General features: G+C 39.0%; 135 protein-coding genes, 1 tRNA gene, 2 other RNA genes and 1 other annotated feature (1 of these 139 only partly in view). Of the genes, 25 read left to right on the top strand and 113 right to left on the bottom strand.

Annotated features, from left to right (window positions below):
• Positions 1-189 precede the first annotated feature (189 nt).
• From FF105_RS01100 to FF105_RS01070, 7 genes are all read left to right on the top strand, one after another.
• On the top strand, positions 190-1,194 hold the full coding sequence (locus FF105_RS01100) for an alpha/beta hydrolase fold domain-containing protein (RefSeq protein WP_147651049.1): 1,005 nt from the start codon (positions 190-192) through the stop codon (positions 1,192-1,194).
• Positions 1,195-1,456: 262 nt separating this feature from the next.
• A complete protein-coding gene (locus FF105_RS01095; RefSeq protein WP_010279551.1) occupies positions 1,457-1,966 on the top strand; it encodes a ClbS/DfsB family four-helix bundle protein in 510 nt (169 codons plus the stop codon).
• Positions 1,967-2,415: 449 nt separating this feature from the next.
• Complete coding sequence (locus FF105_RS01090; RefSeq protein ID WP_010279544.1) at positions 2,416-2,691, top strand: hypothetical protein; 276 nt, start codon at positions 2,416-2,418, stop codon at positions 2,689-2,691.
• Between the two features lie 16 nt (positions 2,692-2,707).
• Positions 2,708-3,244, top strand: coding sequence for a GNAT family N-acetyltransferase (locus FF105_RS01085; protein ID WP_290046098.1), 537 nt, complete (start codon positions 2,708-2,710; stop codon positions 3,242-3,244).
• A gap of 383 nt (positions 3,245-3,627) precedes the next feature.
• A complete protein-coding gene (locus tag FF105_RS01080; protein WP_010279538.1) occupies positions 3,628-3,786 on the top strand; it encodes a hypothetical protein in 159 nt (52 codons plus the stop codon).
• A 368-nt stretch (positions 3,787-4,154) separates the two neighbouring features.
• Positions 4,155-4,694: a GNAT family N-acetyltransferase gene (locus FF105_RS01075; RefSeq protein WP_010279531.1), complete on the top strand. Its 540-nt coding sequence runs from the start codon at positions 4,155-4,157 to the stop codon at positions 4,692-4,694.
• Between the two features lie 172 nt (positions 4,695-4,866).
• Entirely contained in the window at positions 4,867-5,430 is a 564-nt protein-coding gene (locus tag FF105_RS01070; RefSeq protein WP_010279528.1) for a DUF4352 domain-containing protein, read from the top strand.
• A gap of 117 nt (positions 5,431-5,547) precedes the next feature.
• On the opposite strand, the gene FF105_RS01065 is transcribed toward FF105_RS01070, so the two are convergent.
• From FF105_RS01065 to FF105_RS00955, 23 genes are all read right to left on the bottom strand, one after another.
• Positions 5,548-5,793, bottom strand: coding sequence for a hypothetical protein (locus FF105_RS01065; RefSeq protein WP_010279524.1), 246 nt, complete (start codon positions 5,791-5,793; stop codon positions 5,548-5,550).
• Positions 5,794-6,825: 1,032 nt separating this feature from the next.
• Complete coding sequence (locus tag FF105_RS01060) at positions 6,826-7,131, bottom strand: holin (protein WP_290046092.1); 306 nt, start codon at positions 7,129-7,131, stop codon at positions 6,826-6,828.
• 9 nt (positions 7,132-7,140) lie between these two features.
• A complete protein-coding gene (locus FF105_RS01055; RefSeq protein ID WP_290046090.1) occupies positions 7,141-8,232 on the bottom strand; it encodes a GH25 family lysozyme in 1,092 nt (363 codons plus the stop codon).
• Positions 8,233-8,499, bottom strand: coding sequence for a hypothetical protein (locus FF105_RS01050; RefSeq protein ID WP_290046088.1), 267 nt, complete (start codon positions 8,497-8,499; stop codon positions 8,233-8,235).
• Position 8,500: 1 nt separating this feature from the next.
• Complete coding sequence (locus FF105_RS01045) at positions 8,501-8,734, bottom strand: hypothetical protein (RefSeq protein ID WP_290046086.1); 234 nt, start codon at positions 8,732-8,734, stop codon at positions 8,501-8,503.
• 2 nt (positions 8,735-8,736) lie between these two features.
• Positions 8,737-8,892 (bottom strand): hypothetical protein, encoded by a 156-nt coding sequence (locus FF105_RS01040; protein ID WP_290046082.1) that lies wholly within the window; start codon positions 8,890-8,892, stop codon positions 8,737-8,739.
• Complete coding sequence (locus FF105_RS01035) at positions 8,892-12,497, bottom strand: phage tail protein (RefSeq protein ID WP_290046079.1); 3,606 nt, start codon at positions 12,495-12,497, stop codon at positions 8,892-8,894. Before FF105_RS01035 ends, FF105_RS01040 begins: the two co-directional genes overlap by 1 nt.
• A complete protein-coding gene (locus FF105_RS01030) occupies positions 12,494-13,321 on the bottom strand; it encodes a phage tail domain-containing protein (protein ID WP_290046076.1) in 828 nt (275 codons plus the stop codon). Before FF105_RS01030 ends, FF105_RS01035 begins: the two co-directional genes overlap by 4 nt.
• Positions 13,321-17,046, bottom strand: a complete 3,726-nt coding sequence (locus FF105_RS01025) for a phage tail tape measure protein (protein ID WP_290046074.1) — start codon at positions 17,044-17,046, stop codon at positions 13,321-13,323. The genes FF105_RS01030 and FF105_RS01025 overlap by 1 nt, the downstream gene beginning before the upstream one ends.
• Positions 17,033-17,317 carry a hypothetical protein gene (locus tag FF105_RS01020; protein WP_282854918.1) on the bottom strand — a complete coding sequence of 95 codons (285 nt, stop codon included), beginning with the start codon at positions 17,315-17,317 and terminating at the stop codon, positions 17,033-17,035. Before FF105_RS01020 ends, FF105_RS01025 begins: the two co-directional genes overlap by 14 nt.
• Positions 17,318-17,361: 44 nt before the next feature.
• Complete coding sequence (locus tag FF105_RS01015; protein ID WP_290046070.1) at positions 17,362-17,811, bottom strand: tail assembly chaperone; 450 nt, start codon at positions 17,809-17,811, stop codon at positions 17,362-17,364.
• Positions 17,812-17,850: 39 nt separating this feature from the next.
• Positions 17,851-18,453: a phage major tail protein, TP901-1 family gene (locus FF105_RS01010; RefSeq protein WP_290046068.1), complete on the bottom strand. Its 603-nt coding sequence runs from the start codon at positions 18,451-18,453 to the stop codon at positions 17,851-17,853.
• 14 nt (positions 18,454-18,467) lie between these two features.
• On the bottom strand, positions 18,468-18,833 hold the full coding sequence (locus FF105_RS01005) for a hypothetical protein (RefSeq protein ID WP_290046065.1): 366 nt from the start codon (positions 18,831-18,833) through the stop codon (positions 18,468-18,470).
• Positions 18,830-19,192 carry an HK97-gp10 family putative phage morphogenesis protein gene (locus tag FF105_RS01000; RefSeq protein ID WP_290046062.1) on the bottom strand — a complete coding sequence of 121 codons (363 nt, stop codon included), beginning with the start codon at positions 19,190-19,192 and terminating at the stop codon, positions 18,830-18,832. Before FF105_RS01000 ends, FF105_RS01005 begins: the two co-directional genes overlap by 4 nt.
• 1 nt (position 19,193) lies before the next feature.
• Positions 19,194-19,487 carry a hypothetical protein gene (locus tag FF105_RS00995; RefSeq protein WP_061515040.1) on the bottom strand — a complete coding sequence of 98 codons (294 nt, stop codon included), beginning with the start codon at positions 19,485-19,487 and terminating at the stop codon, positions 19,194-19,196.
• A complete protein-coding gene (locus tag FF105_RS00990) occupies positions 19,487-19,834 on the bottom strand; it encodes a phage head-tail connector protein (RefSeq protein ID WP_290046052.1) in 348 nt (115 codons plus the stop codon). The genes FF105_RS00995 and FF105_RS00990 overlap by 1 nt, the downstream gene beginning before the upstream one ends.
• A gap of 65 nt (positions 19,835-19,899) precedes the next feature.
• A complete protein-coding gene (locus tag FF105_RS00985) occupies positions 19,900-21,030 on the bottom strand; it encodes an Ig-like domain-containing protein (protein ID WP_290046051.1) in 1,131 nt (376 codons plus the stop codon).
• Positions 21,031-21,044: 14 nt separating this feature from the next.
• On the bottom strand, positions 21,045-21,629 hold the full coding sequence (locus FF105_RS00980; RefSeq protein WP_290046049.1) for a DUF4355 domain-containing protein: 585 nt from the start codon (positions 21,627-21,629) through the stop codon (positions 21,045-21,047).
• Between the two features lie 148 nt (positions 21,630-21,777).
• Complete coding sequence (locus FF105_RS00975; RefSeq protein ID WP_290046048.1) at positions 21,778-22,734, bottom strand: minor capsid protein; 957 nt, start codon at positions 22,732-22,734, stop codon at positions 21,778-21,780.
• The gene (locus tag FF105_RS00970; RefSeq protein WP_290046046.1) at positions 22,727-24,298 is read right to left on the bottom strand and encodes a phage portal protein; all 1,572 of its coding nucleotides are present in this window, start codon (positions 24,296-24,298) and stop codon (positions 22,727-22,729) included. The genes FF105_RS00975 and FF105_RS00970 overlap by 8 nt, the downstream gene beginning before the upstream one ends.
• A 2-nt stretch (positions 24,299-24,300) precedes the next feature.
• Positions 24,301-25,584 (bottom strand): PBSX family phage terminase large subunit, encoded by a 1,284-nt coding sequence (locus FF105_RS00965; RefSeq protein WP_290046045.1) that lies wholly within the window; start codon positions 25,582-25,584, stop codon positions 24,301-24,303.
• Complete coding sequence (locus FF105_RS00960; protein WP_290046042.1) at positions 25,584-26,147, bottom strand: terminase small subunit; 564 nt, start codon at positions 26,145-26,147, stop codon at positions 25,584-25,586. Before FF105_RS00960 ends, FF105_RS00965 begins: the two co-directional genes overlap by 1 nt.
• Before the next feature lie 54 nt (positions 26,148-26,201).
• Positions 26,202-26,864, bottom strand: coding sequence for a hypothetical protein (locus FF105_RS00955; RefSeq protein ID WP_290046039.1), 663 nt, complete (start codon positions 26,862-26,864; stop codon positions 26,202-26,204).
• 152 nt (positions 26,865-27,016) lie between these two features.
• Here FF105_RS00955 and FF105_RS00950 point away from each other — a divergent pair, with 152 nt between their 5' ends.
• Positions 27,017-27,250 (top strand): hypothetical protein, encoded by a 234-nt coding sequence (locus tag FF105_RS00950; protein ID WP_290046037.1) that lies wholly within the window; start codon positions 27,017-27,019, stop codon positions 27,248-27,250.
• Between the two features lie 274 nt (positions 27,251-27,524).
• Here FF105_RS00950 and FF105_RS00945 read toward each other — a convergent pair whose 3' ends face one another.
• The 23 genes from FF105_RS00945 to FF105_RS00835 all read right to left on the bottom strand — a co-directional run bounded on the left by FF105_RS00945 (position 27,525) and on the right by FF105_RS00835 (position 39,348).
• Positions 27,525-28,754: a helix-turn-helix domain-containing protein gene (locus FF105_RS00945; protein WP_290046034.1), complete on the bottom strand. Its 1,230-nt coding sequence runs from the start codon at positions 28,752-28,754 to the stop codon at positions 27,525-27,527.
• Positions 28,754-28,924: a hypothetical protein gene (locus FF105_RS00940; protein ID WP_290046032.1), complete on the bottom strand. Its 171-nt coding sequence runs from the start codon at positions 28,922-28,924 to the stop codon at positions 28,754-28,756. The genes FF105_RS00945 and FF105_RS00940 overlap by 1 nt, the downstream gene beginning before the upstream one ends.
• Positions 28,921-29,115: a hypothetical protein gene (locus FF105_RS00935; RefSeq protein WP_290046029.1), complete on the bottom strand. Its 195-nt coding sequence runs from the start codon at positions 29,113-29,115 to the stop codon at positions 28,921-28,923. The genes FF105_RS00940 and FF105_RS00935 overlap by 4 nt, the downstream gene beginning before the upstream one ends.
• A gap of 114 nt (positions 29,116-29,229) precedes the next feature.
• Positions 29,230-29,775 (bottom strand): hypothetical protein, encoded by a 546-nt coding sequence (locus tag FF105_RS00930; protein ID WP_290046026.1) that lies wholly within the window; start codon positions 29,773-29,775, stop codon positions 29,230-29,232.
• 4 nt (positions 29,776-29,779) lie between these two features.
• On the bottom strand, positions 29,780-30,685 hold the full coding sequence (locus FF105_RS00925) for a Kiwa anti-phage protein KwaB-like domain-containing protein (RefSeq protein WP_290046022.1): 906 nt from the start codon (positions 30,683-30,685) through the stop codon (positions 29,780-29,782).
• A gap of 380 nt (positions 30,686-31,065) precedes the next feature.
• Positions 31,066-31,383 carry a DUF722 domain-containing protein gene (locus FF105_RS00920; RefSeq protein WP_290046020.1) on the bottom strand — a complete coding sequence of 106 codons (318 nt, stop codon included), beginning with the start codon at positions 31,381-31,383 and terminating at the stop codon, positions 31,066-31,068.
• Between the two features lie 9 nt (positions 31,384-31,392).
• Positions 31,393-31,836 (bottom strand): SAM-dependent methyltransferase, encoded by a 444-nt coding sequence (locus FF105_RS00915; protein WP_290046274.1) that lies wholly within the window; start codon positions 31,834-31,836, stop codon positions 31,393-31,395.
• A 48-nt stretch (positions 31,837-31,884) separates the two neighbouring features.
• Complete coding sequence (locus FF105_RS00910; protein WP_290046018.1) at positions 31,885-32,316, bottom strand: hypothetical protein; 432 nt, start codon at positions 32,314-32,316, stop codon at positions 31,885-31,887.
• 311 nt (positions 32,317-32,627) lie between these two features.
• Complete coding sequence (locus FF105_RS00905) at positions 32,628-33,056, bottom strand: dTDP-glucose pyrophosphorylase (protein ID WP_290046272.1); 429 nt, start codon at positions 33,054-33,056, stop codon at positions 32,628-32,630.
• 5 nt (positions 33,057-33,061) lie between these two features.
• Positions 33,062-33,766, bottom strand: a complete 705-nt coding sequence (locus tag FF105_RS00900; protein WP_290046016.1) for a putative HNHc nuclease — start codon at positions 33,764-33,766, stop codon at positions 33,062-33,064.
• The gene (locus FF105_RS00895) at positions 33,763-34,059 is read right to left on the bottom strand and encodes a hypothetical protein (RefSeq protein WP_290046013.1); all 297 of its coding nucleotides are present in this window, start codon (positions 34,057-34,059) and stop codon (positions 33,763-33,765) included. The genes FF105_RS00900 and FF105_RS00895 overlap by 4 nt, the downstream gene beginning before the upstream one ends.
• Positions 34,049-34,324 carry a hypothetical protein gene (locus tag FF105_RS00890; RefSeq protein WP_290046011.1) on the bottom strand — a complete coding sequence of 92 codons (276 nt, stop codon included), beginning with the start codon at positions 34,322-34,324 and terminating at the stop codon, positions 34,049-34,051. The genes FF105_RS00895 and FF105_RS00890 overlap by 11 nt, the downstream gene beginning before the upstream one ends.
• A complete protein-coding gene (locus FF105_RS00885) occupies positions 34,294-35,184 on the bottom strand; it encodes a phage replisome organizer N-terminal domain-containing protein (protein ID WP_290046008.1) in 891 nt (296 codons plus the stop codon). The genes FF105_RS00890 and FF105_RS00885 overlap by 31 nt, the downstream gene beginning before the upstream one ends.
• A 143-nt stretch (positions 35,185-35,327) precedes the next feature.
• Positions 35,328-35,984 carry a hypothetical protein gene (locus FF105_RS00880; protein WP_147651094.1) on the bottom strand — a complete coding sequence of 219 codons (657 nt, stop codon included), beginning with the start codon at positions 35,982-35,984 and terminating at the stop codon, positions 35,328-35,330.
• Entirely contained in the window at positions 35,984-36,796 is an 813-nt protein-coding gene (locus tag FF105_RS00875; RefSeq protein ID WP_147651095.1) for a recombinase RecT, read from the bottom strand. The genes FF105_RS00880 and FF105_RS00875 overlap by 1 nt, the downstream gene beginning before the upstream one ends.
• 2 nt (positions 36,797-36,798) lie before the next feature.
• A complete protein-coding gene (locus FF105_RS00870; RefSeq protein WP_290046004.1) occupies positions 36,799-37,083 on the bottom strand; it encodes a hypothetical protein in 285 nt (94 codons plus the stop codon).
• 90 nt (positions 37,084-37,173) lie between these two features.
• Entirely contained in the window at positions 37,174-37,398 is a 225-nt protein-coding gene (locus tag FF105_RS00865) for a hypothetical protein (RefSeq protein WP_290046002.1), read from the bottom strand.
• Position 37,399: 1 nt separating this feature from the next.
• The gene (locus tag FF105_RS00860) at positions 37,400-37,822 is read right to left on the bottom strand and encodes a hypothetical protein (protein WP_290046000.1); all 423 of its coding nucleotides are present in this window, start codon (positions 37,820-37,822) and stop codon (positions 37,400-37,402) included.
• Between the two features lie 4 nt (positions 37,823-37,826).
• On the bottom strand, positions 37,827-37,991 hold the full coding sequence (locus FF105_RS00855) for a hypothetical protein (RefSeq protein WP_181809868.1): 165 nt from the start codon (positions 37,989-37,991) through the stop codon (positions 37,827-37,829).
• A 9-nt stretch (positions 37,992-38,000) separates the two neighbouring features.
• Positions 38,001-38,192, bottom strand: coding sequence for a hypothetical protein (locus FF105_RS00850; RefSeq protein ID WP_290045996.1), 192 nt, complete (start codon positions 38,190-38,192; stop codon positions 38,001-38,003).
• Positions 38,189-38,917: a phage antirepressor KilAC domain-containing protein gene (locus FF105_RS00845; protein WP_290045995.1), complete on the bottom strand. Its 729-nt coding sequence runs from the start codon at positions 38,915-38,917 to the stop codon at positions 38,189-38,191. Before FF105_RS00845 ends, FF105_RS00850 begins: the two co-directional genes overlap by 4 nt.
• 5 nt (positions 38,918-38,922) lie before the next feature.
• The gene (locus FF105_RS00840; RefSeq protein WP_290045993.1) at positions 38,923-39,117 is read right to left on the bottom strand and encodes a hypothetical protein; all 195 of its coding nucleotides are present in this window, start codon (positions 39,115-39,117) and stop codon (positions 38,923-38,925) included.
• A gap of 15 nt (positions 39,118-39,132) precedes the next feature.
• Positions 39,133-39,348: a hypothetical protein gene (locus tag FF105_RS00835; RefSeq protein WP_290045992.1), complete on the bottom strand. Its 216-nt coding sequence runs from the start codon at positions 39,346-39,348 to the stop codon at positions 39,133-39,135.
• 284 nt (positions 39,349-39,632) lie between these two features.
• On the opposite strand from FF105_RS00835, the gene FF105_RS00830 reads away from it, so the two are divergent.
• The 4 genes from FF105_RS00830 (at position 39,633) to FF105_RS00815 (ending at position 42,373) form a co-directional block, all read left to right on the top strand.
• Positions 39,633-39,977 (top strand): helix-turn-helix domain-containing protein, encoded by a 345-nt coding sequence (locus tag FF105_RS00830; RefSeq protein WP_290045990.1) that lies wholly within the window; start codon positions 39,633-39,635, stop codon positions 39,975-39,977.
• Between the two features lie 3 nt (positions 39,978-39,980).
• Complete coding sequence (locus FF105_RS00825) at positions 39,981-40,352, top strand: ImmA/IrrE family metallo-endopeptidase (RefSeq protein WP_290045988.1); 372 nt, start codon at positions 39,981-39,983, stop codon at positions 40,350-40,352.
• A 50-nt stretch (positions 40,353-40,402) separates the two neighbouring features.
• Positions 40,403-40,999 (top strand): DUF4352 domain-containing protein, encoded by a 597-nt coding sequence (locus tag FF105_RS00820; RefSeq protein WP_290045987.1) that lies wholly within the window; start codon positions 40,403-40,405, stop codon positions 40,997-40,999.
• Positions 41,000-41,305: 306 nt separating this feature from the next.
• Positions 41,306-42,373, top strand: a complete 1,068-nt coding sequence (locus FF105_RS00815; protein WP_290045985.1) for a site-specific integrase — start codon at positions 41,306-41,308, stop codon at positions 42,371-42,373.
• A 147-nt stretch (positions 42,374-42,520) separates the two neighbouring features.
• Here FF105_RS00815 and ssrA read toward each other — a convergent pair.
• From ssrA to gap, 16 genes are all read right to left on the bottom strand, one after another.
• Positions 42,521-42,879: a transfer-messenger RNA gene (gene ssrA / locus FF105_RS00810) on the bottom strand.
• A 71-nt stretch (positions 42,880-42,950) separates the two neighbouring features.
• Entirely contained in the window at positions 42,951-43,757 is an 807-nt protein-coding gene (gene accA, locus FF105_RS00805; protein ID WP_010279518.1) for a carboxyltransferase subunit alpha, read from the bottom strand.
• A gap of 1 nt (position 43,758) precedes the next feature.
• Entirely contained in the window at positions 43,759-44,598 is an 840-nt protein-coding gene (gene accD, locus FF105_RS00800; RefSeq protein ID WP_010279514.1) for an acetyl-CoA carboxylase, carboxyltransferase subunit beta, read from the bottom strand.
• Positions 44,599-44,651: 53 nt separating this feature from the next.
• A complete protein-coding gene (locus tag FF105_RS00795) occupies positions 44,652-46,028 on the bottom strand; it encodes an acetyl-CoA carboxylase biotin carboxylase subunit (protein ID WP_010279511.1) in 1,377 nt (458 codons plus the stop codon).
• Position 46,029: 1 nt separating this feature from the next.
• Entirely contained in the window at positions 46,030-46,461 is a 432-nt protein-coding gene (gene fabZ, locus FF105_RS00790) for a 3-hydroxyacyl-ACP dehydratase FabZ (RefSeq protein ID WP_004913636.1), read from the bottom strand.
• Between the two features lie 55 nt (positions 46,462-46,516).
• Positions 46,517-46,972, bottom strand: a complete 456-nt coding sequence (gene accB / locus FF105_RS00785; protein ID WP_010279504.1) for an acetyl-CoA carboxylase biotin carboxyl carrier protein — start codon at positions 46,970-46,972, stop codon at positions 46,517-46,519.
• Positions 46,973-46,974: 2 nt separating this feature from the next.
• Entirely contained in the window at positions 46,975-48,237 is a 1,263-nt protein-coding gene (fabF, locus tag FF105_RS00780; RefSeq protein WP_031941029.1) for a beta-ketoacyl-ACP synthase II, read from the bottom strand.
• 68 nt (positions 48,238-48,305) lie between these two features.
• Entirely contained in the window at positions 48,306-49,037 is a 732-nt protein-coding gene (gene fabG, locus FF105_RS00775) for a 3-oxoacyl-ACP reductase FabG (protein WP_010279498.1), read from the bottom strand.
• A gap of 1 nt (position 49,038) precedes the next feature.
• The gene (locus FF105_RS00770; RefSeq protein WP_010279496.1) at positions 49,039-49,977 is read right to left on the bottom strand and encodes an ACP S-malonyltransferase; all 939 of its coding nucleotides are present in this window, start codon (positions 49,975-49,977) and stop codon (positions 49,039-49,041) included.
• Positions 49,978-50,034: 57 nt separating this feature from the next.
• A complete protein-coding gene (locus FF105_RS00765; RefSeq protein WP_010279492.1) occupies positions 50,035-51,000 on the bottom strand; it encodes a nitronate monooxygenase in 966 nt (321 codons plus the stop codon).
• 46 nt (positions 51,001-51,046) lie between these two features.
• Positions 51,047-51,286, bottom strand: a complete 240-nt coding sequence (locus tag FF105_RS00760; protein ID WP_004913621.1) for an acyl carrier protein — start codon at positions 51,284-51,286, stop codon at positions 51,047-51,049.
• Positions 51,287-51,358: 72 nt separating this feature from the next.
• Positions 51,359-52,330, bottom strand: a complete 972-nt coding sequence (locus FF105_RS00755) for a beta-ketoacyl-ACP synthase III (protein WP_010279478.1) — start codon at positions 52,328-52,330, stop codon at positions 51,359-51,361.
• 9 nt (positions 52,331-52,339) lie between these two features.
• Positions 52,340-52,798 carry a MarR family winged helix-turn-helix transcriptional regulator gene (locus tag FF105_RS00750; RefSeq protein WP_031941027.1) on the bottom strand — a complete coding sequence of 153 codons (459 nt, stop codon included), beginning with the start codon at positions 52,796-52,798 and terminating at the stop codon, positions 52,340-52,342.
• Positions 52,791-53,237, bottom strand: a complete 447-nt coding sequence (gene fabZ, locus FF105_RS00745) for a 3-hydroxyacyl-ACP dehydratase FabZ (protein ID WP_010279473.1) — start codon at positions 53,235-53,237, stop codon at positions 52,791-52,793. The genes FF105_RS00750 and fabZ (FF105_RS00745) overlap by 8 nt, the downstream gene beginning before the upstream one ends.
• A gap of 139 nt (positions 53,238-53,376) precedes the next feature.
• Positions 53,377-54,186: a metallophosphoesterase gene (locus tag FF105_RS00740; RefSeq protein WP_010279470.1), complete on the bottom strand. Its 810-nt coding sequence runs from the start codon at positions 54,184-54,186 to the stop codon at positions 53,377-53,379.
• Positions 54,187-54,400: 214 nt separating this feature from the next.
• Complete coding sequence (gap, locus tag FF105_RS00735) at positions 54,401-55,420, bottom strand: type I glyceraldehyde-3-phosphate dehydrogenase (protein WP_010279467.1); 1,020 nt, start codon at positions 55,418-55,420, stop codon at positions 54,401-54,403.
• Positions 55,421-55,884: 464 nt separating this feature from the next.
• Between gap and FF105_RS00730 the strand changes: the two genes are divergently transcribed.
• On the top strand, positions 55,885-56,385 hold the full coding sequence (locus FF105_RS00730) for an ECF transporter S component (protein ID WP_010279465.1): 501 nt from the start codon (positions 55,885-55,887) through the stop codon (positions 56,383-56,385).
• Between the two features lie 27 nt (positions 56,386-56,412).
• Here the strand turns inward: FF105_RS00730 and metG are convergent, their stop codons facing one another.
• On the bottom strand, positions 56,413-58,527 hold the full coding sequence (metG, locus tag FF105_RS00725) for a methionine--tRNA ligase (protein ID WP_010279462.1): 2,115 nt from the start codon (positions 58,525-58,527) through the stop codon (positions 56,413-56,415).
• A 201-nt stretch (positions 58,528-58,728) separates the two neighbouring features.
• On the opposite strand from metG, the gene FF105_RS00720 reads away from it, so the two are divergent.
• The 6 genes from FF105_RS00720 (at position 58,729) to FF105_RS00695 (ending at position 63,045) form a co-directional block, all read left to right on the top strand.
• Entirely contained in the window at positions 58,729-59,382 is a 654-nt protein-coding gene (locus tag FF105_RS00720) for an HD domain-containing protein (RefSeq protein ID WP_010279458.1), read from the top strand.
• A gap of 210 nt (positions 59,383-59,592) precedes the next feature.
• Positions 59,593-60,381: a transporter substrate-binding domain-containing protein gene (locus tag FF105_RS00715; protein WP_010279456.1), complete on the top strand. Its 789-nt coding sequence runs from the start codon at positions 59,593-59,595 to the stop codon at positions 60,379-60,381.
• 26 nt (positions 60,382-60,407) lie between these two features.
• Positions 60,408-61,106: an amino acid ABC transporter permease gene (locus FF105_RS00710; protein ID WP_290045970.1), complete on the top strand. Its 699-nt coding sequence runs from the start codon at positions 60,408-60,410 to the stop codon at positions 61,104-61,106.
• Positions 61,103-61,837 carry an amino acid ABC transporter ATP-binding protein gene (locus FF105_RS00705; RefSeq protein WP_147651051.1) on the top strand — a complete coding sequence of 245 codons (735 nt, stop codon included), beginning with the start codon at positions 61,103-61,105 and terminating at the stop codon, positions 61,835-61,837. The genes FF105_RS00710 and FF105_RS00705 overlap by 4 nt, the downstream gene beginning before the upstream one ends.
• Before the next feature lie 71 nt (positions 61,838-61,908).
• Positions 61,909-62,781: a DNA/RNA non-specific endonuclease gene (locus tag FF105_RS00700; RefSeq protein ID WP_010279448.1), complete on the top strand. Its 873-nt coding sequence runs from the start codon at positions 61,909-61,911 to the stop codon at positions 62,779-62,781.
• A 9-nt stretch (positions 62,782-62,790) separates the two neighbouring features.
• Positions 62,791-63,045 carry a hypothetical protein gene (locus FF105_RS00695; protein ID WP_010279445.1) on the top strand — a complete coding sequence of 85 codons (255 nt, stop codon included), beginning with the start codon at positions 62,791-62,793 and terminating at the stop codon, positions 63,043-63,045.
• Between the two features lie 38 nt (positions 63,046-63,083).
• On the opposite strand, the gene FF105_RS00690 is transcribed toward FF105_RS00695, so the two are convergent.
• On the bottom strand, positions 63,084-64,100 hold the full coding sequence (locus FF105_RS00690) for an NAD(P)/FAD-dependent oxidoreductase (RefSeq protein WP_010280611.1): 1,017 nt from the start codon (positions 64,098-64,100) through the stop codon (positions 63,084-63,086).
• 122 nt (positions 64,101-64,222) lie between these two features.
• Here FF105_RS00690 and FF105_RS00685 point away from each other — a divergent pair, with 122 nt between their 5' ends.
• Positions 64,223-65,191, top strand: a complete 969-nt coding sequence (locus tag FF105_RS00685) for a nucleoside hydrolase (RefSeq protein ID WP_010280610.1) — start codon at positions 64,223-64,225, stop codon at positions 65,189-65,191.
• 34 nt (positions 65,192-65,225) lie between these two features.
• On the opposite strand, the gene FF105_RS00680 is transcribed toward FF105_RS00685, so the two are convergent.
• The 39 genes from FF105_RS00680 to xylA form a co-directional block, all read right to left on the bottom strand.
• Positions 65,226-66,467, bottom strand: a complete 1,242-nt coding sequence (locus FF105_RS00680) for a glutamate-5-semialdehyde dehydrogenase (RefSeq protein WP_010280609.1) — start codon at positions 66,465-66,467, stop codon at positions 65,226-65,228.
• Between the two features lies 1 nt (position 66,468).
• Positions 66,469-67,257, bottom strand: a complete 789-nt coding sequence (gene proB / locus FF105_RS00675) for a glutamate 5-kinase (RefSeq protein WP_010280608.1) — start codon at positions 67,255-67,257, stop codon at positions 66,469-66,471.
• 79 nt (positions 67,258-67,336) lie between these two features.
• Positions 67,337-67,981: a deoxynucleoside kinase gene (locus FF105_RS00670; RefSeq protein WP_010280607.1), complete on the bottom strand. Its 645-nt coding sequence runs from the start codon at positions 67,979-67,981 to the stop codon at positions 67,337-67,339.
• Positions 67,982-68,094: 113 nt separating this feature from the next.
• Entirely contained in the window at positions 68,095-68,868 is a 774-nt protein-coding gene (locus FF105_RS00665) for a M15 family metallopeptidase (RefSeq protein ID WP_010280606.1), read from the bottom strand.
• Positions 68,869-69,034: 166 nt separating this feature from the next.
• A complete protein-coding gene (locus FF105_RS00660) occupies positions 69,035-70,504 on the bottom strand; it encodes an MFS transporter (protein WP_010280605.1) in 1,470 nt (489 codons plus the stop codon).
• A gap of 256 nt (positions 70,505-70,760) precedes the next feature.
• Positions 70,761-70,833 (bottom strand) — tRNA-Lys (locus tag FF105_RS00655).
• Positions 70,834-70,988: 155 nt separating this feature from the next.
• Positions 70,989-71,132 (bottom strand): hypothetical protein, encoded by a 144-nt coding sequence (locus tag FF105_RS00650; RefSeq protein ID WP_010280604.1) that lies wholly within the window; start codon positions 71,130-71,132, stop codon positions 70,989-70,991.
• Positions 71,133-71,633: 501 nt separating this feature from the next.
• Positions 71,634-72,500 carry an ROK family protein gene (locus FF105_RS00645; RefSeq protein WP_010280602.1) on the bottom strand — a complete coding sequence of 289 codons (867 nt, stop codon included), beginning with the start codon at positions 72,498-72,500 and terminating at the stop codon, positions 71,634-71,636.
• A gap of 557 nt (positions 72,501-73,057) precedes the next feature.
• Positions 73,058-74,056 (bottom strand): UDP-glucose 4-epimerase GalE, encoded by a 999-nt coding sequence (gene galE / locus FF105_RS00640; RefSeq protein ID WP_139967835.1) that lies wholly within the window; start codon positions 74,054-74,056, stop codon positions 73,058-73,060.
• Between the two features lie 68 nt (positions 74,057-74,124).
• The gene (locus FF105_RS00635; protein WP_010292710.1) at positions 74,125-74,856 is read right to left on the bottom strand and encodes an acyl-[acyl-carrier-protein] thioesterase; all 732 of its coding nucleotides are present in this window, start codon (positions 74,854-74,856) and stop codon (positions 74,125-74,127) included.
• A gap of 1 nt (position 74,857) precedes the next feature.
• Complete coding sequence (rsmI, locus tag FF105_RS00630) at positions 74,858-75,727, bottom strand: 16S rRNA (cytidine(1402)-2'-O)-methyltransferase (protein WP_010292712.1); 870 nt, start codon at positions 75,725-75,727, stop codon at positions 74,858-74,860.
• Position 75,728: 1 nt separating this feature from the next.
• Positions 75,729-76,631, bottom strand: coding sequence for a DNA polymerase III subunit delta (locus FF105_RS00625; protein ID WP_010292714.1), 903 nt, complete (start codon positions 76,629-76,631; stop codon positions 75,729-75,731).
• The gene (locus tag FF105_RS00620; protein WP_004912736.1) at positions 76,631-76,960 is read right to left on the bottom strand and encodes a cyclic-di-AMP receptor; all 330 of its coding nucleotides are present in this window, start codon (positions 76,958-76,960) and stop codon (positions 76,631-76,633) included. Before FF105_RS00620 ends, FF105_RS00625 begins: the two co-directional genes overlap by 1 nt.
• A complete protein-coding gene (gene tmk, locus FF105_RS00615) occupies positions 76,957-77,598 on the bottom strand; it encodes a dTMP kinase (RefSeq protein ID WP_010292717.1) in 642 nt (213 codons plus the stop codon). Before tmk ends, FF105_RS00620 begins: the two co-directional genes overlap by 4 nt.
• 38 nt (positions 77,599-77,636) lie before the next feature.
• On the bottom strand, positions 77,637-77,897 hold the full coding sequence (locus FF105_RS00610; protein WP_004912743.1) for a YaaL family protein: 261 nt from the start codon (positions 77,895-77,897) through the stop codon (positions 77,637-77,639).
• The gene (gene recR, locus FF105_RS00605) at positions 77,894-78,499 is read right to left on the bottom strand and encodes a recombination mediator RecR (protein ID WP_010292719.1); all 606 of its coding nucleotides are present in this window, start codon (positions 78,497-78,499) and stop codon (positions 77,894-77,896) included. Before recR ends, FF105_RS00610 begins: the two co-directional genes overlap by 4 nt.
• A 53-nt stretch (positions 78,500-78,552) precedes the next feature.
• Positions 78,553-80,361, bottom strand: a complete 1,809-nt coding sequence (dnaX, locus tag FF105_RS00600) for a DNA polymerase III subunit gamma/tau (RefSeq protein ID WP_010292722.1) — start codon at positions 80,359-80,361, stop codon at positions 78,553-78,555.
• 108 nt (positions 80,362-80,469) lie between these two features.
• Positions 80,470-80,568: signal recognition particle sRNA small type (ffs, locus tag FF105_RS00595), an RNA gene on the bottom strand.
• Between the two features lie 18 nt (positions 80,569-80,586).
• Positions 80,587-81,105 (bottom strand): HD domain-containing protein, encoded by a 519-nt coding sequence (locus tag FF105_RS00590; RefSeq protein ID WP_010292724.1) that lies wholly within the window; start codon positions 81,103-81,105, stop codon positions 80,587-80,589.
• A 114-nt stretch (positions 81,106-81,219) separates the two neighbouring features.
• Positions 81,220-81,711: a tRNA adenosine(34) deaminase TadA gene (gene tadA, locus FF105_RS00585; RefSeq protein WP_010292727.1), complete on the bottom strand. Its 492-nt coding sequence runs from the start codon at positions 81,709-81,711 to the stop codon at positions 81,220-81,222.
• A complete protein-coding gene (locus FF105_RS00580; protein ID WP_010292728.1) occupies positions 81,689-82,321 on the bottom strand; it encodes a class I SAM-dependent methyltransferase in 633 nt (210 codons plus the stop codon). The genes tadA and FF105_RS00580 overlap by 23 nt, the downstream gene beginning before the upstream one ends.
• 81 nt (positions 82,322-82,402) lie before the next feature.
• Positions 82,403-82,768 (bottom strand): 50S ribosomal protein L7/L12, encoded by a 366-nt coding sequence (gene rplL, locus FF105_RS00575; RefSeq protein WP_114667228.1) that lies wholly within the window; start codon positions 82,766-82,768, stop codon positions 82,403-82,405.
• Positions 82,769-82,817: 49 nt separating this feature from the next.
• On the bottom strand, positions 82,818-83,384 hold the full coding sequence (rplJ, locus tag FF105_RS00570) for a 50S ribosomal protein L10 (RefSeq protein WP_147651055.1): 567 nt from the start codon (positions 83,382-83,384) through the stop codon (positions 82,818-82,820).
• Between the two features lie 27 nt (positions 83,385-83,411).
• Positions 83,412-83,528: a sequence feature (ribosomal protein L10 leader region), on the bottom strand.
• Positions 83,529-83,565: 37 nt separating this feature from the next.
• On the bottom strand, positions 83,566-84,258 hold the full coding sequence (rplA, locus tag FF105_RS00565) for a 50S ribosomal protein L1 (protein WP_147651056.1): 693 nt from the start codon (positions 84,256-84,258) through the stop codon (positions 83,566-83,568).
• On the bottom strand, positions 84,258-84,722 hold the full coding sequence (gene rplK, locus FF105_RS00560) for a 50S ribosomal protein L11 (protein ID WP_010279702.1): 465 nt from the start codon (positions 84,720-84,722) through the stop codon (positions 84,258-84,260). Before rplK ends, rplA begins: the two co-directional genes overlap by 1 nt.
• A gap of 110 nt (positions 84,723-84,832) precedes the next feature.
• Positions 84,833-85,411, bottom strand: a complete 579-nt coding sequence (gene nusG, locus FF105_RS00555) for a transcription termination/antitermination protein NusG (protein ID WP_010279704.1) — start codon at positions 85,409-85,411, stop codon at positions 84,833-84,835.
• 74 nt (positions 85,412-85,485) lie between these two features.
• Positions 85,486-85,662, bottom strand: coding sequence for a preprotein translocase subunit SecE (gene secE / locus FF105_RS00550; RefSeq protein ID WP_004912775.1), 177 nt, complete (start codon positions 85,660-85,662; stop codon positions 85,486-85,488).
• Between the two features lie 11 nt (positions 85,663-85,673).
• Complete coding sequence (rpmG, locus tag FF105_RS00545; RefSeq protein WP_010279708.1) at positions 85,674-85,823, bottom strand: 50S ribosomal protein L33; 150 nt, start codon at positions 85,821-85,823, stop codon at positions 85,674-85,676.
• 37 nt (positions 85,824-85,860) lie between these two features.
• Entirely contained in the window at positions 85,861-86,475 is a 615-nt protein-coding gene (locus FF105_RS00540; protein ID WP_010279710.1) for a TetR/AcrR family transcriptional regulator, read from the bottom strand.
• Positions 86,476-86,540: 65 nt separating this feature from the next.
• Positions 86,541-87,407, bottom strand: coding sequence for a helix-turn-helix domain-containing protein (locus FF105_RS00535; RefSeq protein WP_010279715.1), 867 nt, complete (start codon positions 87,405-87,407; stop codon positions 86,541-86,543).
• Entirely contained in the window at positions 87,407-88,540 is a 1,134-nt protein-coding gene (locus FF105_RS00530; protein ID WP_147651057.1) for a D-alanine--D-alanine ligase family protein, read from the bottom strand. The genes FF105_RS00535 and FF105_RS00530 overlap by 1 nt, the downstream gene beginning before the upstream one ends.
• A gap of 80 nt (positions 88,541-88,620) precedes the next feature.
• Positions 88,621-89,625 carry a DUF2785 domain-containing protein gene (locus FF105_RS00525; protein ID WP_010279723.1) on the bottom strand — a complete coding sequence of 335 codons (1,005 nt, stop codon included), beginning with the start codon at positions 89,623-89,625 and terminating at the stop codon, positions 88,621-88,623.
• The gene (locus FF105_RS00520; protein WP_010279725.1) at positions 89,625-90,839 is read right to left on the bottom strand and encodes an FtsW/RodA/SpoVE family cell cycle protein; all 1,215 of its coding nucleotides are present in this window, start codon (positions 90,837-90,839) and stop codon (positions 89,625-89,627) included. The genes FF105_RS00525 and FF105_RS00520 overlap by 1 nt, the downstream gene beginning before the upstream one ends.
• A gap of 142 nt (positions 90,840-90,981) precedes the next feature.
• On the bottom strand, positions 90,982-91,191 hold the full coding sequence (locus FF105_RS00515) for a DUF2969 family protein (protein WP_139967847.1): 210 nt from the start codon (positions 91,189-91,191) through the stop codon (positions 90,982-90,984).
• Positions 91,191-92,183, bottom strand: coding sequence for a rod shape-determining protein (locus FF105_RS00510; protein WP_010279731.1), 993 nt, complete (start codon positions 92,181-92,183; stop codon positions 91,191-91,193). Before FF105_RS00510 ends, FF105_RS00515 begins: the two co-directional genes overlap by 1 nt.
• Positions 92,184-92,292: 109 nt before the next feature.
• Positions 92,293-92,511: a DUF1146 domain-containing protein gene (locus FF105_RS00505; RefSeq protein ID WP_010279735.1), complete on the bottom strand. Its 219-nt coding sequence runs from the start codon at positions 92,509-92,511 to the stop codon at positions 92,293-92,295.
• Positions 92,495-93,121 (bottom strand): VanZ family protein, encoded by a 627-nt coding sequence (locus FF105_RS00500; RefSeq protein ID WP_228934779.1) that lies wholly within the window; start codon positions 93,119-93,121, stop codon positions 92,495-92,497. The genes FF105_RS00505 and FF105_RS00500 overlap by 17 nt, the downstream gene beginning before the upstream one ends.
• Before the next feature lie 99 nt (positions 93,122-93,220).
• On the bottom strand, positions 93,221-94,732 hold the full coding sequence (gene xylB / locus FF105_RS00495; protein WP_010279744.1) for a xylulokinase: 1,512 nt from the start codon (positions 94,730-94,732) through the stop codon (positions 93,221-93,223).
• Between the two features lie 102 nt (positions 94,733-94,834).
• Positions 94,835-96,181 (bottom strand): xylose isomerase, encoded by a 1,347-nt coding sequence (xylA, locus tag FF105_RS00490; protein ID WP_290045921.1) that lies wholly within the window; start codon positions 96,179-96,181, stop codon positions 94,835-94,837.
• Between the two features lie 255 nt (positions 96,182-96,436).
• Here xylA and FF105_RS00485 point away from each other — a divergent pair, with 255 nt between their 5' ends.
• A complete protein-coding gene (locus FF105_RS00485) occupies positions 96,437-97,432 on the top strand; it encodes a ketopantoate reductase family protein (RefSeq protein ID WP_010279751.1) in 996 nt (331 codons plus the stop codon).
• 78 nt (positions 97,433-97,510) lie between these two features.
• On the opposite strand, the gene FF105_RS00480 is transcribed toward FF105_RS00485, so the two are convergent.
• Positions 97,511-99,049, bottom strand: coding sequence for a bifunctional metallophosphatase/5'-nucleotidase (locus tag FF105_RS00480; RefSeq protein ID WP_010279755.1), 1,539 nt, complete (start codon positions 99,047-99,049; stop codon positions 97,511-97,513).
• Positions 99,050-99,104: 55 nt separating this feature from the next.
• Here FF105_RS00480 and FF105_RS00475 point away from each other — a divergent pair, with 55 nt between their 5' ends.
• Positions 99,105-99,770: a phosphatase PAP2 family protein gene (locus FF105_RS00475; protein WP_010279758.1), complete on the top strand. Its 666-nt coding sequence runs from the start codon at positions 99,105-99,107 to the stop codon at positions 99,768-99,770.
• Between the two features lie 31 nt (positions 99,771-99,801).
• Here FF105_RS00475 and nrdF read toward each other — a convergent pair whose 3' ends face one another.
• The 4 genes from nrdF to nrdH all read right to left on the bottom strand — a co-directional run bounded on the left by nrdF (position 99,802) and on the right by nrdH (position 103,790).
• Positions 99,802-100,776, bottom strand: a complete 975-nt coding sequence (nrdF, locus tag FF105_RS00470) for a class 1b ribonucleoside-diphosphate reductase subunit beta (protein ID WP_010279337.1) — start codon at positions 100,774-100,776, stop codon at positions 99,802-99,804.
• Positions 100,776-101,219 (bottom strand): class Ib ribonucleoside-diphosphate reductase assembly flavoprotein NrdI, encoded by a 444-nt coding sequence (locus FF105_RS00465; protein WP_010279338.1) that lies wholly within the window; start codon positions 101,217-101,219, stop codon positions 100,776-100,778. The genes nrdF and FF105_RS00465 overlap by 1 nt, the downstream gene beginning before the upstream one ends.
• 58 nt (positions 101,220-101,277) lie before the next feature.
• Entirely contained in the window at positions 101,278-103,449 is a 2,172-nt protein-coding gene (gene nrdE, locus FF105_RS00460; RefSeq protein WP_010279340.1) for a class 1b ribonucleoside-diphosphate reductase subunit alpha, read from the bottom strand.
• A 110-nt stretch (positions 103,450-103,559) separates the two neighbouring features.
• The gene (nrdH, locus tag FF105_RS00455) at positions 103,560-103,790 is read right to left on the bottom strand and encodes a glutaredoxin-like protein NrdH (protein ID WP_010279343.1); all 231 of its coding nucleotides are present in this window, start codon (positions 103,788-103,790) and stop codon (positions 103,560-103,562) included.
• Between the two features lie 464 nt (positions 103,791-104,254).
• Here nrdH and FF105_RS00450 point away from each other — a divergent pair, with 464 nt between their 5' ends.
• Complete coding sequence (locus tag FF105_RS00450) at positions 104,255-105,655, top strand: hemolysin family protein (RefSeq protein ID WP_290045916.1); 1,401 nt, start codon at positions 104,255-104,257, stop codon at positions 105,653-105,655.
• Positions 105,656-105,775: 120 nt separating this feature from the next.
• Positions 105,776-106,444 carry a histidine phosphatase family protein gene (locus FF105_RS00445; RefSeq protein WP_010279348.1) on the top strand — a complete coding sequence of 223 codons (669 nt, stop codon included), beginning with the start codon at positions 105,776-105,778 and terminating at the stop codon, positions 106,442-106,444.
• A gap of 55 nt (positions 106,445-106,499) precedes the next feature.
• Here the strand turns inward: FF105_RS00445 and FF105_RS00440 are convergent, their stop codons facing one another.
• The 5 genes from FF105_RS00440 to FF105_RS00420 all read right to left on the bottom strand — a co-directional run bounded on the left by FF105_RS00440 (position 106,500) and on the right by FF105_RS00420 (position 111,847).
• Positions 106,500-108,041: an ABC transporter permease gene (locus tag FF105_RS00440; RefSeq protein ID WP_010279351.1), complete on the bottom strand. Its 1,542-nt coding sequence runs from the start codon at positions 108,039-108,041 to the stop codon at positions 106,500-106,502.
• A 96-nt stretch (positions 108,042-108,137) separates the two neighbouring features.
• Positions 108,138-109,091 (bottom strand): aldo/keto reductase, encoded by a 954-nt coding sequence (locus tag FF105_RS00435; RefSeq protein WP_010279354.1) that lies wholly within the window; start codon positions 109,089-109,091, stop codon positions 108,138-108,140.
• 120 nt (positions 109,092-109,211) lie between these two features.
• Positions 109,212-109,757, bottom strand: a complete 546-nt coding sequence (hpf, locus tag FF105_RS00430) for a ribosome hibernation-promoting factor, HPF/YfiA family (RefSeq protein ID WP_004912837.1) — start codon at positions 109,755-109,757, stop codon at positions 109,212-109,214.
• Positions 109,758-109,893: 136 nt separating this feature from the next.
• Positions 109,894-110,307, bottom strand: coding sequence for a ComF family protein (locus FF105_RS00425; protein WP_290045914.1), 414 nt, complete (start codon positions 110,305-110,307; stop codon positions 109,894-109,896).
• Between the two features lie 265 nt (positions 110,308-110,572).
• On the bottom strand, positions 110,573-111,847 hold the full coding sequence (locus FF105_RS00420; RefSeq protein WP_187241125.1) for a DEAD/DEAH box helicase: 1,275 nt from the start codon (positions 111,845-111,847) through the stop codon (positions 110,573-110,575).
• Positions 111,848-111,864: 17 nt separating this feature from the next.
• Between FF105_RS00420 and FF105_RS00415 the strand changes: the two genes are divergently transcribed.
• Positions 111,865-112,054 carry the start of a YigZ family protein gene (locus tag FF105_RS00415; protein WP_010279364.1) on the top strand. It continues 446 nt past the right edge of the window, so only the first 190 of its 636 coding nucleotides appear in the window; its start codon is at positions 111,865-111,867; its stop codon lies beyond the right edge, outside the window.

Here is a 112,054-nt window from a genome sequence, read left to right as displayed (position 1 = left end):
ATATTAAAAAAATTCTTGGTCATTGTACCGCTAGCACTTAAAGTGCCAGTTATCCCAGAATCTGCAATTAACCTCGTGAAACAGATTTCTCTATCAATTGACCAAATTGAGCATATTAGCCTAGAAAATAATTAATCCATAATGACTTTTCCCCAATGAATATCTCATAATACCTTTTATTGTATTTGCATGTCTGATATTATTAAGTCAATAAATCATGAACACGAAACGCAAAAACAGTATCATGAAGAACAAACAATTTTAAGGAGAAGGACACACATTATGATTTCTATCGTATCTCTGAATAATAAAAGAAGTTGGCGCGCCACGTTATTGGAAAAAATAATTCGCCCTATTCCCTTAGTCAAAGACGAAAGAAAGGAGCAAAATTTTGAAAAAGCACTGATTGATAGTGAAACACCTTATCAAATGCCCAAAGCAGCGCAAAAAAAATTCAACATTCACAAAGTTGCGCAAATAGATGAAACAACTTTTGAAATACAGCCACAAAATAACAAAATTTCTAAAACGATATATTACCTTCATGGTGGTGCCTACTGGTGGCAACCTTCTAATTTACACTTCAAAATGCTACAAAAATTAGCTGATGAGAATCAAGCAAGAGTCATCATGCCAGTTTATCCCAAGTCGCCACGCTACACTGCTGACGATGTGTTGCCATATATCTTAGATAACTACAAAAAAACGATTAACAAGTACCATATTATGTCATCCGCGCTCACTTTGATGGGCGATTCTGCCGGTGGTGGTCTTTGCTTGTCACTATTACAGTTATTAGAACATGAAACAATAGCGCAACCCCATCGTGTTATTTTATTTTCTCCTTGGCTAGATATCAGCAACTCAAATCCTGACATGAAATCAATTCAGCACACGGATCCTCTACTAAATATAGAAGCACTAGCTTACCAAGGGGAAATATATAGTGGCAGCTTTAAGACTGACTCGCCTCTTGTTAGCCCAATCAACACTAATTTCAGCAAATTCCCACCCATTGATATTTTTTCCGGTACGCATGATATTCTCTATGCCGATGTGAAAAAATTATCACGTCGCGATAATGATAATGTCAATTTCTATATTTTTCCAAAAATGAATCATGTATTTGTTACTTTTCCCATCCCAGAAGCTGAAAAGGCGCTGAATATTGTCAAGCAGTCAATCACACATTGATCAGTATTTGTCTGTGGGTAACTTTGCTTTCAGCCTTTTCGTTGAAAGCAAAACCACATGCTAAGCGTTTAATTTTTAATACTTAAGAGCCAAGCACTGTCGTTGCGTTGTTAATCATTTTAAAATAACGAGAATAATGAGACTATCAACCTAGCAACAGGACAAAATTAAAAAATTTCCACTATTTAACATTAGTGGCAATACCTACAACCAACGCAATAAACTATTGCCTAGAAAAATTAAAACATAGGAGCGTATTAAAATGCAATCATATGTTAGTAAAGATGAGCTAATTATGGCCATTAAGACTAACTATCAAAAATACATCAATGAATTTAGCGACATACCAAATGATTTGAAAGATAAACGCATTGAAGAAGTCGATCGCACACCAGCTGAAAATCTTTCATATCAACTTGGCTGGCTCACCTCGTTATTAAGTTGGGAACAAGATGAGAAAGCAGGTAAAAAAGTTGATGTCCCAGCAAAAGGCTACAAATGGAACAATCTAGGTGGATTATATACCTCGTTTTATGAAACTTACAGTAACTACTCGTTAACAGAATTGATTGAATTATTAAACTCACGTGTGGCAGAACTCTGCCACTTAGTTGAATCACTGCCGGACGATGTCCTATTTGAACCGAATAAACGTCAGTGGGCAACGACACCCGCACAATGGCCAGTATGGAAATGGGTTCACATCAATTCTGTCGCACCGTTTAAAACATTTAGAACCAAAATTCGCAAATGGAAAAAGTGCTCCCTATGAATTAGACACATCTTTCCTCAGTGACATGAAACGAAAAATAACGAGTTATTTTAACAGGAAAGCCAACTTTGTGTCTCGCTTCCCTGCATACATTGATTACCGGAGCGCAGATAATAAAATGACAAAAGCAACTCTTTTTAGAACAATTGCCACACTAGGATTTTTAGGCACATTTCTATATAAACTCTCAACAAATACTTCCTCAATATATTTGTCTGCAACTCAAGTTATACTCCTTGTTATATTGTGGATTGCCCTGGCAGTTGATAGATACAAGAACACGCACTCAAAATCATATTTAAAATGGGACTTATTTTTGGTTGGCGTGTCAGCATTACTATTAATCGCAATAATCGCGCTTTTTAGGTAATTAGTTCGGTACTTAACATCAAATAGTACGTGAAGAACCACATTAAAAGCATTCAATAAAACAGTTAGGAAAATAAACAATGTCAAAAGATAGTCAAGAAACTAATACACAAACAGTAGCTTATGGTTGGCAACTAATTACACCTGAAAACACAATCGTTACCGATAATGAACAAGGTAACGTAGTTATTGCAAACACTTCTGAACAATATACTGGTGCACCACCCATTATGTTAAAAGTTAGTGAAAATGTAGCTACCGTTGATTCAAATAGCTTTTTTGAACAAAGTGTCTCAATTACTCTAGATAAAAAGATTATTGTTAAACGCCGTCCTGATATTGAGTTAGATGACTAATCGATTGGGAGAAAGAATGCACATTAAAACACTGAATACCCAGGATTATCTAGCCTACAAAACAATTAGGCTCGAAGCTTTAATAACAGATACCTTGTCCTTCGGTTCGACCCTTGAGGAAGAAACGAAAAGACCAAATGAATATTTTAAAAACAAAGTGACAATGACACCACAACATTTTGTCATGGGACTATATGATTCCGATAAATTAGTTAGTATTGCAGTGTTCACACGCGATAACTCTTTGAAAGAATCACACAAGGGAGAAATTACCTCTGTGTACTGCATGAATCACTACCGTAAGCAAGGACTAACAACCCAGTTACTAATTGAAGTATTAAAAAAGGCCTTTAGCCTGCCTGACCTGAATATTATTAAATTAACTGTTTTAAGCCAAAATACATCAGCCCAAAAATTGTACACCAAATTAGGTTTTCAAACATACGGTTGTGAACCCAAATCACTGTATGATGGCCAGCAATACTATGATGAAGATTTGATGTTTATAGATTCGTCTTCATTTCAATTGACTCAAACATCTAATAGCAAATGAACTGTATACATACTGACAACAAAAAGCACTCATAGAGTGCATAATAGCAGAGATTCAATTAGAAGCATTTCCATCATGAAAACAAACACATTTTGCTCCATATTAACAATTATTTTAGTCATTATATCTGGGTACTTCTTATTGCTTCATCCTGACTACGTTTTTGGGATTAAATTTGGATTCTATGGCATAAACAAAACATACTACGTATCTTGTTTAGCAACTTCATTAGTTGTAACCATTTTTAGCTTAGTCGGCTGGTTTACTAACAGATATAGAAAAATTGGGTAACTATTTTGCTTATAAGACAATTTATTATTTTGTAAAAGCGCTCATAAAACTTACGTGCAGAACCACGTTAAAAGCATTATTGGGGATGAAATATGAAAACACAAATTATAACTGGTTTTTGGACTGCTAAAAGTTTCGTTGAAAGATTAAACGGTACTTTAGCTGAATTGGAAACAGACGGTCACAAAATTATTGAAGTCCAGTATACTGATTCTTTTTTTAGCTACTCTGCTCTAATACTATACAAGTAAAAAAGCACTCACAGAGTGCGTACATAAAGATATAGGGGGATATTACATGAAAACAAAATTGAAAAGAACCGTTAAAAACGCTGGTTTGATGTTAAGTCACATGAAATTTAGTGAGTCTGGCTTGGCGGCTTGCTATGCTGATGAATGCTTCTATGTTCACATATAATTTAGGCTTATCAGAAACTAACGATGGGGCTATAAAATGTGCCGAATTTCTGTTTGAGCATGAAGCAAACAAAGAAATATTAGCACTCATACGAGAGTCTAAAAATCTATAACGTCATTGTCCGACACAACGGCAATCATAGGCAAGTGCGAAAACAGTTTTTATAGATGTTAATTTTTATTCAAAACAGGAGAATTAAAACATGTTTATTGGAAAAAATGTAAAACTATCACATTATCATGAAACAGATGGTGAAAACTTAGCAAACTGGCAATGGGATGAAAACTTCCTGTCCACATTAACTAGTGATATGATTCATCCTTACACAGCTAATGACTGGGAAAAAATATTTTTAGAAAACACTGACAGTTCTGAAAATGTGGCGTTCACAATCAGAAAAACAAATGATGATAATTTGGTTGGTTATGTGACGCTAACCGACATTAGCGTTCGTAATCACTCCTGCGAATTGGGGATTGGTTTTCCTAAAGCTCAAGACCGTTCCAAAGGCTATGGTACAGAAGCAATGAAACTGATTCTTGATTATGGTTTTAATAACCTTAATATGCATAAAATCAAGTTATCCGTCTATCCATTCAATACTGGTGCCGTAAAAGCATACACAAAGGTCGGTTTTGTCAAGGAAGGTACCACAAAAGATGAAATTTTTTATGATGGCAAATGGGTTGACATTGATTACTATGCCATCTTTCAAGATGACTGGTTTGCAAAGCAACGTTAATCACGCTCACAACAGAAAAAACATTATTAACTTGAAATATTCATCAACTAGTTATGTAATTTGTCACGATAATAAGTATTTTCAACGTTTCAATCACCTTCATCACAAATTGGTAACCTATCAAGAAATTAAGATAACTCAATGCGTTTTAGCGTAAAATCAAGGAGCAACTATGAAAGGACGACATAAACAAAAATACAACAAGAAACATCAAATTTTCACGATTGGCATATTTTTAATCATCACCTTTATATACGTTATTTATCACTTTAACACTAATGACTCAGTCAAAAAAGTAGTTAAAACACAATCTAAATCATTTTTAACATCACAGTCGACTGTCAAAGTTGGCGAAACGGCAGTATATAAAAATATTCACTTTAGAGTCAATAATTTTGACTTTAAAGATAGTAATGCTATTAGAGGTGATTCAATTACTAATAAATTAGGCATTGATAACCAACTTGTTGTGGTCAATATCACGATTACAAATCTTAGCAAACAAAAATTTGATTATGATGCTTATTTCTTTCAATTAGATGATAACGGTAAACTTACTGATACAACAGAAGCCTATCCAAACGTAGATCATGACATAGATAGTGGAACGTTAGGCGTAGGCGATTCAATTACGGGAAATTTAGTCGCCAAAGGCAATACAAATCACCATCTAAAAATAATTTATCAGCAAGATATTAATCCCACCAAGGGCAAAATCACTTTCAAATTGAACTAAGCAACATATATCAAAATGCACCTCCGACTCAAAAAGATGGTAAAGCATCCGAAAATACAACATCATTTTTTCGCTTACCAAAAAGTCAAGTACTAAATGCGCTCAGTACTTGACTTTTTATTGGTTTTTCTTTTGTGTCATTAACATTAAGCATAGTACTACCAAAGTGGTGCCCAGAGAAACAAAACCTGTAGTATCCATTGTTTGTCCGACCATAATCCATGATACAAATACAGATATATATAGCAAATAATCCCACCAAACCAGCTCAATTTCACTATACTTGTAGCTTCTGTACACCAAATAACAGCCAACTAGTACAATTAAAACAATAATAACCCAATAAATCACCTGCCACATCATCTTTCTCTCCTCTAAATCACTCAATAATAACAATCATTAATTTTTTCTTTGACAAAGCCATACAAACGCCTATCAACTTATTGATTTTTGGTCATTTTATCGACACTGCCATCAGTATTTCAAAAGAAAAGGCGCTACATCAAGGTTTTTGAAACCTTGTGCAACACCAAAAAATACACTAGTGGATCTGAGGGGAGTCGAAGTAACGCAGTATCAAGGCTTTGATAGATGTTTGTAGCACTATTGTAGCACTGCATAATTTCATAACAAACAAAAAACGCTCAACTAGAATTTTATCCGGTTGAGCGTTTTCTATCTTATTAATGTATTTTCTTTGGGGAAGAAAGCACATATATTATTTTAACTTACTTAATAATAGTTATCAAATAAAAAATCGGTTAGATGTCGAACTAACCGATTGAGCATTTAGGGAGTAGTTTTATAAAAAAACTACATGAATCATTATATATGACTTACTAATATATAGCAAATAAAAAGACCCGCACCAGTTAGCGGGTCAATGTATGGATCATCAATACTCCGGAGTATTATGATATTCCCAGTCTATTACTTTTTCCTATTTTAAGCAAATTAAAACCCAACAACCAGCGCTGATATCAGAAGAATGGACGATAAACTTTGATAGCGATTGTTGGGCTGACTATATGTTATCACTCTTACTTTTTGAAAGCAAATAAAAAAGAAACACATCAGATGTGCTCCTTAAACATAAAAGAAATGTAGCAGTTTTCGGAGAAGCTACGTATTACATTGTATCGGACTTACTTTAAAATAGCAAATTAAAACCCAACAACCTGTAAACGGTATGCTGCGAACAGCAAGATGTTGAGCCTGTTATTATTCTACTACATCACCTTATAATTGCAAACAAAAACCCAACAAGCATATCAGATTCGAAATTGGAAGTAACTCATCCTGATGTTGTTGGGCTATTTAATGGTATCACTTATCTAGGTCTAAGGAAAATAAAAAACACCCAACCTGAAATTAATCAAATTGGGTGCTTTTGTGTTATTCAGTTTTCTTATCTTCCGTTTTACCAAAACCGTTGGCGAAACCATCAATAATTGATGTAATTGACTTCGTAGCCGTTTCGTTCAATCCGGTTGAAGCAAATCCAGCCCAGACGCCTAGTACAAGGTCCTGTACTAACTTGTTGTCATTTGTGTAGAATGACAATCCAGCGGCTACCACAGCACCAATTACTACTGCTAACAAAGGCAATAAATGATTGTTAATTTTCGTTGGTTTCAATACTTGCACAATGAGCCAAGTTACAACCAAAATTGCAATGTTTGAATCAATATTAAATGTCATGTGATCTCCTTATTTGATTGTTGCAAACGACTTCATCATTGAGACTGGCTCACCACCTATTTCAACATTAACCGTTGTTGCTGTCTGTGAAATAACCTTGTACTTACCGTTCAAAGTGAAGTATTCCACACGTCCGTTGTTGCCTTGAATGTATTGATTTTTCAACTTATTACCATATCGGTCAGTCAAAGTCAGGGCTGAAATAGGAATATAGTTGTTGTAATCAATCACTGGAATACTCATATCAATGTTGACGCCGTACATTTTGTTATTGTACTTAGTCCAGTAGTCGGCCACGTAGACACCACTAAAGGTTGCATAACGTGTCTTTGCTGGTGTACTTGGTGTGTTAGTTGATTGTGATGGCTTAGAAGCGGTTTGCTCGGATGGCTTATCGTTATCCAATGAACCAACCACCATAACGTTACCGTCAACACCAAAATGATTATCTGCATATTGCCAAATCTTCACGTTGGAATAATTTGGGAAGTATTGCATAGGTGGCGTTGCTTGATGTGCGGTGGTCAAGTACCATGCTAACCACAGAGTGTTTGGATAACGTGCATTGATACGGCTTAAATCAACGTATGAATTGACGTAGCTTGTGTAGCTATAAAACATTGGCTTATAGCCAGCAGCGTAAATCTGATCCATGAACGTCAAAATAGCTGTCGTGTTATTAGCCTTGTTAGCACCAGCGCCTGCTTCATAATCCAATGCAATGTAACTGCCCTTAGCTAATCCAGCGTTCTGCGCGTCTTGTACAGCTAACTGGGCGTGGTAACTCGCTTCACTAACTGAATCACCAAACTCACCCCAGAAATAACCACCTGTTTGCATACCAACGGCATCAGCGTTATGAATTTGTGCGTATGCTTTGGGGTTCACGTAATGACTACCCTCACCGCCACCTCGTCCGCCTAGCTTAACCATAGTGAACTTATCACCATAACTCTTAAACTGGCTGAAATAGCTTGTGGTTGTGCCCTGATAACTAGCAACGTCAATACCCAATGTATTGGCAGATACACCTGAAATCGTGGCAACTAAAAAGGCAACCGTTCCAACCGAAGCAATCACCCATCGTTTTAATTTATTCAATTATCTTTCCTCCTTGTGAAATAGCGTTTTGATTTGTTCATCGTGTTTGGTGAGCGTGACATCATGGCCATCTACACGGTCTTCTAGTTTTTTAAAATCAGATCGGATTTTATCCAGCGTGCTATTCAATGTTCCAAAGTTTCCGTTTAGTTCACGAATTTGCGTACTCAAAGGAGTCACTATCAATACTTTAACCACCACAGTTAGTATTGTTGTTACCGCTCCGCCCACTGTTATCCACCCGACAATATCGTGTGGAAATGCCATATTATCCCTCCGTCTCTGCTGGAGCTTCTGCTATAAGCGCTTGAATTTTCGTCTTAGCTGCTGCTTTGATGTCATCTTCTGTTGATGTCATGCTAACGCCGTCTTCTGGTGTCACCTGCAAATTACCATTCAAGCTGTTTGGAAACGTGCCTGCGTTAAATGAAACTGACGCGTACTTCAATGTCAACTTACCGTCAACGAAATTAAATTGTAAATCTCCAACTGTCATATTCATGATTATTTCTCCTCTTCTTTGGCTTGTTCTTCAGCGATTTGAGCACCGAATCTCTTTTCGTATTGCTCTAACACAGACTTATACTGCGCATTTTGCAAGGTCAAGTTTGCGTTTTCTTGTAGCAGTGTCTGCACGACTGAATCTATTTTAGGTTGCATTATTTGTCTCCTGTTTTTTCATTTAATTGTTTTATTGCCTTCCACGCCATACTGATCATGGAATACATGTCTACATATTGACTGTTTTCACCCAATATTGTTTTGGGAATGTAATAATCTTTTTCATCGTTAACATCATCAATGATCGGTGATATATGTTTTTCACCCACGTTGTTCTTATACTCGAATTCGACAATATCAGTTTTAGAGATTTCACTAAGAGCGTCCTCTTCATAATCTGCTATTACATTTTTCTTTGAAAGCAATGATGTTGATGAGAATGTACCTTCTGACAAAACCTTGTGATTAAACCAGAACCAGTTACCATTGCCGTCTTTAGCGTTATCTGTGTAGAAATTCATTGTTCTTGCAATTTCATTGGCTTCAATGTACGTTGACGTTACTGTGTCATTTCCCTTGAACAAAAGTTTTGACCTAATGTTGGTATCAGCGAATAAGTTAATTGCCCCTCTAACATTGTTTGTATTAGCCCCGTCAGCCATATCTGATCCAGCGATTACAGCAACCGCCGCTCCAGATGGCCCAACAATATCAAGGAATGAGTTGTTATCACCTCTTAATCCCATATACAAACCAACCGCGGAAGTAGCTGCGCCAGTGTTATCAATCCAGTTCCCAAATGAATATTGTGCTGTTCTAGTACCTTGTGCAAAATGAGCACCACTTGAGTCGAATAAAGTTGTCATTGAACCAGATTGTACCGAAAGACCATTAGCATTCATAGTTGTTGAACCATAGACACCATTCCAATACGATTGAATGAAATTAGTCACATTTCCAGTAATTTTAGAAACGTCTAAGTCAGCTATTTTAGCGTTGGTTATTGCCGCGTCACCAATCTGTGCTGTTCCAATAGCACCGTTAGCGATATTAGCTTGGCTGACTTTAAACGCACCAGTGACTGTTGTATCACCGTTTAGCACGATATTCTTACCAGCAATTTGAACACCAGATGTATCCTGATTGATTAAACTAATAATCTTACCGTTGTTATCCGTCAGCGCAGATGTTATCTGTGTGGCTGTCTGTGTCTGAATGCTTGTGGCTAACGTGCTACCTGTGATGATAGACGTTTTGCCCAACGCTGTTTGGAAGTCAGATGAGATGTTACCACTTGAATCACGCACGAAGTTAGATATGCTGTCTGCCGTTATTTTCACTTGTGCAAGGGCTGCGTTGTTATTGTAATTACCTTGTACATATGTGCCGACAGTTGGAGCAAATACTAACATAGTTTGACTTAATTTATACGTAACTGTCGACGATGGTGTTAACATTCCCAATGAAACATAAGATACATTGCTGGGTATCGTTATATTTTCTAGTTTGATATATTTGTCACTAGCTCCATTTTGAATAAATACTGCTGTTATTTGAGAAACAAATGTACCGTCTTGATTGAACGCATCCAAAGTGATATATGAATTTCCAACGCCATCATCAGAATATACTGACACTACTGCTGATATACTAATTTTGCCGGCGCCGGTTGCGTTGATTAATGGTGAGTTCAGATAGCCTGTTGACGTTTGTTTGACGTGAGATATGCTACCATGACCATTTACTGGATAACCTCTTACCCATCCGCCTTTTGAGATATCTTGACCATAAGCACCTCTGATAAACCAACCGGAAAAATCAGGACTAAATTCGGTGTTGAATAACTGATTGACTTGCCCTAGAGCGTTTACTGTCTGTTGCAAATTAGACACCGTGGTAGCAGTTCCACTGGCTGTCGTCTCGACCGTTGTTAGTCTTGAAGTTAACTTTGTGTTGTTAGCGTCATAATCGCTCTGCGCAACTTTCTGCTTAATCGCATTAGCGTTCGTAATAATGTCTGCGCTATTAGCACTAATTCGTCCATCTGCGTCAGTCTTGTAATTAGCTAATGATGTTGTGGCCGCATCGGCCGTCTGTTGCGCCTTGCTAACACTAGTCGTGAGCTGGCCTGTTTTAGTGTCGTAATCAGCTTGGCTAACCTTACTTGATAAACCATTCAATGCAGTGGTTGCTGTTGTTTGAGCGGTACTAATCTTGCCATCTGCGTCTTGCTTATTCTGGTTAATTGTTGTCGTGATACTACTTGCTGTGTCATCAATCTTTTTATTGACAACACCATCAGCTGTTTTATAAGCGCTTGTAATATCTGTCTTTGCTTGCGCTAAATCGTTTTGTGCTTGATTAAATTGAGACGTTGCAGCACTCTTAGCATTCGCCTCTGCTGTACTAGCTTGTGAAGCTGCCTGTGACTTTGCTGTACTAATATCAGTTGAAAGACCTTGCTTCACTGCATCAGTGTGTGCGTTGGCTTGTGCGACTGCGTCAGTGACACCGGCTGCTATCTGGTCGCCCATTTCTGGGTCAATCCGCTTTTCCCAATAATATGATCCGTCAGCTTTTTTAGTGTAGATGTACATGACTGTTCCATCACCACTTTTAACCCAAGCAAGGTCACCCTCGTTTGCCTTTGTTGGTAGGTCATCAACACTGTTTAGATAGTAAGACGTGTTCTTGCCATTAGCACTTATAAGCGCATTATTAGCGTCAGTTGCAGCTTGACTAGCAGAAGCCACAGCATTAGCAATCTGTGAAGCCATTGAAGCGTTAGCGTCTTGGTACTTTTTGGTTAAACCAACATCACCAGCCGTTACCGTGTAACTAATCCTTGTACCATCTGCCGAAAATTCATCATCAATACTGATAATGCGTATTCGCTGCTTGAAATCCAAATTCTCATCGACCGCTGTTAACCAATCACCAACATTAGCCATTTTATATGGATAACCCGCTGCGGTTAAATCGTACAAAGAAAGTTGTACCGAAACAGAAAAACTAGCGTCAACTTGTGCTTTAACAGCGGCTTGTAGATGAGCTTGTGACGTATAACGTTGGTCATCAATTGGTTCTGCTTGTAAGATACCATATACACCAGCTAGAGGGCTTGTGTAAGTCACGTGAACTCTGTCGCCGGTTTGGTTTTCTTGGTCTGAATAAGCACCAAAGCCCTCGCCATATGTGACGAAACTAGTCGCGTCATTTTCTAATGTCATATCAGACAAGTTGAAACCATATCGAACAATCGTTGATAAATCGGTTCCAATATTTTGAAAGATAGAAATTAGTGTCCCGTTGATTTCAAACTCTCCAGCAATGCTTGTGATTAAATCATTGAACAACGATAATCTGGTTTTATTACCCCAATTATCTTTCTCAATAGCAGCTGGACTAAAGTTAAGCGCGTAAGTGTAACCGGTGTTAGCAAATATCTGATCTAAATACCATTTGATAGTGTGACTACCGCTTATTTCAGTGCTAGAGTACAGCACTTTCTTAGTCATATCCCAGAAGAATTTATGAATTGCATCAAACGAAACACTGTTGTCATTATCATTTCGTTCAAAATAAGTCACAATGTATGGCTCACCATCAAACTCAAGTGACCAACCTTTATCAATCTTATTCGGAACGTCTTTACCATCATACAAAGTTCCAGTAAGTGATTTCTCACCGTTCAATGCTGATTTACGCTGAATGGTCCCGACTGCAAGAAACTTATTACCAGCGATATTTTTAAATGTAATCATAGGTATAACTCCTTGTAATCGTGAATTTCAAGCGTTGCCGTAATTGAGCACGTAACAGCCACTGTACCGCTTATTGACGGCTCTAGTACAAAGTATTCAAGATTAGTATTATCATTGATAGACAGCGTGTTTTTTAGGTTGTACACACCCCCTATTTTGAATACATCACCGCTCGCTACTGTTCCGCTATACGTCCAAGTTTTTGAGCCTATTGTCAATGAAATAGCGCTCGCTGTTTGCTTAGCGGTCAGCAGTATGTAAAAAGGCACCTCTAGTTGAGATGCCGTAACCGTACCTGCGTATGGAATTGTACTAGTAATTGTTGCTGTTTTAAGCTTCGTTTCGCCAAATGGTAGCACAGCCGTCACAAAACTAATACTCAGTTTATAGTTTTGCTTGCTATTAACACTCCCAGAAAATTCTGGTGCAAACGTGTCATCAAGCGTGACAAGAAAGCGTTTGTTGCTTTCCGTGCCACCTATTTGTCCTAACCTGTTGCCTGTTGACTGCCCTGGTCGCTCAAAGTCATACTGCCCTGAATCTGAATAAATTGGTGTGATGTAATAAGGCGTTGCACTTCCTAAAAGTTGATACAACCAGTTACGTTTGGCTTCATAATCAGACTGACTACTTGCTTGCATATAACCTGTGTATGTCAACTTTTTCTCACTATAATTACCACCAAAGTTTAACTTGCCATTGCGACCTGTAAACAACTTAGTGTTAAGTGACAAACTAGGTGTGCTTTCATCAAAATCAGTGGTAACTATGCCCTTATCGCTTAATTTAGCACTTGTCGCGCCTTTTGTAATCAATAGATCCATTAGATACCTCCTGTTACCAATCTAGTTGTTGCTTGTCTACGTGCGTTCTTGCTGTTCACTGTTGTTGTAATCTTGTCGCCAACCATTTCATTGTGGATTTCATAAACCGGTGTTTGGGATGACTGTTCAGCAACTTCATCACTCAATGAAGCTAACCCACCGTTAATCTGTCCGGCAACACCTGTGCTGCTCGCTGTTAATTGAGCGCTAGCTACATACCTCTGTTGGCCAAACTCATCTGCAATCTGTCCTGCATAAGATGAAACCGACTTTTTAACGTCAGCAAAGTTTGCATTTAATGAACTTCCAAATCCGCCCATAATCGCAGCACCAGCAGGGATCAACAATTTACGGTCGTAACTTATAGGACCCTTGTGTTCACGAATCCACGAAGCAATTCCACCTACGAATGACTTAACTTTACCCCAAGCAGAAATTAAACCATTGAAAAAACTGTTCATGATTGCTTGACCAGCACCCCACAAATCAAAATTCATGGCTCCTCTAATTGCCGACTGTACGCCGTTCCAAACGCTTGAAGCCCATCCTGTTACACCAGACCAAGCACCACGTATGCCACGAACTAATGCAACGGCCATGTTATAGGTTACGTTGTAGATACCCGACCAAATACTAGACGTTATGCTTTTAACGCTGTTCCACAATGATGACGCCCATCCTGGAATGCTATTCCAAACTCCTTTAATTGAGTTAAAGGTATTATTAGCAAAGCTTGAACCACCACTGACCATGCCGTTCCATGTATTAGAAACGTTCGATTTTACAGTATTCCATAATCCCAAAGCCCATCCTGGTATTGCGTTCCAAATATTAAGTACGCCATTGAATAAGTCGCTTGCGAATTTTGTAGCTGCAGAAACAAAGGTATTCCAAATACCGTTTACTGTCGATAAAATAGAATTCCAAATGCTTACAGTTGTAGAAGAAACTGTATTCCAAATATTAATAATTGCCATCATAGCGATATTAAAGGTTGTACTAGCGATTTGAACCAATCCGGTCCATATAGAACCCAAACTTGAAACAATGTTGTTCCATATATTAGCAGCATCTATACCAAGCTGTGTGAAGTCACCCATTATTAAATCTAACACCAGCAAAATAGGACCCATGATGGCATCTTTCAAAAGATTCCAAACAGAACCAGCTATCGTAACTATACCGTTCCAAATGCCGCTTAAATTTGTCTTAGCATTGTTCCAACCATCTGTTAAAGCAGTAAATAATGGTTGCAATGTTGAAATTATTCCACTCCAAAGCGCAGAAAAGAATGTAACTATATTACTCCAGACGCCCATAACGTAATTAACAGCAGAATTCCAAACATCAGCAATACCTTGTCCGGTCGAACTAACACCAGCCGTTATTTGGGACCAAATACCAGAAAAGAATCCCGGAATGGATTCCCAAATATTTTTTACGGCAGTTACTGTGTTATTCCACGCTCCGACAATAGCGTCACCAACCGATTTAATTGTAGAAACTAGACTGTTCCACTTATCAACTGTAAATTTGACAAACTCTGACCACAGTTTTTTTCCAGTTGCTGTCTGCGTAAAGAAATAAGCCATAGCGGCAACGACGGCTGTTATGGCTATGACTAATAGTGATATAGGGTTAGCATTCATAGCTACGTTGAAAGCTATCATCGCACCTCTTGCAACCTTGACACCTGCCGAAAATACTGATATTGCTGATTGAGCAATTTTAACAGTGGTTGAAATTACTTTGAATCCTAGTGCTATACCGCCAACACCGACAGCGATTGAAACTAAAACATCACTCGCACCTTTTACTGACAATATTGCGCTTACTAGATTGGCAACATAAGTGATTACGTTTGCAATAACGTTAACGATTTTGCCTATTACAGTACCAATAGTTTCAAAAATACTGGTAGCATCTTTTGTTTGATAGAAAGACCCTAACAAATTACCGACTGCTGTAATCACGGATTGAACAACGTTGTAAATGGCACCTACAACAGATATAATCGCCGACCAAGACGACTTGATTGCACCGGTTTTCATAAATCCAGATATTAAATCAACGACAGCGTTTTTTAGTATCACTACAACATTCATAACCTGGTTAAAGGTATTAGAAAGCGCAATGGCGATTGAATTAAAATTAACATTCATCATTTTACCTTGTAACAGATCAGCTACTTTATTTCCAAAGTTTGAAAATAAACTAATTCCCTGACCAACAAAGTTTTTAATATAGTTGATTGCATTTTTTAAAACCGGTCCAAAAGCTTGACTAATAGCATTCCCAATATCACTAATGGTCTGTCTAAAGAAAGCTGACGTTTTATAAGCATATGCAAACGCAGCTACCAATGCCGATATCGCAACGATTGCCAATCCCATAGGACTGATAAATAGCGCCTTTAATGCTGTTCCAACGGTGCTCATAACACTTCCGATTTTTGTGGCAGCCGTTAGGAATGTTCCGGTAGCCAATGTTGCAGCACCGATAACAGGTGTTAATCCTAATATTGTTCGAATACTATTGCCAAAAGCGCTCTTGGTAGTTGTAGCCCACTCTAATGCGTTATTAATCATGTCTATGATTGAACCAATTACGCCAGCACTACCAGCCATAGCGGCGTTTCTTAACGCCTCCCAGTTACCACCAACTTGTTCAATACTTGAACCCAAGTTTTTCTGCATTTCTGATGCTTGGTCTTGCAAAAACTTAGTAGCGGTCTGTGTGCTTGATGAAGCCGTGTTCATCTGCTTTGTGAAAGCGTCCCAGCTTGTTGTTGCGTTATCTGTCTTATCCTTAACAGATTTCATCAAAGGCAGGATAGCGGCCATTCCAGATGTACCGAACATTGTTTTCAAAGCTGCAGCCTTTTGAGACGATGTCATGTTTGACATTGAATCAGATAATTCATTCAAAATGGTTGGTAGGGGTTTCATGTTCCCTTGTGCGTCCGTCATTGAAACGCCTAAGTCGTCCATAACAGCCTTACCCATCTTAGATGGCGCTTGCATAAGCAGCAACGCGTGGTTAAGGTCTTGTGAAGCCTGTGCTGCACTAAATCCTTTGTTAGTCAACAAGCCAATAGCGGTTGATGTTGTTTCCATGTCGATACCGGCGTTTGAAGCAGTACCACCGATAGTAGCTAATGCTTGTTGCATGTCTTCGATTGAGGCATTCGATAAGTTGGCTGTTTGAGTCAAAATAGCAGCAGCTCTTTGAGGACTTTTTAGCGAATCACCCCATATGTTCATAGATTGCTGAACAACGCTTGCTGTCGTTTGCAAATCAGCACCGGCAGCTGTGGCTGCTTCGGCAATAGCTGGAAACTCTTTCTTAATTGTTCCAATTGAAGCACCATCACGAGCCATTGCAACCATTGCGTCCGCTGCGTCTTGAGCACTCAACGGTAATACAGCACCCATGTGGTTGGCTACATCAGCTAAACCTTGAATGTCTTTTGATGTTCCACCAGCAATAACCGCTGCTTTGTTCAATGAAGCCTGGAACGTACCAAAACTATTGACACTTTTTATCCCAACAGCAGTTACCGCAGCACCAGCAACGGCTAGTGTTTTTCCGATGTTACCAACCGCTGTACTTGCACTACCCATTGCGCTACTGGTTGAACTAGAGACAGATTTCATAGCTGATTGATAATCTGATATATCAGCACCAACATGGGCTATAACTTCTCCACCATTATATGTTGCCATTGTCACTCCTTTCCCCACCAAACGCTGCGGCTACCTTGCTGTATAGCTCAATACGCTTTTGTTTGACAGTTTGTGCTTCTTCTGGCTTGTAAGCCTGTTCTATCTGTCTCTCCTCCTTTGCGCGATCAAATACTTTTTTGAACTTGGGGCTTTTAGCATTACTAAAGTACGCAATACTATTGGCAAGAACTGCCAATCGTTCACGTTCATCAATAATCCCCATTTGTATACCTTTTAACGTTGCGTCTAATTCCCAACGATAAAGGCTCAATACCCATTCAATGTCATATATGCCAAATCTTGCGCAAGTCTCGATTAAAGATTGTCGTTCAGCAACTTCTGAATACGCTTTACGGACTCGACTTGTTGTTTCTTCTCGTCCGTGTCTGCCTTCTTCTCCAGAATTGGTAGTGCTTCCTCCAAATTCTTCTGTTGTGTCTTGATTGACTTCACGAAAAAACCACTATTTTTCAACTCATCTTTCAATTCAGACAAAACATCATCAATCTTTTCACCGTTATCTGTTAATTCATCAACGGCAGCAAACAAGTCATCTTCGGTTGCTTTACCAACGTTTCCAGCAACCGTGATAATGTCTGGTATAACTAATTCATCACTCATGACTAATCGTGTGAATAGGTTTGTAGCACCGTCACCAAGGTTATTACCATTTTCATCTTTTGAGCTGAACTTCTTGTTAGCTTCAAACAACGCCTTAAAGTTAAATTTCAAAGGTACTGACTTTTTGTTAATTGTTACTTCCATGAGTTAATCTCCTAATTTTTATGTAGAGGGCAATAGCCCTTATTGTCCTGAAACTGTTGTTCCAAAGTCACCAGTAGTTTCACCTGGCCGTTCGAACTTTGAAAGCTCTTCTAGTGCGCTTAATTGTTCATCTGTCAGCGGGAACGTACCATCAGTCAACTTACCAATAATGTTCAAAGTGTAGTCGGCGCTCACTAGGTCGTCACCGTCATCAATATCCAAACTATCTACGACACCATAGCCAAACATTGACGGAAATACTTGATGTGTCTTTGCTGGGTCTGCGTCGTCTTTTTCTTGGACTGCAAAACGCTTGTCAACGATCACGCGCCAAATTTTCACTTGTGTTCCGTCATGCTTAGCTTTCTTGATGATGTCGACGGATTGGTCCCCGGGTACAACATAGGTTGTTAATTCAATCGAATCCTCATTGGTTGAGGGCAAAACAACGCGACCAAACTTTGTTTGTTCATCAATGGAATCACCCTCAATGCTTGTTGAACCGTCAGTTTGTGCTGCTGGTAAAATAGCCTTTGAATTAACAGGTGCTGCCGTATCTTGAATAAAGTACCAAATCTTTTTACCGAGTGTTGGTGTTCCAATTGTTGGGTCTTCTACACCGTTGTCAATATAATCTGCCATGTATGTATCTCCTTTTAAATAATTGCTGTCACAATAAAAATCACATGATAGACATCTCGTCCTACCGAATCGTCGGTAATGGTGTTAGATGTCACTCGTGTGATTTGTGGTGTGGCGTGTTTAATTTGTGCTTTAACGCTGTAAATCGCTTCTTCCAGCGCCGTTCTACTGTCAATTGAGTAGAATAGATCAATTTGTAAATCTGTTGTTAGTACCTCATAACCGTTCTTACCAGAGGGCGCGTCATCATCAAAGTGAGTGCCAATAACAATAAATGGTTCGGGTACTGTTGTATCAGGCAGCCGTGACTTAACTGGAATGTCACCTGTTTTCAGGCTGTCACGAATACTGTTAAGCAACATATTCATTGGTGATGTCATCTAAGCCCTCCTTTCAGCAGGTTTTGAAGCTTTTGAAATAGAAACGGTGACTCTTGTTCCATAGCCGGTCGCATAAATGACTTACCTGCCATCTTACGTGTACCAAATTCCTGATAAACAGAATATTCAGCACTCGAAGTAACATCTGCGCTTAACGCTCCAGTTTTTTCAGAGGCTATGTGTTGTCTCAAATAACCTGTATCAACTGGTGCAAACTGTTTAGCTCGTGCTTCGACGCGATTAGCTGTGTTCAAGATGATGTCACTAGCTTCTTTCTGGATAATTGCTGGTTGACTGTTAAACTTCTTAATCAAAACATCGGCACCATCAAACGTGATTGTCATTTTTGATTTAGCCATATTACACCGAACCTATGATGACGACCGTATTTTTTCGTGCTTGCTTGATTACTGTTGGCTTGCGTTTGATAGTCTCATCTATCAATACATAGTCCATATTAGGAACCTTGTTCTTGAAATGAATTTCTTGAGCACCTGATTCGTACTTACCAAACACGCCCATATTTAGTTCATCACCAACTCCAGTAATTCGGCAAGGCAACCAATCGGATGTAATTGGCTTTACTTCATCGTCCCAACCGTCATTGTCGGCTTTCTGATTAGTAATGATTTTAACGCGGTCGTTATATCTCATCAGACAAACCTCGCTATGCCATTACTACCCTTTTTCTTGCGATACTTGGATAGATAAGCAGCATAATCCGCCACATCATCATCAGACCACGTAGCAGTTACATCACTCTCTCCAGATGACTTTTTACCCTCATCACCAATGCGGTTAAAGCGCCTGATTGTAATTTCACGCAACAACCATGACATCTCATCAGGAAACGCCGTGGCATTGTTTCCATCCTGATTGATGTAGCTCAACAACCTAGCTTCACTATCGTCCAGCAGCAGATTTAATAGATCATCTTGCTTGGTATCTGTAATTGAAACAAGCAGTTTGACTTTAGTTAAATTATTAGTTTCATCTGCCATAGTTCCTCCTTAATGGGCTTCACACCCCATTCGACAGATTAAGCGTCTGTGTCGTTAATGTAAATTTAAGAGGCTGCTGTTACAGTCACAACAACCTTGTCACTCTTGCCACCATCTTTAGTTGTCACGATAACGTCCGCGGTACCAACTTTAACAGCCGTTATTGTTCCATCTTGAGCCACTGTAGCGACTGTTTCATCTGACGAAGCATAGGTAACTGATTTGTCACTGGCATTTTCAGGGGCAACCGTTCCGGTTACTTGGCGTGAGTCACCAACTTTAATTGTTGCCGTCTTCTGTGACATCGTTACACCAGTAACAGAAATATTGTCACCAACCAACGTAGCCTCAATAACACCATCTGGAATTTCAGTAAACAACTTGAATGCACCGGTGAATACTGATTCTAATGTCAAGTTAGACACAGTCTTGTCAGAAACAACGGCCAACAAACCTGTTTCATCTGTGTAATCTACAAATGAACCTTTCAATGGTGAATTAGCCATGTCAAGGTATGCCAACACAATGTTATCAACGGCGGTAGTATATACCTTACCTTGTGGAATTGAACCCAATCCAATCACGCGGTCTGCACCAATAAAGTTTTGCAACAACGTCATTCCGTATGCGTTTGATGCGTCAGCTTGAATTGGCTTACCGGACATGAAATTAGCAACATCCATTGGATTAACGAACGAAACAAATGATTCCCCTTCAAATTCCGGAATTAATTGCAATTTACCCCAAGACTGCGACAAAGCAACTTGAAGGTCATTTGAGTCAATTTTAGTTTTAGTTTCACCCAGAGATGATACAAAGTCAGTCTTAACGCCTGATTGAATTTCACGCATCAAGCGCTTGTCTGCTTGGTCAATAGCAATATTTGCACCATGACGCGCCACAGCTTCAGCAGAAACAGCGCGGCGCTTTTTTAACCATTCAACTTTTACCGTACGGTCAAGCGCACGAGTTACCTTTGACAAAGGAATTGTTTCACCTTCACCAACTGTGGCCGCTGTATCCATATCAACAGCCCACTTGTACAAATTAATTTGCATGTCAGCCGTCATTGGTTCTTTTCGAGTTACACCCAATAGGGTTAATAGATCATTGATTGATGTTCCGAATTTGTTAACGAAGTCAATTGACTTAATTGTCCCCAAATCAGCCATCACGTTTAAATTATTTTCAGCCATATTTGTAGTTCTCCTTATTTAAATAAATTAATGTTTTCGGCAATCAGTCTTTGGCGTTCAACTGTATCGGCTACTTTCAAAATTTCGCCTTTGGTTAATGCTCCAGTTCGACCACCTGCTTTTGGATTGTTGCCTTTAAGTTTTTCATTGACAGCAGCTTCAATAGCCTTGTCAAATTCTGCTTTAATGGCACCAATGTTGTTTTTTGTTGTTTCAGCGTCTTCTGATAGCACCATGTCAACAAACGAATCAGGCAGACCGTTTTCTTCAAGTTGGTGTTTAGCCTCATAGCGATACTCACGCATGTTAAGCTCTTTTTCACGTTTATCCAACGTCTCTTGCTTAGCTTTGTCTTCCGCTTCCTTGCGTTCGGCAGCAGACATCTTAGCAAGCTTTTCAGCATTACTAATTTCTGTTTGCTTTTCCTCGTCCCACTTTGCTTTAGCAGTCTGCAAAGCATTGGCAATACGCTTATCTACTTCGGAATCAAATTCCTTTGGCGTAAACGTCAACTTGTCATCTTGAGTTTCTGTTTGCTCTTGATTGTCAGTTGTTTCAGTGCCTGTGTCTGTTTCTTCTGTGTTAACTTCATCAGCCATATTAAAATCTCCTGTATTTGTAGCCCATACACACTGCTACTACTCTAATGTCCCATGCACACAACTAAGCCCACACACAACGTTCGCAACAGCCCATACACACTTATTTGAATAGATTTAACGACGTGTTCAGGTCGAACGATTGCAATTAAAAATCCCAATCCATGTCCGGTAAATCATCTACCGTGTCTGAATCGAGATATTTATTGTATTTAGTTAGATTACTTGCCGCTGGTACGATTGTACTTCGACAGTTAGGGTGCATTGCTGGTGCATTCGTTCCAGGCATAAACTCGCTCAACGGGAATGTTTGGCCATTCATTTCACGACAGATTGATGATGTACGTCTATCCAAAACAGCCACAAAATCATATTCTTTAACGCCCATATTGTCATATCGTTTCGCAGTTGAAGCATTAGCAACATACGTAGATTCGGTACGAACTAGGCGTTCTGTATTTGGCTTAGTGCCACCAAAAGTATCACGCAACTTCTTAGCTGTGACACGTGGATTAGTGCCGTTAATAGCAGCTTTAACTAACTCGTCTTTTAACTTGTTAGCTAGAACATCATTATCACGCCATATTCGCTGTGAATAGCTAGCACCGCTCCATTCCATTTGTAAGATTGATTCAATTTCACGTTCATTCAATGTCTTTATTGCATTACCAAACGACAAAGCACTGTATATATATGCACCTTCTTTAGCAAGATATGCGGTAAACGTTTCTGATTGAGCGTTGCTTGCCTGCAATATCCTAAAATCAATCTCTAGTTTCAACAGTTCTAATCGACTAATCTTAGATGTCATGTACTGTGCATTCAATCGCTTTAACAGCTCTGGATTGTCCTTGTTTGACATTCGATAAGCATTTGCACGTTTCACATAGTCGTCAAGGTCAACAGCTCTCACACGCTTTATAGCTTCATCATACGAAATTGTATTCTTATCTGCATACTTCTCATAGAAATCATCTATCTTGCGTGAAATATCATCTGACGCAGCTTGATATTCTTTCAACACGGCATTAGTCAGCTCTGTGTCTTTGACATCTAGCAAGTCCATAATTTCCTTTGTACGTTTTTCCCAATAATTATCAGCCATTTACACCACCATCATCAGGTTTCAACTGTGAGTAGCCAGTTTGCGTTTGAAAGTTATCAACATCTTGTTGTTTTTCATCAGCTAACCGTTTCATCTCTGTATCAGCGTTAACGCCTGTAAATGTTTCAAGCAGTGAGAATAATGTTTCATCACTGATAACACCATATAGCTGTTTAAGCTGCGAGACACGTTCTTCATCATTCTGTGGCACGTTTGGCGTGAACTTAACTTGAATATCGTTAATCAAGTCATACAAGCCCTCTTGCTTACCTGTTGTTGATACGCTGTTCTTGATAGCCCACACATTACCAAGCAAACGCAAACGGCGCATAATCCCGCGTGTCATCAGACGTTCTTTGGTCTTGCGAAGATTATCGTTACCCATGAGCTTATATTTCATAGCTTCACCAGACTGTGTACCAGCAAAGTTCTTGTCATTAGTATCTGGTGTGAACGTGAAGCGTAGAATGTCATCAACCAACCGCTTCTTATAGGCTTCAGCACCGGTGGAATCATATTCTTTGGTCAAATAGAAAGCATTCGGATTGGGTCCGTCTGGATCGCTATTGTTATCCATTATCAGCATTCTAGCTTTTTTCATTGACTCAAATACAGATGTACTAGAATTTGCAGTCGGTATTGGTTTACCGAAATCATCAAGCAACGGTTCACCATCAGCGTCTAATTGATACTCTGGCTCTGCTGTTCCAGTTACTGGATTACCAATCAACACAAGGTAGGCGTCGTTCATATCTTGTTGAAAGTTAGCCAATTCTGACTGTGACAGATCATAGGCATCAATTCCATCTAGTACGCTCTCAAAGTCGCCTAATCGTTCCTCATTGTTCTTGTACTCATTGATTGGCACACCATTGTAAGCGTGTTCGGCAACATCAACAAATGTCATGCTACTAAAAGAAGATGATTCAGACTTGTAGAAATATATCTTGTCTGCTGTGTAGACTTCAACAAAGCTGTTTGTATCGCTGTCACTATAACTAATTTGATAAAAGCGCACACCAAACAATGAATTAGCAGCAATCGTATCATCATAAACGACAAATGTTTGCTCTGGTTCAAGTTTAGTAATGCGCTCTTGTGCGTTGGTATCTGAATAGACAAGTTCGTATGCACGTCCGTATATACTCAAATCAGTTTCAAGTAATCCGTCATGATAATCAGCACCGTTTTGCTTTGAAAAGTCGTTAATCTTATCGAGCAAGTTTTCGCTTTCGCTGTCATAGGTAATTGGATTACCCAACATGTACCCTTGCATGAATACCGTGATGTATTTAGCCCAATCACTAGCAATGCGATTGTCGGCACGGTCTTTGTCTCGTCCTGTATCACGATACTTGATGTTGTTATCAGCCAAATAATAGCGTTTCAACTCTTGTAATCGTGGTAGCTGCCTAGACTGAAATAACTTGATGTAATCATTGACTTTTTCAATAAATCCATTCGAACCCATGTCAACAATATTTTCAAAGTCATTAGCCGACATTTTAAACACTTCATTTGCTTGCGGTCCAAACCTTGTTTTAGTTAAAAAATCTATTGTCATAATTACCTTCCTAATCCTAATTGCTTAAATGCTTCCATGCGATCATTGGTGCTCTTTCTAGTCATAATTAGTGGCTCTGCTGCATATCTCATAGCGTCCATCAAGTGGTTGTTTTTATCGACAGCCTTACCAACCCAACCACCGTCTTTGTCGGTATCATAAACATACGAGTTAAGTTCTTCTATGGTGTGTTCAAGTGCTGGTAACACATGTATTTTGAAATCCTGTAAATAAGTAACACCAAACATGATTTCGTACTTGTGTGCACGTTTCATGCCTGATATACCTTTGTTTTTCAATTCCTGTATCATGCGGTCACCACCGTTAGCATAATCAGCTCTAATATCGCCTTGCCGATAGCCATGAACATAAAGCCATCTAAATATTTCATCAGTTAGCATGTGTTGCTTATACATTTCTTTGTAGATATAAACATCATTTGTTCTAGTATTGATTGCATATTCGATAAATGCTGTCGGGTCTGGTCCATACCCCCAATCCATTCCGCGTACAATACGAGCGTCTTTAACAATTTCTCTAACGTCAAACTTCTCAACGACAGTGTTCTCATATATCAGCCCCTCTGCAACGCCCCATTCACCATCAACGGCAACTCTTGCACGTCTAGGATTGCGTTCTTTCATCTCTAAAAGGCGATTAACATAATCTTCATCAAGAAACGGATTGTCTTTGTAGGTGGTTGTTATGGCTAACGAGTTATCAACTCTAGTATCTTCGTCAAAAAATTTAGGTTTCAGCCAATGACGTTCGTTCCAGGGATTAAACGTTAACACAGTTTGATAAAAACCGTTTGGATCATCAATCACACCACGCATAGATTCATCAACCGTTTCAAATGATTCTTCTAACTCCATTTGATAGGCTTCTTCAACCCACAAGCGACACAAGTTACCAGTCTCAACAGATATTGACGTGATAGACAATGGTTTATCGGCACCACGAAACAATATCTTTTGTCCTGTTGGCTTATATGTTATTTCAGGCAGTGAGCCATTGAATTGAAAAAGGCTACCAACGCCCATGCGATTAGCAACCTTTTGTAACAATGTGAATGTTGATTGTCTGTTAGTGTTTGCGTATCGTCTCAATACAAGCCAGTTCACGTATGGTTTGGTCACAATATCAAGAATGACCTTAGTGGCTACTCCCTCGCTCTTACCGCTACCACGGCTACCTTTATACGCTATATAGCGTGCTTTACTGTTAAACAAAGGTGCATAAGCCTTACTGACCATTTTAGGTAGATTCCAATTGATTGTAGGCATTAGCTGTCCTCCTCAAATGGATTGATGTTAATAGTAATGTCACCGTTGCCACCGTCTAACAATTCTGATTTCTTTTGAGCAATATCAGCATCAGCTTTCATCTTACGTGCTTTATCATCTTCGTATGATGTTTCTTCCTTACTTGGTTTAATCAACTTTGAGAGTAAGTCTGCTGCTCTAACTGCGTCACCGACACTACCTGCAATTTCAGAAACCTCAACAACCTCTTCGTTTACCACTTTTTCGTATGTATTGTCATCACCGGAACCGTGCACTGTTAAGACGGTAGGTTTCTTCAATACATTAGTAACTTGCTCCGTTTCTTGGCGACGCATGACACGAGTCATAAACTCCAATATCTCTTTTTGCTCTGCAATCTTCTCTTTATCAATCTTTTCCAATCGCTTTGCTATGTATTCAGATATGTCAGGTTTTGTCAGGTTTTCACTACCAACGCTCCTTGCAGTTTTCTTGCTATAACCAGCTTCAATCGCTGACTGCGTAGCGTTTCCGGTCTTGATATATTCATCAGCAAACTTCTTCTGCTTTGGCGTTAATTTCATGTCATTGTGTCACCTCCTTTCAAATTCACTGCAAAATAAAAAGCGCTTATGCGCTTAGTTGCTTTTTTCATCTAATTCAGGAACTCCAAAACTTCGTCCGTAAATGACGCCTAGCACGTCCATGTATACCAAATATAAATTATCACAGTTTCCCTTGAAATTACGTTGAATCGAGATCATGGGAACGGCTACCTCTTCAGATACGTCTCCCGGAAGGACTCTCTCAAATTTTCGTTGTTTTGCACCTAAATCGTAACTAAAGTCAAAACTTGATATTTCTGGATCTTTGTAATTTTTATGGTCAGTTAGACTTTTATCATGATTTTCTTTCAAAATTTTATAATCTTTTGAATTGCAAATACCTATATATTTAAAAGAGCTGGGCATCATTCCACTGTTGGTACCAAAAAAGAAAACTTCTGTTTCACCACTTAAAGTAACGCCTCCGGTTTTATTATCTTGACGCCTAATCATTCTTTCACCGATGGCTATTTCCAAATAACGTCCTTTTTCTTCGTTATGTTGGTCTGTTTGCTGCTTTATTTGTCGGTATACAAAATAAATAGCAGTTACCGATCCTAACCCGCTTACCCAATCCGCCACATTACCAAAAACCTCTGAGTTACGGTACGTAATTGCCAAAATAGCCAAGCATAACATGCCACCCATTAGTCCACCTATTATTCCAAAGATTAATGGCTTAATCCAATCTTTCATCTCCAACCTCCAATAGCAGTAATTATACTACTAGAGAGACGTGGGTTGGATTAGAAATTGCGGATTGTATATTTTTCAAGCGTTATTTATATTAACCTAATTTTTTTGGATTAAAATATAAGTAACACAATCTAAATTAAGGAATTTAAATCATGATCAATATAATTATTGACTTATTAAAAGTGCTCATCATCGTAACCGCTATAGGAACCGTTATATCATTTTATCCTGCTCGTGCATCATTCACTAATGCTCAAAAAACATGGATAATGCTGTTGTTATTAGTCGCCTTGCTTTTCATGGTATTTGAATTAGTTTCAGGCGGCGCTTTAGAATTCATTAACCACTTTTTTGAAAGCATTGATGAGATGACTCACTACTTTTAGTTAAACGTGCCACTGATGACCATCTTTAGATTTGTCGGCCCATTCTACTTTTCGCCAGCTCTTGTCCCAAGTAGCCGGTTGATGACAATCATAATATCTTGTGGAACGTCTTTCTGATTTCCATTCCTTTTGAGCCATCACTAGTCGTTTATGGTGTCGTCGCCGATTTCCTTTGCGGTACCACGAGTAATTGCTCCAATCATGCAGAAACACTTTATAAAACTTATACATAAAAATATCCTTTCACTAATGGTTTAAACGTGCCACTCGGCAACTAAATAAAGTGTTCAACTTTCAAGCGGTCGTCATTGTACTCTAGTGCATACATCAACTTGTTGGCACCAACAAAGCCATTCATCTCTTCCCACTCGTCTGTCTTCTTAGGGGTTGAGAATTGCCTGATAATCACGCCTTGCTTATCCTCTGTCTTCTCAAAGTGAAGATGACCAACGTGTATTTCGGTAGTGCTTGCGATACCCCATAGATGGCGTTGCTCACTTGCCAATGTTTGACCTGGATTGCGTTTATTGACATCACCATGCTGTATCGAAATCAACACATGTCCCAACAGATAGGCTGTCCTATATTTGTTGTTAACATCTACCTGTGCTTGTTGAAAGCGTTCTTTAACCCAAAGCATGAACATATAAGCCAAATCAAAGTCATGATTACCGCCTACTGATTTGATCATCACTGTATTGGCGTTCTCTAGTGAAGCAACCACAACAGCTTGTAAAAACTGCATAGCTTCATCAACAGCACGTGGCATTTCAACATCTTTCAAAATTGTTGACTTAACTGTTTCCGTGGTGTTGATTTTGTCAGAATGAAGCATATCACCAATCATTTCTATTGAGATAGTGCGATAACCTTTTTTGATAACATCAATCAATTCAGCTAACTTGTCTTGAACATCTGCTAATTGTGTAACACCCCAGTGCATATCGGTAATTGGTATCACAAGATTATGCTGACGTTCTGGTTTGATAACTTGCTTGACCTTGATTGGTTTAATATCATGTGTTAATACTTCAACTGCTCGTTTGATATCGTTATCAACTTTAGGCTTAACCGTAATCTTAGACTGGTACAAATCAATCAAGCCATTCTCAACACTGTTCTGTTGCCAGAAGTTATTGCGTGCTGATACGATATCCCAATCATCAGGATTAAAGCCGTGTGCTCTCAATACGAACTCTGGGTCTTTAGCCTGTTCAGAAGTCATCTGCATAGTGGTAGATGATGTTGTGCTGCCGTCCTTGTTGATGACAATTTCAGTACCACGCTTCACATCTTTGACTTTGTTGTCTGATTGTTGATTATATTTTGTTCTAACACGCCCATTAGTTGAACCCGTGCTAAGATATTGTGATACTGTTCTCCTGCTAAAGTTTTCACCAAATTCATCAAACAATCGTTGTGCTATCTTCCTAGATGACAAACCTTGCTTACCTAGCTCTGCAACTCTATTCTTATGTTCATCAGTCCATTTTGTGTAGCCCATTATCGCCACTTCCTATCATCATAAAAGGCATCTTTGCGCTTGTCTGTATTCGACTTGCGTTTAGATGCCTTCTTGTGTTTCTTATTATATTTTTGTTGCCTGTCTAACCTACGGTAGATGTTTAATTCATCATCACTGGCGACAAGTCGATAATCGTCATCTATTTTCATAACTCATCCTTTTCGTCAAAGAACTTTTGCACCAACAAAATAGATTTAGGATTTACAAATTTATTTTCGCTCTGTATTCTTGCTAAAGCATTAACTGGAATACCAATCTTTAAAGCTAATATGTCTATCGTGTCATGGTGAATTATCGTATATTCAAATAATTTGTTGCTTAAACTTTCTAATGTTTTCATAGTTTCTCTTTTCAAATAAAAAGCACCTGTTAAGGTGCGTGTTCAAAACAAAATAAATCCTTGTGATTGGCGATTAATTTATATAATTTGTTTATGATAATCTATAATAATATGTCAAATGAAGTATATGCCCGTCGTTCCAACTTGATGAGTTTCTGATTCTTCAGGAAAAAAAGAGGATTTTTTGCGTTTAGTAATTAAAATTTTGTCCTCGCCTATACTGTATATATGATACCCAAAAATAAGTAAGACAATATTAAAGTAGAGCGTGTTGTTACTAACAAAGAAAGCACCTTCGATTAGCAACAAAATAATATTCATGATAATTGATGGCCAACTTTCAGGGTCTAGAGAGAGAATCGGTATAATAAATGTGACAAAAAAGTTTAAAATTTGCGAGTCGTAAGATTCTATCTTAATCGGACGATAACTGGGCCGATTCATACTTGCATCTTTTTTTATTATAATTAGCCAAAAAATCAACACAGCAATTGAAAAAATGGATATAATCACTAGTGAACTCCAGAAAATGGGATTCATTTGCCATGTTATCATCATTTCTTTGCTGGTAAATTTTTTAAGTGATTTCAAATAAATCATGAAAAAAACTGGAACATTTGATGAAAAAAACAAAGTCCATTTTAACAAGATTTTAATCATTGATTTACCTCCCTGTATCAACCCCATCCATACCCGCAATTAGAGTAGTGTAATAAGCATCTTGCATTAAATTTATGTAATCTCCTATTTGAGCCGAATCATCATAAATAAACTTTCCCGATTTGGTTTTTATTTGTAAATTAAATTTATTGATCACTTCATTTGTTTTTTTAATATTTTTTAGAAATAATACTTCGTCTCCATTTTGGTGAATTTTGTATAGTCTTTTAACAAAGTTTCCATGTGCCAGTGCTGCATCGCGAAACTGTTCATAATTTACAATTTTTTCTTGTATCAATTTATTTTCAAATACTTTTTTGGCTCCATCAGTAAACTCATTTTTAAGTTTTAGGATTCTCTCGAAGGAAATATGTTCAAATATACAAATATCATCTCCAAAGATGACGAAATCTATATGATCATCAACTCCCAAAAAATCTGTATCCTGTAGAGATTTAAAATGACCATCGACTAAATGACCGTAAAATCCTCTTTTAAAGGTACTCAATTTTTTTGCTCTACGAAAAAAATATATTGATTTCTTCTCATTACTCGATTTGTCATTATATTCAATGTCATAAACAAAGTAACTAAATTTATTGTTCCCGAATCGGGTTGGCATAGTCTTGGTATCTGAAAACGAATCAACGATGCTGTCAATGTTATCTTTGTACATTTGCACCGTAGTATTTTCAATTATCTCGTCATCAGAGCCAATCAAATTATAATTTTCAGCAGTACAATGACTGTATTTTTCTAGGTTACTATATATTATTTGTTTTATGTCACCCCGAAGTTTAGGTTCAATAGTTGGTGATATGGTCGTTAATTTTGTAGGGCCGATATGAACCATGTACATCGCGACTTCTTTACTTTCATCCACTGCTTCCTTCAACTTACCAAAATCCATAATAATTCTCCTAATTTTTAGGACAATTATAGCACTTAAAATATAAGTTGTGCGGACGTACCGCAATGTGAATGAGGCGACTCGAACGCCTTGTACTCCGGAGCAAATCGTGGCTCACATACATTCACGTAATGATAGATATTCCAACCTATCGTATTTTTACATACACAGTGGCTTTTTCCGAAGCGTGTGTAACGTTGCTTTTAATGGATGAGCAATAACCCTGTTTCAAATTATCTGATGATACAAATATAGCACCGTTTATTTGCATAAAACGTCAGAAAAACGTTTGTTTATACACACTGTCACAACACAGCACCAAGAATATGTTTAATCTCTGTACGGTATGACCTAGCTGTACTTTCAGATATGTGAAACTGCTACGCTACCTTAACCCATGTGACAGACTTACTTGCATAATAATACGCAACTACTTTCTGCTTGTCTGGCTCAAACGTGGCTATCCAACGTTCAACGTCTTCCTTTTGCTTTTTGAGACCGTTAAGGTATCTGTCTTCATCAATACGTATCACCATGTCATCAACTGGACGTGTGTGCTTGTTCTGCGCACGACCGCCACCGATATTCTCATCAACTTCTTGGCTGTCATACCGTATCGTTTCTTCACGCTGTTTAATTCTTAAATTGAGACGACCAGAGAAGTAGTCTCTCAAAATGCTATCTATCCTGTCCGCCAACATTCTCACCTAAACTTTCATAAACACTAGCCAATGTGTTTTCTGACGCTTTTGCCCAAACAATGGTTCAACTCTAATGACATCTAATATTTCTCGCAGTGGTATTTGACTATCATTCCACTTGAATATCAGTGTTCCGTTCCGCTTAAGCACTCGCATTCCCTCATCAAAGCCTAGTTTGATTATTTTTTGCCAATTATCCGCATTGAGTGTTCCATATTTTTTGGCCAACCAACTATTATCACCAGCATGGATTAAATGTGGTGGGTCAAACAGCACTAAGTTAAACGTTTCGTTATCAAACGGTAGTCCTAACGTCCAATCTGCTAATACATCAGGGTCCACATCAATCACGTGACCTGATGATAATTGTTCATGTAACTGTCGCTTATCGACAAATGTCGCACGATTGTTTTGCTTATCAAACCACATCATTCGACTTCCGGCAGTCATATCTAATACAGGTGTATCAATTCTATCCGCCACGCTTTGCTCCTTTAACTATTCGTCAGTAACAATTACAGAATCATTATCACCGATGTAGATTGACATTTTCTTACCAGTGACATTGTCAACCAAATTTAGCCCCTGTCCTTTACGATCAAAACTAAATTTACCAGTGTATTTGTAAATATCTTTTCCGGTATAATCTTTGATTACTATTTCTCGTTTTTGCTTATTGTCATACTCTAATTTGTAGGACTTTTTAGCTTTTACATAGCTAGATGAGTGTGTGTAGTTGTGATAAGCAGACGAACCACCCAAAACTAAACTCACAAGCAGAAAAACCGCTCCTATTGATCCAATAACGATTCCTATCTTTATCTTTTCGTAATATGCGAAAGTCATACCGGCAATAATAATAGCAATTGGTACAACGAATAGTACGAGCCAGATAATCCAAGACATTGGTGTTGGTGTGATATAAAACATAATTTAATTCTCCTTTTTTTGTTTTAGATATTTCAATACAATATAAGTAACTGCGACCATTGCTGACAATAACATGCCAGACTCAATCGCATGCTGTAAGTTGTGTCCTATTTCAATCATCAATTTGCATTTATCTCCTTTTTTGTTAGAATAATATTTTGTATAAAATTTGGGGGAATCGTATGACCTATGTCATTTCATTTGCAATCATTATTTTTTTAGTGCTAATTATAGGTATTGTCATTAAAAACAGCCACATAATTTTTTGGTCCGCCATCGGGCTATGTTGGCAAGCAATCATAATTTTTCTTCTAGCCACAGTGTTCATTTTTGTCTGATGGCTTTTTTGTTACAATTAGCTCGTATATTTCCAATCTTGGATTTGATTTATCGATATAAAAATCTTCGTCAAACCCCTTGATGTGTTTAATATTGTCATTTTGTAAAAATATGTTGCCTCGCACCTTGGCAGTTTGCATACCGTCAAAAATAAACTTCTTGAGAAACGCCCAATTATCTGGATCTATTCTGCCATCTGGTAAATACCAATCAAGTTTCAATTTGCACGGCCATTCAAAAGCTATATTATCGACCATAGCCTGTGAAAAAACGTTTCTGGTGTAAGTAGTAGCGAGACGTTTTAAACGTGCTCCTGCATACCTATTTTTTCGTTCTGCGTCAATATATTTGTTTAGCGTCACCTGTTTAAGAAACGTTAAATCTAAAATTACTTTACTCAGTTTGTTCACCTCATATTCAGTCCATGTGCCAAAGCTATTTTTTCGTCAATCTTGATGCCATTCAGGTGGTACTTATTCATGAATGACTGAATGCCTATCTTGTGCTGCTCTTGATGATGTTCACGGCACAGGCTCATTGCTCGCAACCCTAAATGGTTTATCTTCTGACGATTACCGCCATTCGCACCCACGCTATCAACGTGTGCCAAATCGGCGTGAGACTTACCGCAAATCACGCAGCGCTTGTCTAGCAAACACCTATACTCCCACCGTGCAATTTCCTGCGGCTCTAACTCATTCAACGGCTTCACACTCAAACTAATGTCATGTATCACTGCATAATCTAGCAACATGTTGATGAACTGGTTTGTATCAGTCTTAGTACCCTTAGCAGCACTCAAACTAAATTCTCCAAAGTCTAGGCTGTTGTAATACTCATACATGGCATAGAAGTGCTGTTTCACCGTTTCAGGGGTTTCGATCCAGTAGCCGCCCACTTGCGACCACCAGATGTCATGTAACAAAGCGAACGCAAACTTTCGCTGTTGTGCTGACACACCGTTTTCATCACTCGCTATCAATGACACCACCTGTTGCTGTCCGTTGGCGTGATACTTCTCTAGCATGTGGATATCATCAGTGCTCAACTGCAACGTGATTAGACCTTTGTTTGGGTCAATCTTATTCAGTTTTGCGAATAGCTCTGTCAATCATCAATTACCCCATTGTCAATTCTATTTTTGAGTATCTTAAGCGCATGTTCGTGAAATGGTAATTCACTTTCATAAAATTTCAAAACATTTTTTGCATTGACATAAATAGTTTGAGTGCTTTTATGGTATCCATCTCTATCCCAACCACTTGTCATCATGATCTCAACCTGTTGATATTTATCATCAGAAATAATCTTTTTAATATCTTCAATTGACGAAATCAGATCATTATTTTGTTTTTTCAATTCACGATACTTACCAATCAAATCCCGATATTCATTAGCTTGCATTTTCGCTTGCTTCCTTTCTCATCTCTTGCAATACGGCAATCGCTTCTGGTGCACTCTGCCAAACTTCTAAAATCGATACGTAATTAGCACTGGCGCATTTAACCATTTTTGTGAGTGATCCATTTTCTTTTAATCGTCTACCTAACTCTTCAAAATTAACCGCTGGAAATGATTGACTGTTACTAGATGTCGGTATTCCCATTGCCTTTAATCTGATTGCTAGGAGTACAAAATCTAAAGGTCCTTTGCCGCGTCCGTCAGCCATTCTGGTAACTCCCTTTCTGGCTCATCAACTGGCTCTGAAACACTAGCTAACCGTGGCTCGATAATATTTCTTCTACCGCCATACCTTGAAGCCTTTTGAGATTTACTCTTTAATTCATCAGCTTCAACCGCTTTCAGAGTGAACAGTTTTTTGTTGTACCATTTTTTAGTGATAGCCAATACGTAGTTAAAATTATTGGCACTATTAAGTGCTGCAATCTCCATTGCTTTGGTTATGATGCTTACTGCTTCATCTTCGTTAGATTCGCTAGCAAAATCTTTCAGTTCATCATTGATTTTTTCTGAGACGATTGGACTGACCAAACCAAAACCATTTTTTTCATAAACAGCCACAATCTTTTGATATGCTGTTGGCTCTTTATTTATGTCTGTCTCTATATCTATCTCTTTCTCTATCTCTAACTCTATCTCTGGTGTACTTTTGTCGGAATTTTGTCGGACATTTGTCCCAATTGACTTTTTTTCATCTATTTCCGAACGATAACGACGTTTTCTGTCTGCTTCGGTCGAGGTTTTACCTATAAAACTTTGAATGTCTAACATATAGATTTCACCAGTTTCCAAAACCTCAATCAGTCCAAACTTTTTGAACATGTCAATCGCTCTCGTGACATCACCCAAACTATGACCAGTAACCGTTGCCAACATTTCAGCATTGAAAGGAATCCGTTCGTTGAACATTAAACGTCCGTCATATTTGAGACTTTTGAGATACATTTTTAATAATATATTTGAGAATTTATAGCCGTCATTTGGAATACTCTCCAACAATTTGATTTCATCACTATCAAAGAAGTTTTCCTTGAGACGTATATAATAATATTTTTTGTTATCTGCCACTTGTTACCTCCTAGGGCATCACACCCATTTGTATGGTTGCGCCATATCGCTGTGAATGCAGTGCGTTACAATGACTACTTGCGCTAGCTTGTAATCTAAACTCCACTGGTGCTCGGTTTTACCACATTGAGCTGGTGGTGTTCCTATTGCAGTAATTGTGCAATTTTAGCTAAATCATCTTTAATGTCTTTACCGCCATAAATGCCTTCATCTTCGTAGTTTGAGTACAATTCAGAAAAGGCACGATTTAGATCACGCTTTAACAAATCCAAAGGCGTCAATTCTGGTTGTTTGTTTTGGTCGTATTCTGCTAATCTTGCTTGACTAACGATTTCGTTTTGAACCTTACCAACAATCTTTCCTGTTGGTGTAAATGTCCCTAATTTTCGCCAATCGTTAGCGCTTAATTGATGCTGATTATCCAATTGGTGTAACTCATTTTGTTCATCAATAAACGCTTCCAGAATAGGCATGTTAGCGTCTAAACGTGTTTTCTCCCACGTATTAGTGCGCTCAACCAAATCTTCACGGACACTTAACAAAGTATCTAAAGCAGCTACTGCACCATGATTTTCTTCATAGAACGCTTCACTGCGTCGCTTATCCTCTGCTTTAAGTTCTTTCTTAATCAGGTCAGCATTCTTTTTCAAATCACTTTTAACAGCGTTGGCACGTGACCCTTGAGCAGCAGTTACAATAGTTTCTGGCAATGATTTATATTCTTCGGCGATTGCTAACAAATCACTGTAATTAACCATCACACCATTTTCAAAACTCAATGCTGGTTTAGTCTCTAACATCAATTGTCACCTCCAAGATTTTGAGCGAACGGATTGGGCGCAGTCTCTTTTTCAACATCACTTAATTCACCGAATAGACTCGCTTCCTCAGCATTCATTTCTGGTTCATTTGCCGTTTCAACCGGTGCCTCAATATTCGCTGGTTCTGGTGTGACATCTTGAATACCAGCTTGAACAAATTCAGCTTGTGTATCTTCTGCTAACGCTCGTTTCATTTCACTAGACTTTGGTGCATACTGTAAAATAGATTTAAGCACCGTTTTTTTAGCCATTGCATCAAAATCAGTCGACCAAGGACCCTTTTTAGATTTACTGAAGCGATCACGATGGGCTTCAACTTTTTCTTTTGGCCAGTATGCTGCCATTTTGAATCCGTTAACTAACGTGAAGAAAGCATAATAGCCAATGATTTTTCCTGTTTCTTCGCCGTCAGTCACCAGCTCTTGGTTGTACTTGTCCCATTTTGGATTTTCACCCTCATATACACTTTCAGCTCCGAATGATTTCATCTGTCCGCTTCGCATTGCCAATTGAACAATGCCTTTATAGCCAAGTTGGAATTGCGCATCACCTTTGTAAGGAACTAAATAGGCTTCCCCTACCGTTGGCAATAGAGACAGACCCAATGCGCTAGCTTTGGTTGCTTCAACGATGACGGTGCCTAGTTTTGCATGCTGCAATGCCGGATTACCAGAAATGGTCAATGCCACTTCTTTTGCAAATGACTTGGCGCTTTCTCCAGCTGTTGCAGCGAACTGATCCACGACTTTGTCACTACTTAATTGCTTTGCTAATGTTATTTCGTTTGCCATGCTTAATCTCCCCAATCAATATCTTCTAATTCGTGCATCTCAACCGTGATAAGGCAACCACTGTACTTTTCCAAGTAGTCTGCTAAATCGGTGTCTAGCACATAATCGCCACGTTTATCTTCTGGTTTCAGAAAGAATACACGCTCTGCATTGTTTGCTTTTGCAACTTCTGACCGTTTCATTTCTCCAAATAGATAAACGCTCAAAGTTGGCTTATCATCATAGTTGAAGTTGTCACGGTCAATTTGTTCATGACGTTCTGTAACGTCTTTTACATCTGTTACCATTTGCTTTTACCTCGTTTCTTGCTATAATCGAGATATAAATTATTTTCCAGGACAATTTATACCTACTGCGCTTAGCCAACTCCAATTGTGCTAAGCGTTTTTCTTTTGCTTCAGAACCTTGTTAGCTTCATCAAGTGCACGCGTGTTATCGGTTGCATGCTCAATGTGTCGCTGTGCTTGGTTCCAAGTCATGCCGCTATCCATTAGTTCGTTGATGTCGCGCAACGCTTCTTTCTCGTCAAACTTTCGCTCTGAATAGAAGAAGTAGATGATCGCGACAACTACGATAATGATTGCTACTATTCCGTATGCCATTTCACACCTCACTAACATTCAATTTTTTCAATTGCTTTGAAAGATACTCTGCACCTTCGGTCGCTCCCATTTCGTTTACCCAAATATGGTTATTATCAAAACCAAGTGCTCGAACTGATACTCCTTTGATTTTTTCAATCAAGGCTAATTCTTCATCAGAATGTTCTGACGCCTTGAAAAATGGTGATTGGTCAAGATATACAGCAGATAATTCTTTATTTATTTCTGTAAAATACCCGCCAAACGTCAATCCTCCAAAAGGAGCTTGATCTATTTCGTCATAAATCTTGTCAAAATAATCAAGTGGAAGATTATCGGGTATGACGACATATCCATTCAAGGAAGCTGGCCCAATTTTAGTAAAGGCTTCAAACGGCTTCAAATCTGGTTTAACTGCTACTGCTGCTATTTCTTCGTAGTTCATTTCACTAACCTAACTCTTTCATCAATTTCAATGCCTTTTCGGCTTCGTCAATCGGGCTGTATCTGATAGACAACTCACCCTCTATCGCCTCACGACCTTTGCTAATTGCTGCCTGTGCGTAATCAAGCAACGACTGCCTGATGTCTTCTAAATCTGCACTCTTTGACATGCTAACCTCCTAATCTTCGTGCGATAGCGTCATCAGCAAACTTGTTTCGGCTTCTGATAGTTCGCCAGTGATTGCATCAACTGAAGAAACTAAGTCAACGTCAGCTGATATTGCTGCCGTATTAACTAGAAACCTTTTTGCCTCCGCTACTTTTCCTAGTGCAATGTGTAGGTTGTCTCGCTCATATTCCGAAATATTCATGCTACATTCTCCTTTTCTGACAAAAACTTGTTAATAAAGTAAATTTGTCCCTTGCCTGTAATCTTGGTGGTATGTGTCGTTCTGATTGACCCATCAGGATTATTGACTGTTCGTGTCTTCGTTTCCATCACACGCAAGTCCATACTCTTTTGAGTTGGTAGATTGTACTGCTCTCCACAGCTGCCCAGATATTCATGTTCACGCAACCACTTGAACAGTCGATTTTGACCAATATTCACGCCGTTTTGTCGCAACGTCTTAGCTAACTGACCGACTAAGATGCTGCCATCACTTGCATCTACCGCGTCCGCAAACAACGCTTTAGGTTTCATTTCTGCAATGATTTGGTCTTTCTGGTCAAGTAGTAACTGTGACGCTTTCAAACCAAGTGCCATTTGATAAGATGGATCGTTGGCCAACTTCTTGTAACGGTCTTCGACTTGGATAAAGTAATTACGAACCTCTTTACCTTTTTCGTTACGTTGAAGCATTGCAACTTCCTTGGCCATGCTGATTGTTAAATTGTATTCAACACTTGGACGACCACCGTTTTGGGTTTTACTCAAAAATGAGTAAAAGTCAATTCCTTCTGTGAATCCGTATTCAATCATTCTTGTTATCCAATCATTGAAACGTGCTTTAACATTTAACGCGTCATGCAAATCACGAGCATTTACTCGAGCTTCGCCTTGCTCGTTTTGGTTAATCTTGATAATTTCCTGCATATTACTTACCTTCCTGACTTCTTATCGAAGTACCACACTAATGCTCGTCCGTCCCAAATCTTCTTACGTGGTGTATCTAAGATTGGTTTGGGAAAATTCTTATCATTGCGGAAATGCTTTCTGAATGTAATCGGTGCAATTCCGTTCAGCTCTTTAAGAATTTCAAACTGTTGATAGTTTTTAGTTGCATCAAATGACATTTGTTTGCCTCCTTTCTAAATATCTTGGATATCTAGTAACTGCCTAACCTTTGCACGAACTTCACGAGACTGTTTGTTCACTGCGTAGGTGTTAATCGCTAAACTCAATACTGCTTCTGTGACACCCACTGCATTTGCTAAATCTCGTTGTGTCATCTCTCGGTCAAACAGACCATCTTTAACGCTCTTTTTAAACATCTTTGCAGCGTCTACAATCATTTGTTCTGTCATGTTTCCTCCCTTCCTACAAAACTTAGTAAGTTTCATATAATTAGTTGTAAGTTTTTCTTTACAAGGTAAAAGTTTTATACTATAATGACATAGTAAACAAGCATAAACAAAGGGCTACTAACCTTATCGCTCCGCCAAGATAGATAAATTTGTAGGTGTTTTTGTTTTGCTTAAAACTTAGTAACTAACTTACAAGAATTAGTATAGTTTAAAACTTTTACTATGTCAACACTTTTAGTAAAAGTTTTATACTAAACTTTTTCGGAAACTGGAAAAATATTGATATGACACTACTTTCACGCACAAAAGATATGGCGAAATTACGAGGAATGTCTTTGGAAACCTTAGCATTAAAAGCTGGCTTAAGTAATAAATCTATTTATAATTGGGATAGAAACAGCCCAAAGTCTGAAAATTTAGAACAAGTTGCTACTGTGCTTAATGTATCAACAGACTATTTGCTAGGTAGAACAGACGAACCGAACCACTATATGACTGAAACAGAAAAAATGATGAGTGGAGTAGATTTATCCGAGGCAGTTGACCGTTCTGTTCCCTTGACGTGGGGCGGACGTGAGCTCGATGACAACGACAAAGAAATTTTGCGTCGGCTATTTGAGGAAAAATAATGTATGAACAACGAAGAAAAGGTTTGGAATATACTTGAAAAATTGGGACTGACAGTCACGGTCTACAACGATCTTCATGCAGGCGCTGTAACAATTAACAACAAAATACTAGTCAGTGGGAAAATACTAAACAGTCCAGAATTTGTATACGTTATGGCTCACGAAATAGCCCACTTTGTCCTTCATACTGACCATCGTTGCAATAGCATTAAAAACGAAGCAGAGGCAAACCGCTGGGCGATAAAGTTTTTAACGGCTGACGTAGATCACATTAGAAGTTATGTTGAATTCATGCAAATTAATGGCATACCTGGAAAATTAATTGATATGGTTCAAGATGTTTTAACACCAATCGTTCTTTCAAGAGTAGAATAAATTTATTATGTGCCGAGCGTCCACATTAAAAAGCTTTGGAGATTAGAGACATGAGTAAGAAAATCGTTGGAGATGATGGTAAAACATACGTGCAGAAAAAGCCGATTTACAAACGCGTATGGTTTTGGCTGCTTGTTGTTATTATTGTAATAATTGCTGTCGGTTCGATGGGAGGTAGTGGTGATAAGGCGACAAAAGTTAGCTCAACAGCAAAGTCAAAGTCATCCACAAAAGATGTAAGTAAGGAAACCTTTAAAGTCGGTGACACAATTAAGGCAAACGGCGTAACTCTAAAAGTCAACAAAGTTGAATTTAATGATGGCAGCTCTGTTTCACAACCAGACAGCGGAAAATCATACGTTATTGTAAATGTGACAATTACTAACGTTGATAAATCGAAAGTTAGTTACAACCCACTTGACTTCAAAATTGATGACAAGGGAAATCAAACCGATCTAACTGAATTTGTCATGGACGACAATGGAAACAATATCGTTAATGATGAATTGAAATATGGTGACCTTTCTAAGGGGGCAACAGTTACTGGAACGCTTATTGGTCAAGCTGTAAAAACAGATAAGCTTCAATTAATTTACACCGGTTCTCTTTTCTCTGATGAAAGCAAGATAACCGTAGACTTGAATTAGTCAATGCCCTTATGGGCGTACATAAAAAATAGCACGATGAGAGGAGATGAATAATGTGCATTACTTTCTGAAGTATAGCCAATTACAACTAAAGTGGGTGTTTATTGCTATTTATAGTATTACCGCTTTGATTATTTTGGCTGGTGTTTTATATCTATTATGGTCAAAATTTAAAAACAAATAAAAAAAGCACACCCCTTACTCGCAAAAGTTCTTTGGGTGTGCTGAACAAAATATTGTAAACGCACGGGGCGTTCTATTAGATTATAACAGATATAAGCCCCCTTTTTAAAGGAGGTTTTTATTATGGCTTCAATATACAAACGTGGTAAAACTTGGACGGCTAACGTTTTCATATTGCAAGGTAATACCAGAAAGCGAAAAACAAAATCAGGGTTCACTACAAAATCAGAGGCGAACAAATGGGCTGTGGGTGTTGAATCTAAAAAAATAAATAACACCGTGTCTATTAGTGATGGCTTAATTAGCGATTTGTTTGATGATTGGTATGATGTCTTCAAAGAACCACATTTAGAAACGAAAAGTAAAACTTGGTACAGAACAACATCAAGCACAATCAGACTATATTGGCCAAATAAAAAAATATCAGAAGTAACTTCGTCTGATTTTCAAAAGTTAATCAACGATTATGGAAAAACCCATGTTAAATCTTCTGTTTCCCACATAAAAAATATGATCTCTTCTTTTGTTAGATACGCTGTAGATGAAGAATACATATTCAAAGATTTTACACGAAACATTAAAACTTACTCAAACGTTCCTAGCAAAGCAAAAGAGTTAAAGTTTCTCGAAAATGATGAGATGGAATATCTAATTAAATCTATTAAAGATAATGATTCCGTTACCTCACACATGATACTAACTGCAATCTATTCAGGAGCCAGATATTCAGAAATAGCAGGATTGACTAGGGAAGATTTTAACTTTTCTGACAACACGATTTCAATAAATAAATCATGGCAAGAAAACGATAAAAAATTTAAGTCTACTAAAACTGTAACATCAAACCGAATTATAGATATGCCTGATGCATTTATGAATAAAGCGCAGACTTGGAATTTTGGTGACTCTTACGCTTTTGAAAGTATAACTGGTTATCCACCTTCAAACACAGCCGCAAATAAACAATTGGCAAGATATCTCAAAAGAGGTGATTGTAAAATAATTACTTTCCACGGTTTGAGACACACACACGCAAGTTACCTACTTTCAAAAGACATATCGATTCAATACGTTAGCGAGAGATTAGGTCATGCCGACGTAAATATAACATTAGGAACGTATGCTCATTTGTTGAAGACGAAACGTAATATTGAAACCAAGAAGACGATGGATATGTTGAATAATTTGTAGCACTTTTGTAGCACTTGTAGCACTAAAAAGTTATTTACCGTTATATTTAATTTCATTAAGTTACACTACAAATATTACTAAATCATTGATATATCAACGTTTTTAAATAAAAAAGCTGTTTTACCGGTATTTCCAATAAAACAGCTAAAATGGATCTGAGGGGAGTCGAACCCCTGTCCAAACCGTCCGATACATTGGCGCCTACGCTTATAGTGCTATCATTTGAATTTCATCAATTTGTACGCCATAACACACGGCTAATCAAATTAACTAATCTGATAAATTTAACATTGCCATTCCAGATGTAAACAACAATGCGATCTGACCTTTTATGGCCTAATCTCAGACGTCAGAAACCAAGATTAAGCTACGTATTGCTGGTTTTTAAGCAGCGATTGCGTAAGAGTTTTCGTTTTTTGCAGTTAAAATGTCTGCCCGTTTAACGCCCGGACGGCGAAACGCAGCCAATGCTCTAAACAGCCTGTCGAATTCCAAAAAACAGACCCAAAACATAATAAACAATTTATTATAAACTGTCATTATATTAATTGTAACACAGGTTAAATGTCAATCATGCTTAAAAAGCTCTAAAACGCGCACGTCGCTGCTTGACCAGTTCACTTGGTGTTAATTGGTTCAGCGCTTTAATTTCATCATCCAGTCTTTTTCTGATTAAATTAAAGACACGGGGATGATTGTGTGATTCCGGCACAATATACTCAATAATGTCTTTTTCAAACAAATCCTTTGCTGTTAGCCCCATAACGGCGGCAGCTTCATCACTGCGCTTACTATCTTTCCAAAGAATTGATGCAAATCCTTCTGGCGACAAAATAGAATACGTGGCATTTTGAAACATCCATACTTGGTTAGCAGTGGCAAGCGCTAGTGCACCTCCCGAACCACCTTCACCATAGACAATGGCTATCATTGGCACCGTCAGCTTCATTGATTCAAGTATAGACTTGGCAATCGCTTCGCCTTGTCCCTGTGCTTCAGCCTCTTTGCCCGGAAAGGCACCCGGTGTATTGATAAACGTGATAATTGGTCGATGGAACCGTTCCGCTTGCTGCATTAAACGTTGCGCCTTGCGATAGCCCCAAGGCTCTGGCGAACCATTGCGTTTACTCAACTTATCATGGATATCAGTTCCCTTGTCAATGACAATAATCGTCACTGGCTGACCATTTAAAGCCGCAATCCCCCCAATAACCGACATATCATCCCCGCTCAATCGATCACCATGTAATTCAACAAAATCAGTGAATATACCATCAATAATTTCACGTGCCATGAAGCGATCTTCTCGAGATTTTTTTACAACTTGGGCTGGCGTCAATTCACGCTTGAAAATTTTCAAACTATTCAAAATATCTGCTGACATATTATTCCTCTAGACTTGTATGCAACTTAACGATTTTAGCAATCATTGGTGCCAACGACTCACGTGGCACAATTTGATCCACAAAACCATTTTCTAATAATGTTTCAACACGCTGGAAATCTTTAGGTAATTTTTCATGAATTGTAGATTCAATCACGCGAGCGCCTGCAAAACCTACCAATGCATGAGGCTCAGCTAAAGTAATGTCACCTTGCATGGCAAAACTAGCCGTCACACCACCAGTTGTTGGATCTGTCAAAACCACCAGATACAATAAACCGGCCTCTTGGTGTTGCGCAACAGCAGCAGAGACTTTGGCCATCTGCATCAACGACTGAATTCCCTCTTGCATTCTTGCCCCACCTGAAGCCGTGAATAGTACCACTGGCAAACGATGAGATGTTGCATATTCAAAGAGACGCGTAATCTTTTCACCAGTCATCGAACCCAGTGAACCCATCATGAAATATGAATCCATGACACCTAATGCTACTTTTTGTTGTTGAATTGTTGCCAGACCAGTCAGCACAGATTCACCTAGCTCTGTTTGTGATTGTGCTCGCGCTAACTTCTCAGCGTAACCCGGAAATTCTGGATTAGTCATTTGAATATCGGCATCCATTTCTTCAAAACTATCAGTTAACAAACTGACACGTTCGCGCGCTTGCAAACGAAAACCATAGCCGCAATTTGCACATACTCGAAATTCCCCAAGTTGTTTATTATACATCTGGGCACCGCAATAAGGGCAAGCAAGGAAAAGGCCATCTGGAATACGATCATTCACAGACGCATCACGTTTGATTTTTTCCTTCGAACTTTTATTTTCATATAAATCCATTTTTCTCTCCATTATAACAATACCGCACACGTTAGACGCATACGGTAGTCATTTTATTGATTATCTGGCAATGTTTGTGTCCATCTCGGTAAAAATTCAGTTTCCAAATAACGTGTGTCAAATTCGCCACGTTGAACCTGTGGATCAGCTAACAGAGCTTTTTGAAAATTACGGCTCGTTGCTACACCACGTACAACAGTTTCATCAACCACACGTTGAATCTTTCTCATGGCTGTTTCACGATCATCGGCCTTAACAATTAATTTGCCAATCATAGAATCGTAAAATGGTTGAATTTTATCGCCATTAAATAAGGCTGAATCAATACGAACACCCGGTCCACCAGTTGGCAAAAAAACAAAATCAATCGTTCCAGCACTAGGTGCAAAGTGTTTTTCTGGCTGCTCAGCCGTCAAACGTACTTCGATAGAGTGGCCTTTAACGCTCACGTCATCTTGAACCACCGGTAAATCTAAGCCTGCAGCAACTTGAATTTGTAACTTAATTAAATCTAATCCCGTTACCATTTCAGAAACTGGATGTTCTACTTGAATACGTGTGTTCATTTCCATAAAGTAGAAATGACCATCGCGATCTTGCAAAAATTCAATGGTTCCAGTATTTTCATACGCCAATGCTTTTGCGGCTTTAGTAACAATTTCGCCAAGATGCGCACGCATTTCAGGCGTTACACCTGTAGCTGGTGATTCTTCAATCACCTTTTGATTATTGCGTTGCAATGAGCAATTTCGTTCTGGCAAATAAACAACATGACCATTCTCATCACGGAACACTTGCATTTCAATGTGGCGAACACGTGACATAACTTTTTCAATATACATGTGATCATCGCCAAACGAAGCACGCGCTTCGTTTTGAGCATCATCAAATTTATCTGATAACTCATCCTCACCGTAAACAAAACGCATGCCTTTACCGCCACCACCAGCGGCAGCTTTCAGCAACAAAGGATAGCCAATTTTATCAGCAACCGTTTTTGCTTCATGAAAATCACGGATAAATCCCTCTGAACCCGGAATTACTGGTACGCCGGCACGCCGCATTTCTTCACGTGCGTTAGCTTTGTTACCCATTAACTCAATTGTTTCTGGCCTAGGACCAATCCATTTAATACCAACTTCGCCAACCATTTCAGCAAACAATGTATTTTCAGCTAAAAAGCCATATCCTGGATGAATTGCCTCTGCCCCCGACAGCAGGGCTGCACTTAAAATATTTTTCATATTTAAGTACGAATCTTTAGGTTTCGGTCCCCCCACAGCAATCGCTTCGTCAGCGATTTGCACGTGTAAACTATCTTTATCGGCTGTCGAGTAAATAGCGACTGAAGCAATCCCCATTTCTTTGAGCGTTCGAATGATGCGAACCGCAATTTCACCACGATTAGCAACAAGCACTTTTTTAAACATGTTACTCTCCAATAATAAATGTTAGTTCAGCAGTAGTTGCTTTTTTGTCCCCAATCCAAGCAATCCCTTTACCTGTACCAATTGGACCACGCAAACGATCAAGTGTTACCTCTAAGCGCAATTGGTCCCCAGGACGCACCATTTGACGGTAACGAGCCTTTTTAATCCCACCAAAATAGGCTGTTTTCCCCTTGAATTCAGGCATTGACAACAATGCCACTGCACCGGTTTGTGCTAATGCTTCAACCGTCAGTGCGCCAGGAAATGTTGGGTTACCGGGAAAATGTCCTTGAAAAATTTCTTCATTCACACTAATATTTTTAATAGCCACTGCTTTTTCACCAGGGACTAATTCCTCAACTGTATCCAACATTAACATTGGATAACGATGCGGTAAAATTTCTTGAATTTGTTGTGTATTTAGAACTGTCATGACTGGCTCCTTATCATTTAATGGTCAAAAACATTTATAGTATATCTAATGCCAGTTAGTCCGGCTTCACAATGTATAGTGGTTTATTATAATCAACCACTTCTTCATTTTCTACCAAAATTTCACTGATTGTTCCTGACACTTCGCTGTGAATTTCGGTCATTAGCTTCATTGCCTCAATAACAGCCACTGTTTCGCCAACTGTTACCTTGTCACCAACTTGTTTAAACATTGGTGCTTCTGGCTTAGGCTGCAAATAAACCGTACCTACCATTGGCGCGACAATTTCAACACCTGCTGTTTCTGGTTGTGCCAATGCATGTGGCGCATCAACTGGAGCTGCTGGCGCTTGAGGTGCGTTTTGTGTTGTTGCAACTGGATTGATGATTGATGCAGCTTCATTTTTTGACAAATGCAAATTAAAATCACCATCAGTCACTTCAAATTCACGTAATGAACTGTTTTCTAAATCAGCAATTAGTTGTCGGATTTCTTCAATATCTAAACTCATTTTTAAGCCTCTTCGTGCCATTTTTTAAATACAATGACAGCATTGTGTCCGCCAAAACCATAGTTGGCACTCAGTACATATTCAGGTGCTTGATGTTTCGTATTAACATCAACTAAATTAACCACTTTTGTATCATCATCTTGTTCATCAACACCAACGTTAACAGGTAATTCACCACGTGTTAATGCCCCAACAGAAACCAATGCTTCAATTGCACCGGCTGCACCTAACAAATGTCCTGTCATTCCCTTAGTTGATGATACAGGCACCGTATTTTCACCAAATACTGTCGCAATCGCATGCGCTTCGCCAGAATCGTTGGCACCTGTAGCTGTACCATGTGCATTGATGTAAGAAATTTGATTGGCATCTAAATTGGCATCATTTAGCGCATCACGCATTGCTCGTGCAGCACCTTCACCATCAGGAGAAGGTGACGTCATGTGATAAGCGTCAGAAGAAGCGCCATAGCCAACCAGCTCAGCCAAAATATGGGCACCACGTGCTTGTGCATGCTCTAAACTTTCAATGACCAAAATACCAGAACCTTCACCTAGAACGAAGCCATGACGGTTCTTATCAAATGGTTTAGAAGCTTGTGTCGGATCTTCTTCTTTTGACAAAGCTGTCAAAGCTGCGAAACCGGCAATACCAATTTCGTTAACAGTTGCTTCAGAACCACCAGTCAACATCACATCAGCTTTACCTGATTGAATACGCCAGAAGGCTTCACCAATTGCATTAGTTGCGGAAGCACAAGCGGTCACAATTGTTGAGTTAATACCCTTAGCACCAAAACGTAGTGATACATTTCCAGAAACCATGTTGGGAATTGATTCTGGTACAAATAATGGACTAACACGTTGTGGCCCTTTATCATGCATTTTGATAACTTGCTCTTGAATCGTTGTCAAACCACCAATACCGTTTCCCAAAATCACACCAAAACGTGTTGGATCTGCCACAGTGGTTGGTACATCGGCATCAGCGTCCGTTTTCAAACCAGCATTTTCCAAAGCTTGGTCTGCAGCATCAATGGCATATTGCGCAAATAGGTCCATCTTACGGGCATCTCTTTTACCAACACGTAATGCTGGATCAAATCCATCGACTTGACCTGCTACGGTGATGCCAGTTTCTGAAGCATCAAATTTCGTGATTGGCTTAATACCAATTTTTTCATTGAAGATACCATCCAAAAAAGATTGTGTATCGTTACCTAATGGCGTTACTGCGCCAAGTCCTGTCACTACTACTCGTGTCATAATATTTTGAGCGCTCACGGTTAACTTGCCGCACACGCCTTTCCTTTCTGTATTTACTATAACGTGGTTTATATATATAAACCGCCATCAACTGTAATTGTTTGCCCAGTAATGTAGTCGTTTTCGGCTAAAAACAATGCCGTTTGTGCGATTTCATCAACTTGTCCAAACCGCGCCAACGGGATATTTTTAAGAATCTCAGCTTGAGTAGCCTCGGGCAAGGCAGCCGTCATATCCGACACAATCATACCAGGTGCAATGGCATTAACGCGAATATGACGTCTTGCGCCTTCTTTAGCCAAAGATTTTGTCAAGCCAATAATACCAGCTTTTGAGGCTGCATAATTAGTTTGCCCCATGTTACCCATTAAGCCAACCACTGAACTCAAATTGATAATCACACCATGTTTCTGGCGAATCATCTTTTTAAATACTGGCTGCGTGACATTAAAGGTACCATTAAGATTAACATTCACAACTTGCGCAAAATCTTCAGGTGTTAGGCCCATCGCCAACTGATCTTTCGTAATACCAGCATTGTTGACTAGAATATCAATTCCTTGAAAGTTTTCCTGTTTATAAAGGGCTTTTAAGCTTGCTTCAGTTGCCGTTGCATCGGCAATATCAAACTGTAAAACTTGAACATCATGTTGAAATTCCGCCAATGTTTCCGCTTGAATTTCTGAACGTGCATGTAAAATCAAATTAGCCCCTGCAGCATCAAAAGCTTTAGCAATAGCTAACCCAATTCCCCGTGAAGATCCTGTAACCAATACTGTTTTACCGGTAAAGTCTGACATGTTACACCTCTGCTTTCATCAATAATTCACTGATTTCATTAAAACTTGCCAAATCTGTAATCGCATAACGCTTGATTGTCTTTGGTGCAATTTTTTTAGCAAATTTAACCAATGTTTCTGACGGCCCAATTTCTATAAATGTATCAACACCATCAGCTACCATCTGCTCAATATCTTGAGCAAAGTAGGTAGGTGATGTGATTTGTTTTGTCAAAATATCATGTAACTGATTAACTTCAAATGGTTTTGCTGTGGTATTAGAATACACAGAATACTGCAATGAATTGAACGCTTCATCTGCTAATCGCGTTGCTAACTGTGAAGCGGCATCTTTCAAAAGTGGTGTGTGAAAGGCGCCTGTTACAGGTAATTCAACAGTTCGTTTAATTCCTGCATCTGTCAACTTGACAACCGCTTCATCAACATCATTGGCAATCCCACCGATTACTAATTGAGAGAATGTATTAAAGTTAGCTGGATAAACATGTTTGCCATCTGCTTGCATTGCCGTCAATACATCAACAACCAATTGCTGATCATCTCCCATCACTGCAACCATTTTGCCTGGATTTTTGTCACCCACGGCTTGCATATAAGCGCCACGATCTTTGATAATAGCAACAGCTTGTTCAAAACTAAATGCACCTGCCACAGTCAGCGCTGAATACTCACCCAAACTCAATCCTAAGCTGGCTACTGGTTGTGGCAGTCGCTCACCTAATGCGTTAGCGATTGCCACACTCATTGCCAATATAGCTGGTTGCGCAAACTGTGTTTGAAAGATCTTGGTTTCGTCTTGAACAACTGCTGCTAAATCATATCCCAATATTGCACTGGCCTGATCAATTGTCTCACGATATACCGGCAAAGCTTCATACAAATCAGAACCCATGCCCACTTGTTGGGCACCTTGACCACTGAATAATAAACCAATTTTCATGTTAAACCCCATATACCATATTTATAAGAAACAACCCAATTAAATTGGGTTATCGTCCTATTTTGTTGTATTCTCAACACCCATTAAGTCGGTCGCTTGTGCCCAAATGTCTTCTAAAATTTCAGCCACTGGTTTTTCGTCGTGAATTAAACCAGAGATTTGACCAGCCATAAAGGCTCCGCCGTCCTTGTCACCTTCTTGGACAGCGCGCTTCAGCGTACCAGATTCCAATTTTTCAATTGCTTCGGCATCTGGCTTTTCTTTTTGAAGCTCATTAACCTCGTTTTTAACAAAAGACTTCGCCATTTTATTTTTCAAAACACGCGCACGATTGCCAAGTAAATTACCTGTTACGATCGTATCGATATCTTTAGCTTTTAGAATCTTAGCTTTAAAATTGGGATGGACTTCTGACTCAGCTGCTGTTAAAAAGCGTGTCCCCATTTGAGCGCCAGCAGCGCCTAACATAAATGCAGCTGCAACACCACGTCCATCACCGATACCTCCAGCCGCAATCACTGGAATATCAACTGCATCAACTACTTGAGGTACTAGAGCCATTGTTGTCAACATACCAATATGTCCACCTGATTCCATTCCTTCAGCAACTACGGCATCAACACCCTTTTTTTCCATCATTTTAGCCAAAGAAACTGATGGTACAACTGGCATAACAATAATGCCTGCTGCATGTAACTCATCCAAAAATGGTGATGGATCGCCAGCACCAGTGGCAACCACAGCAACCTTTTCTTCTATAATAACATCAAATACTTCACGGATATGGCGGCTCAAGAGCATCACATTAACACCAAATGGCTTATCAGTTAATGCTTTCGCACGCTTAATTTCGCGTCGTACATCTTCTCCATGCCAATAACCAGTACCAATAATACCAAGACCACCGGCTTCTGAAACTGCTGCGGCTAAAACACCTGTTCCAGCCCACGTCATGCCTCCCTCAACAATAGGGTATTTCATGCCTAATTTTTCGAAAATTGGGTTTGTTGTTTTTACTGTCATGCTCTCATCCTTAAACTTATAGTATGTACGCGGTTTCCCGCATCAATTAGGCAGCCAACTGTTCCTTGATCTTGTCAACCAAGTCTTGAACTGTCTTGATGTCTTCTGCCACGGCAAGTTTGATATCAAAGTCATCTTCAACACGGTTCAAAACTTCAAACAAATCTAATGAATCAGCATCAATATCATTTGTTAAGTCAGTTGTTAATGATACTTCATCATCTTCCAAATCAAATTGGTCAACCAAAATTTCCTTTGTCTTGTCAAAAATTTCTGCGTCTGTCATGTTAATTATTCTCCTGTAAAATATGTGTATAGTCGTTAGATTTTTGCGGTGCAGCCGACTACACCGAATTAATTATAATTGCCAAACTTGTGCGCCAACCGTGAGACCGCCACCAAATCCAGCTAAAGCTATTGTCTGTCCAGCATGTACTTGGCCTGACTCAACTAGATCATTTAGTAAAATACCAATACTTGCCGCACTTGTATTCCCATTTAGTACCATATTAATTGGAAATTTCGACATCGGTTGTTTGAATCGTTTTGCAATTGAAGCTACAATACGAGAATTAGCTTGATGTAATAAATAATAATCAACATCATCTGGCGATATTTTAGCCTGCTCTAATGCTGATTGAAGTGCTTCAGGTACTTCGCGGGTTGCAAAATTATATACTTCACGACCATTCTGGTGAAAATAAGGGTCTAGTTCACTGATTTGTTTTGAAAATGGATTATCATTTGCAAATCTACCCGCAACTAGATTGTCACCTTTTTCGCCAAAAGTCCTTAGTTCTTCTGCCAACAAGCCAACATTTTCCTGCGTACGCTCAACCAAAACGCCAGCTGCACCATCACCGAACAATACCGCTGTCGTTCGATCATGCCAGTCAACTAGCTTTGAAAGTACCTCAGCACCAATGACTAAGCCACGACGATAGCGTGTCGTTAACAAACTAGAGGCAACGCTCATACCATAAACAAATCCCGAGCAAGCTGCACTCAAGTCAAATGCAAATGCATTTGTTGCACCAACATTAGACTGAACAATTGCTGCTGTACTAGGTGACAAACTATCAGGTGACATCGTACTAACAATAATAAAATCAAGTGTTTCCGGTGAAATACCTGTTTTGTCTAAAAGTTTTTTTGCCACACTGGTTGCTAAATCACTTGTATTTTCAGTTGTGACAACGTGCCGTTGGTGAATACCAGTACGCGTATAAATCCATTCATCGTTAGTATCCATCAATTTGCTTAACTCATCATTTGATACCACATTTTCGGGTGAATGGCTCGCAACTGCAACCATTTTAATTTGTTCCATGTTGCCCTCTCACTTACTCAATATTGCCATCAAATAACTTTTTAAATTATGAATAGCACGTTGTACAACAGAAGCTTCTTCCGTTGTCATACCAGCCATAAAATTATGAGCCATATCACGGTGGAAGCCTTGATGTGCACGGTAAACCACTCGCCCTTTATGCGTTAAACCTAGTTTAACAACACGCCGATCAGTTCGGGAACGACGTCGCTCAACATAACCTTTTTGTACTAACTTATCAATGGCTGTGGTCATTGCACTCGGAGTGAGATGAATCATGCGAGCCACCTGAGAAGCACTTTTTTCATCATACATTGAGATAGCATCAATGGTGTGCATATCTTTTAATGTAATATCTGAAAAATAACTACGTTTCAAAGAGGCTTCTTCAATCCACATAACATTGTTAAATACATCAACAAGGTCACTATTTATTTTTTCAAAATCAGTTGTAATTACTTCATTCATTTTTTTCATCTGGCGCCACCACAAACATCAACTCTGCTGATGTCGCAGTTTTACCGTCGACTTTGGCCTCGACCAATACGCTTCCCATGTTGGCGCGTAGTTTACCAAATGTGACATGCAATTTCAAAACATCACCTGGTTTAACCATGTGCTTAAACTTAGCGTTGTCAATACCTGTCATATAGGCTGTCTTGCCCTTGAATTGTGGTGAAGATAAAATCAAGATCGACGCCGCCTGTGCTAGTGATTCAATGATTAAGACGCCAGGCATCACAGGATTTCCAGGAAAATGTCCTTGAAAAAATTGCTCGTTAATTGTAACATTTTTAACAGCTACAATTGATTCATCCGGTACCATCTCCTCGACGTAATCCATATATAAAATAGGATAACGATTCGGGATTAAATTCATAATTTCAGTCGTTGTAAGAACTGGCATAGTGGTTCCTCTCTAAGAAATACTTCGATAATCAAAATATATGATAGTCAAATATTATCACAAAGTATTTCGATTGTCAAACTAATTAAGCGATTCAAAAATTGGCGCTGTTAATAAAAAACACCCGAGACAGGGGTGTTTAAAAAGTCAAGATAATTAGTCTATTTTGCCATTCAGTCATAAAATCGTCACTCTGCCATTCATGCACGCGAGTGGTATTATAGCCGACGGCCGCATTATAATAAATGTTATTGCCTACTTTTAGTGGCGCAGGGTGTAAATGTAAATGGCCTGTCACTGTGGCAATCGTATAGGATTGATCCAAAGCTTGTCCAAGACGACGACTGCCCAAAAAAGCATTCGCCATATCTAGTCTTGTATTACCATTTGGAAAACGTTTGATATAATCATCTCTTGGCACAAAGTGGCTCACTAATACGGTTTGCCGATTGCCCGCGGCTAATAGTTGATCATTAATCTGCTTCAGATTAATATCACAACGTTCTCTATCACTCATTGGTTGTTCAATTCGACGATCAAACCAAAAAGCTTTTTTAAATTGCTCAATTTGTGCTTGTGTATAATCCTGACCGACAAAACTATAATCATACCAGCCATTATTACCAATTAGTCTTACTTCATCAGTTAAGTCCATGTATTTATTATGGAAATATAGTGGGTCAATGTCACTTTCTAATTCATCATAACTGACGTTTTTGCCCATGTCATGATTGCCAGCAATAAATCGGATAGTCATTTTGTCTTGCACGAGCGCCTGCATCTCATGTGCAAAAGATAATGTCTCTGCAAAATCATTAAATGAATCACCAGCCATCACATATAATTGAACATTTTGATTCAACAAATAGAGCGCTTGAGCATGCATTGCGCGTTTAACATCAATATGATTTAAATCAAAGTGATTATCTGAAGAAAATGCAACTTTCACAAATAGAACTCCTGTTCGATATTTGAGTAAAGTATATCACATTTGAAACTAATATGCTGTTATCGCAACATTTGTTTAAGATTTGTTTGATTTTTATTACATTTTGTAACATTAACACATTAAAAAGTGATTACTGATTAATTGCAACAAAAAAACCGCCATAGCGGTCTTCTTAAAATAACATCTTACCCAAAAGTATGTGATGTCTTTAATTTTACAATGTTGCGAAGTGTAACAATGTACGGATCATGTTTGAAGTGAAGCCGTATTCGTTATCGTACCATGCTGCAACCTTAACTAATTGTTGACCTTCTCCGGCAACAACTTCAGTTTGTGTTGGATCAAAGACAGTACCATGTGTATCGTTGATGATGTCAGTAGATACCAATCCGTCACCGTTGTAACCAAATGAATCAGATTCGTACTTCTTCATAGCTGCGTTAACTTCTTCAACTGTAACGTCTTTCTTCAAAACGGCAGTCAATTCAGTGATTGAACCATCAGGAACAGGAACACGGATAGCTGAACCAGTCAACTTACCATCCAATGAAGGCACAACCAAACCGATAGCCTTTGCGGCACCAGATGAATGTGGCAATGAGTTTGAAGCAGCATCACGATTTGCTTGGCGCTTTGCAAAGTTAGCTGACTTTGGTCCATCTTGCAAGCTTTGTGAAGCTGTGTAAGCATGAACAGTCAACATCAAACCAGTCTTAACACCAAATTCTTTTTCCAATACGTTAGCGATTGGAGCCAATGATTGCGTTGTGCATGATCCTGCAGAAACAATCTTGTCGTCTGCAGTCAAGATGTCTTGGTTAACACCGTAAACAACTGTTGGAACTGCACCGGCTGGGGCTGAAACCAATACCTTCTTGGCACCTGCATCCAAGTGAGCTTGTGACTTTTCAGCTGAAGTATAGAAACCAGTAGCTTCCAATACATAATCAACACCATCGTTAGCAACCCACTTCAAGTCAGCAGCGTTACGTTCTGAGTAAACAGCATAGTGCTTACCGTTAACAATAATACCGCTCTCATCAGATGAAACATCAGCATGCAAAGTACCGTGAATTGAGTCATACTTCAACAAGTATGCCAACATGTCAGGGCTTGTCAAGTCGTTGATAGCAACAACTTCGATATCTGATGCTTTGTCTGACAACTCAAGGATGCGACGGAAAGCCAAGCGGCCAATACGTCCAAATCCGTTAATACCAATCTTAACAGTCATGTGTTTTAGATCCTCCAAAAATTTTTGACTTATGTCAACACCAATATTATAGCACAAAGTTCAACAATGAGCGAACGTGAACTTGTCTAAAAACTGATTTGATTAACCAGCAAAATCAAATATTTTTAATTATTATTACATATAAAAAAATTTAACTGAGTTTTTTCATTATTGGGACATATATTGAAACCAAAGAACCACTCCGTTTGTTAATATAACACAGCACGGCAACATTAGTTTATATGGTACATTTTATTCTCATTTTTCAACAAGAAAAACCAAAATAAATGATGCTTTTTAACCAAAAATCAATTGCACTACGTATCAATAACTGATAAAATATGATAAACGTTTTCATTTTTGAGTTCCATCTCATGAACTTGATCAGAGATATCACTTACATCATTTATTGTATCGGTCTCATAAAAACGTTGATCAAATAAACATTAAAAGGGCTTAACAACATGCACAACTCTAAATCGCAACATATCGCCATATTAGCGGTAATCATTGCTTTTAATATTGCACTATCTTATGTGATAAAAATTCCCGTCCCTGCTACTAATGGCTTTGTCAATCTTGTGGAAGCCGGTATTTTCATTGCCGCGCTTCTGGGTGGGGCCCGAAGCGGATTGATTGTTGGCGGTATGAGTGGTTTATTACTTGATTTACTTGCTGGCTATCCACAGTGGATGATTTTTTCATTAGTCATTCATGGTGCAGAAGGATTGTTGGTCGGCTATATTGGTTATCGTAAATCAATTTTGCCACAGGCAATTGCTTTGCTAATTGGCAGCCTTGTTATGGTGATTGGTTACGTTTTGGCGGGAGCAATTTTGTACAATTGGCCCGCTGGAGTCGCGTCAATAGTTGGTAATATCGCACAAGCAGTCATGGGATTAATTGTTGCATTAATCTTAATTCCAGTATTCAAACGTATGCCACAAATTGATTTGAAAGTATAAAAAAGAGACTCCATAGGAGTCTTTTTTTTACTCAATACCCGATCCTGGTTCAATTGAATCAGGTAAAATCGTAACCGTCACAATATCATTTTTTTCAGCTGACAAAATCATGCCTTCAGATAGTTCACCAGCCATCTTGCGCGGTTTCATATTGGCTACAATAGCCACAGTTTTACCAACCAAAACTGCGGGATCAGCATACCACTTTCGAATACCAGACAAAATTTGTCGTGGCTTACCGGAACCATCATCCAGTGTGAATTTCAACAATTTTTCAGACTTGGCAACAATTTCACCTGCAGTGATCTTAGCCGCCAAAATTTCTACTTTCGCAAAATCATCATACGTGATTAATTCTTTTTCCGGTGTCGTGTCTTTATTAGCGGCAGCAATCGCTGCTTCTTTTACTGCACGACCTTTCCCCTTAGTGTCCTTGGAAACTAAACCAGAAATAAATGCCACTTCTTCATCAACATTTTGACGTGGGAAGATTGGTTCACCCTTAGCAACAACGTGACCACCAGTTGGTAATTTTCCAAATGTCAACCCACCAATTGCGACACCTTTTTCAGCATAATCCAACCCTAATTGCTCAAATATTTTGCGAGGAGCCTGTGTCAAAACTGGTTGCAACAGTACGGCAACGACACGCAATGCACCAGCAAGATGTGCCATAACACTTGATAAAATTGGCTTAGCATTGTCATCTTTCGCCAACACCCAAGGTTGTGTCTCGTCAATATACTTATTGGCTCGACGAATAATTGTCCAAACACTTTCGAGTGCATCTGCTGTACGGAGTTCACGGAAACTTTTGTTATAGCTAACAATCGCGTCCTCCACAGTACGAACTAGATCTTCATCAAACGCGGTTTTGCCAGTATGAAGTTCAGGAATAACACCACCTTCATACTTATTAATCATGGCAACAGTTCGGTTAAGTAGGTTTCCTAAATCGTTTGCCAAATCATAGTTGACACGGGCAACAAAGTCTTCTGGGGTAAACACGCCATCATTTCCAAATGGCATAGCACGCAATAAGTAGTAACGAACTGCGTCCAAACCATAACGTTGTTCCAACACTTCTGGGTAAATAACATTACCCTTTGACTTCGACATTTTACCGTCTTTCATGACTAACCAGCCATGACCAATCACCGTTTTGGGCAATTCTAATCCAAGTGCGTGCAACATGATTGGCCAATAAATCGTGTGGAAGCGGACAATTTCTTTACCAACTAATTGGACATTAGCTGGCCAGAATTTATCAAACAACGCTGTGTCATCTGAATCATAGCCGAGCGCAGTAATATAATTGGCTAACGCGTCAATCCAAACATAAATCACATGCTTTTCATCCCCAGGGACAGGTACACCCCAGTCAAAGGATGTCCGCGTAACTGCCAAATCTTCTAATCCAGGCGCAATGAAGTTATTGATCATCTCGTTCATTCGCGCTTCAGGTTGAATAAAGTTAGGGTGCGTTTTGTAGTAATCTAGCAACCAGTCGGCGTATTGACTCATTTTGAAAAAGTAAGCTTCTTCTTTGACGAGCTCAACTTCATGTCCTGATGGTGCCTTACCACCAATTACTTTACCTTGTTCGTCGTGATAGACTTCAGCAAGTTGTGATTCGGTGAAATATTCTTCATCTGAAACAGAATACCATCCTTCATACTCACCTTTATAAATATCACCATTTTCAAGTAATTGCGTAAAAATCTTTTCAACGGCTTTTTCGTGGCGATCTTCTGTCGTCCGGATAAAGTCATCATATGAAATATCCATTAACTGCCACAAGTCTTTGATTTGCTTAGCCATGCCATCAAGATAGGCAATTTCTGACGTGCCAGCAGCTTTTGCTTTTTGTTGGATTTTCAAACCATGTTCATCAGTACCTGTTAAAAAGTACACATCGTCACCCAAAAGACGGTGATATCGCGCTGCAGCATCAGCCAATACTGTCGTATAAGTATTGCCAAGTTGCAACTTACCTGATGGATAATAGATAGGTGTTGTGATGTAAAAAGTTTTGTCTTTCTTCACAGAAAACTGTTGCTCTGCCTTGGAAAATTTGTCGTAAATGACAGCTGAATCTGTGTGATTGGCAGTGTTAAATAAAACATTGTTTGGTTCTGACATATGAGTCTTCCTCTTTCTTTAACGTAACCTAGCTCATTTCTGGAACGAGGTACGCTTTTTGCCATATGAGGCTTAGTATATAAGATTATTATAACCAAAATTAGGTATTTTTCATAGGAAATTTCATTTTTTTATCGACGCAAGGACACTTTCATTTTAAAAACAAAACCGGTAAACTGTAATTGATTAGGAGATAACTTGATGTCACAAATAGAATTAATCACTAAATACATGACAACTGTCCTAACAAAGGACAACACCGGACACGGGACTGACCACATTATGCGTGTGTTAGCACTGGCAGATAAGATTCTGCCTAATGAGCCTGATGCTGATGCCTTTATCGTTCATGCAGCTGTTTTACTTCATGATGTATATGACGATAAATTATATGACAGCGAAACAGATGTGATTGCTGCTAAAAATGCTATGATTTCATTTTTATTGTCAATTGGCGTTGATCCTGAAAAAATCGAAGCTATTACGGATATTATTGATAATATGTCTTGGTCACATTCGTTAGAAAATGCAACTCATTTAACGCTCAATGGTCAAATTGTTCAGGATGCAGACCGCCTTGACGCTATCGGTGCTATCGCTGTTGTACGTGCCATTACATACGGTGCTGTTAAAAATCGCGTCTTATACGATCCAAGTGTTCCACCCAGAATCGCAAAAGACAAAGCCACCTATCGCAGCAATGACAGTACAACAATTAACCACTTTTATGAAAAATTGTTGCTCATTAAAGACAAGCTAAATACTGACACAGCTCGTGCCATTGCAATACCAAGACAGCAATTCATGCTAGATTTTTTGAGCGAATTTAAGGCTGAATGGTCTCTTGAAAAATAAACTTGCAGAATAATTACTGACATGTTAAGCTTATATTGAATTTGGAGAAATAATGTTAAAAATGATGATTACAACTAAAAATTGTGTCCACCGGCGCTTGTTAGCACCGGTATTTTGACGTATTTTTATCCACATCAAACTATCACTTACTAACGCAACAGGCGCTTATCAACTTCATTTGATAAGCGCCTTTTTCTATGGAGAAAAATCATGAAGAAGAAAATCATTGTCACAGTAATTGCACTAATCATTGTCATCACAGCGGTCCTAAGTATTACCACACGACGCTCATCTCAAAAATCAGAAACCATAACATCAGGCACTTTAACCATTGGTTTAGAAGGCACTTATGCACCTTTTTCATACCGTCAAAATGGCAAATTAACCGGATTTGAAGTTGAGTTATCGACAAAAATAGCCAAAAAACTAGGGCTAAAGCCTAAATATGTTCAAACAAAATGGGACTCCTTAATTGCTGGTCTTGGTGCAAAAAGATATGACGTCGTTTTTAATGATGTGGGTATCACAGCAGAACGCCAAAAAAACTATCGTTTTAGCTCACCCTATATTTATGCTAAAACTGTCTTAATTAAACCAACATCTGCCACAGACTTAAAGACATTGGCTGATATCAAAGGTAAAAAAATGGCGCAATCCACAACTTCTAATTTCGGAGCACTGGCTAAAAAATCCGGTGCAGAAATAGTGGCCGTTCCCGGGATAACGGAAGCTATGAACATGGTCACTACTGGTCGCGCGGACGGCACTTTAAATGACATGGGCGCTTACCAAGTATGGAAAAAAGCAAATCCGTCAGCTAAAACAACTGCCATTGATTTAAGCAAAGAAAGTCCTGCTTCTCCAGCCGGAGCGCTGATCAACAAAAATAACAAAGCCTTGCAAGAAAAAATTAATCAAGCATTAACTGACCTGCGCGCAGATGGTACTTTAAAGTCACTGTCAATCAAATATTTCAATACTGATTTAACTGTAAAGTGATTGATTATGTTGTCTAGGAGGATTTTATGACACAATTTATTCAAATTGCCATACAATATTTGCCAAGTTTATTGATGGCCGCGCTAACCTATACACTTCCTTTGACGGCAATTTCGTTCATTTTAGGATTAATCTTTGCAATTTTAACCGCGTTAATCCGAATTTCTAAACTTCCCTCTGAACCAATTGCGCGATTGATTATGATAATACTGAAAGCTGTTGCAGCATTTTACGTTTGGCTATTTCGTTCAACGCCCATGATTGTGCAATTGTTTATTGTGTTCTACGGATTACCCAATGCACACATCAACTTTTTTGCTAACGCGTGGGTATCTGCGATCACTGTTTTTTCACTAAACACTGGCGCCTATGCTTCAGAAAGTGTCCGTGCAGCCACTTTATCAGTACCTAAAGTACAAAAAGAAGCAGCCGAATCACTTGGCATGACCAATCGTCAAGTTTATTGGCGAGTCGTTTTGCCGCAGGCTGCGCGCATTTCGATTCCACCTCTAAGCAACTCACTAATTAGTTTGTTGAAAGATACGTCACTGGCCAGTGTCATTACCATTGTAGAAATGTTTTATCTCAGTCAGCAAATCGCCGCCGAAAACTACAAAATTTTATCCATGTATGTGTTAGTGGCAATGGTTTATGCCTTATTAACCACTATTTTAACTGTGGGACAACACTATCTTGAACGTTATACCTCGAGGTTTACAATATGATTGAAGTTAAACACATTATCAAACAATATCCAGACAAACGTGCATTAGATGATGTTTCAGCAACTTTTAATGCACATGAAACAGCGGTTATTCTGGGCCCCTCCGGTTCTGGTAAATCAACACTGCTACGTACCCTAAATTTGCTTGAAAGGCCAACAAGTGGCACACTAGCTTTGAATGATTTAACCATCAATTTTGAAGCACCTATTGCCAAAAAAGAAATTTTCAATTTCCGGCAGTCATTTGGCATGGTTTTTCAAGAAAAAGCTTTGTTTGCACACTTGACGGTCTTAAAAAATATCATAGAGGGTCCAGTCCAAGTCAAAAAAGAGCCTATCGCTGTTGCTACAAAAAAAGCACAAGCATTACTGGAACGATTTGGTATGGCAGAACTCGCTGAACGATACCCATCAGAGCTTTCCGGAGGTCAGCAGCAACGTGTTGCCATTATGCGAGCATTAGCCATGCAACCAGAATACTTATTACTCGATGAGCCAACTAGTGCACTAGATCCAGAATTAGAAGCACAAGTACTACATGTCTTAAAAGAGTTAGCTACACAACGGACCTCCATGATTGTCGTGACCCACAACTTGGGTTTTGCGCGTCAAGTGGCCGATCATATTATTTTCATTGAAAATGGTCAAATTGGTTATGATGGTAGTGCTGAGGGATTTTTTAGTGCCACAGATAATAGAATTCAACAATTCTTAAATGCAATGAACTTTTAATAGAAAAATCTCATTGCGTTTCGTATTAACCCACAACATGTTATGATATATGAGTTGAAAGAGAGAATATCATGGCTAGAAAACGCACTTATACTCGTAGAAAACAGCCTCAAAATAAACTTTTGTCGCTGTTAATCATTGTACTTGTTGCTGGATTTTATCTTTGGCAAAACCAACAGCAATCAAATACGCCAACCGAGAAAACATCACGTGCAACCGTTAATGCGCCAAATGATCAAGCGCTTTTAAATCTTAAATGGGATGGCACTTTAGACGGCGACATTGTTCACGTTAACAATAATAAAGCGACTTTTAGTGAAACTGAAATGGCGGACACTTTTCCCAGTCAAGCCTCAAAGTTACGACCAATTGACGGCTTGAGTTTGTCGCCCCTAGATAGTCTAGGTCGCTCACAACAGGCCAATTTTGTAGCTAGTCAAAGTGCTATCTCTAAGGTAACCAAAAGACCAAGTCGCATGCCATACGACGTTCGTCCATCAGGTTGGTTTATTGGTGATCGATTTGACGGCACAAAGTGGGTCGGAGGTTATCATAATAATCCCAATGTTAAACTTGGTAATAGCAAGCAGCCTTTGTGGAATAAGTCGCACATCGTTGGCTATCAATTTTTCGGTATGGCGACAATGGTCACAGAGAATATGACAACAGGTACACGAGTGGAAAATGCCTATCCGGGACAATTAGTTGCCGAAGATGACATTCGTGATGCGATTGAAAAAAATCCCAAGATCACTGTACGTGGACAAGTCACACCCCTATATATTGGCAACGAACTTATTCCACGTGGTGTTCATTATATGGCAAAATCAATTGGCGACGATGGTAAAAGCCTTAATATCAATTATTGGATTTTTAACGTACAACCTGGCGTTAAAATTGATTATGCCACTGGTAAAGTCACAATATTAGAATCAGCAAAGTAAGGCACAACTATGTTTCAATTATATGATATCAAAGCATTACAACACAAACTCTCGACCGCACAGAACCAAGCTAAACAATTGCAAAATGACTTAGAGCAGTCAAACCGTGATGCTTCATCACAACGCTCACTAAGAAATAATTTAAAGAATGTCACCTTAGTAATTGCTGAGCTAGAAAAACAAATTCGAACACAGAAAAAACACGAGACACATGCTAATAATCGTCATTTTGCCCGTAGCAACACGCACAAGCATGACTTATAACAAAAAATGTTAACCTCAGGATCAGAGGTTAACATTTTTTATATCACTTTACCATCGCGGACAACCATGGCACTAGAATGGCCTGGCCCACCGCGTTCTGGGTCAAATACCCGAATAGCAGCATTAATGGCATTAGGTGCTTCACCAAATCCTATCGCTATCAAGTCCGCTTTCCCAACGTAATGGCTGGCATCCCCAATAGCAAAAACACCAGGAACACTAGTAGCCAGCTCCTGATTAACATGGAATACTTGACCATCAAGTTCCGGCTGAATGTCCCAAGATTGCACTGTTTTATTAGCTGAAATGAAACCATAATTGATAATTAGGTCATCCACTACTAAATCGCTATGCAACAAGTCATTTTTAACATTTGCCAAACTAAGCCTCAGCTTGCCTGAAGACAATTTCTCAACTTTTGTCACTTTTTTTGGCGTTTCACGTTTCACTGTTGATTGTTCTAACGCTTTAACACTTTGCTCCATCGCTCTAAATTGATCCCGTCGATGAATCAAAGCAGTCGAAGCGGTTAATTGATTAAGCATTGTTGCCATATCAACTGCTGAATCCCCGCCACCAGCAATGGCAACGTCATGATTATCAAAATCATGTTTGTTTTTTACAAAATAGTGAACACCTTGTCCAACTAGCTCATCTACGCCATCTAACTGCATTTTACGTGGTTCAAATGCCCCTTTACCTGTGGTAACGATAATTGTTTTGGCGATCATCGTGGTGCCATCATCTGTAGCAATTGTGAATAACTCGTCTTGTTTCACAACGTTAACCACAGTCGTATTCGTTTTAATTGTAATAGGAAACATATCAAGTTGTGCTTGTAACGACGCGATTAAGTCTGAACCTTTGATACTTGGAAAACCCGCAACATCTAGAATATTTTTTTCAGGATAAAGTGCTGTTACCTGCCCGCCTAAAGTAGCTAAACTTTCGATCAAAATTGTTTTTGTATTTCGTAGCCCCGCATAAAATCCTGCAAACATACCAACTGGTCCACCACCTATTATGGCAATATCATATATTTCTGTTTCTGTCATTCATAAATCTCCAATTTTTGTTTACCCTGTACAAGAATATTATACCTACATTTGGCGAATTTATCCCTAAATTTGTTGTTGTCCGTTATAATAAACATATCTTTAAAAATTGGAGAAAATTTATGGCCCACAAAAAAATGATTCTTGATCTTGACACAGGTATTGATGACGCACTTGCGTTAGCTTATGCTGTCGCAGACCCAAATGTTGATCTCATTGGTATTATTTCAAGTTATGGTAACACTCTGGTCACAACGGCCGCCCAAAATTCTTTGAATTTACTCCATCTACTCGGTGCAGACAATGTCCCTGTTTTCATTGGTGAAAGTCATTCAAGCACTACTGACCATTTTGATGTGATGCCAATTTCACAAGCTATTCACGGCAAAAACGGCGTTGGTGATGTTTTGTTAGCAACATCACCTCAAAAAGTTTCCGCACAATCTGGGGTCGATTTCTTAATCGAAGCTGCACACCAATATCAAGATGAGTTAATTTTTATTCCTACCGGTCCCCTAACGAACTTGACGGCTGCAATTAAAAAAGATCCCGACGTTGCGCACTTAATTGGCAATACAACATTGATGGGCGGCGCCTTAACTGTCCCAGGCAATGTCACACCATTCACTGAAGCTAATATCCATCAAGATCCCGAGGCTGCTGACTTTGCTTTCACTCATCAGGACAATTTAACGATGGTTGGTCTTGATGTTACCCTCCGAACACTATTAACAAAAAAAGAAACTGCTGCATGGCGCTTGCTAGGAACAACCGCAGGTCAAAAATATGCTGATTTAATGGATTTTTATATTGACGCCTATGCTAAACTAAATATCGACAAAAAAGGTGCTGCACTTCATGATCCGCTAGCAGTAGCCGTTGGTATTGACCCAAGCTATGTCACCACAATTTCATTAGCCATGCGTGTCACTTATGATAAAGAAAGTGGCGATTATGGTCGCACTATCGGAGATAAAAGTAGATTGTTGGAACCAACAACTACTAAAGCCGCCGTGCTCGTCGACACACCACGTTTTGTAAACGATTTCCAAAATCTAATGCTAAATATTTTGAATACAACTCAGAAATAAATAGAGACATGTCATTAACGACATGTCTCTTTATTTATGAACGAATTTGACCATCGCCAAACACTTCATATTTGATTGTTGTCAAAGCCTCAAGACCCATTGGCCCACGTGCATGAAGCTTTTGAGTTGAAATGCCAATTTCTGCACCGAACCCAAATTCAAATCCGTCCGTAAACCGACTTGAGGCGTTTCGGTAAACGACTGCAGCATCAACGTCATTCATAAATTTGGCAACGTTTTCAGCATCTTCACTAATAATGGTTTCAGAATGGTGCGTTGTGTGCCGATTCACCCACTCAATTGCCTCATCAATCCCAGAAACAATACGGACACCCATAATTAGGTCATTATATTCTGTGTCCCAATCAAGTTCACTAGCTGGTATCAAATCACTTTCAATCGCTCTAGAGGCTTCATCACCTCGTAATTCAACATCTGCCGCTCTTAATCGACCAGTAATCTTTGGCAAAAATTCATCCGCTATATCCGCATGAATTAACAACTTCTCGGCAGCATTGCATACCGCTGGCTTCTGCGTTTTGGCATTATGAATAATATTAATGGCTTCATCTTGATCAGCACTAGCATCTACAAAAATGTGTGTGTTACCAGCACCAGTTTCTATCACAGGAACCGTGGCATTAGCCACAACAAAATCAATAAAATGACCAGAGCCTCGTGGAATCAAGACGTCCACATATTCTCTCATATGAAGTAACTGGTTGACTGAGTCATGTGACGTGTCAGTGATGAGTTGTATCATATCTGGATTGAGATCACGTTGCTTCAAAACGTCACGTAAAATAGCTGCGAGTGCCTTATTTGAGGCAATCGCTTCTTTCCCACCTCGTAAAATAACAGCATTACCAGACTTTAGCGTGAGCGCCGCTGAGTCAACAGTAACATTTGGTCGTGCTTCATAAACCATTGCCACAACACCCAAGGGTACTATCTTTTTTACAATTTTTAATTTGGCGTGATTTTCCCACGTTTCATACGGTCCTGCTAAAGGATCAGGCAATTGCGTGACTGCCAAAAGAGATTCGGCAATGCCTTGAACTGTCGCCTCATCAAGCGTTAGTCGTTTTACCATTGGTGCAGCAAGATTTGTTGCTAATGCTAAATCTTGCTGATTAGCCGCAATAATGACATCTGACTTTTCCGTAATAGCAGCTGCCATCATTTTTAAAATTTGATTGCGTGTCTCAAAAGATAAGTTGGCAGCGTCTAGCGCTGCTGCCTTTGCTTTTTGACCAATATTTTGTATTGTTTCCATCTTATTCTCCTTGAAACAAAGTGCCCACGGCCTCACCTTTGATAACATCTAAAATTAAAGCGGGATTGGCACCATTGATTAGCACCATTTTGCCACGATGTGCCATCACCAGTTCGGCTGCCAATAATTTGGTACTCATACCACCTGTTCCAAGGCCTGAAACGGAACCAGTGGCACTCATCCGAATGTCATCAGTAACTGCCGTAACATGACGAATAGGTGTGGCAGTAGCATCAATTGTTGGATTGGCAGTATACAGCGCATCAACATCACTTAAAATAATTAGACCATCGGCTCGCAATTCATGTGTTACAATTGCCGCCAACCGATCATTATCACCAAACGAATGTTGATGATCCAATTCATCTACTGCAATCACATCATTTTCGTTAATAATTGGAATAACATGTTCAGCTAACAATGCTTCAACAGCGTTGATAGCATTTTCAAGCATTACTTTATTATCAAAAACGTCATACGTCAACAAAACTTGTCCTATCATTTGTTGATAAAACGCAAAGCTTTGGTTGTAAAGTGACATTAAATATGTTTGACCGATAGCCGCCAATGCTTGCTGTTGTGGTATTTCTTTTGGTCGTGACTGAAGCTGCATTTGTTGCATCGCCACACCAATCGCACCTGAAGTAACTAATACCACTTCATGCCCGCTTTTTTGTAAACTTGTGAGTGTTTGCGCCAAACGATTGATCACTGAATATTTAATTTGCCCATCACCATCAACAATGGTGCTTGTGCCAACTTTGACAACGATTCTCTGCCAATTTTCCATGCTATTATTTCCTATTTTGTTTTATTATAACAGAAAGCTCCCAACTCGGCAGTTAGGAGCTACATAGTCGTTAGTACTTTTAAAATGATAGCACACCTGTTTCAGATAATTTGGCATCAATCATTTCAAATACTTCTGCTCGTGCTTTTGGATTCTCAACGAAATCAAAACGGTCGCCATCAATTTGAATTTTTGGTGATCGGTCATAGTTTTCAAACCAATCATCATATCGGCTATTAAGTGCTTGATAATATTCATACAAACTTGGATTCTCATCAATTTGTTCATAAGAACGTCCACGCTTTTTGATGCGTGCCAACATTGTATCAAAACTAACACGAACATGAATCAATAGGTCAGGATCTTTTGAAGCGCCTCCGGGAATTTCAGCCATCATATTATCAACCAAAGATTTATAAATGTCGACTTCTGTCTGTGTGGCACGATCTAAATCAGCAGTTAATTGGAACAACAAAGCATCTTCAAAAATTGAACGATCAAGGATATTTTTTGTGACAACTTGCGCTTTTTTAATTTGTGCCAAACGCTTATTCAGAAAATAAATTTGCAGCAAAAAGCCATACTTTTTGGGGTCTTCATAGAATAAAGGCAAAATTGGATTATCATCCACGCTTTCATAAAAAGCCTCTGAATCCAAATGCTGGGCCAACATCTTTGTTAAACTTGTTTTGCCGGCGCCAATGGTGCCTGATAATACAATCATGCCAATTCTCCTTTAAAATAATGTGATTATTTAACAAACCTGCTAAAAATATTTACTTATTAAGTATAGCAAAATTGTCATTTACTTGCAGACGAAATCAATTGGTTTTGACGTCAGCGATTAGCATTTTTTAAAGCAGCAACATACGCCTCTAAGGTTAAATGATGCTGGGTCATATATTTTGCGTTTGCCACACCAACATATCTAAAATGCCATGATTCATAATCAATACCTGTTTGTTTAATTGACTTTGCATCACTTAGAAAACGTAATACAAATCCGTAATCTGGTGCATGTTGTATCAACCATTTCTGAGAGGCGTACTGATCCATCTCGGCCTGCAGTGCAGGATAAGCCGCCAATGCATCATCCCCCGCCAAATCAACAGCTAACCCCGTGTGATGTTCTGAAGCTCCTGGCGTTTGGATGACAAGTGCTGTCTTATTTTTGGCCTCAGTTGTGCTCAAACCGTTGGCTTCATATTGTGCAACTGAATTGTCAAAAATTTGTTTTTGATAGGCAATGGAACGATATCCTGAAACTAAAGTTGTGGCATATCCTGCTTTTTGAGCAGCTTGACGGAAATTAGCCAAAGGCTGTTCAATTCTAGTATCAATTTGCTTGTCATCAACCGTGACTTTATTAAAATTTAATTCTGCTGACAATGGCTGTTTTTTGTTCACCAAGACTAAGTCCCAATCAGTCGATTTGACGCCCTTTGGAAAAGTATTTTTTGACGGAGCTGTTGATGTCGACTTTTTAACATCTGGCGACGCTGATTTCTCCTGATTATCAAAATGCCGTACTGTTAAAATGCCAACAATGATAACTAGAATTAAAATAACAAATATATATGGCATTTTGACATGCCCGACAGTTTTTTTCACTACTTTTACCCCAATATATTTTAATAACTGATATTAACAAGACCATCTTTAGTATCCCGCAGTACTTATAAGATTGCAATAAAAAAACAACACGTCAAGTCATAGTTGATAGATTTATCATTTCAGAAAATCTACGCGCAGTGTCTTTAAATGTTGTCTCATCTAGTTAACTATTTTTTTCTTTCAATTCTTGGTTCATCTTGTCAACATATGCATCCGACAAAGGATAACGACTGATGACAATCATGGCAACAACGGCCAAAATGCTTGGTAACCAAATCATTGACAATGTAATACCAAATTGTGCACTAGCAGTTTGTGTCAAAGCACCAGACTTAAAGTGCATAATCTGCAAAAGATAACCAGGAATAATACCACCAAGTGCCAAACCAATTTTGAAGAAAAGACCCATGATAGCATTGATTATGCCAGCAACACGCTTGCCTGAGATATACTCGCCATTTGAGACAACTTCAGGAACCAGTGCCCACATGAAACCAGTTGCAGATGTTAGACCCCATTGTTGTAGGAAACGACCAGTGAATCCCAACCAATCTGAGGAAGGATTCTTAGACCAAGCAAACAAAAGTAATTGTCCTATTATAAAGATAGATAAGAATGTGAAGAAAAATCCTTTTTTTCCAAGCGTTGAACGCAATTTTGGCCAAAGTACTACCAAGAAAATACCTGGGATTGAACCAATTAACCCAATTGATGCCATCAAAGCTGACTTACCGCCCTCAACACCAAAGTTATATTGCATGAAGTATGGCCAAACTGTATTTCCAAAGAACATCAAGGTGAAGCCAACTAAGAAGAAAATACCAAGGTTACGCAAAGCTGCATTACGCTTTAACTCAGCAAACAAATCAGAATACTTGACCTGATCTGTTGATTCCTCTGAGGCTAGAACGCGTTCTCTGGTGTTACGATAAGCTATAAATAGTGCAACAGCGCCAATAAGCATATATATACCGTAAACTTTAAACCATGCGCCAGCTGCTGAAGGAGCAGCATAGTTTCCTAGTTTCAACTTTAAACCAAACAGACCAGTATCTGTCATTTTTGCATTAGGTGAAGCTAATTGAACAAACAAAGGAAATAGTGTATAAACCAGTAAGTTACCCACATTAGCCAGCATCATACGAACTGAAGTTAACTTTGACACTTCCATTTCATCACGAGTTAATGATGCATTTAATGAACCATAAGGGATATTAACAAATGAGTACACCAACGCTGTTGCCATATATGAAACAGTTGCATAAGCAACAGTTGCGGCAGAACCAGATCCTAGCACTTTTGCAACAGGTAAAAACAACAGCGCTGCTAAAATAACAAGTGGAATACCAAAATTCAAAAGAAATGGTCGATATTTACCATTCTTTGTAATTTTAGCTTTATCAACAACAGTTCCAACCCATGGATCCCAAACAACATTAATCCAACGAACAACTAAAAATATCGTTGCACCAACACCAGCTGATATGCCGTTAATGTTTGTTAAGTAAAATAGCAAAAAGCCACCAACTGTTCCAAACACCAAGTTTTGAGCAAAATCACCGAAACCATAACTCACACGATCCCAAGTTGTTAGTTTGGCGAATTCATCTCTTTTTTCAAGATTTGCATCCATAATTATATCTCCCAGATAATATTTTATAATTGTGAATAAACGCACTTATAAGTGAAAACGTTATCACATCTTTACTCAGATATCATAACATGGTTAGTTTGTTTGTGCAACCAACTTAAAAAACAAAATGTTATCTTTTCTCTTTGTGAGAAATAAAGTGAGACATATCAAGATATTTCACAAATTACACTATTAACAACATATTAATCTATGCAACAAAAAACCACCCAGAAATTGTCTGAGTGGTTTTCCAAAATGGTCAGCCAGGGGCTCGAACCCTGGACCCACGGATTAAGAGTCCGTTGCTCTACCAACTGAGCTAGCTGACCATATCATCTGTTTTTGCAACACAAATCATAATACCACAAATTCGATCAATAGGCAACATATCAACTAACCTATTCAATTCATAAACTAAAATCACAAAACTGACATTAAGGTCAGCCTAGGCGATATATTTCTAACAAAAAAGCGAACCTCCCTCTTAATTATCAGATCCATTTTTGTCTAACGGACTATCTTGATTAACTTTTCTTTCAAAAGTAGTCACAGCTCTTAGCAACAGTTTATAAAACTTATAGGCAACAAATAGCCAGATAATAATTGTCAAGTCAATATGATACGTCATCGTCATTTGTGTCCTTTCATCATTTGAAGTGAATTATAATCGATATTTAGTTACCAACACAAATCAGTATTTGATTTATTCTAAAAACATTCGCAAAAAATTCGGAACTTTTTCACATTTACGCCTGTATTTTTCTCAAAACAATGAACAAGACAAATTTACAACTCATAAAAACACGAAACCCGATGAACTAACACGTTCATCGGGAAATATTTTTGAGAGAATATTTGAGAGAGAAGAGAATATATTCGGGAGAGAATATGAATTATTTAGAGTCGCGGGGAGAACGCGACTTTGGCTCCTTTTTGCCATGGGTTTCGTGCTTCTGATGTGATGGTCATCAGTTATACCACTTATGAGACAAGCCCTCCGAAAGTCTAATTTTTATTCAATGTCTACTTTAAGTCAACTTAGCGGGTTGTTTGAGATAACTTGCTTTGTTGATGTTTATAATATAACGATTGAAAATTAAAACGAGATAAATCGGAGATAAACTGAAAATTAAATTAGGGTCTTGGCAAGATAGAAGCAACCAAGAATCCCGGCATTGTCACCATTGGCAACAGGCACAATATAATCATCCAGGTCTGGAACAGCCAGATAATCACTCATCAACTTTGCAAATTGCTCGCGAATCAGTGGAAATAGGATTTCACGATGTGGCACACCACCACCAAACACAATCTTTTCTGGACGCAAAATCATTGTATAGTCCAAAGCTGCTTGCGCCAAATAAAAGGCTTCAATTTCCCAAGCTAAATGATCGTCTGGTAGTTCCTTAGCGCTCATTTGCCAGCGTTCTTCAATTGCTGGACCAGCGGCTAAGCCTTCCAAACAATTATCGCCGTGGAATGGGCAATGACCAGCGTAAGTGTCTTTAGGATGCTTCTGCAAGAAAATGTGTCCTGCTTCAGGATGTCCATAGCCGCTGACAAAACGACCACCGGAAACAATTCCTGCACCAACGCCTGTACCAACTGTCAAATAAACCATATTTTGTACATCTTTAGCAGCACCAGTTTCAAATTCTGCCCAACCTGCACCGTTGACATCTGTTGTCCAATAATAAGGAATATCACGCCAAGCCTTCATAGCACCTAAAAAGTCGTATCCTGACCAACCACGCTTTGGCGTGTCCAATACGTGCCCGTATGTTTTTGACCCCTCGACAATATCAATTGGACCAAATGCTGCGATACCAATAGCATCAATATTTTCAAATTGGTCAAAAAAAGCAATGACTTGTTTTAGTGTTTGTTCGCCATCAAGTGTTGGAAATGATGTCCGCTCTACAATGTTATAGTCGTGATCCGCTACCGCCACAACAAATTTTGTACCACCGGCTTCAATTGCGCCTAATAATCCCATGAGTTACTCCTTTTTTGCGATTTTATCGCGTTAATGATAAACGTTAATCAGTTGTTTACAAATATATTGTAACCGTTTACAGGATGTTTGGCAATAACTAAAGCAACGTTTTTTAAAACAAAGATAATATACTGCTTATGAACAAACATTTGAGCCAAGACCCTAATTTAATTTTCAGTTTATCTCCGATTTATCTCGTTTTAATTTTCAATCGTTATATTATAAACATCAACAAAGCAAGTTATCTCAAACAACCCGCTAAGTTGACTTAAAGTAGACATTGAATAAAAATTAGACTTTCGGAGGGCTTGTCTCATAAGTGGTATAACTGATGACCATCACATCAGAAGCACGAAACCCATGGCAAAAAGGAGCCAAAGTCGCGTTCTCCCCGCGACTCTAAATAATTCATATTCTCTCCCGAATATATTCTCTTCTCTCTCAAATATTCTCTCAAAAATATTTCCCGATGAACGCGTTAGTTCATCGGGTTTCGTGTTTTTATGAGTGTTTATCTGCGTTATAAAAAAACGATTTCTGATTTAGAAATCGTTTTTTTAGTCTTGGTGATCATCATAGCCCTTAGGGTGGCTCTGATGCCACTGCCAAGCTGTCTTGATGATGTCTTGCACATTATCGTACTTTGGTGCCCAGCCCAGCACCTCTCGTGCCTTATCTGAATTGGCAATCAAAATATCAGGATCACCCGCTCGACGTGGCCCAATCTTAGCCGGAATATCAACCCCTGTTGCTTCCCGTGCCGCCTCAACCATCTCTTTCACTGAAAATCCAGTCGCTGATCCCAAGTTAAACTGATTTGACTCATGACCATCAGCTAAATACTGCAATGCCAAGATATGTGCGTCTGCCAAGTCTAAGACATGCACATAATCACGCACATTAAAGCCGTCTGGGGTGTTATAGTCATCACCAAACATTTCAATATAATCACGTTGTCCCAAACCAGCTTGCAAAATAATTGGTACCAAGTGTGTTTCTGGATTGTGGTCTTCGCCAATCGTGCCATCTTCTGCTGCACCAGCCACATTGAAATAGCGCAACGCGACCCATTTAACCCCGTCAGCTTGATCGGACCAGTTCATGATTTTTTCCATCATCAACTTTGATTCGCCATAAGGGTTAATCGGGTTTTGCGGATCGGTTTCCTTAATCGGAATATGCACTGGATTGCCATAAGTTGCGGCGGTTGATGAAAAGACGATTTGCTTGACGTCATGTGCTTTCATCACTTCCAACAACGTAATCATGCCACTAGTATTGTTGTCAAAATATTTCAGCGGGTTTGCTACTGACTCTGGCACAATTGAAAAGGCTGCAAAATGAACCACTTGTTCAATGTTTTCTTTATCAAACACTGCCGACAATGCTGCCTTATCACGAATGTCCACCTGATAAAATGTCGCTGCTGGATTAACTGCTGCGCGGTGTCCAGTGAACAAGGCGTCCACAACCACTACGTCGCGTCCTGCTTCAACCAACCGTTTCACCATGTGTGAGCCAATATATCCTGCACCACCAAGTACTAATACTGCCATAATTATAAACGTATCTACCTTATGTGGTAGATACATCCCCTTTCTTGAGTATCTTATCTTAAATTATACTACAACTCACGCCATTTAAATTCTGCTTCGGCACTAACCGTATCTCCCATCATAATACGGTGACGTGTTTCGCCATCACCTAAAACGACTTGTGATAAAATCGTATGTCCCAAACGAATTTCATTTTCAAATTTCAAGTTAATATGCGTCACTTCATGCGTCATCAAATATTCTGGTGACAAGACATCCTGCATCCATTCAAAGTACTTTGAATTATTAACATGTTGATTGGCATCAATATCCAAATAACGTACATGATAATCATTTTCAATGACGGTATCATCACCCGTTATTTTAATTGGATTGGGAATACGAGGGACTTGTTTAACGCGTTCTGCGTCGTATTTATCAACAATTTCTTGTGGCAAACGTGCCATACGACGATTTTTAATATCAAGCATCGTCCAAATTGATGACACTTTAATAATTTCATCACCTGATTCATCAAAAAATATAAAAGGTCGTCGTACAAAAAATGGATTGTATTCAGCGGCATAGGTTTGAATACGCATTAATTCACCCACCTTAGGTCGCCTTTTAATCGTAACTTCATACTGCAAAATGACCCAACCTAGTCCCATTGCCAAATGATAATCTTGACCAACCCCAAGTTCGTCACTTTGATTTTTAGATGCCAAAACCGCTAAATTCAAAATCATTGGTAGTGACAACTTTTGTGTCGTGTCTGCCTCATAATATTCAACACGACGTTCTATTTCATATTTTTTCATTTTAATTTATCCCATGATAATCTGCATAAACGGCTTGACGATCTAGTTCGCGCTCTTTAGCAACTTGTTTAATAGCTGCATTTGGTCGAAGTCCTTTTTCAATCAGTGCGTCAACAGCTTCTCTGACTGATAATGTGGTTTCTGACGTTTCTGCAACAACAGCCCCATCAAAGCCATCTATCATGACAACGAATTCACCGCGAATCTCATTTTCTTGCGCCCAAGCCACTAATTCAGAAACTGTTCCCCGTAAAAATTCTTCATAACGCTTTGTTAATTCACGCGCTAAAACCAATTTTCGATCTGATCCCATTATTTTTTGAATATTAACAAGCGTTTGCTTTAAACGATGGGGGGCTTCATAAAAAATGATCGTGTCTTTCATTGTGGATAACTGCTGTAATTCAGCTAATTGTTCACTGTTTTTACGTTTCAAAAAACCGTAAAAATAAAAAGGTTGTGGTACTAGACCACTGGCAATTAAAGCAGTTACCCCAGCAGTGGCACCCGGAATTGGCACGACTGGAATCGATGATGCGACAGCAGCAGCCACTAATTCCTTACCAGGATCTGAAATTGATGGCATACCAGCATCGCTAACCTGCGCTACATTCATGCCATTTTGCAAATCAGCCACTATATTGGGAATTTTAGCTTGCCAATTATGTTCATGAAAACTGGTCTGCGGTGTTTCAATACCAAAATGGTTCAACAACTGCTGTGTATGTCGTGTATCTTCGGCCGCAATCAAATCAACATCCCGCAACGTATCCAGTGCTCGCACCGAAATATCACCCAAATTGCCAATTGGCGTTGGCACGAGATAAAGTGTGCCATAAACTTGTGACCCAAAACTTTTTTGTTGTTGCATACTATTCTCCCAACGCAATCGTAACCTCTAAAGCCATTTTTTCAAGACGTGCTTGCAAGGATATATTGATTTTTCGTAACTTATCATCAGCAAATATAGCTTCTGCTGCGTGCACTAACTGTCTGACATGATAATGCTTAGCCAGTGTTTTATAAAAACCTATTAGACTGGGAAACCTCAAGTTCTCGTCAGCAGTGGCGGAATATACCACCATATCTCTTGCTAATTCTCGCAACCACTTCATAAACATTTTTTGTTGTAAATCAGTTGTGATTTGACTAATCAACGTGGTTTGAACATACGCAAAAGCTTCAATTTTACGTTGCATCATCAACTCAAACCACTTAAATAACAACATTTGTGTGTTTTTCTGCCAACTATCATCGATGTCGTTTGTATCAACTAAAGATATTTCAGGATTCAAATGAACAATTTGGGCCCGAGACTGAATTGTTGGCAATACATCTTGCAAATTGTTCGTCAGTAGTAAAATAAGTTGTGGTCCGGCGGGCTCCTCAATAAACTTGAGCAGCGAGTTGGCGGCACTAGCCGTCATCGTTTCCACAGCATCTAAAATAAACACTTTTTTCGGACTTTCCAGCGTGGTAGTCACGAATTCAGGTGTCAAGTCGCGCACTTGTGCTACTTTTAAAGTAGCTCCTTCTTCTTTAGGCGCCACCAAATGAACATCGGGATGTTCATTTTCGTTAATGCGTAATGCATTACGATCAGTGGCACCAACGACTTGCCAAGCCAAATAACGCGAAAAGGCCAGTCTCGTCGACTGGCTTGATCCAACAAATAAGTATAAATGGCTTAATTGACCATTGCTCAGCAACTCATTAAAATGAGTAGCTTGTGTTGGGTAAGTTTGCTGTGCAGTTGTGGCAAAATCAGGCAACATTAAAACTGATAGAAGGATTCAATCTCTTGCGTAAATACTGTTGCGCCACCAACTTCCACTTCAATTGGATAGGCGCCTACATGATCTCCACCAGCATCTAAACTAATTGGTGGTACCATGAATTGCTTACGTTTTTGTGATACATCTTTGATAATATCAAGAACCTCTTGTACCCGATCAGCCTCAATGGCAATCATAAACGTTGTATTACCTGATCGTAAGAAGCCACCAGAAGTTGAAAGGCGTGTAGCTCGAACATTGGCTTTAACAAAAGCGTTACTCAATTTTGTTGTATCTTTGTCTTGTACAATTGCAGTTATAAGTTTCATGATTTGTCCTCCAGAACTTGGTTAATAAGTTCACGCGTATCGTGCACCACTTTATCTAATGGTTGTGTTGCATCGACTATTTTAATTCTATCAGAAAATTCACTTTGAAGTTTTAAATAAGTTTGGCGAACCTTTTGATGAAAGGCTAAACTTTCTTTATCTAAACGATCAATTTTTCCTTTACGGTTAGCTGTTACACGTGCCAAACCTAGTTCTGAGGGGACGTCTAGATAGATTGTTAAATCAGGCAACAAACCATCAATCGCAAATTGATTAATCTGCCAAATTTTTTCAACACCCAAGTCTCGCCCGCCACCCTGATAAGCTAATGAACTGTCAACATAACGATCAGAAATTACCACTTTTCCAGCCGCCAAAGCCGGTTGGATAATCTCGACCAAGTGTTGTCGACGTGCAGCGGCATAAAGTAAAGCTTCTGTACGCTTCTCTAGACCATTGTCATCTTCCGGCTGTAAAATTGCTCTAATGGCCTCAGAAATTGGATTACCACCAGGTTCACGTGTTGTGACAAGCTTGTCTCCTAGTTTTGGTTGCAATTCTGCAATGAGAATATTCAGTACCGTGGTCTTACCAGCCCCTTCAGGACCTTCAAATGAAATAAATAGTGGTTTTGACATTGGTGTTCCTTTTTAATACTATCTTAGTGATTATTTTTTCAAATTCGATCAGATTTGAGTACATGCGTCTGCATATGACCAACCGTCTTACGACGTCGTGCCTCACGATACAAGTAATTAAACTTAGCACGTGCCAAAGCGGTTTGAGCCTGAATCAAACGAAAATTGACCTGTCCATCCAACAATGCTTCTTCAGAATTTTTAGCCGTATCCCAATCAATTTTAGCCTTATCGATTTGAAAGACCAACGCTTGATCATATTCAGCACGTAAACGTCGCTTCTTTTTACCAAATATCATAGTTTTGTCCGTCCTTGAACTGCTTTTATTAGGGTCAATTCATCTGCATAATCAATATCAGAACCCACTGCCAAGCCGTGTGCCAACCGCGTTACTGTCAATCCAGCAGGCTTCAATAAACGAGCCAAATACATGGCCGTTGCCTCACCTTCAGCGTTTGCGTTAGTGCCGACAATCACTTCTTTTATTTCTTCATGTTCAGATAAGCGTCTAATTAAGCTTGGTAAATTAATATCTTCTGGTCCAGTACCAGCACTTGGCGAAATGACACCATTTAGCACATGATACAAGCCATGATAGTCACGGGTATTTTCCATAGCCATCACATCACGAGAATTTTCAACAACAAAGACAGTTGATTGGTCGCGCGATTCATCACGACAAATAACACAAGGGTTAATGTCTTTTTCTGTAATGTTACCACACACTGAACAAAAAGTGAGATCATTTTTGGCTGAAAGTAAGGATTTGGAAAAATCAGTTACATCCGCCTCACTCATACCCAGTGTATAAAATGCCAATCGTGTCGCAGTTTTGACACCCACGCCAGGTAACTTGGCATAACTATCAATTAATTTTGCAATAGGTTCTGGATACTGCATATACTCATAACGTTAAGCGTCAGAAACGTTTAACGTGTTCCTTCCTAAATTAATTAGTCCACAATGTTCACAAGGTCTTCACCAAACAGTGACTGGGCTTGCTTGACAATTTCTGGCGTATCGTTTACGACTGCTACTGTATCGTCTTGTTCAACAGGTATCTTTTCAACGTTTGCTTTGACAACTGGTATATCACTCAATTTTACAGTAATTTTTTCACCACCACGCAAACGCGACACATACGCTGCGCGATCAATTTTCCACTCGTCTTTAGAAATCAAAACCAGCGAAAATGGCAAGTTGCTTTCGGATAACTGCTGCACTAACTGTGCTTGTAGTTCGGCATCTTGCAAAGCTTCAGCCAGTAGGGCAGGATAATCAAATGCTAATACAATCGCCTCATCACTTGCTGCCACTGGCTTCGCAATCGTCAAAAACGCCTGCTTGGCTACATCAAATTGTTGCTGTAGTTCTGGCCAAAGTTGCGTAGCACTAGTGAGCGTCTCGCGACGCGCCACACTCAAAACAGCAAATACTGCTTCTTGTCCTGTACGAGCACTTAACTTTTTATTACTGGCGACCGGCTGTGAAACTGGTTCAGGATCGACATTAGCTATTTTTTCCTGTGTCAGGGCTGATTGTTGTGTGTCACTTTGTGTATCGTTATTTGTTGATTTTACAGGTGATGACGAAGGCTTCGTGATTGGAGATGACATATCGTCAACGGTCATTGACGGAGAAACAGATGGCTCTGCTTCTGACGAATGTTTAGGCGTTGCCAAGGACTGCGAATGATTGATTTTAGAAGATGTTGGCGTTGATTCTGACCCAGCTAGGCTAAGTTTAACTGTTAAGAGTTCGAGGTAGACATCACTTTGCATTGTCTGCAATAACTCTTTTTGCGTCTCATCAAGTGCAAGCATCATAATTTGAATTCGCTGTTGCCCTATTTTTTGATTTAACTGCTTTAGTAGCTCAACTGAAGCTGTGGTCTTAATCAAGTTGGGCGCTATTGGCGACAGCATTACGTCCCGTAAGAGACCTATCATATCAGCTACAAAACGCTGTGCGTCTTTGCCGTCAAGTAATATCATATGCAACGTCTGCAAGGCATTTCTAGTATCGCCCTCACTAACCTGTTGTAAAAACGATAACAATGCTTCTGTTGTGGTTGATCCTGTAACTTGTAAGGCATTCTCAACGGTGACTTTATCACTACCATACGCAATCACTTGATCCAAAATAGACAAAGCATCACGCATACCACCTTCAGCGGCATTTGCAATCACGCGTAACGCATCTTGATCATATTCTACAGACTGCTTATCAAGTATCGCTGCCATACGCGTTTGAATTGTTGTATCATCAATCCTCTTAAAATCAAACCGCTGTGTTCTCGACAAAATCGTTGCAGGAATTTTTTGTGGTTCTGTTGTCGCAAGAATAAATTTAACATTAGCGGGTGGTTCTTCAAGTGTCTTGAGTAGGGCATTAAATGCACCAGTTGACAACATATGCACTTCATCAATAATATAAATTTTGTATTGTGCCTCAATTGGCGCGTAATTAGCACTATCGCGAATATTGCGAATTTCGTCAACACCATTGTTAGAGGCAGCATCAATTTCAATAATATCTGGAATTTGAGTTTCATCGGTATCTGGCGAAATACCATTTACTTCACGAGCAAAAATTTTAGCAGCTGATGTTTTACCAGTTCCTCTTGGACCACTAAATAAATAGGCATGCCCTGTTTGATGAGCTTCAATTGCGTTTTTAAGCGTTTGCGTAATTACTTCTTGGCCTACCATATCGTCAAATGTACGTGGTCGATAAACACGATATAGTGCCTGATATGCCATGATAATACCTCCATTATGAACTGCCAAAAGTCATCTGCAATTTAATCAAGTCATGCTAAATCTTATTATCACAGACCCAGATTTACAAAAAAAGACCGCTACGCGGCCGCCATCTTATGTACACAAGCACAACCTCGAACAACCTTAGGGCTGCTACATTCCTGTCCTGACCCGGTTCGGGAGCCGACGCTTGCCTGCCTATCTATTATATCTAAAAAAACAACTTTACGCAAACACTCTTGCCATTTTACGCGCAATATTTTCCTGCCACTTGAAATAAGTCAGGTAGGCTTTGGGGATTGCATATTCATCAACAGCTGCAAAGTCATCCACTAGTGATACAATCCAGCTTTCACGATATTTGGGTAGTGCAATTGTTGCGCCAAACATGTGCTTCACAATGATATCTTCTTCTTTAGGGCTAATTGTGGTAATTTTACGCGCATTTTTTAGAGCAATGCGGGGATGAACATACGCATGAGAACCTTCTGCAAATTTAGTCACACGCCAGTCATAATAAAACATATCGTGTAACAAACCAGCTCTGGCAGTAGCGACTTCATCCGCACCAATCTTTTTGGCGATTAAATATGAGTGATATGATACTGAAATTGAATGTTGTAAGCGATTTGAGAAGTGGTGTTGTGGATAAAGCGCTAATTTCTGGACTTCATCGTGTGCCAATAAATCATCAACAATATTCAAATATTCTGTATCTTGTCGCCATGCATTAGGATTTTGCATTCATTTGCCTCTTTATTATTTACTAAAAACAATTATAATCTATTTTCATAAAAAAAGCTGACATTTGACTTTGCAAATTCTTTACAAAGATATTGTGATGCTATAATCAACTGACTATTTTTGTTTTCTTTTGGCACGAATCTTAGCAAAAAAATGTTGCAGCAATAGGCTGGATTCTTTGGCACGAACATCAGATTGCACGAAAGCGCGGTGATTCAAGCGCTGATCTTCCAATAAATGATAGAGCGATTGTGTTGCACCGCCTTTTGCATCTTGCGCACCATAATAAACCGCTGGCACACGTGCATTGATTATTGCACCAGCACACATAATACAGGGCTCTAGCGTAACAAATAATGCAGTGTCTTCAAGACGCCATGATTTCAAAGCTTGGTTAGCACGTTCAATAGCAATCAGTTCCGCATGAGCAGTGGCTAATTGATCTCTTTCACGGTGATTGTGTGCACGAGCAATAATTTGATTTTCAAATACAATTACCGCACCAATTGGCACTTCACCTTCACTGCCTGCTAATTTTGCCTCATTCAAGGCTTCTTGCATGAAATAATCAATTTGTTGTTCACTAAATGTCGGAACTTTCGCCATAAGTGCTCTCCAAGATATAGTACCCTTTATTTTTATGAATTACCGACGCATTACCAAATGCCAACAGCATATTTTTTTGAGCTGACGGAGCGCCTTGTTTCTTTTGTAAAACAGCAATTAATTTGCCACCCGGCTGTAAATATTTAATTGCCTCTTGCAACATCGCCGTCACTACCTGTTTACCTGCTCGAATCGGCGGATTCACTAAAATAGCAGCATATTGCTGATCGATATTCTGATAAACATCAGATTGGAATATTCTAGTTAAATTTTCGACACCATTTTTTTGCGCATTTTGTTTTGCAAGTGCCAATGCTCGTTCATTAACGTCAACCATGTCAACTTTTCGATTGTAAGCTTTGGCAATACTAATGCCAACCGGTCCATATCCTGTGCCCAGGTCAAGTATTTTACCAGTCGGAATAGTCGTTTTTGACAATGCATCCAGCATCGTCCGAGTTCCAAAATCAACAGTAGATTTTGAAAAAACGCCTGAATCAGTTGTGAAATGTAATTGATGATCTAATAACTCAAAATCAAATTGTTGAAAGTGATGATCCGCATTAGGATTGGTAGTAAAATACTGTTCTCCTGATGTTTTGTCTGTCATGTTGCAATGCCTCCATGAAATTGTTTCAATATGTACAAAAAAAGAAGTACCGAAGCACTTCTTTTAATATGATGAAGAAGATTACTTCAATGTTACTGAAGCGCCTGTTTCTTCCAAGGCTGCCTTCAATGCGTTGGCGTCGTCTTCGTTCAAACCTTCTTTAACGATTGAAGGTGCGTTATCAACTAAGTCTTTAGCTTCTTTCAAGCCCAAACCAGTTGCTTCACGAACTGCCTTGATAACCTTAACTTTAGCAGTACCTGCTGAAGTCAATTCAACATCAAAGTCTGACTTTGCAGCAGCGGCACCGTCACCTGCACCAGCAGCGGCTACTGGAGCTGCAGCTGAAACGTTAAATTCTTCTTCGATAGCTGAAACCAAGTCAGCCAAGTCCAAGATCGTTGCATCTTTCAATGATGCGATAATCGCGTCTTTATCAAAAGCCATGATCAAAATCCTCCGAGATTTATATTTATTTTATAATGGTTGTTTTAAATTATTCAGCATCTGTAGCTGCTTCTTCGGCAGCTGGTGCTTCTTCAGGTGTTGCTTCAGTAGTAGCGCCACCTTCCTCTTCCAATTTGTCAGACACAGCCTTAACAGCATATGCGAATGAACGAATTGAGAATTGGAATTCTGCCATCAACTGACCCAACAAACCTTCACGTGAAGGCAATGAAGCGTACTTGTTAATGTCATCAAGACTAGCAATGTTACCATCAACAACACCACCCTTGATTTGCAATGCTTCGTTCGCATCCGCAAACTTCTTCAAGATACGTGCTGGTGCAACAGCATCATCGTTAGAAAAGGCAACAGCTGAAGGACCGGCAAAAATGTCGTTCAATTCAGCGTAACCAGCTTTTTCAGCTGCACGAGTCAAGATCTTGTTCTTGATTACTTCAAGGACAACCCCTTCTTCACGCAATTGATGACGCAAGTCTGTGGATTGCGCAACTGTCAATCCACGGGCATCAACAACAACTGCTGAAGCGGCATCCTTAAATTGATCAGCAATTTCTTCAACTTTTTGTGCTTTAACTGCAATAGCTTTTTCACTCATGATTATGATTCTCCTTCCTTTAAATTTATTTTGCAAAAGAAATCCCGTGCGCTCAAAGACACACGGGAAAAGGTTTTAAACTTCCTCGGCAGGCTATTAAGATGCAAGCATCACCTGAGTCTTAGGCAAAATGGATTCAATTACTTAATAAATTCTACCAAACGAAGTTGATATTGTCAAATTACAATGAATTAACATCCAACGATACAGCTGGACCAAATGTTGACGAAATTGAAACGTGTTGTACATAAGTACCCTTAACAGCTGCAGGACGAGCCTTCAAAACTGTTTGAGAGATTGACTTAATGTTCTCAGCCAATTTGTCAGCATCAAATGACACACGACCAACTGGAACTGCAACGTTTCCGTCACGATCTGTACGGTATGTTACTTGTCCACCCTTGGCATCTGAAACAGCCTTAGTAACGTCCATTGTAACTGTGCCAGTCTTAGGGTTTGGCATCAATCCCTTAGGTCCCAAAGCACGACCAACACGACCAACTTGAGCCATCATATCTGGTGTTGCAATCGCAACATCAAAGTCTAACCAGCCGCCTTGGATACGTTGTACCAAATCAGCAGCACCAACAACGTCAGCGCCAGCTGCTTCAGCTTCTTTTGCCTTGTCCCCTTGTGCAAAGACAACAACAGTCTTATCTTTACCAGTTCCGTTTGGCAACACAACAGCACCACGCAATTGTTGGTCTGCTTGACGTGTGTCAACGTTCAACTTAAAAACAACTTCAACAGAAGCGTCGAACTTAGCAAAATCAATTTCTTTTACCAATGAAACAGCATCGTTCAAAGCATAAGCTTTTTCAGCTTCTACCTTTGCTGCTGCTGCAACATAATTTTTACCATGCTTTTGAGCCATTATTCTGCGTCCTCCTTGATTGCTGTACCTTCAACAGTCAAGTCAACACCGTCAACAGTAACACCCATTGAACGTGCTGTACCTTCGATCATACGCATAGCGTTTGTGATGTCGTTGGCGTTCAAATCAGCCATCTTGTTTTCCGCAATGGCACGAATTTGATCAAGTGTCACGTTTCCTGCCTTTTTGGTGTTAGGTTCACCTGAACCCTTACCAACAATCTTACGCAATTGATCAGCTGCAGGTGGTGTCTTTGTGACGAATTCGAATGAACGGTCATCAAATACAGAGATTTCAACTGGAATAATTGATCCAGCTTGTTCTGCAGTACGCGCATTAAATTCCTTAGTGAATTGCGCAATGTTAATACCAGCTTGTCCCAATGCAGGACCAACTGGTGGTGCCGGCGTTGCTTTAGCGGCGGCAATTTGTAGCTTAACTACGTTTACAACTTTTTTAGCCACGATATTTTCCTCCTCGTGTTGTGGTGAAACACAGCTTTAGTGCTGCTCCCACGTATGCCGATGGCATACTAATATATGTTACCAAATATCAAAACGTTTTGCAAGATAATTTAACGTTCATCTAAAACTGTATCAACGTCAGCAAAATCAAGTTCAGTTGGTGTTTCGCGTCCAAACACTTCAACTGTAGCTTCCAGTGTTTGCTTTTCTTGGTCAACTGAAGTGACAACGCCCTCCATTCCTGAAAACGGTCCAGCAATAATTTTAACCGTTTGACCAACTGTCACATCTAGATCAACCTTTTCACGGGTAACCATACCCATTCGTTTCATCAATAAATCAACTTCTTCAGGCATGAGTGAATTTGGTTTTGAACCAGCACCGTGAGAACCCAAGAAGCCAGTTACGCCAGGTGTGTTACGCACAACGTACCAAGCTTCATCCGTCATGTTGTCGTCTTGTGGTGTTGCCATCTCGACTAAGACATAGCCCGGAAAGTCGTTTTCAACAGTTTGCTTGGCTTCACCATCTTGAATCGTTGTCACTTCTTGTTCCGGCACTAATACACGAAAAATTTGTTGTGACATACCCATTGTTTGTGTACGTGATTCCAAGTTTGCTTTGACTTTGTGCTCATAACCAGAATAAGTATGCACAACAAACCATGATTTTTCAATATCTTCTGACATTTTTTACCTCTTTCCAAAATAAAAAGAACCCCCAAAGAGCTCCTGTTGTTAAAGCAATTATAACAAAAAAAAACTTACTTTGCTAGTAAGACATTAAACCCTTGTTGCAAAAGCCAATCAACGCCACCTAGAAAAAGTGCAAAAATAATTGATACCGTGATCACTGTAACTGTTTCTTTTGATGTCTGCTCACCTGTAAGCCAAGTGACCTTTTTCATTTCTGCTGCAACATTTTTAAAGTAGTTAATCATTAGGAAATTCCTTATTTCGTTTGTTGATGCAATGTATGTTTGCCACAGTGCTGGCAAAACTTATTGACAGAAAGACGCTCGGTGCGATCTTTCGATAATGTTACCGTGTAATTGCGCGAACCACAAACAGTACACGCCAACGATACTTTTTGACTAGCCATGCGTTAGCCTCCATATTCTCTATGTATCATACCATTGTTAATTATTTTTTGCTACCCCATACAGGATCAAATCCATCAGCTGCGCAATTCGTTCATGTTTAGTTTGTTTAGCACCTAAGGCGTGAAAATCACCAAACAGCGGTGCCAAACTCGTGATATAAAAAGAACTTGCAGTTCGTGCGTCAATGTTTGAACGCAAACTCATTGTCGCAAAAAATTGGGCGATCGGTGCAACATAATCTTGCCCAAAAACCATCCCCAGAACGCGTTGATGTTTGTCCGATAATGATGTGAAGCTACTATGGATCAGCGTAAAAACATCACGCGGATGACGTGTCAAAATAGCATCCGTCAAATCAATGAGTTGATCTATTGGTTCCGTATATGTCCTCGCCAAAATTTTTTTCATATCGCGATTGACCTGATCGCCAACCGTTTTAACCACTTCGACAAATAGCGTTTCTTTATCACCAAAATGATGATAAAGAGCAGGTTGACTAATATTTAGGACTTTTGCAATATCTCGCGTTGTTGTTTGGTTATAACCTCTGGCCAAAAAAAGGGTTGTCGCTGCATCGATAATTTGTTGGCGCCGGTTTTCACTATCTGGTATAGACTCTGCCACTGTGTTACCCCACTTTGTATTCTTCAATCTAGTTTACACCTGAAACCGACAAAAAAACATTTCCAAATTGTGGAAATGTTTTTAATTATTGATCAAAACACCACAGTATCAAGTCTAGCTAAACGTGCCTCTGTATTAGAACGCCCTGACAGGTAAGCAGCGATACGCGCATAGTGCATATAACGTTTAGCTGCTTCTGCATCACCACGTTTTTCTTCAATGTTTGCTAATTGTTCGCTCAATTCAGGTACCCAGAACAAATCGACACGCTGGCGCAAAGCATTTAACGCACCCGACAAGATACTTGCAGCTTCGTCATAATCTTGTTGTGCTACCAAGAATTCAGCATAATATTTGCGTCCTTGCAAAACACCGTGGAATTCCAAGTCAGAAGAAGTCAGCAAATCAGGCTCTTGTTCGTAAGCCAAAGCAAACTTTTCACGTGCTGTCGCGACATCTCCTTGCAAATAATAGGATGAGCCCATTTGGTGGTACGCGTAAAATAAGAAGAAATTACTTAAGACAGGTGTCTTCTTATCGGTTGCGCGCTCAGTATTGTAAATAACTTGCGCGTAGTTCTGTTTATTATGAAATTCGTCAGCAGCTTTTAGAATGTAGTAAGCTTGCAGTGTAGGAGGATTCTGGCTCAAAGCTTTTTCAAAATCCTTGAATTCATTCAAAGCATCCGTGTTCATGTTTAAAACAACTTGACTCAATAATTCCTTAGCTTTATTCGTCAAGAAATCACCGGACACGAACTGTGACATATCTAAATTTAAACGGTCTAGTATTGCCAACAATACATCTGCATTGGGCACGCGATTTTGATTTTCGACCAATGAAATTGTCGCTTGAGTGGTGATACCTTCAGCTAGCTCAACTTGTGATAAATGCATCTTTTTGCGAGCAGCGCGGATTGCTTTACCGTCAAAATTTTCGTTTTTACCGTTTCTTGCCATTAATTAAACTTCCCTATTTTTTCTTCACCCAGCGCTAAGAATGAATAGCTTAATGATTCATTGCGCTCAAATTCTTCAAAACCGTACTCAATTAACATATCAGCTAACTTTGCATTATTGATGTCTGAATAGTCCCATAAACGCTTAAATAAAGACATATTAGTGAATCCAGGCAACGTGTTTGGTTCACCTAAATAAGGTACATTATTTTCATCCAACAAGAAATCCATTCGTGCTTCACCGCGCAGATTTAACACTTTAAACGCATCCAAAGCCATTTGCTTTACTTCTTGTGTCACACTGTCGGGTAACTTAGCCGGAATTTCAAATTGAACCGCTGAGTTATCAACGAACTTGTTACTATAATCGTACCAGCCGTCACCTACACCTTGTTCTGGAACCGTATGTGCACCAATTTCAGACACCAATAAATCATCGTTTCCAATAACGCCAACTTCTAATTCTCTTGGTCCTTTAACCGCCTGCTCAATCAACACTTTATAATCGTATTGAAATGAATCGGCCAATGCTGTCTGCAATTCTTCAGCACTTTTAACACGTGAAATACCTACAGAAGAACCCTGATTTGCAGCTTTAACGAAGACAATATCTCCTAATTCAGCTACTACTTGTTCCCATGAAAGATTTTGTGCAGTTTTTGGATCAACTACCATATACTTCGTGTTACGAATGCCATTAACTGTCAACAACTCTTTGGTCAACACTTTATCAAAACTAACCGCATGACCGCGCAATGGTGCACCAACATAAGGTTTATTGAGCATTCGGAAAAGACCTTGTAAGGTCCCATCTTCACCTAAATTACCGTGAACGACTGGGAAGAAGATATCAAAATCACCAGCTGCACGTAGCGCAGAAATGCGTGCCAAGGGGTCAGCTGCATCAATTTTTGCCATAAACGCATCAACAATTGGTTGTTCATTTTCCAGTGCCAAAATGCGTTCCGAACTAGCTGGATCTAAAAAGAAACCGTTTTGTGCAATAGCGAAAACCGTGATGTCATATTTATTTGTGGCCATAATTGCATCATAAAAATTCTGAGCCGATCGTTTCGACACATCATGTTCTGATGAGTTGCCACCAAAAATAAGCGCTACGTGTTTTTTATTCATTTTTCTATCCCCGTTTTTTTATTATATCAAATATAAGTAATATTATGCAAGCATTTACATATTGAAAGTCAGCAATGTCACTAACTCAAGTAATTTTTGGTCTCGTTAACATAATCAGTAATTGCTTTGGGCACATCACTTGGGTTAAGTAAGATAATCTCGTGAAAAAACTGTGATCGATTATAAAATTGTTGCCAACGTGCTTGCGTTTTTGGTGGTGTTTGCGTCACCAAATCTTTACGCCAATTTTTAAGCGTTAACAACATATAGTCGCTGTATAGGGCATGTTGTTTTGCCAATTTTGACAAAACTTCCACCAATCGGCCTGTTTCACCAAATGTCAGCGGGTCCGACAGTTCCCTAAAGCCAGCAAGCATCGCACTCATCAAAAATAATTTGTCTGCTCTTATAAGTTGTGGCATCAAAAATATTTCAGCAGCAGCATTACCAACGTGAGTAAAGGCATGCGCCCAGCCATTTTGACCAATGAAACCACGACCATCCCGCTCTAAAGCAGCATATAAGGCAACCTGGTCAATTAGATCGTCTAATTGACCATCTGACAAAAATGGCTTTTTTGCCCGATTCGCGTATAACAGTAATGACAAAATCATAACGCTAAATGAACGTCGATAAATGCCATCATTGTGTGGTTCCAATATATGACTGAATAATTGCTCATCCGATGACAAGTACTCAGTTAACCACCGAAGCTGTTCTGGCGCTAGTAAATCATTTTGCACCATGTCACTTAAAAAGAAGAAAGCGCCTGTGTCTCTGTACTGTGGCTGCGGATTAGCCAGCTGCTCAGTAATGACATGTAAGTCAGTATCACTGATATGAAAATCAACATGCTGCACATCTGGATCTGCTTCAGCTATAAGATCCAGTTGATGTGTATATTCTTGTATCCTTTGTAAAGCGTACTCACCATCTACTGGTAGTATGACTTCAGTCGACGGTTTAGGGGGCATTTCGCGTAAAGCTTCTGCCATTAAATCACCCAAGGACTGAAAAATATTACCATCCCGGACTTTTTGACGTAACGCAACAAATTCTTGCTTTAATTTTTCGAATTCTGTCATTAGATTGAAAACCCTGTTGATTCAGTAAAAGTTGTATTTTTCTTTTGATAGCTGATAGAAAGTACCAGACCAACACCTATTAAATTACCAATAAGTGATGAGCCACCTTGAGAAATAAAAGGCAATGGAATTCCTGTTAACGGCAATAGCCCAATGCTCATACCAATATTTTCAAAAACATGGAATAACACCAACATCACAACGCCTGTTGCTATATAAGCGTAAAAAGCACTTTGCGCGCGGAAAGTAGCACGAACTAGTAAGTAAATAAGGCCAAAATACAAAGCAATCAAGAACGCACCGCCAATGAATCCAAAGCTTTCACCAATGACTGAAAAAATCATATCGGACTCTCGTACGGGTACGTAAACTTTTAGCGCACCCCACCCATTACCTGTTAATTGTCCTGACCCAATGGCTTTTAAACTTTGATAGGTTTGGTAACCATCACCTGAAGTGTCAGTCGCTGGATGCAACCATGTATCGATACGTGCAAATTGATAACTTTGAAACCCTAACACAGATAAAATTTCTCGTCCTGCAGTTGAAATAACAAGCGTTAACAAAGTAGTTCCCAAAACAACACCAGCAATGATGACAGGCGCCAAAATTCGCCAAGTAACACCAGAAACCAACGTAACACCACCAAATATTGCAATGAAAACAAGTAATGTTCCTAAATCATTTTGTAGGGCGATCAATGCAGCTAAAGGCAAAAATACCAACGCCATTTTCCCTAGTAAAATCCAATCACTCTGCACCGCGTGCGTTGGATAATCACGATTATGCTGTGCCACTACCCTTGCTAGCATTAAAATAAATGCTGGTTTAACAACTTCAGAAGGTTGAAATGAGATCGGCCCAAACACAAACCACGACTTTGCTCCTGTCGCAAGAGCCATCGATCGGTTATAGAATATCAAAACAGCCACCAGCAAAAATACGCCTAATCCATAGGCAATAGGGGCTAATCGCCACAGCTGTGATTCATCAAATCGTAGCAAAAAAACAATAATCAAGCCGCCAATAAACCAAAACCCACCCTGCACAATTACTGCACGAAGCGCTGTTCCAGCGGTTGAACCTTGCATATGCGTAGCTGCTTCAAACAAGGCACTCAAACCAATAATCATAAATAATAGCAAGGCTAAAATAATACCCCAGTCTAATTCTGATCCAGATGTTCGTTTTGAAATTTGTCGTCTTTGCTGCATGATATCTCCAAAATGCTAATCACTTCTTGTTTAACGCTACTTTGTGCTTAACCCCAAGAAGGATGGTATAAGTTATTACACAATTAATATTTCAATCGATTTATGTACAAAAAACGCCGCGAAAAATCACGACGTGCTTTATTTATTGATACAAATTAAAGCTTGCCAGAATCGCTTGTAAAGCCTCATCTTCATCTTTTGCCTGATTAATCACGGCTTGTTTACCGAAATACCCAGCAAACCCGCGTGTCGTTTTCTCAATGTATCCGATTTCTTTACTATCGACTAACACTTGCGTCCGTCCGTCTGTTGCGACAAGATCGACCCCAAAGCTTTGATTTTTTTTACTCATTATAGACCTCGATGTCCTGCCTTCATGTGCTCAAGAAGTGCGCCAGCACCTTTAGCCACGTTATCAAGTGGTGAATCTGACACAACAACTGGCACTTCAAGTGCATCAGATAGCAGTTGATCCATACCATGTAGCAAAGCACCACCACCCGTCAACATAATACCGCGATCAATAATATCAGCTGCTAATTCTGGTGGTAACTTGGCCAATACGGAGTGAGCCGCACGAACAATTTGTTGCAGCGTATCATGCAGTGATTCTTCAACTTCATTTGAGTTAATTGTGATTGTTTTTGGCATGCCTTCAAAATTATCACGACCACGCACTTCCATAGTCAATGGCTCATCAACTTGTAATGCAGATCCGATTTGGATTTTAATGGTTTCGGCTGTGCGTTCACCAACAATCAAGTTGTGACGACGTTTTAAGAAATTGACAATATCAAAATTCATCTTGTCACCGGCCACTCGGATTGATTCAGAGACAACGATATCGCCCAATGACAATACGGCAATATCAGATGTTCCACCACCCATATCAATCACCATTGAACCAATTGGCTTAAAAATATCCAGTCCAGCACCAACTGCCGCGACCTTTGGTTCATACTCCAAATAAACTTTGGCACCACCAGCTTTTTCAGCAGCTTGAATGATGGCCTTACGTTCAATTTCCGTAATGTTAGTTGGCGCACAAATCATGATATTAGGTTTTGACATGAACCCTTTAACATTTAGTTTGTCGACGAAGTAGGTCAACATTGCTTCTGTAACGTCAAAATCAGAAATCACACCATCTTTCAAAGGGCGTACTGCGCGAATATTCCCTGGTGTACGACCCACCATGCGATAAGCTTCTGATCCAACAGCCAATACACGATCAGTTTTGTCATCAACTGCGACAACTGACGGTTCGTTTAAGACGATCCCCTTGCCTTCGACGTAAATCAGAACATTGGCTGTTCCTAAATCAATTCCAATATCTTTTGCCATTTTATTTCTCCAAGATTTTTAGCTTTCGTACTATATTTTTCGTCGTACATAATCCAGTAAATTATACCATAATACCACTTTTTTTGCGGTGGATTCTCTCGTTAATCGGTCATTTCAGAACTGCATCCGGAATTTGCAAGACCCATTGCGTAATTGAAATAAAGAAGCTTGAGAGTAAATAGCCACCAATAATTGCTAGCATGACCTTCAAAAAAGTTGCCTGAACCGGTGTATAAGGCATGAATTTAGCAAAATTAATTGGTCTAATTGCCCAAAAAAAGAAATATATCATGATTAGGGTTAAGCTCAGGTCAAAAATCGGACTCATCTTGTTTCTCCTTAAAATGTTTACCTTGACTAAAAAGCTGTTTTTCAATTCTAATGTATCGCACAACAAATTTATATAAAATATAACCAATCACCCCACCAGTAGTGTTTGTGACCAAATCATTGGCATCAAATAGACGGTTAGAAAGATAAAAAAAAGTACTGATACCTTGAATTGTTTCGATGATTAAGGACGTTAAAAAAATCTTAGGTATAATTTTGAAAATACCACGCCATTTAGGTAAAACTAATGGTGCCAACAATCCCAATGGGATAAATAATGAGATATTGGCTAACATTTGATACCAACTAAAAGCCACGCCCTCAGGGTGAAAGACTGAAAGCCGCCAAAACTCATATTGTCCTAAACCCCCGTATCCTTTAATGACATCAATATATGTGCCAAAAGAGGGCCAGCGATAAAAGGTCAAGGTTAAAAAAGCAACTAAGACGGCGTAACCCGCCAATGCTAGTCGTCCCAAGATATTTTGCCAAGCCAACGCGCCTTCACCTTTGGATTTCAGGAGATAGCGTAGTAGTAAAATAACACTTAAAAACGCTACCACAAGACTAGCATTAACATTTTGCGCTGTGTATTGTTGATTGTTCAAATAAACAGTGTGCATAACTTAATATTATACCATTTGTCGTCCAGCATGACCTTATTTCCAAAATAAAAAGAACCGTTTCAGCAACGATTCTTTCCTTTCTTATTCGGCATTTTCACGACGATAATTCATCAAATCATGCGAAATTTCTGCCGTTGCAGCATAAGCTTTTTTGTAAGCAGCGTGCACCTTTTGATACTTCACAACATTGTCAGCGATTGGTTCATACGTAGCACCAAATGAAATAAAACTTTTAGCAGCATCTTGAACTGTATCAAACCATCCAAGACCAGTCGCTGCAAGCATTGCCGCACCCAATCCAGGTCCTTGCTCATTACGCAATGTTGTAACCTTTTTACTAAAAATATCGGCTTGAATTTGTAACCATAATGGTGATTTAGCGCCACCGCCAATAGCAACCACCGTGTCAAAATCAGCGCCCTCGCGATCATAAATATCAAAGATATCGCGGAATGAGAAAATAATACCTTCCAAAACTGAACGCACAAAATCATATTTCTGATGAGTGCCATCAACACCTAAGAATGCGCCACGAACATCTCCATCTGGATGCGGTGTCCGTTCACCCACAAGATAAGGTGTGAAAATTAAACCGTTAGCGCCAACAGTCGATTGTTCAGCAGAAGCAACAAAATCACTAAAATCTTCATCTTTTGCAAACGTATTTTTAAACCAAGATAATGAATAGCCCGCCGCCAAAGTAACACCCATGGAATAAAATTTATTTGGAATAGCATGATTAAAGAAGTGCAAATCGCCCTTATAATCAACATTTGCATTGTCTTCATACTTCAACACAACACCTGATGTCCCAATTGACGACATCACCATATTTGGCTCTAAAATGCCAGCCCCCACAGCACCCGCAGCGTTATCAGCTGCGCCACCAAAGACTTTGGTGTGCGTATCTAGACCCGAGAAAGTCGCGTATGATTCAGTAATGTTCCCCGCATAACCAATCGATTCAATCACTTCTGGGAAGAATGAAGCCGGTAACTCAAAAACTTCTTGAATTGTTTTTGACCACGTCTTCTTCGCAACGTCAAAAGCTACTGTGCCAGCCGCGTCTGAATACTCCATTTGTAGTTTACCGGTCATGCGATAACGCACATAGTCCTTGGGCAAAACAAAAGTCGTGGCTTGCTTAAAGATTTCTGGTTCATTTTCTTTTACCCAGAGGATTTTTGGTAAGGTAAACCCTTCTAAGGCACGATTGCGTGTAATATCAATAAATTCTTGACCAAGTGTTTCATTGATTTCAGTCACCTGTGCTGTCGTACGCGTATCATTCCAAAGAATCGCTGGACGTAATACTTGATTATTAGCATCTAACAAAACTAAGCCATGCATTTGTCCAGAAAAAGAAATACCATCGATTTCAGAGGGCTTAATGCCATCTTTTAAAATTAAATTAACAATGGCAACCGTTGTCCCATTGACCCAATCTTCCGGATTTTGTTCGGCATACCCAGGTTTTGGATATGAAAGTGGATAATCAAAACTTTGTTGCGCAACGATGTTACCCGTACGATCAACGGCTGATACTTTAACCGCCGACGTGCCAAGATCAACACCTAAAACAACTGATGTCATAGTTAGTACCTCATTCTTCTTTTGTTGTGATAAAAAGGATCGGAACACAACGTCCCGACCCTTGTCCGTGCAAATCTTTTGGTGGAACACGGAAAACTTAAATTATGCACCCAATACTGAGAAAATGTAATTATTCAAAGTTTGCTTAATTTGTTCTTGACGACCAGATTTCAAAGTAACATTGATATCAGCATCTGTCTTGTTTTCAGCATATTCAGCCAAATCCTTCAATGTCAACTTGCCGGCTTCAAAGTCTGCACCAATACCTTCGTCAAATGAAGCATAACGCTCTTTCAAAACATTTTCAATCACTTGATCTTCAATCAACTTAGCTGCTACTTTCAAGCCAGCAGCGTAGATGTCCATACCAGCAATGTGAGCATAGAACAAATCATCCATTTCAAAGCTTTGGCGACGTGGCTTTGAATCAAAGTTCAAACCGCCAGTTGGCAAGCCACCGTTCTTCAAGAATTCGTACATAACCAATGTTGCTTCATAGATGTCGTTAGGGAATTCATCAATATCCCAACCAATCAACTTATCGCCCATATTAGCATCAAGTGATCCCAACAAACCAGCTTCACGTGCAAAACGTACTTCATGTTCGTATGTGTGACCAGCCAAATAAGTGTGGTTACCTTCTAAGTTCAACTTGAATGTGTCTTCCAAACCATAAGTCTTTAAGAAAGCAATTGTTGTTTGGGCATCAAAGTCATATTGATGTTGTGTTGGTTCTTTTGGCTTTGGTTCGATCAAGAATTGCCCTGTGTAGCCAATTTCATTAGCATAGTCTTTAGCTAACTTGAAGAACGCTGCGATATGATCTAATTCACGCTTTGTATCAGTGTTTAACAAGAAATCGTAACCTTCACGGCCGCCCCAGAATACATAACTTTCTGAACCCAAACGCTTAGCAATATCTAATGAATGCTTGATTTGTCCAGCAGCGTATGCAAATACTTCAGCAAATGGTGATGTTGCGCCACCAGCCAAGAAACGCTTGTTAGTGAACAATGACGCTGTGTTCCAAAGTAATTTCTTGCCAGTTTCTTGCATTTTTTGCTCAATCTTGTCGATTACTTTGTCAAGATTTGCATTTGTTTCTGCCAAAGTGTTGCCTTCAGGTGCCAAATCACGATCGTGGAATGCAAAGTATTCAACGCCTGTCTTTTCCAAAAATTCAAACATGTAATCAACTTTAGCCAAAGCCAAAGCCATTGAGCCTTCTTCGCCTTCTTTATCCCAAGGGCGTGTTGCTGTACCTTCACCGAATGGGTCAACCAAACGTTGGTCCATTGTATGCCAGTAAGCAACTGAGAACTTGAGCCATTCGTTCATCTTCTTACCTGCTACAACTTCGTCTGCGTTGTAGTAATGGAAGCCATCTCCAGCTTGCAAAGATTTGTTACCTACGAATTCTACTTTAGGAAAAGAGAATAATTCAGCCATGTTGTTTGTTCCTCCTAGATGATTAAACATCTGTCTTTTAATTGTTTTTTAGTTGGTTGGTTTATACAACCAACTTACATGAATAATTATATATCCTTTCCAAATTCCTTGCAAGCCCTTTCTTATAAATCAAAGAAATATTCGATATATTTAGCCGTTTATAATATTTGTTCTAAACATTTCTGTATTGATATTGACAGTATATTAGAAAAAGATTAGTATTAAACTATCATTTATTGGAGGACGTTAAATATTATGAAATATACAGTTGTAGGTGCGGGTGCAATGGGGCTACGATATGGTATTTTACTACAAGAAAATGCCGGTGTTTCAGTTGACTATGTTGAGCCAACACAAGCAAGCCTAGATAAAATTCGCCAACAGGGTAACAAAGTTTGGAAATCACGTGATCACAAAGATCGTCACGAAATTAAAATTAACATTTTTTCACCTGAAGAATATCAGGGTTCCCCAGATGTTTGGATTTTCTTTATGAAGCAAATGCAATTGCAAGATACACTTGACCGTCTTGCGCCAAAGTTTAAGCCAGGTCAAACAGCACTTGGTGCAATGAATGGTATGGGCCATATCGAAAAACTACAACATTATTTTGATGATGAACACATTATTGGTGGTACGGCTATGATTGCCACTGTCTTGAATGATTACGGCGACGTCGATTTCATGGGTGCTGAAAGTGCCGGCTCATCAGTCTATGCCAATTTGACAGAAAAGCCATCTGAAGTAATGGATCAAGTGCAAAAAGATTTTCAAGCAGCACATTTGAACCCGTCTTACACTGAAAATTTCATGGGAACTCTTTTGACAAAAGTCTTCTTTAACGCAGTGGAGAACTCAATTGCTACAATGTTCCAATCACGCATGGGTCAGTTAATGGCCTATGACGGTTTCTTAGAAGGTATTGCTCGACCATTGGTTAACGAGGCTTACGATGCTGCCGAAGCGGCTGGCATCCAACTCATCGAATCGCGTGACGACATGGTCAAACAAGTTGATTACGTTTCAAATGTCGCTAACCCCTTACATTTTCCATCTATGTATCAAGACTTTGTTAAGGGTCGCCCGACAGAAGTCGACTATATCAACGGCTGGATTGCAGATTTGGCTGACAAAAATGGTACACAAGCGCCTAATCATCATCTGGTCACAAACTTTGTTCATCTTGCGGAAGCTATGCGTAAGTTCACCCCACCAGTCAATAAATTATCACCAGATTATACTGGTGCATAATTGAAAAATATTTTTTTGTAAAAATCCCCAGCAATAACTTCAGTCATTGCTGGGGATTTCATGCTAATGAATTGTAGGTTAGGATTTAAAGAGTTTGAAATTATGCGCATCCGTCAAAGTCACAGTACCATGTTGCATAAAATAATCCGCAATGATATCAGCCACTTCTTCGGTGTCTTCAAAAATAATTTTATCTGGTGAAAACATACTAAAATCGCCGCCACCAATCGCTCGATAAGTTGTCATCCCAACTTTTAATTCATCCTCATCAGCAACACGATGACCATGGTATTGCAAATCAACTAATCTCGAACCAATTGGTTGGCTAATATCAAACGCATAAACTATGCCATACCATATATCATAATTATAATGTTGCGGCTTGGGATATTGATAGTTTGGACTAATGATTACTTTGTCATTCAACACGCTAAAATAACTGGCATATTTTTCTAAGGCTAATTTAAAATCGGATCCCGTTATTTTGAGTATAGCCAACGTTTCAGCGTATGGATAATTAATAGCCACTTCACGTCGCGTTACCTGAGTGTCAAACCCATGTATGGCATCATTGAAGATAGCATTGGCTACAATATCTACCCCTAAACGTTCAGACGCAATGCGATTAATTAATTGAATATATGGATGATTATCTCGTCTTGCCGCAAAAGGATCAGCAAATTTCGCTGATTGGGTAAGATGCCCCAATGGCTTATCTAAATATTGTTCCGTCGCCTGTTGTGCAGTATCAACTGCCGACATCACTTTTTGTTGGGGTACACTTGTTGCTGTCTGAATTAATGATGCATCACTTATTTGATTCTGTAAATCAAGATGGATACACCCCACATCTGAACCGCGATACCCAGGCTGCGTAAAAGGTACGCCATTTACTTTTCCAGCAAGACGACGATGCTGATGACCAGTAATTAAGGCGTCAATGCCAGGCACATCACGCATCAAGGCATAGCCCTGATTTTCACCCCGATCTGTTTCTGTTAGTTCACCGGACAATGGATCACGTTCTAAACCGCCATGATAGGAAACAATTACAACATCAGCCAGTTCTCGGAGTTTTGGTACCCATTTTTTTGCAACGGCAACAGGATCATTAAATAAAATACCGGCAATGTTTGATTGTTGTTCCCAATGTGGAATATATGCCGTTGTCAAACCCAAAATAGCAATTTTAACTCCCTTCCGATGCACAATTTTATAAGGTTTCCCCATGAAAGGAACGCCATTTGCTTTTAATAGGTTAGCATTTATGACGTCTTTGTCGCTTTCAGTCGCCTTTAAATAGTCAACACCAAAATTAAACTCATGATTTCCTAATACTCTGGCATCGAATCCTACCGAATCATAAATTTCTTGATACACAGGTATAAATTGCTGTGCCTTTTGAGCAATGAAGTTCGTCAAAGGAGACCCTTGAATAAAATCACCATTTTCAATCGCAATCACAATTTCATCGTCAGCTTCTTGGAGGCGTGCATTAGAAACGACTTGTGCTGCACGCGAAAAACCAAATGGCTGATGCATATCATCACGCTGCTTGAAATCAGTGGGTGTGACAAATCCGTGGGTATCACTTGTTGATAGTATTGTAATTCGCATGTGATTTCCTTTATACTAGAAGAATATAGAAAAAGATATTTTGGAGATTAGTTGCATGATTATTTCCGTTAAAAACAAACAAATACGGCGCGCGATTCTATTCGTTGTATTAGCAATTTTATTAACGATTTTTGTTAAAATTAATTTTATCATACCGATTGGTATAGATGATGGTATTCGATACTTTATGTCAGCAACGCAAACAGGATTAAATGACATCGTTATGTCGATTTTTTCATTTCTCGGGTCTCCGGTTGTTGATTTAATTTATATTTTTATTTTAGCTGGTGTACTACTTGTGGCTGGCCTTCGAATTCCAGCTATATGGTCTGTGCTGACCATTGTTCTTGGTGAACTTTTAGCTTTCATCGTATGCCAATTAGTAGAACGGAATCGACCAATCGGACATCTACTGAGTGATACGGGTTATTCCTTTCCAAGCCTACACATATTTGGAATTTTTACAGCTATCTTCATTTTATTGCTACTTGTTATACCCAATATAACTTCTCCAAGGAGCCAATTGATTAGTGGATGGGCTATCACTCTCGTAGGACTCATGTCATTATTGTCACGTTTATACTTTAGCGCGAACTATTTAAGTGACACAGTTGCCAGTGTACTATTTGCCTACGCGTGGGTGATTCTAGCCGCTTCTTTGTATTCTCCACTAGCCAAGCGACTCACCAAGATATCAATATTCGAACATGAAGAAATATAAAAAAATCGCTTGCGCGATTTTTTTTTGGGTCTTATAGCCACTTCTTATAATCATCATCATCCAAAGCTTCAACTTCACCAAGTAGATAGCCATTTCCAACACCAGAAAAGAAATCATGGTTAGCTGTTGAGGTTGAAAGTCCGTTCATAACAACGGGATTCACATCATCTGCGCCGTCAGGAAACATTGGTTCTTGACCCAAATTCATTAACGCTTTGTTTGCATTATAACGCAAGAATGTCAAAACTTGTTCTGTCCAACCAATTTCATCGTACAATTCGTGTGTGTACTTTTCTTCATTTTCGTACAATTCATAAAGTAAATTGTACATCCATGTTTGTAGTTCTGTTTGTTCTTCTTCAGATAATTGATTAAATCCAATCTGGAATTTATACCCAATATAAGTGCCATGCACTGACTCATCGCGAATGATTAATTTAATAATTTCAGCGACATTCAACATTTTATTATGTCCCAAGAAGTATAATGGTGTATAAAATCCTGAATAGAATAAGAATGTTTCTAGAAATACAGAAGCAATTTTCTTCTGCAAGGCTGTGCCTGTTTGGTAAATATCGTTAATCCGGTGTGCTTTAAATTGCAAAAATTCGTCGGTATCAGCCCAATCAAAAATTTTCTCAATTTCAGCTTTTTCATTTAGCGTTTCAAAAATGGAAGAGTATGACTTCGCATGAACAGATTCCATAAATTGAATATTGTTTAACACCGCCTCTTCCTTCTGGTTGATAGCATCTAACTTAAGTTGTGCCATACCATCTTGTGACTGAAGCGTATCTAGCGTTGTTAAGCCACCAAACACTAAATTCATCGTTTCACGCTCTTGATCAGACATATTACCACGCCAATGCTTCAAGTCATTGGAAATCGGAATACGTGTATCTAACCAAAATTGTTGGGTTAACTTTTCCCACGTTGCTTTATCCAACTCGTCTTCGATGTTGTTCCAGTTAATTGCTGTGTATGATCCGTTATTAATATGTGCCATTATTGTTCTCCAATATTACGTTTTATTTTATTATATATTATTTCAGCATCAAACACACTACCACGTAACTCGTAAGCAGCAATCATCGGCACATTAAATTTTTTCGCATAACGAATAGCTGTTAAATTGAACTGAACATTGAAATTGCGATTACCTGATCCCACAACGCCTTTTAAATGACGTGCATTATTGCCAAAATCAATATATTCGCCCAACGCGTTAGTAAAAATCTCAGTTACTTCCGGTCCTGTACCGGTTCCACCAGTTAAATACGTTGGTACGAGTGCAAAAAAGGGTTCTGTTTCATTAGCATACTCTGTTTCATCACCAATTAAGCGAGCGTTCAGAGTATCTCCTTGTTCGATAGCAACTTTTTTAAGCTTTTCAACAAATGATTTCGTATTACCTTCTGTTGAGGCATATAATAAATTAATGTGTGTCATTCAACTCTCATCCAGAATTTTTTATCGTTATTGTTTGCTGCGCAACATCTTTTAATTGTTAAATTGAGCAACTTTCGCACTCACTCACACCAGATTCCTGATTATCATCAGTAAATGTTCGAACATAATAAATTGACTTCAAGCCTTTATTAAACGCATAATGACGTAAAATAGTCAAATCACGCGTTGTCATTTTATCTGTACGACCCTTTTTCCATTCATACAAATCATCTGACAATGTTGACCGCATAAAGAATGTTAACGCCATACCTTGATCAATATGCTCTTGCGCAGCCGCGTAAACGTCAATTACTTTTCTCATATCAGTATCATAGGCTGAGATATAATAAGGCATTGTTTCATTGCTCAATCCTGGTGCAGGATAATACACTTTCCCGATCATACCCTCTTGTCGCTCTTCAATACGATTAACAATTGGCAACAAAGAAGCTGTTGTATCATTAACATAGGAAATAGAACCAGTTGGTGCGATCGCATGACGATAAGCATGGTACATGCCATACTTCATCACATTGTCTCGTAATTCAGCCCAATCATGCTTAGTGGGTAAGTGATGCTCTGAAAATGCTTCTTGAACCTTCGCTGTTTTTGGTGTCCAATCTTTTTCTAGGTATGTGTTGAAATAATCACCACTTGCATACGTTGATTGATCAAATTCAAAGAATTGTTCATGACGTTCTTTGGCAATTTTCATAGATGACTTGATTGAGTAATAATTAAGCGTCATAAAGAATGTAGATGTAAAGTCCAATGCCTCTTCGTCACCATAGTACATTTTATTTTGTGCGAAGTAGGCAGCCAAGCCCATGGCACCCAATCCAATCGCATGCTTCTCACGATTACCTAACGCAACAGAAGGCACAACATCTAGGTTTGATGAATCAGAGACAAAAGTCAGTGCACGCACCATTGTGTCAACAGATTCCTCAAAATTATCAGTCTGCATCATGTTAACAATATTGATTGAACCCAAGTTACAACTGATGTCTGATCCAAGCTTTGTATATTGCTGCTCATTGTTCAAATCTGATGGCGTTTGGACCTGCAAGATTTCTGAACACAAATTTGAAGACACTATCTTCCCTTTAACTGGATTGGTTTTATTTGCAGTATCAAGATTAATAATATAAGGGTAACCTGATTCTTGCTGCAGCTTAGAGATTTCTTCTTCTAGCATACGAGGGTCAATGCGGTATTTACGAATCGCTTCATTAGCGACCATATTATCGTATTCACCTGTAATATCAACATAGTTGAATGGCACACCATAGACTTTTTCAATGTCTTCTGGGCTAAAAAGATACATCGGTTGATTTTCTTTAACTAGTTCATAAAACTTATCTGGGACAGTTAAGCCAAGTGACAAGGTCTTAACACGAATTTTTTCATCCGCATTTTCTTTTTTAGTTGACAAAAATGCCAAAATATCGGGATGAAAGACTGATAAATAAACAACCCCGGCGCCTTGTCGTGCACCAACCTGTGATGAAAAAGTAAAGGAATCTTCAAGTAATTTCATGATTGGTACAACGCCGCCCGCAGCATTTGCAATGCCCATTACTGGTGCACCAGCTTCGCGAACGTTAGAAACATTAATGCCAACGCCACCACCCATTTTTGATAATTGTAGTGCAGAGTTTATTGTTCGGCCAATTGAGTTCATATCGTCTGATGTTTGTATCACAAAACATGACACCAATTCACCACGACGCGCACGTCCTGCATTTAAAAAGGAAGGTGTTGCCGGTTGATATCGTTGGTGAATCATTTCATCAGCCAATCGTAATGCTAAAGCTTCATTGCCATCCGCGTAGTACAATGCATTCATAGCGACACGATCAACATAGGTTTCCACATAGTGTTCCCCATCGTTAGTTTTCAAGGCATATTGATTATAGAATTTAAAGGCAGCCATAAATGACTTGAAGTTAAAATGCACACTGTCAAGGTAGGCATATAGTTCTTCAATAAAAGGCATTCGATATTTTTCAATAAAACTACGCTCCAAAAAATCATTGTCAAAAAGCCACTCAAATCTTTGTGACAACGAGTCAAATTTAAGTACATTTGGCCACACATTCTCAGTTAAAAATGCATCAAGCGCCTCCTGATCCTTTTCAATTTGAATTTGGTTGTTCTTTGGGATGTTGATTTGATTGTTTAAATCAAAGTAAGTAACTTTATCAATATCTAATGTCTTCAATGGCATAACGCTATCCTCTTTTTTTGTTTCATATTTTTACTGCTTATTTTACAAAATAATCTAATAAAAAAGCATCATTGCGGCTGCGTCGCAAGATGCTCGGAATACGGCTTGAATTAAGCAGATATTTTTTTGAGCACATCTGGACGGAAGCCAGAAAATGATGGCATACCCTCAATAGCAACAACTGGCGTTTGTCGATAACCATTAGCTTTCAATTCATCAACATATTGTGTCTCTTCTTCAATGTTAACTTCTTTAAAAGCAATACCCTGCGCCTCTAAAAACTTTTTCGTCATTTTGCATTGCACACAGTTATATTTTGTATAAATTGTTACTTTTTCCATGACACGTACCTCACATTTATATCCATTATTTTGTTTAGTTTTAGTTAGAACTGTTGATTAATAGTTTACCGCAATTCGATAATTCTACAAGGACCAAAACTGTCTTCACAAACATTTGTTCGATAAAATCAAGTCATAGCTCAATTCACAAGCTAAACAAATTAATAAAATTCACAAGCGCCCACCACGAACATTGAAAGCGTTGATATATAAGGGTTTTTCTGAATCGCAGCACTCTGAAATAATTTAATAAAAACGATAGATGCGTTATGCATTAAGGCGTTGTGTTTGTGAAATTTTATTTTTAAAGAAATCATTAAGCTGATTTTTGTTCGCCTTTATCCACCCCAATTGCAGCTTCAAACTTAATCATTCGTTAAATTTTAAGAAGCGATAAAAATCACCGTATGACGACTTTTTTTGGTATAATAACTCTTAGTATATAAGAAAAGAGGTTTACGAATTTGGATTCTGGTCCGTCTTTGATCATCAACTTTTTTGTTATTTTGGTGGTCTTGTTGTTAGCTATTCTGTTTACTTTAACGGAATATTCATTGGTTAAGGTGCGACTAAGCGCTTTAAAGGTTTTACAGGAAGATCGTGACAAGCCTTCCCGTAACATCAGTAACGCCATTCACATGGTGACACACCTGACTGAATATCTCTCGACAGCGCAAGTCGGGATCACATTAACAAGTTTGATTTTAGGTTGGATTGGTGAAGAAACTGTCGCTGACATCATTCTCAAATCAGGTATTATTCCTGCTGAATATGCCCACGCAGTTGCCTCAGTCGCAGCTATGATTATCTTCACTATTGTCCATGCTGTGTTTACAGACCTTGTACCTAAAAATATTGCGATTGAATCGCCTGTAAAAGTCTTACTATTTATTGTTCGACCAGTTCGCTTCTTTCATATCACGTTATTCCCCCTAATATGGGTATTAGATCATTTATCAAACGGTATTACACATTTATTAGGATTTAAAACTGACGGCGAAGAAGACATATATTCTCAAACCGAAATTTTATCACTGTCTAAAAACGCAGCAGCAGCTGGTGAATTAGATGAAGAAGATTTAACCTTCATGCAGCGTGCTTTTGAAATGAACGATAAAGTTGCTGTTGATATCATGATTGATCGTACATCAATGACTGTCATTGATGTTAAAGCTTCTATCGCAGAAGGTGTTAATTTATACTTGCAAGAACGTTATTCACGTTTTCCGGTTGTTGCGGACAATGATAAAGATAAAGTGTTAGGCTATGTCTTTAACTATGATCTAGTTCGCCAAGCACGTATTAAGTCATCTGACCCTGTTTCAAAGATTATGCGTGACATCCCCGCCGTACCCGAAAATATGGACTTACACGACGTCATGGATGAAATGATTATCAAACGTTCCCCTATTGCCATTGTTGTTGATGAATACGGTGGTACTTCTGGTTTAATTACTGATAAGGATATTTATGAAGAACTATTTGGTACAGTTCGTGACGAAATAGATGATGTATCAGATGATTATATTGAAAAACTTGGTGATCATCGTTTCAAAGTTTCTGGTAAGATGACCCTTTATGACTTTGAGCGCTACTTTGATAAAAATATCAAAGAACTGGAAAATGATGATGCAGTAACATTAACTGGTTATGTGTTAAATCACGATCCCGAATTCCGCGCTGGTGATACCATGACTGTTGCCAACTTCCAGCTAACAGCACTTGATTATGATAATGCTTATATATCTGAATTCATTGTAAAAGAACTACCCACACCCAAAGAGGATGTTAATAGTAATGGTATTTTTGATGATGAGGAACTTGAGTCTGAGTCACAATCTGAAAGTGAATTATCTACCCATTAATTAATCAAAAACGAGTGTAACTTACTCGTTTTTTTGATTGGTTTGTAATCTTTACTTTATCACTAATTTAATTGTTCGTGATTATGGTAAAATAGAATTATTATATTGAGGAGGAACAGTATGTCAGTCCATATCTACATGGTGCGCCATGGCGAGACTTATTTTAACTTTTTACACCGTTTTCAAGGATGGTCTGATGCCCCTCTGACTGAAAAGGGCATTCAAGATGGCTATCATGCCGGTACACGATTAGCCAATGTTCATTTTGATGGTGCTTACTCATCAGATTTAACACGAGCCATTCATACCGCACGCTACATTTTAGCTAACAATACGAAGTCTGATTTTTCAGATCCAACGCAACTTCCTGATTTCCGAGAAGAAAATTTTGGTGCTTTTGAAGGTGTTAGCGGTGAGATTGTGCTCACGACGTTAGGTGCCTATAAAAAAGACCAATTTAGTAATTTTTCAGATGTTATCACGCGTTATAGCATGGCTGATGCGATGAACGTCATGGCTGAAGCCGATCCTTTCAATCTAGCTGAAAATCATGAAGCGTTTCTAAAACGTGTTAAGCATGGTTTTAATGACTTGCTGAATCATCACCATGATGGTGACAATATTCTCCTCGTCTCACATGGCACAACTATTCGTGCTATTGCCGAATATTTTGGCAGACGTGACTTGTCAGCTATTAGTGTTACGAATGGCGCAGTCATGCAACTGGACCTATCAACCGATGAACAGGCTGATATTATTAACTTTAACGACGATACAACCGTGTTTTAATTGAAGAAATCAACTCAAAAAGACGATACATCAGCAATGCCATGTATCGTCTTTTTTATACGTTTAATGCTTGTTTCAAATTTTCACGTTGTTTTACACGGTAATATGTCACAAGTAAGATAGTCAGTGCCAAAAGCCATATAATCAAAATCATGACATTTGGCTCAATATCATTACCGCCAAAAACAAGTGAATTGACTGCATTTTTCAAAGCTGACAATGGCCAAAATGGTCTTATAAATGCAAAGATTGAATCCTGTAAAATAATTGGATCATTAGGCACAACAAAGACAGTTTGGATAGCTAATAGTACAGTTGACAACCACCAGCCAGCTTGGCCTAACCACTGCTTCAGGTACCAAACTAAACTCATCATGCTCCATTGACTCAATAATGTGATGCCAGTCAAATACCAAAAGTTGCCGATGTTCACATGCCAAAGGAAAGCGCTGCCTACCATCAAAATGCTACCCAAAATGCTTAGCAAACCACCAATTTGAAAGTTTTCCCACCATTGTTCTAATGCCAAAGCGTCTGTTTTGGTTGGCTTAACTGGCAATAGTAGTCCAAATAGTACTGACATCATAGAAACACCAACGACTAACAATGACGCCATTAAAACTTGTCCCTGCGTTCTTATTGGCTTGATGTCATTCGTTTTTAACATGAGCATTTGCGTCAACGCTGTATTTTTGTCTGGCTGATTGCTCAATAACGATTTCAGTTGGCTTGAAATTTCTTGCTGTCCACCGTTGATATTTTTGGCACTCGATTGAATAACGCCTGACTGATCGCTCAATGCTTTGGTACTGCTTAAATTGGTGGCAATACTGCCTATACCACCAGCAATCGTCGTTTGCATTTTGTATGAAATATTATTAATTTCTACTGCCAAGGACTGAATTTTCGTTTTATCACCCCCATTAACAGCATCATTTAATTGCGCGGAATAGGTAGACAAATCCGTGATCAAATCAGCCGCATTAGACTGTAAATCATTTGCGGCATCAGCATCAATGCTATTGCCTACCGCTTGCAAATTAGTTTGTAAGTCTTTTGTTTGCTTTGCTAGATTTTGACTTTGTGAACTTAGCTTAGATAACGTGGAATCACTTGTATTGCCCAAAGACAACTTATTATTCGCTATCGCAACTATTCCGTTGAGTTGATCTTCAATGTATTGCGTCGCATATTGACTATTTCCTGTTGCAACAGTAACATTGACCATAGCTGATTTGCCACTCTTTTTATAATCTGCTAATTGCGTCGTTAATGAAGTAGGAATTTCAATCATCGCGCTAATACGCCCTTGCTTTAGCGCCAGCTTTGCTGCCCTAGTTGATTGATAAGTACTTGTTTTGAAATGCTTACTTTCCTTTAACTGTTGTTGCAATGTGTCGCCAAATCGCTGGTTTTTACCATTCAAGGACGCTGCCTTATCTTGGTTTATTACCGCTACGACTAGACGGTCTGTTTTCTGATTACTGTGACTAGTTGCCCCCAAATAGCCGACAATCAGTAAGACAGGCAAAACCACTGCTACTAGCCACTTTCCCAATATACGTTTATTTCCTAACACCGCTTGCCAACCCAACATAAAAAGCCTCTTCATCTTAAACTCTGCTACTAATAGCATACGAGATTGAAGTGGCCTTGTGGATAACTTTATAAAGTTTTATCATTTTTAAAGAAATTATGGCAAAGTATTCCCTGCCGCCATATAGACGTCATACCATTCCTGATTAGTCAACTGAAAATCAAGCTTCGTCATATCAATAATACGGCTTGGCGTCATGGAACCAATTATAACTTGCATATTGGCCGGATGATGCAAAATCCAGGCAACAGCAATAGCGCTTTTTGATACGTCATATTTGCTAGCCAACTTTTTTAACGTTTGATTAAGTTCTGGAAACTTTTCATTATCAATGAAAACACCTTCAAAAAATCCAAATTGGAATGGTGACCAAGCTTGAATGGTCAGATTGTGTAACCTCGTGTAAGATAGAATACCGCCATCATGATCAACACTGGCTGCGTCATTCATATTAACGTGCAATTCAGAATCAATCATATTAGTGTGCATTATGCCAAATTGCAATTGGTCAATTTGCAGCTTTTCCTCTCCTAAAGCATTCTGAATCAGCGCAATTTGGTAAGGATTCATGTTAGAAACACCAAAATGGTGTACTTTCCCAGCGGTTTTCAAGTCGGTGAAAGCACGTGCTAACTCATTAATGTCAACCAATGTATCTGGCCGATGCAGCAAAAATGTATCAAGATAATCAGTTTGTAAACGTTCTAACTCAATATCAACGCTAGCAATCAGATGATCATAACTAAAATCAAAGCGCGGTCCTCTTTCACCATCTCCGTTGATTTGACCGTTGGGTAAAATAATACCAGCTTTTGACTGTATAAAAATTTCATCACGCTTGACACCCGCATCTTTCAATGCTTGACCAAAAACAATAGATGATTGACCACTACCATAAATATCAGCCGTATCAAAAAAGTTAATTCCGGATGCCAATGCCGTTTCAACAATTTTTTGGGCTTCTTCTGATGTTTTATCGGCAATTCTCATGACGCCCAAGGCAACTGCACTTGACGTCAGATTTGTACTACCAATTTGAATTGTTTTCATGTGATATACCTTTCATATAACAATTAATTTAAAACCAGCTACATTGAAAGTAATATAGCACAGCTGGTTAAAGCTGAACTATATGAAATCACTTTCAGTGATAGCTGGCGATTTGTGTCCTTATTCAGCTGTTTCAAGCAAACCATACTTACCATCTGTTCGCTTGTAGATAACTGAGTCTGTGTTAGATTCAGCATCTTTAAAGATAAAGAAATCATGTTCTAGCAAATCCATTTGCAGCGCTGCCTCTTCAGGTGACATTGGCTTTAAATCAACCTGCTTTGTACGTACAATTTGTAATGCCGAATCATCAACGTCCGTCTCAGGAATTTCGTCATGTGAATCAATACCCTTAAAGCCTGTTTCACGTGACTTACGGTTAATTTTTGTCTTATACTTACGAATTTGGCGTTCAATCTTTTCAGATACATTATCTACTGCTGCATACATATCAGCATTTGTATCTTCAGCTCGCAACACTACGTATGGTAATACGATTGTGACTTCTACTTTACCAGAGTTATCCGAACGATACGTGCGTAAATTGACATTTGCTTTTGCACTTTCTTCAATATAACGATTCAGTTTCGTTAAACGCTTCTCAACATAGTCACGGATTGCGTCTGTTACTTCGATGTTTTCACCACGTACATTATAATCTAACATAATAAATTCCTCCATACACGCTTTATTATGATAACAATCTAAGTATCATCAAATTCAGCGTGGTTTTTATCTTGTTGCTAACTACATTATATCACAACTGTAAGCGTTTTCTGTAAAATTCACCATTTTTTCATTTTTAGCGGGCCAATGAAATACTTTTGACAGTTTTTGCGCCCGCCTGATAAAGCAAATTAGCTGCGTGGTACATTGTATTGCCGGTTGTGTAGACGTCATCCACTAATAAAATACGCTGACCCACTACTAATTGGCTTGATACACTGAGAGCAAAAGGCTGTTGACGGTTCATACGCTCGCGTCGTCCAAATTGTGATTGATGATCTTTTTTGCTTGCAGTAACAGAAAGTATATCGGATAAAGTTTGCCCATTCAGCATACCACTAACTTGATTAAACCCACGCGTTTGCATAGTATAGTGACTGACTGGAATTGGGACAACAATATCCTTATCAATACTATCAATCAGTCGGATTAAGTCGTGATTAAATAAATCTTTTAATAAAAAATCACCATTAAACTTATATTGCTGCATATAAGTTTTCATAACATCATTATATTGGTAAATTGCCCGATGTTCCAATAACGGATAGCCTTTATTTTGCCAGCGAATACAATCAAAACACATTTCTGGTGTCGCTTGTAATCTGCCACAGTTTGGACAAAATATATCATTAATAAGTACCAATTGGTTACAACAATCCTCGCACAGATTATTTGAATCGGTAGACATTATTCCCAACAACGATAAAAATGATTGATCCTCTGTCAAAGGCAAACCACATAGTTGACACAACTTTCTAGATTGATTCACGCAATTTCTCCCCCAAATGATTGAGTTGTATAATTTGACGTTGGGCAGCTTTGACTTTTAATGTCACATGCTCAACGTAGGCCAGTACAAGCCCAGTGGGACAATCAGATTTTCTACCAACGCGTCCAGCAATTTGGACCAAAGCATTTTCGGTAAACATTTCATCATCAGCGCCCAAAATGATGACATCAATGCCAGGAAAAGTCACACCACGTTCAAGTATTGTTGTCGTGACAAGATATTGTAAATTTTCATTGCGCATACTTTGTACCTTTTCTTGTCGATGTTTATCATTGGCATGCACAAAATCACCATGCATTCTTGGAAACCACCGCCTGATAGTTTCTTGTACAGGTTTTAAATCTGACACTTTAGGCACAAAAACCAAAAATCGTTTATTCGTCTCCACTAAGTAACTAAGCTGTTTTCGAAACTTTCTTGGTAGTTTTTTACGCCAATTACTGAGTCGCGCTAATTGAATTTCTGGTAACAAATGTTGATGAAATCGCAGTGGCAAATACGAGACTGGTAACCCTTTTTTAATCCGCTTTTTTAGTTCTCTAGTTGGTGTTGCGGTCAGATAAATCATCGTATGACGAACTTTAACGGCATTTTTCACAGCATGCGTTAGCATCTCATTACCAGCAAATGGAAAACTATCAACTTCATCAATAATTAGGACATCAAAGGCTTGTCTAAATCTTAAGAGTTGGTGTGTGGTTGCCAATACAAGTTGAGTATACCGATAACAATCAGTCTGTTCCCCATATAACGTCACCATGTCCGTTTGAGCAAATGCAGCACGTAATCGCGGTGATAATTCAACAATAACATCAACGCGCGGTGCAACAATGCCGATGCGCAGTTTTTGCTGCAAAGCGCGATAAATAAGCGGAAATAACATTTCTGTTTTGCCCGCACCCGTCACAGCCCACACTAAATGTTCTCGTTGCAGTGCTAAAGTGGTCAGTAAGTCTTCACTAACTTTTTGCTGTTGACTGGTTAAAGTCCCCGTCCAACTTAGTACCACTTTCCCATTAAATTGATTGGGTTCAGGCAAAGAGATTAGATTATCTAATGAACTAACACGACCAAGCGTCAGACAGGCGCGACAATAAAACGCATCATTTGGTAATGGCGATACTAATTTTTGGTTACAACGTTGGCAAACACCTCCCTGAAATGCTGTCCTCGTGTTTCCTAAACTATTATCTATTTTTGGACAGACTAACTGCCTTCCGTAGAGATTTTCTATTTCCATACTGTATAATACGATGTATGGAACATTACTTCACAATTTCCCAAAAAACATATACTTGGGATCAAGTTATTAAAAAATCTCGCTTTATCTTGAATGTTGCGCGAATTAATTCTGAAGAAGAAGCACGCTTATTTATTGCACAAATCAACAAGCAACATTACAAAGCCAACCATAACGTTTTTGCCTATATGCTAGGTGATCAAGATC

Origin of the sequence: Leuconostoc sp. UCMA20149, from assembly GCF_030400235.1 — a bacterium.
Taxonomy (GTDB): Bacteria; Bacillota; Bacilli; order Lactobacillales; family Lactobacillaceae; genus Leuconostoc; species Leuconostoc pseudomesenteroides.
This window is presented reverse-complemented; position numbering and strand designations above follow the sequence as displayed.

What these genes read in the sequence shown, in the direction of transcription:
- FF105_RS00970 (WP_290046046.1), bottom strand. Translation starts at nt 24,298, where the DNA reads ATGACAATAGATTTTTTAACTAAAACAAGGTTTGGACCGCAAGCAAAT.
- FF105_RS01095 (WP_010279551.1), top strand. Translation starts at nt 1,457, where the DNA reads ATGCAATCATATGTTAGTAAAGATGAGCTAATTATGGCCATTAAGACT.
- FF105_RS00935 (WP_290046029.1), bottom strand. Translation starts at nt 29,115, where the DNA reads ATGAAAACATTAGAAAGTTTAAGCAACAAATTATTTGAATATACGATA.
- FF105_RS00660 (WP_010280605.1), bottom strand. Translation starts at nt 70,504, where the DNA reads ATGGATGCAAATCTTGAAAAAAGAGATGAATTCGCCAAACTAACAACT.
- FF105_RS00845 (WP_290045995.1), bottom strand. Translation starts at nt 38,917, where the DNA reads ATGCAGGAAATTATCAAGATTAACCAAAACGAGCAAGGCGAAGCTCGA.
- FF105_RS00870 (WP_290046004.1), bottom strand. Translation starts at nt 37,083, where the DNA reads ATGGTAACAGATGTAAAAGACGTTACAGAACGTCATGAACAAATTGAC.
- galE (WP_139967835.1), bottom strand. Translation starts at nt 74,056, where the DNA reads ATGGCAGTATTAGTACTTGGTGGTGCAGGATATATTGGCTCACACATG.
- FF105_RS00995 (WP_061515040.1), bottom strand. Translation starts at nt 19,487, where the DNA reads ATGAGATATAACGACCGCGTTAAAATCATTACTAATCAGAAAGCCGAC.
- recR (WP_010292719.1), bottom strand. Translation starts at nt 78,499, where the DNA reads ATGCAGTATCCAGAACCTATTGCAAAATTAATTGATAGTTATGCCAAG.
- tadA (WP_010292727.1), bottom strand. Translation starts at nt 81,711, where the DNA reads ATGGCGAAAGTTCCGACATTTAGTGAACAACAAATTGATTATTTCATG.
- FF105_RS00820 (WP_290045987.1), top strand. Translation starts at nt 40,403, where the DNA reads ATGAGTAAGAAAATCGTTGGAGATGATGGTAAAACATACGTGCAGAAA.
- FF105_RS00930 (WP_290046026.1), bottom strand. Translation starts at nt 29,775, where the DNA reads ATGATTAAAATCTTGTTAAAATGGACTTTGTTTTTTTCATCAAATGTT.
- FF105_RS00535 (WP_010279715.1), bottom strand. Translation starts at nt 87,407, where the DNA reads ATGGCAAGAAACGGTAAAAACGAAAATTTTGACGGTAAAGCAATCCGC.
- metG (WP_010279462.1), bottom strand. Translation starts at nt 58,527, where the DNA reads ATGTCAGAACCAAACAATGTTTTATTTAACACTGCCAATCACACAGAT.
- FF105_RS00710 (WP_290045970.1), top strand. Translation starts at nt 60,408, where the DNA reads ATGACACAATTTATTCAAATTGCCATACAATATTTGCCAAGTTTATTG.
- FF105_RS00865 (WP_290046002.1), bottom strand. Translation starts at nt 37,398, where the DNA reads ATGGCATACGGAATAGTAGCAATCATTATCGTAGTTGTCGCGATCATC.
- FF105_RS00980 (WP_290046049.1), bottom strand. Translation starts at nt 21,629, where the DNA reads ATGGCTGATGAAGTTAACACAGAAGAAACAGACACAGGCACTGAAACA.
- nrdE (WP_010279340.1), bottom strand. Translation starts at nt 103,449, where the DNA reads ATGCCATTGAAGACATTAGATATTGATAAAGTTACTTACTTTGATTTA.
- FF105_RS00580 (WP_010292728.1), bottom strand. Translation starts at nt 82,321, where the DNA reads ATGACAGACAAAACATCAGGAGAACAGTATTTTACTACCAATCCTAAT.
- FF105_RS00730 (WP_010279465.1), top strand. Translation starts at nt 55,885, where the DNA reads ATGCACAACTCTAAATCGCAACATATCGCCATATTAGCGGTAATCATT.
- FF105_RS00700 (WP_010279448.1), top strand. Translation starts at nt 61,909, where the DNA reads ATGGCTAGAAAACGCACTTATACTCGTAGAAAACAGCCTCAAAATAAA.
- FF105_RS00590 (WP_010292724.1), bottom strand. Translation starts at nt 81,105, where the DNA reads ATGCAAAATCCTAATGCATGGCGACAAGATACAGAATATTTGAATATT.
- FF105_RS00635 (WP_010292710.1), bottom strand. Translation starts at nt 74,856, where the DNA reads ATGAAAAAATATGAAATAGAACGTCGTGTTGAATATTATGAGGCAGAC.
- tmk (WP_010292717.1), bottom strand. Translation starts at nt 77,598, where the DNA reads ATGTCAAAACCACTATTTATTTCATTTGAAGGTCCTGAAGGGGCTGGT.
- FF105_RS00910 (WP_290046018.1), bottom strand. Translation starts at nt 32,316, where the DNA reads ATGTTTTATATCACACCAACACCAATGTCTTGGATTATCTGGCTCGTA.
- nrdF (WP_010279337.1), bottom strand. Translation starts at nt 100,776, where the DNA reads ATGGCACATATTAATAACGGATCATACACAGCAATTAACTGGAACAAC.
- FF105_RS00715 (WP_010279456.1), top strand. Translation starts at nt 59,593, where the DNA reads ATGAAGAAGAAAATCATTGTCACAGTAATTGCACTAATCATTGTCATC.
- fabZ (WP_004913636.1), bottom strand. Translation starts at nt 46,461, where the DNA reads ATGACAGTTCTAAATACACAACAAATTCAAGAAATTTTACCGCATCGT.
- FF105_RS01040 (WP_290046082.1), bottom strand. Translation starts at nt 8,892, where the DNA reads ATGCAACCTAAAATAGATTCAGTCGTGCAGACACTGCTACAAGAAAAC.
- FF105_RS00765 (WP_010279492.1), bottom strand. Translation starts at nt 51,000, where the DNA reads ATGACAGTAAAAACAACAAACCCAATTTTCGAAAAATTAGGCATGAAA.
- FF105_RS00620 (WP_004912736.1), bottom strand. Translation starts at nt 76,960, where the DNA reads ATGAAACTTATAACTGCAATTGTACAAGACAAAGATACAACAAAATTG.
- FF105_RS01065 (WP_010279524.1), bottom strand. Translation starts at nt 5,793, where the DNA reads ATGATGTGGCAGGTGATTTATTGGGTTATTATTGTTTTAATTGTACTA.
- nrdH (WP_010279343.1), bottom strand. Translation starts at nt 103,790, where the DNA reads ATGGAAAAAGTAACAATTTATACAAAATATAACTGTGTGCAATGCAAA.
- rplJ (WP_147651055.1), bottom strand. Translation starts at nt 83,384, where the DNA reads ATGAGTGAAAAAGCTATTGCAGTTAAAGCACAAAAAGTTGAAGAAATT.
- FF105_RS00895 (WP_290046013.1), bottom strand. Translation starts at nt 34,059, where the DNA reads ATGCAAGCTAATGAATATCGGGATTTGATTGGTAAGTATCGTGAATTG.
- FF105_RS01050 (WP_290046088.1), bottom strand. Translation starts at nt 8,499, where the DNA reads ATGGCATTTCCACACGATATTGTCGGGTGGATAACAGTGGGCGGAGCG.
- FF105_RS00750 (WP_031941027.1), bottom strand. Translation starts at nt 52,798, where the DNA reads ATGAATGAAGTAATTACAACTGATTTTGAAAAAATAAATAGTGACCTT.
- FF105_RS00680 (WP_010280609.1), bottom strand. Translation starts at nt 66,467, where the DNA reads ATGGAAACAATACAAAATATTGGTCAAAAAGCAAAGGCAGCAGCGCTA.
- xylA (WP_290045921.1), bottom strand. Translation starts at nt 96,181, where the DNA reads ATGGCTGAATTATTCTCTTTTCCTAAAGTAGAATTCGTAGGTAACAAA.
- FF105_RS00880 (WP_147651094.1), bottom strand. Translation starts at nt 35,984, where the DNA reads ATGTTAGAGACTAAACCAGCATTGAGTTTTGAAAATGGTGTGATGGTT.
- FF105_RS00650 (WP_010280604.1), bottom strand. Translation starts at nt 71,132, where the DNA reads ATGACGTATCATATTGACTTGACAATTATTATCTGGCTATTTGTTGCC.
- FF105_RS00955 (WP_290046039.1), bottom strand. Translation starts at nt 26,864, where the DNA reads ATGAAAGATTGGATTAAGCCATTAATCTTTGGAATAATAGGTGGACTA.
- FF105_RS00530 (WP_147651057.1), bottom strand. Translation starts at nt 88,540, where the DNA reads ATGAATAAAAAACACGTAGCGCTTATTTTTGGTGGCAACTCATCAGAA.
- FF105_RS00975 (WP_290046048.1), bottom strand. Translation starts at nt 22,734, where the DNA reads ATGGCTGATAATTATTGGGAAAAACGTACAAAGGAAATTATGGACTTG.
- FF105_RS01025 (WP_290046074.1), bottom strand. Translation starts at nt 17,046, where the DNA reads ATGGCAACATATAATGGTGGAGAAGTTATAGCCCATGTTGGTGCTGAT.
- FF105_RS00690 (WP_010280611.1), bottom strand. Translation starts at nt 64,100, where the DNA reads ATGACAGAAACAGAAATATATGATATTGCCATAATAGGTGGTGGACCA.
- fabZ (WP_010279473.1), bottom strand. Translation starts at nt 53,237, where the DNA reads ATGCCAGTTCTTACAACGACTGAAATTATGAATTTAATCCCGAATCGT.
- FF105_RS01100 (WP_147651049.1), top strand. Translation starts at nt 190, where the DNA reads ATGTCTGATATTATTAAGTCAATAAATCATGAACACGAAACGCAAAAA.
- FF105_RS00685 (WP_010280610.1), top strand. Translation starts at nt 64,223, where the DNA reads ATGGCCCACAAAAAAATGATTCTTGATCTTGACACAGGTATTGATGAC.
- dnaX (WP_010292722.1), bottom strand. Translation starts at nt 80,361, where the DNA reads ATGGCATATCAGGCACTATATCGTGTTTATCGACCACGTACATTTGAC.
- FF105_RS00915 (WP_290046274.1), bottom strand. Translation starts at nt 31,836, where the DNA reads ATGACTGCCGGAAGTCGAATGATGTGGTTTGATAAGCAAAACAATCGT.
- FF105_RS00945 (WP_290046034.1), bottom strand. Translation starts at nt 28,754, where the DNA reads ATGGGCTACACAAAATGGACTGATGAACATAAGAATAGAGTTGCAGAG.
- FF105_RS00850 (WP_290045996.1), bottom strand. Translation starts at nt 38,192, where the DNA reads ATGAATATTTCGGAATATGAGCGAGACAACCTACACATTGCACTAGGA.
- FF105_RS01060 (WP_290046092.1), bottom strand. Translation starts at nt 7,131, where the DNA reads ATGACATTTAATATTGATTCAAACATTGCAATTTTGGTTGTAACTTGG.
- FF105_RS01080 (WP_010279538.1), top strand. Translation starts at nt 3,628, where the DNA reads ATGAAAACACAAATTATAACTGGTTTTTGGACTGCTAAAAGTTTCGTT.
- hpf (WP_004912837.1), bottom strand. Translation starts at nt 109,757, where the DNA reads ATGTTAGATTATAATGTACGTGGTGAAAACATCGAAGTAACAGACGCA.
- FF105_RS01070 (WP_010279528.1), top strand. Translation starts at nt 4,867, where the DNA reads ATGAAAGGACGACATAAACAAAAATACAACAAGAAACATCAAATTTTC.
- FF105_RS00825 (WP_290045988.1), top strand. Translation starts at nt 39,981, where the DNA reads ATGAACAACGAAGAAAAGGTTTGGAATATACTTGAAAAATTGGGACTG.
- FF105_RS00925 (WP_290046022.1), bottom strand. Translation starts at nt 30,685, where the DNA reads ATGGATTTTGGTAAGTTGAAGGAAGCAGTGGATGAAAGTAAAGAAGTC.
- FF105_RS00855 (WP_181809868.1), bottom strand. Translation starts at nt 37,991, where the DNA reads ATGTCAAAGAGTGCAGATTTAGAAGACATCAGGCAGTCGTTGCTTGAT.
- FF105_RS01090 (WP_010279544.1), top strand. Translation starts at nt 2,416, where the DNA reads ATGTCAAAAGATAGTCAAGAAACTAATACACAAACAGTAGCTTATGGT.
- FF105_RS00830 (WP_290045990.1), top strand. Translation starts at nt 39,633, where the DNA reads ATGACACTACTTTCACGCACAAAAGATATGGCGAAATTACGAGGAATG.
- FF105_RS00440 (WP_010279351.1), bottom strand. Translation starts at nt 108,041, where the DNA reads ATGTTGGGTTGGCAAGCGGTGTTAGGAAATAAACGTATATTGGGAAAG.
- FF105_RS00815 (WP_290045985.1), top strand. Translation starts at nt 41,306, where the DNA reads ATGGCTTCAATATACAAACGTGGTAAAACTTGGACGGCTAACGTTTTC.
- FF105_RS00755 (WP_010279478.1), bottom strand. Translation starts at nt 52,330, where the DNA reads ATGGAACAAATTAAAATGGTTGCAGTTGCGAGCCATTCACCCGAAAAT.
- FF105_RS00465 (WP_010279338.1), bottom strand. Translation starts at nt 101,219, where the DNA reads ATGACACACATTAATTTATTATATGCCTCAACAGAAGGTAATACGAAA.
- FF105_RS00835 (WP_290045992.1), bottom strand. Translation starts at nt 39,348, where the DNA reads ATGACAGAACAAATGATTGTAGACGCTGCAAAGATGTTTAAAAAGAGC.
- FF105_RS00720 (WP_010279458.1), top strand. Translation starts at nt 58,729, where the DNA reads ATGTCACAAATAGAATTAATCACTAAATACATGACAACTGTCCTAACA.
- FF105_RS00960 (WP_290046042.1), bottom strand. Translation starts at nt 26,147, where the DNA reads ATGAAATTAACGCCAAAGCAGAAGAAGTTTGCTGATGAATATATCAAG.
- FF105_RS01045 (WP_290046086.1), bottom strand. Translation starts at nt 8,734, where the DNA reads ATGAATATGACAGTTGGAGATTTACAATTTAATTTCGTTGACGGTAAG.
- proB (WP_010280608.1), bottom strand. Translation starts at nt 67,257, where the DNA reads ATGGAAAATTGGCAGAGAATCGTTGTCAAAGTTGGCACAAGCACCATT.
- FF105_RS00965 (WP_290046045.1), bottom strand. Translation starts at nt 25,584, where the DNA reads ATGCCTACAATCAATTGGAATCTACCTAAAATGGTCAGTAAGGCTTAT.
- FF105_RS00610 (WP_004912743.1), bottom strand. Translation starts at nt 77,897, where the DNA reads ATGATATTTGGTAAAAAGAAGCGACGTTTACGTGCTGAATATGATCAA.
- FF105_RS00475 (WP_010279758.1), top strand. Translation starts at nt 99,105, where the DNA reads ATGATTATTTCCGTTAAAAACAAACAAATACGGCGCGCGATTCTATTC.
- rplA (WP_147651056.1), bottom strand. Translation starts at nt 84,258, where the DNA reads ATGGCTCAAAAGCATGGTAAAAATTATGTTGCAGCAGCAGCAAAGGTA.
- FF105_RS01005 (WP_290046065.1), bottom strand. Translation starts at nt 18,833, where the DNA reads ATGACATCACCAATGAATATGTTGCTTAACAGTATTCGTGACAGCCTG.
- FF105_RS00670 (WP_010280607.1), bottom strand. Translation starts at nt 67,981, where the DNA reads ATGATTGTATTATCAGGCACCATTGGCGCCGGCAAAACAAGTTTAACA.
- accB (WP_010279504.1), bottom strand. Translation starts at nt 46,972, where the DNA reads ATGAGTTTAGATATTGAAGAAATCCGACAACTAATTGCTGATTTAGAA.
- FF105_RS00525 (WP_010279723.1), bottom strand. Translation starts at nt 89,625, where the DNA reads ATGACAGAATTCGAAAAATTAAAGCAAGAATTTGTTGCGTTACGTCAA.
- FF105_RS00625 (WP_010292714.1), bottom strand. Translation starts at nt 76,631, where the DNA reads ATGTTGCCTGATTTTGCCACAACTGCACAGCAAACTTACCCAACACAA.
- FF105_RS00860 (WP_290046000.1), bottom strand. Translation starts at nt 37,822, where the DNA reads ATGAACTACGAAGAAATAGCAGCAGTAGCAGTTAAACCAGATTTGAAG.
- FF105_RS00990 (WP_290046052.1), bottom strand. Translation starts at nt 19,834, where the DNA reads ATGGCAGATGAAACTAATAATTTAACTAAAGTCAAACTGCTTGTTTCA.
- FF105_RS00520 (WP_010279725.1), bottom strand. Translation starts at nt 90,839, where the DNA reads ATGCAGCAAAGACGACAAATTTCAAAACGAACATCTGGATCAGAATTA.
- FF105_RS00890 (WP_290046011.1), bottom strand. Translation starts at nt 34,324, where the DNA reads ATGGCTGACGGACGCGGCAAAGGACCTTTAGATTTTGTACTCCTAGCA.
- gap (WP_010279467.1), bottom strand. Translation starts at nt 55,420, where the DNA reads ATGACTGTTAAGATTGGTATTAACGGATTTGGACGTATTGGCCGCTTG.
- rsmI (WP_010292712.1), bottom strand. Translation starts at nt 75,727, where the DNA reads ATGCAACAACAAAAAAGTTTTGGGTCACAAGTTTATGGCACACTTTAT.
- FF105_RS00420 (WP_187241125.1), bottom strand. Translation starts at nt 111,847, where the DNA reads ATGGAAATAGAAAATCTCTACGGAAGGCAGTTAGTCTGTCCAAAAATA.
- FF105_RS01035 (WP_290046079.1), bottom strand. Translation starts at nt 12,497, where the DNA reads ATGATTACATTTAAAAATATCGCTGGTAATAAGTTTCTTGCAGTCGGG.
- FF105_RS01010 (WP_290046068.1), bottom strand. Translation starts at nt 18,453, where the DNA reads ATGGCAGATTATATTGACAACGGTGTAGAAGACCCAACAATTGGAACA.
- accD (WP_010279514.1), bottom strand. Translation starts at nt 44,598, where the DNA reads ATGGATTTATATGAAAATAAAAGTTCGAAGGAAAAAATCAAACGTGAT.
- rplL (WP_114667228.1), bottom strand. Translation starts at nt 82,768, where the DNA reads ATGGCTTTTGATAAAGACGCGATTATCGCATCATTGAAAGATGCAACG.
- FF105_RS00425 (WP_290045914.1), bottom strand. Translation starts at nt 110,307, where the DNA reads ATGCAGCAATATAAGTTTAATGGTGATTTTTTATTAAAAGATTTATTT.
- secE (WP_004912775.1), bottom strand. Translation starts at nt 85,662, where the DNA reads ATGATTAACTACTTTAAAAATGTTGCAGCAGAAATGAAAAAGGTCACT.
- FF105_RS01000 (WP_290046062.1), bottom strand. Translation starts at nt 19,192, where the DNA reads ATGGCTAAATCAAAAATGACAATCACGTTTGATGGTGCCGATGTTTTG.
- FF105_RS00985 (WP_290046051.1), bottom strand. Translation starts at nt 21,030, where the DNA reads ATGGCTGAAAATAATTTAAACGTGATGGCTGATTTGGGGACAATTAAG.
- FF105_RS00510 (WP_010279731.1), bottom strand. Translation starts at nt 92,183, where the DNA reads ATGGCAAAAGATATTGGAATTGATTTAGGAACAGCCAATGTTCTGATT.
- fabF (WP_031941029.1), bottom strand. Translation starts at nt 48,237, where the DNA reads ATGACACGAGTAGTAGTGACAGGACTTGGCGCAGTAACGCCATTAGGT.
- FF105_RS00705 (WP_147651051.1), top strand. Translation starts at nt 61,103, where the DNA reads ATGATTGAAGTTAAACACATTATCAAACAATATCCAGACAAACGTGCA.
- FF105_RS00645 (WP_010280602.1), bottom strand. Translation starts at nt 72,500, where the DNA reads ATGGGATTATTAGGCGCAATTGAAGCCGGTGGTACAAAATTTGTTGTG.
- FF105_RS00435 (WP_010279354.1), bottom strand. Translation starts at nt 109,091, where the DNA reads ATGAAAACAATTCAAATTGGTAGTACAAATCTGACGTCAAGTGCAGTT.
- FF105_RS00795 (WP_010279511.1), bottom strand. Translation starts at nt 46,028, where the DNA reads ATGTTTAAAAAAGTGCTTGTTGCTAATCGTGGTGAAATTGCGGTTCGC.
- FF105_RS00480 (WP_010279755.1), bottom strand. Translation starts at nt 99,049, where the DNA reads ATGCGAATTACAATACTATCAACAAGTGATACCCACGGATTTGTCACA.
- FF105_RS00950 (WP_290046037.1), top strand. Translation starts at nt 27,017, where the DNA reads ATGATCAATATAATTATTGACTTATTAAAAGTGCTCATCATCGTAACC.
- FF105_RS00445 (WP_010279348.1), top strand. Translation starts at nt 105,776, where the DNA reads ATGTCAGTCCATATCTACATGGTGCGCCATGGCGAGACTTATTTTAAC.
- FF105_RS00760 (WP_004913621.1), bottom strand. Translation starts at nt 51,286, where the DNA reads ATGACAGACGCAGAAATTTTTGACAAGACAAAGGAAATTTTGGTTGAC.
- FF105_RS00840 (WP_290045993.1), bottom strand. Translation starts at nt 39,117, where the DNA reads ATGTCATTTGATGCAACTAAAAACTATCAACAGTTTGAAATTCTTAAA.
- FF105_RS01085 (WP_290046098.1), top strand. Translation starts at nt 2,708, where the DNA reads ATGCACATTAAAACACTGAATACCCAGGATTATCTAGCCTACAAAACA.
- fabG (WP_010279498.1), bottom strand. Translation starts at nt 49,037, where the DNA reads ATGTCAGACTTTACCGGTAAAACAGTATTGGTTACAGGATCTTCACGG.
- FF105_RS00695 (WP_010279445.1), top strand. Translation starts at nt 62,791, where the DNA reads ATGTTTCAATTATATGATATCAAAGCATTACAACACAAACTCTCGACC.
- FF105_RS00875 (WP_147651095.1), bottom strand. Translation starts at nt 36,796, where the DNA reads ATGGCAAACGAAATAACATTAGCAAAGCAATTAAGTAGTGACAAAGTC.
- FF105_RS00485 (WP_010279751.1), top strand. Translation starts at nt 96,437, where the DNA reads ATGAAATATACAGTTGTAGGTGCGGGTGCAATGGGGCTACGATATGGT.
- FF105_RS00515 (WP_139967847.1), bottom strand. Translation starts at nt 91,191, where the DNA reads ATGAGTAAAAAAAATCAAAGCTTTGGGGTCGATCTTGTCGCAACAGAC.
- FF105_RS01015 (WP_290046070.1), bottom strand. Translation starts at nt 17,811, where the DNA reads ATGGAAGTAACAATTAACAAAAAGTCAGTACCTTTGAAATTTAACTTT.
- FF105_RS00940 (WP_290046032.1), bottom strand. Translation starts at nt 28,924, where the DNA reads ATGAAAATAGATGACGATTATCGACTTGTCGCCAGTGATGATGAATTA.
- FF105_RS00770 (WP_010279496.1), bottom strand. Translation starts at nt 49,977, where the DNA reads ATGAAAATTGGTTTATTATTCAGTGGTCAAGGTGCCCAACAAGTGGGC.
- rpmG (WP_010279708.1), bottom strand. Translation starts at nt 85,823, where the DNA reads ATGGCTAGTCAAAAAGTATCGTTGGCGTGTACTGTTTGTGGTTCGCGC.
- nusG (WP_010279704.1), bottom strand. Translation starts at nt 85,411, where the DNA reads ATGTCAGAAGATATTGAAAAATCATGGTTTGTTGTGCATACTTATTCT.
- accA (WP_010279518.1), bottom strand. Translation starts at nt 43,757, where the DNA reads ATGTCAGCAGATATTTTGAATAGTTTGAAAATTTTCAAGCGTGAATTG.
- FF105_RS00505 (WP_010279735.1), bottom strand. Translation starts at nt 92,511, where the DNA reads ATGAGTCCGATTTTTGACCTGAGCTTAACCCTAATCATGATATATTTC.
- FF105_RS01030 (WP_290046076.1), bottom strand. Translation starts at nt 13,321, where the DNA reads ATGGATCTATTGATTACAAAAGGCGCGACAAGTGCTAAATTAAGCGAT.
- xylB (WP_010279744.1), bottom strand. Translation starts at nt 94,732, where the DNA reads ATGACATCAGTTGTTTTAGGTGTTGATCTTGGCACGTCGGCGGTTAAA.
- FF105_RS01075 (WP_010279531.1), top strand. Translation starts at nt 4,155, where the DNA reads ATGTTTATTGGAAAAAATGTAAAACTATCACATTATCATGAAACAGAT.